Source organism: Micromonospora sp. NPDC049891 (assembly GCF_040660295.1).
Classification (GTDB): domain Bacteria; phylum Actinomycetota; class Actinomycetes; order Mycobacteriales; family Micromonosporaceae; genus Micromonospora.
In genome coordinates this window covers 1-115,343 of sequence record NZ_JBFAML010000020.1, presented here as the reverse complement: position 1 = coordinate 115,343, position 115,343 = coordinate 1, and the positions used below count along the sequence as shown (strand labels likewise).

Below are 115,343 nucleotides of genomic sequence, written 5' to 3'. Positions count from 1 at the left end.
CGGGACGGCAACACGTACATCGACTTCCTCCAGGCCGGCGGGCCGACGATCCTGGGCAGCAACTACGGCCCGGTGAACGAGCGGGTCGCCGAGGTGGTCCGGGACTCCGGCCCGGTGACCGGCCTGTTCCACGAGTACGAACTCAAGCTCGCCGAGACCATCCACCGGTTCATGCCGCACGTGGAGATGTACCGGTCGCTGGGCTCGGGCACCGAGGCGGTGATGGCCGCCGTCCGAGGCGCCCGCGCCTTCACCGGCCGGAAGATGGTGATCAAGATCGGTGGCGCCTATCACGGCTGGTCCGACACAATGGTCTACGGGCTGCGCGTGCCCGGCACCTACCGGATGAACGCCAAGGGCATCCCCTTCGGGGCGACGGCCCGCACCCGGGAAGCCTTCCCGCACGACCTCGGGCAGCTCAAGCGCAAGCTGATCGAGAACCGGCTGCGCGGCGGCACGGCGGCGGTGGTGGTCGAGCCGGTCGGCCCGGAGTCCGGTACCCGGCCGGCACCGCGCGACTTCAACGCGCACGTCCGCGAGTTGTGCGACGAGTTCGGCGCACTGCTGATCTTCGACGAGGTGGTCACCGGTTTCCGCCTCGGGCTGGGCGGCGCCGCCGGCTATTTCGGCGTCACCCCCGACCTGACCGTGCTGGGCAAGGCGGTCTCCGGTGGCTATCCGATGGCCGGCGGCGTCGGTGGCCGGGCCGACGTGATGGCGGTCTTCGGGTCCGGGCTGGACGGCAGGAGCGGCGCGCACATCCAGGTCGGCGGCACCCTGTCGGCCAACCCGCTGTCCTGCGCGGCCGGCTACTTCGCCATCGAGGAGATGGCCCGCACCAACGCCCCGGTGATCGCCGGCCGGGCCGGCGACCGGCTGACCCGGGGACTGCAACGGCTCATCGACTCCTACGGGCTGCCGTACGTCGCGTACAACCAGGGATCGATCGTGCACCTGGAGTGCAGCGGCGTGATGCTGTTGGACATGCGCAACCCGGTGAAGCTGCTCAAGGAGAACAAGGCCCGCAAGCGGCTGATGGAGCAGATGGGCGCGGCCTACACCGCGCATGGCATCGTCACCCTGGCCGGCTCGCGGATGTACACCTCGATGGCCGACACCGACGAGGTCATCGACGACGCGCTCGCCCGGTTCGACCGGGTCTTCGCGCTCGTCGAAGGGGTCTGAGCCGGTGGCCGCCAGCCCGCCGCAGGTCTTCGCCATCGACCTGGGCACCTCGGGACTGAAGGCCGCGCTGGTGGCCGCCGACGGCACGGTCACCGGCTGGGCCGAGCGACAGGTCCCGCTGCGGGTGCTGCCCGGTGGCGGCGCCGAACAGGACCCGCTCGCCTGGTGGACGGCGCTCGGGCAGGTCGCCGCCGACCTGGGCCGGGACCATCCCGAGCAGATGCGGGCGGTGGCGACGGTGTGCGCCTCCACCCAGGGCGAGGGAACCATCGCGGTGGACACCGCCGGTGAGCCGTTGACCCCGTGCATCAGCTGGCTCGACATGCGTGGCGCGCCGCACCTGCGACGACAGTTCGGCGGCTTTCCCGCGTACCAGGGGATGTCGGTGCGCCGGATCGCCCGCTGGCTGCGGCTGACCGGCGGCATGCCCTCCCCGACCGGCAAGGACCCCGCCGCCCACATGCTGTTCGTCCGCGACACCATGCCGCGGGTGTACGCGCGGACCGCGACGTTCCTCAACGTGCTGGACTGGATCAACCTGAGGCTCACCGGACGCACGGTGGCCACCGTCGACTCGATCCTGACCTCGTGGGTGACCGACAACAGGCGTCCCGGGGACATCCGCTACTCCCCCGCCCTGGTCGCCGACTGCGGCGTCGAGGCGGACAAGCTGCCGCCGATCGTCGCCTGCACCGAGGTGATCGGTACGCTGACGCCGGCCGCCGCCGCGCACCTGGGCCTGCCCGCGACGGTGCGGGTGGTCGCCGGGGCGATCGACAACACCGCGGCGGCGATCGGTGCCGGCACCACCGGCGACTACGAGCCGCACCTGTACCTGGGAACGTCGTCCTGGATCGCTGCCCACGTACCCCGCAAGAAGACCGACGTCGCCGCCGGCATCGCCGCGGTGCCCTGCGCGATCGGCGACCGCTACCTGATGACCGCCCTCCAGGCCACCGCCGGCGCCAACCTCACCTGGCTGCGGGACAAGATCGTGGAGTACGACGATCCGCTGCTCAGCGCCGGCCACCTCAGCCGCGACGAGGGGACGATCTTCGACGCCTTCGACACGATCATCCCGACGGTGCCGCCGGGCGCCAACGGGGTGCTGTACACCCCCTGGCTCTACGGCGAACGCGCCCCGGTGGACGACGCGAACCTGCGCGCCGGGTTCTTCAACATCTCCCTCGACACCAACCGCTCGGATCTGCTGCGGGCGGTTTTCGAGGGGGTCGCACTCAACACCCGCTGGCTGCTCGGCGCGGTGAACCGTTTCCTCGGCGCGCCGGTCGCCTCGATGGCCATCACCGGCGGCGGGGCACTGTCGGACTCGTGGTGCCAGATCTTCGCCGACGTGCTCGGCGTCGAGATCCGCCGTGACGCCCAACCGCTCGCGGTGAACGCTCGAGGTGCGGGCTGGATCGGCGCTGTCGGCACCGGGCAGCTCACCTTCGCCGACATCCCGGGCCTGATGCGTACCGACCGGGTCTTCGTGCCGACGCCGGCCCACCGGGCCAGCTACGACGAGATCTTCGACGTCTACCGACAACTGCACCAGCGGCTCGCCCCGGTCTACCGCCGCCTCAACCGGCGCTGACCTGCTGAAACGACCACCAGCAGCGCTGGTTTTGGTGAGACTGGGGCCATGGTCGACGTCAGACGGTACCTGGCTGAGTTCATCGGGACCTTCGTCCTGGTCTTCTTCGGCGTGGGCAGCGCCATCGCGGCTCGGATCGAGGGTGGCGTGGTGGTGGTCTCGCTGGCGTTCGGGTTCGTCCTGCTCGCGTTGGTCTACACGATCGGCCAGCTCTCCGGCAGTCACGTGAACCCGGCGGTGACCCTCGGCGTACTGCTCTCCGGCAAGATCACAGCGCTCGGGGCGGTAGCGTACTGGATCGCTCAGTTCGCCGGTGCCGCCGTGGCCTCCTTCCTGCTCTGGGTGCTGGTGCGCTGGGGAGGGGTGAACGACCAGACCGGTGTGCTGGGCGCCAACGGCTACGGCACCAACATCAACGCCGGTGGGGCGATGCTGCTGGAGACCGTGCTGACCTTCCTGTTCGTCCTGGTCGTGCTCGTGGTGAGCAAGCGCAGCACGGACCTGTCGGGCTTCGCCGGCCTGGCGATCGGCCTCGCCCTCGGCGTGGCGAACCTGGTCGGCGTCGCACTTACCGGCGCGGCGGTGAATCCGGCCCGGGCGTTCGGGCCGGCGATCTTCGAAGGCGGCCTCGCGCTCCGTCAACTCTGGGTGTTCATCGTCTTCCCCCTGCTCGGCGGAGTGCTGGCCGCGCTTGTCGCGCCGCTCGTCGAACATGGCTCCGGCGTCACCAGGATCGGCACCCCCCGGCCGTCCGGGCGCTGAACCGAGCCGTCATTGTCGCTTGGCGACTCGCGGTTTTTGCGTCTTCAGTGTTTGATTAGCTTTTTACCCGTTTCTCATCAATCGGGATCTGGGGCCTAAGCTGCCTGCCTGGAAGTTTCGGTAGCCATTGATTGTGGCTTTTATCCTCTGATCGATGCGACGCTATGACGTCGGCGCCGGCCATCGGCAGGAGGATACGTGCAGGCAATACGTCGAAGGCTACTCGGAGCTCCGTCCGCTGACGGCGAGCAAGCCGATCCGGACCAGGCCGAATCGCCGCTCCAGTCCCGACCGGGACAAGGGCGGCTGGCGGGGAGCGTTCGGATGGCGTCGGGCCTGCTGCGGCATGAATGGACGTTGGCGGCAGTCGCGGGCCTGGCGTTTGCCGTTCTCCTCACCTGGCCGACGCTCAAGCAGCCGTGGACGACCATCCCGGGCGACATCGGCGATCCCCCGTTGCAGGCGTGGCAGGTCGCCTGGGCCGGGCATGCGCTGCTCACCGACCCACTGGACCTCTGGCACTCCAACACGTTCTTCCCGAATCTGTACACGTTCGCCTACACCGACGTTGTCCTCGGCTACGCACCGGCCGGTCTGCTCGGCCACGGCGTGGCGGCGGCCATCTTCCGCTACAACCTGCTCTACGTCCTGGCCCACGCACTCGCCTTCGTCGGGGCGTACGCCCTGGTGCGACAGTTGGGGGGCATCCGGACGGCGGCGGCCGTGGCCGGCGTCGCCTGGGCCTTCGCGCCGTGGCGGCTCGCGCACAGCGGCCATCTGAACATCCTCTCCATCGGCGGCGTCGCGCTCTGCCTGGCGATGCTGGCTCGCGGCCACGGCTGGTCCCTGCGGGACGGTCACCGACCGACGCTGCACCGCCCCGGTTGGATCGTGGCCGGCTGGCTGGTCGCCGCCTGGCAGATGACCCTGGGCCTGGCGATCGGCCTGCCACTTGCCTATTTCCTGGCCGGCACCGTGCTGGTGGTCGTCATCGGGGTCGGTTGGTCCCGGTGGCGGACCGGTAGGTGGGTGGTGGGTCGGCGGGTCGTGCTGGCCAACCTGCTGGGTGGCGTCGTCTTCGGTGGGGTGTGCGTCTGGTTGGGAACCGCCTTCCTGCGGGTGGTGGAGCTGAACCCGGAGGCCCGCCGGGATCTGTCCTGGACCGAGATGTTCTCCCCACCCCTGCGGGGATACTTCGTCGCGCCTGCGGACTCGTGGCTGTGGGGCGAGCACTTCGCGGCCGCCCGTGCCCAGTTGTCCTGGCCACCGGAGATGGCGCTGCTGCCCGGTGTCACGTTGATCGTGCTGGCCGTGGCCGGGCTGAGCTACTCGACGTTCCGGGTCCGGCACCGTGTTCTGCTCGGGCTCGGTGTGCTGGTCACCGGCGCCCTCGGGCTGGGCACCAACCTCGTCGGTCAGGGCGATCCCGGATACCTGACCCTGTCGCGGCTGCTGCCCGGCTGGGATGCGCTACGTACCCCGGGGCGGTTGATGGTGTGGACGAGCCTGCTGCTCGCCATTCTCGCCGCAGGAGCGATAAGCGAGTTCGGACGAAATCGCCCCAGGCTCGGGTGGCGGAAGTCGGTGGGCGCGGTCGCGCTCCTGCTGCCTCTGCTGCTGGTCACGGTCGAGGGCGTCAACCGGACGCCGCACCCCACCGTGCCAGCCGCCCCGCCAGCGGTCCGGGCGGCGACCGAACCTTTCCTGGTCCTGCCCAGCAACGGTGTGGCCGAATCCGACATCATGCTCTGGTCCACCGACGGATTTCCCCGCGTCGCAAACGGTTCCGTCACCTTCCTGCCGGCCAGTCACCAACAGATCCGCGCGGTGACCACGACCTTTCCCGATCCGGGCAGCATCGCATTTCTCCGGCAGGTCGGCATCCGGTCGGTGGTCGTCCTGCCGGATCGGCTGGCCGGCACGCCCTGGGACGGCCTGCCCACCCGACCGGTCGATGGTCTCGGCATCACCCGGGAGGAGATAGCCGGCGCGTTTGTGTACCGCCTCGACTGAGGCCGATCAGCACAGGGGTACGGGCGTCGTCCGCGGACGACGCCCGTCACTCCCGGGTGGCACCCATCGGCTCGCGGACCAGGGCGCCGTCGATGTAGCAGTAACGCCAGTCCTCGCCCTCCTCCAGCGACCGGATCAGCGGGTGGCCGGTCCGCCGGTAGTGCTCCTCCGCGTGGTTGTTCACCGAGTCGCTGCAACAGCCCACCGCGCCGCAGGTCAGACACATCCGCAACTGCACCCAGTCGTCGCCGCTCTCCACACACTGCGGGCACGCCTCGGCGTCGGACTCGGTGATGTGGATCCGGTCGAGGTGGGTGCAGGCGGTGCTGATGGTCTCCTCGCGTACGTATCGCCAACTGGAGTGCAGCAACCGGTCCGGGATGATCCGGGCCAGGTAGCGCGAGTTCGCCGCGAGCAGCGGGCTCGCCACGGCCAGGATCAGCACGTACAGCGCGATGAACGGGCCGAGTCGCCCGTCGAGGCCGGCGGCGATGGCGAGCGTGGCCAGGATCAGCGAGAACTCACCCCGACCCAGCACGGTAAGGCCGACGTTGGCGGCGCCGCGCTGGTTGAGCCCGAACAGCCGGCCGGCGATCAGGCCGGCCAGAACGTTTGTCACGATGGTCATCAGCACGGCCAGTAGCACCGGCAGCGCCACCGCGCCGAAGTCGCCGACGTCGATGCTCAGCCCGAACACCAGGAAGAACACGGCTGCGAAGACGTCGCGCAGCGGCAGCACCAGGCGTTCGACCCGTTCCCGGATGGGGGTACGGGCCACCACCAGGCCGATCATCAGCGCGCCGATCGCGTCGGAGACGCCGATCTCGGCCGACACACCGGCGACCAGCACGACCAACCCGACCATCAGGATGGCCAGCAGTTCGTCCTCGTTGCTGTCGATCACCTTGCCGACCAGGCGGGCACCGAAGCGGGCGACGGCGAAGAGCACCACCAGGTAGGCGAAGCTCAGGCCGATGCGCAGCGCCAGTTCCCCGGCGGACCCGGCACCGGACAGCAGCGGCGAGAGCAGCGCCAGATACAGCGCGAGGAACAGGTCCTCGATCACGATGATGCCGAGAATGACAGGCGTCTCCGCGTTCGCCAGCCGGCGGAACTCGATGAGCAGCTTCGTCACGATCGCCGAGGAGGAGATGCCGAGTGCCCCGGCGATCACGAACGCCTCGTAGCCGCCCCAGCCCAGCGCGAGGCCGAAGACCAGGCCGGCACCGACGTTGAGGCCGATGTACGCGCCGGCAGCGACGAACAGCCGTTTGCCGCTGCCGAGCACCTGGTCGACCGGGAACTCGACGCCCAGGTGGAACAGCAGCAGCACCAGGCCGAGGGAGGCGAGCAGGCTCAGATCCTCGGGATGGGCGATCAGCACCGGACCGGGAGTCCCGGGTCCGAGCAGGATGCCCGCGAGCATGAAGAACGGCACGGTGGGCAGGTTGATCCGGCGACCCGCGCGGGCCAGCAGGCCCGCGATCAGTACGAGGGCCCCGAAGCCCACGAGGTCAGCATGCACGGTGAGGACTCCTGAGGCGGACTGAGCGAAGGCGCAAGGGGCGAGGCGGGACTACTCGGAGAAGTACGTGCCGGCCAGCAGGGCACCCACCTTGCGCGCCTGCTCCTCCGACATCTCGATCACGGCCACCGGGTCATCCTTGCCGGCGGCGAAGACGTACAGGTCACGGTTGCCGTCCCGGCGTACCACCACCGAGATCCGCTGGGTGTTGCTGCCCAGGTCGACGTCGTACCGCTTGCCGATACCCGGCAGTTCCTGCACGTATATCCCTTTGCCCATGGCCCCTCCCGCTGCGCGGTCCACGATCTCTGCGCAATGGTACGAGGCGGCCGGCGCGGCGCGGCTAAATCACCACCTGCTTGCTCTGCGGCAGGGCGTCGATCAGGGACCGGGACACGTCAATGGTGTCGGAGATGACCTCGTGCGGGGTGTTGGCCATCCACTGCATCACCGAGATGTCCTCGAACCGGGGGTGGCGGAACATCTCCAGGAACACCAGTGGCTCGTCGCCGGTGTTCTCGATGTAGTGCCCGTACGCGAACGGCACGTAGCCGACGTCGCCGGCCTGGAAGTCGAAGGTACGGGCGGCGGCCGAGGCGGCGAAGACGCCCATCCGTCCCTGGCCGGAGATGTAGTACTGCCACTCGTCGGTGGTCGGGTGCCAGTGCAGCTCCCGCATTCCGCCCGGTTCGACCTCGACGAGGGCGGCGGCGGTGGTGGTCGAGGCGGCGAAGTTTGTCGAGTCGGTGATGCGTACGGTCCCGCCGCGGAAATGCTGCGGGGTCTGGGCGAGCATCCGGTGCTTGAAGCTGCGCGGCACGTCTCCGGTCGGGCTGACCACGCGGTCGGTCGACAGCGACGGCGGGACGTTCCCGGCGAAGATGTACTTCTCCCGCTGGGCCAGGTCGTCCAGCTGCTCCATCGACCACCCGAAGTTCTTCGCGAGCACGGACTTCGGCACATGCGCGAAGAAGTCGCTGAGCAGGAAGGTGTTGTTCTCCGAGAAGGTGCCGTCGTTGAAGACCAGCAGGAACTGCGCGCCGTCCTGCAACGCCTGGATGTGGTGCGGAATGCCCTGCGGGAAGAACCACAGGTCACCGGCCTGGACGTCCTCGATGAAGTTGCGCCCCTCGTGGTCCACGGCGCTGATCCGGGCGCTACCGCTAAGCATGTACGCCCACTCCGACTCCTGGTGCCAGTGGATCTCCCGGTACGCGCCGGGCTCCAGGCCGAACTGCACCCCGGCCAACTGGGTGGCCACCGGCAGATCGCGCATGGTGACCTCGCGGGTCCAGCCACCCTTCTCCACCCGGGTGTGCGCCTGCGAGAAGGAGAACTTCAGGTTCGGTACGAGCCGGCTGTCCGTGGTGGGCGGCACCAGCAGGTCCGGGTTCTGCCGCTCCAGCTCCACGTTGCGGCCGGCGAACGGGGCAGCCCCCTGGTCACCGCGCCGTGGTTCGGGGTCCCTGTTCGCCACCTGTCAACTCCTCACCTGTTCCAGACGGTCTCCGCACGGCACCACGCGCCGGGAAGCTCGGCGCGCTGCCGAAGCTCGCCGCCGCGCCATCCGCTGCCGGGTCCGCCGCCGTGCCGGGCCCGTCCCGTGATCGCGCCGGCTGGCGGCGGCAGCCCGGAATGCCCGGGACGTTGCGTCGCAAACGGCGAGGGTGCCCCACGATCCGGCCGCCAACCCGCCACGCCGTCGCTGCGGACGGGTGAAGACGGCCGATCAGCAGCCCCGACACCCCGGGGCGAGCGGTTTGTCCGATTCAGCCGAACGCGGGTCGCGCCTGCACATCGCGCGGCGCGACCCGGTGCGGTGCCGTCCCGGCTACGAGGTCAGTCGGAAGGTGGCGTCGTTACGCGCCTGGGTGTCGGTTACCGGATCGAGCCGCAGCTGGTAGTTGTAGTGCCGGACGTACCGGTCGGGATAGTTGTACGACCGGAACGACGACCAGGCGGAGTTGCCGAGGCCGGCGACCTGTCGGAAGGTGGCGTCCGCGGCGAAGACCGAGCTTGCGTCGTTGGCCGCCAGCACGAAGTCGAAGCCGTAGTGCCGCAGGTAGTGGCCGGGGTAGTTGACCGATTCGAACGACACCCCGCTGGCGTCGGCCAGCCCGGGCACCACCCGGAACTGGGCGTCGGAAGCCGGGTTGACGTTCGCGTCGATGCGTACGTCGTAGTTGGCGTGCCGCACGTACCGGTCCTGATGGGTGTACGCCTGAATCCGGTTGACCGGGGTGGTGGCACCCCAGCGCCCCAGCACGGCACTTTCCTCGGCGGCGGTCAGGTTCAGGATCGAGCCGTGCCGTTTGCGGGTGCCGCCCAGGTTGTAGTCCGACCGGGTCCGGAAGTTGTTGACGCTGCCCAGGTTGGTGGAGGTGACCGGCAGGTAGCCGCGCCCGGTGGCGTACTGGTCGAGCCAGAGCGCCCACTCGTTGCGTCCGTTGAACTGCATCCACATCGGCCCCTCGACCACGTTGCCGCCGCCGGTGCCGTTGGAGATGCCGAGGTGCGACAGGTTGCCCAGCATCGTCCACGAGCCGAGGATCGAGTTGCTGGCCTCGATGGTGATGTGCCCGTCGGCCGACGCCCGGTAGTAGCGGTATCCACCGACCGCACCGGGCACCTCGACGATCTGGGTGTCGATGATCCCCTGGCCACCGCCGGGGCGTTCGATGTAGAGCTGGGGCGCGGTGAAGCTGCGGAAGTCGCTGGTGCGCACGTACCAGATGCGGTGCTTGGTCACGCCGTCGCGCAGGGAGTTCGTCGCCCAGTAGACGACGTAGTCACCGGTCGCCTGGTTGTAGATGGCTTCCGGCGCCCAGGCGTTGCCGGCGCCGGGGATGGCACCCGCGACGTTGATCAGCCACGGCGCGGACCAGTTCACCAGGTCGCGGGACTCCCACACCACAAGCGACCTGCTGCCCCGGTTCGCCGCGTCACTCCACGAGGTGCCGCTGGCGATCCGCAGATCGGTGGCGACGATCCAGTACCGGTCCCCGGAGGGCGACCGGACGATTGAGGGATCGCGTACTCCGCGGGTGCCGATCGTGGACAGCAGCACGGGTGAGCCGTTGTTCAGGTCGCGCCAGGTCAACCCGTCCCGGCTGTGGGCGAAGTAGACCTGCTCGCCGGTGGCCGACTCGCCGGTGAAGTGCGCCATCAGATATCCGGTGAACGGGTCGAGCGCGGCGGCCTCGGCACGCGGTGCCTGCGCCGCCGGCAGCAACAGCAGGCACAGCGCGGCGAGCAGGGCGCTCACCCTGGTCAGGACTCTGGACATGCGGCTCTCCGTCCGTCCGGCCCGGCCGACGTTAGCGCTAACATCACCCGCGCCGAGGCGGCCCTGGTTACTGTTTCGGGGGTGTTACGCAGTCTCCGCCTTGGATCGACGACCGTCAAGACGGCTACCGGCTCTGGCACGCGCCGACGGGCAGCCCTTGACCGCGTCCCGTCATCAGTCCGGCGGCTGGTCGGCTGCCTCGGCGCAGATCGTCGCCATCTCGCGCAGGTAGGCGGCCAGCCGTGGCAGACCTGCCTCCGCTCGTCGCTTGTCGACACCGGCCTCGTCCCGGATCGGGGTGGCGGGGACCGGCCCGTCCGTACCGCACCGCATCTGCGTCCCGTACGCCTGCGGCTCACCCTTCGCGACGGCTACCCGATCCTCGAGGTACGCGAGATTGCCGGGCGACGCCTGACCGCCCGCGACAGCCGCGCGCAGCAGTTCGAGCGCCTCCTGTTGAAAGGCGGGATCGAGGTCGGCGTGCTGGGCGATCACCCATGCCGCGTTCTCGCCGTCCTTGCCGACAAGGTCGAAGGTCGGCCAACCGTACTCTCGGATGATCTCCTTCAACCGGGCGATGCGCTGCTCGGCGGTATCGGCCTGAGGACGGCCATTCAGCTCCGCCTGGTCACGTTCGAACATCCCGACCAGTTCGTCGTGCAGCGCCTGGTCGAACGTCACGGCCGGCTGGGCGGTCGTGGACAGCGATTGGCTCGGCGGCACCGGCGACCCGGACGGCTCGGCGGAGCGAGGCGAGGAGGAGCAGCTCGTCAGAGCCGTCAGGACGATCATCGGCAGCGACACTCGTCGTAGGACTCTCATGAGCACCCCCGCCGCCGACGTGTGGGTCCGACGCCGGCACCTTACCCAACGCGACCTCCAGACTGCTGCCCCCGAACCGGCCTGACCCCCGGGCCATCCCCCAGCGTTGATCAAGAAGTTTTCGTCACCGGCACGCTCGCGCCAAGACGAAAACTTCTTGATCAACGGGGCGGGCGAGCCGGCGAGCACAGCGGCGGTTACAGGTGGTCGGGGGCGGAGATGCCGAGCAGGTGCAGGCCGGTACGGAGGGTGTCGCCGGTGAGGTGGCACAGGGCGAGGCGGTTGGCGCGCTGTGGTCCGGTGGCGCGCAGCACCGGGCAGTGCTCGTAGAACGCGGTGAAGGTCTGCGCCAGCCGGTACAGATAGCCGCAGAGGCGGTGCGGCTCGTGACCGGCGACCACCTCGGCGAGGGTGTCGGCGAACGCGTCGAGGTCGAGGATCAGCGCCCGCTCGGCCGGCTCCAGCGCAGCGCTCGGGTCGACGACCACGTCGGCACCGTCGGCACGGTCCAGAATGGAACGAACGCGGGCGTGCGCGTACTGGAGGTACACGCCGGTGTTGCCGGCCAGCGCCAGCATCCGTCGCGGCTCGTAGGTGTAGTCGCGGGCCCGGTTGGTGGCCAGGTCGGCGTACTTCACCGCGCCGATGCCTACCTGCCGTGCCCGCTCGTCCAGGGCCGCCCCGGTCAGCCCGGGATTCTTCGCCGCGACCACCTCCCGGGCCTGATCGACCGCCTCGGTGAGCAGGTCGACAAGGCGGACGGTGTCGCCGGAGCGGGTCTTGAACGGTCGCCCGTCCGAGCCGAGGACGGTACCGAACGCGACGTGCACGGCGGGCACGGTCGCCGGCAGCCATCCGGCCCGCCGCGCGGTGTCGAAGACCATCCGGAAGTGCAGGGCCTGCCGGGCGTCGACCACGTACAGCAGTCGGTCGGCGTGCAACTCGGAGACGCGCTGCCGCAGCGCGGCCAGGTCGGTCGCGGCGTAGCCGAAACCACCGTCCCGCTTGCGTACGATCAGCGGCGTCGGCTCGCCGTCGGGGCCGCGGAGGTCGTCGAAGAAGACGCAGAGCGCGCCATCGCTGATCACGGCGACCTCGCGGCGTTCAAGTTCGTCGGCGACCCCGGGCAGCGCGGAGTTGTAGGCGCTCTCCCCCACCGCGTCCGCATCGGTCAGCCGCACGCCCAGTCGGTCGTAGACGTCGGTGAAGTAGCGGGTCGACTCGGCGACCATGTCCCGCCAAGCGGCCACCGTGCTCGGGTCGCCGGCCTGCAACGCGACCACCCGCAGCCGGGCCCGGTCGGCGAACGCGGAGTCGGTGTCGAACTCCGCCCGGGCCCGCCGGTAGAGCGTGGCCAGCCGCTGCATGGTGGCGGCGTCGCCGGACGCCGACGGATCAGGGTGCTCGACCTGGTACTGGATGAGCATGCCGAACTGGGTTCCCCAGTCGCCGATGTGATTGCGCCGCACGACGGTGCCGCCGAGGTGTTCCAGGATCCGCACCAGCGCGTCGCCGATGATTGTGGAACGGAGGTGCCCGACGTGCATCTCCTTGGCGATGTTCGGCTGGGAGTAGTCGATCACGGTGGTGACACCCACCTCGGGGGTGCCGACGCCGAGCCTTTCATCGCTCAACCGGCCGGCGAGCTGAACCAGCAGCGCATGGTCGGTCAGGTCGATGTTGACGAAGCCCGGTCCGGCCACACCCGCGCTGGCCACCAGACCGTCGTCGGGCAGGCCCGCGACCACCTCCGCCGCGACCTCCCGGGGGTTGCGGCGCAGCGTCCGCGCCGCCGCCAGCACGCCGTCGGCCTGAAAGTCGGCGTGCTCGGAGCGGCGGATCTGCGGCGCGAGGTCCGCCATCCCCAGGCGGGCCACGGCGGCGGTGACGGAGTCGGACAACGACGAGGCCAGCGAGGGCACGGTCACGGGTACTCCCTGGGATGGGATGAACGGGATCGTCACGAGGCGTGCCGGCCGCACGGCAGGTGCGGGCACGACGGAAGGAACGCGCGGGTGAGCCGGACGACTATCGTCGTCGCAGGCGCGAGCGGCGGACGGTGCCGAGCACCCGATCCATCTCCACCGCCTCGAACGCCGGGCCGCGATCCGAGCGCGGCCAGATTCCGGAAGTGTACGCGCCATCCGGTGCGGACGTGGGTCAGGTCCGTGCGTCCGGGCCGGCAGCGCGCTCGTCGCCGTCGAGCGGTGGGGAAAGCCCTGATTCCCTCGCGGCGGACGCTGTCTAGGGTCGATCGTGTGGCCCGTACCTGGTCCGAGCTGGTCTGACCGGCCCGGACGCCGCAGGTCCGGTGCCGGGGTGCCGGCGGGTGGCACCGTCCCGATCCGACGAGGAGTCCCGGTGCGCAAGGTTGTCTCGGCTGTCCTCACCGTGGTCCTCGCCCTGACCGCGACGGGCTGCTCCGGCGGTTCGCCGGGCGACCCTGGAGTCGACGAGGATCCGTACAGCGAATCCGCGCTGCGCTACGGCATGGCGCCGGTGCCCCATCCCGACCTGACGTACCAACCCGACGTGGTCCTCGTCGGCGGTGGCGGCCGCTCGGTCCGGTCGGTCACCGCCGACGGGTTGACCTGGCGGCTCGACGGTGACGCGCCCGGTGCCGACGACCTGGGGCCCGGGAAGGTCATGTTCGTCACCGGCCGTGGCGTCGGCCGGGTGCTCGACCTCCAGCGCGACGGGGGCGACCTGCTCGTCACGATAGGTCCGGTCACCGTCACCGACGTGATCCGCGACGGCACCCTCGAACAGCGCGGCATCGCCATCGAGAACCCGGTCGTCTACCAGGCCGGCGAGCCGATCTGGGCGATGTCCGAGGAGGAGGCCGCAGCCCTGGGCGCCAGCCCGTCCGGCCGCGCCGGCCGCGCCGGGCCGCTGCGGCTCGCCCCGCCGCCGCCCAGGCCGAACCAGCCGCCACCGGTCCGAGGCGGCGGCGAGGTCAAGTCGGTCGTCGCCAACTTCTCCACCGGGGTCAGCCTCAACGGTGGCGCGGAGGTCAGCTTCCACTACCACCGCAACGGTACGAAGTTGTCCGGGCGGGCCGCGCTGACCTTCGCCAAGCCGGAGGCGGACTTCCACCTGAAGATCAACGGCGGGTCGGTGACCCGGGCGGAACTCTCGATCAGCGGCGGCTTCGGCATCCGCTACTCGTTCGAGGCAGGTCTCCGGGACGGGCAGAACATCAAGACGGTGCTCCCCATCCCGGTGGACTTCAGCATTCCGTTGGGCACCGTGCTCGGCGTACCGCTGGCGCTGACCATCAGCCAGACGGTGAAGGTCACCACCGCGTTCGGCGCGAAGGTGGGAACGATCAAGGGCAAGGGGGAGTTCTCCCTCGCCGGCTCGCTCGGCTACGGCTACGCCAACGGCACGTTCGGCCCGCAGGTCAGCAAGAACTTCAAGCGCAAGGAGAGTCTGATCAACTCCTTGCGTGGTGTTCCGGTCGGGGTGATGGGTCTGCTCATCGAGCATCAGGTCCGGTTCGACGTCGGCTTCAGCGCGTTCGTGCTCAAGGCCGGCCTGTTCTTCGAGGTGTCCACCGCCTACGGGACGACAATCGGATCGGCGCTCGGCGCACCGCTGGCGGTCTGCCGCGGTGTGGGGATCGGCGTCCGGGCCTCGTACGGTGTCGGCTACACCATCCTGGCCCCGGTGGTGAACGTGATCAACAAGTTCCTCAGTCTGATCAACGTCAAGCCGATCGATCCGTCCGGCAAGCTGGGGCCGCCACCGTACGTCATCCACAGCGACGAGGAGATCACCCCGCCCGGCACCAAGCTCTGCGGCACCCCGAAGCCGTCCGCCGGCTGACGCGGCACACTCGGTGTCGGCCATTCCGACGCCCGCGATCACCGGCCCGCGTCGTCACCCGACGGTGGCGGTCCCGCCGCATCGGTGCCGAACCCGTCGAGTGCGGCCCGCTCGTCGAGGGTACGCAGTTCCTGGAACACGGTGATGTGCAGATCGGCCGGGGCGTCGAGGCGGGCGTTCACCGAGTGCCACGGCGTGATGGTGGGCGGTGCCACCTGTTCGGCGCCGCCGGCCACCAGCCGGTCGGTGGTCGCCGCGGTGTCGTCCACCTCGAACGCCACCCGGATGCGCGGGGCGACCTGCCGTCCCACCTCGACGTCGTCGATCATGCGCTTCTGCGCCGGGTTGGCGATCTCCAGCGTGGCCCGCCCGGCGTCCAGGATCACCACCTGGGCGTCGTCCGCGCCGGAGAACGCGGCCTGCTCGGGCAGCCCGAGCACGTCGCGATAGAACCGCACCGCCGCGTCGTAGTCGTCAGCCTGCACCACCAGCCGCAGTTGGCGGACCGTCGACGTGGACTTCTCGGATGAACTCACCTCTGCCACTCCCCTGTACCTCTCCGGTGGGCGCCGACGTCGGCACCCACCGGCAATGGTGGTGCGGCGCGGCCACCAACCGCCACCTTCGGGCGGCCGGGTGATCACCACGCCGCCGATCCACCTCACGGTGGTATGCCCGCCCCGTCGCGAAGAGCTGCCTGCGGCGCGCTCAGTCGGGTAGGTCGGCGATCCGGGTCGAGATCTCGCGCAGCATCGAGAGTTCATCGGCACTCACGTGCTCCAGGAAGCGGGATCGCACCGAGACGACGTGGTGCGGGGCCGCCTGTTCGAGGACGGCGAAACCGTCGTCGGTCAGGTGCAGCAGACAACCACGGGCGTCCTGCGGATCCGGCTCCTTGTCGATGAGTCCCCGTGCCTGCATCCGCGCGGCGTGGTGGGACAGGCGGCTGCGCGACCACTCCATCTTGGCGGCCAACTCCCGGAGCGCCCATCGGCGGTCGGGCTTCTCCGACAGCGTGCTCAGCACCTCGTAGTCCGCGGCGGACAGTCCCGAGTCGCGGGCCAGGTCCCGGGCGATCCGGGCGGGCAGGGCGATCAGCAGCCGCCGGAAGGCCCGCCACGCCTGCTCCTCGTCCGCACCCAGCCAGGCGGTGTCCATGTCAGCCACCCTACATGTTGTTGACACGTCACCGAAACTCCGCCTAGGGTCGTTGACATGTCATCGAGCGCTACGAACGACCTCCGGGTCCTCGTCATCACCGCCAGCAGCCGTCCCGGCCGGCTCGGGCCCGCGATCACCGACTGGTTCGTCCGGACCGTCCGGCCGGACGCCGCGTCCGACGCGGTCACTGTCGACGTCGCCGACCTGGCCGACATCGCGCTGCCGTTGCTCGACGAACCCGAGCATCCCGCCAGCGGCAGTTACCAGCACGAGCACACCCGCCGGTGGAGCCGCACCGTCGCTGCCGCCGACGCCTTCGTGGTGGTGACGCCCGAGTACAACTTCGGCATGCCAGCGGTGCTGAAGAACGCCTTCGACTTCCTCTACCACGAGTGGGCATGGAAGCCGGTGGCCTTCGTCAGTTACGGCAACACCTCCGCCGGCACCCGGTCGGCGCAGATGGCGAAGCAGGTCGTCACGACGCTGCGGATGATGCCGATCGGCGCGACTGTCGCCCTGCGCATCGCGGACAGCGTCCACGACGGTCGGGTGGCCGGATCCGCAGCGCTCGACGGCGCCGCCCGCGCGCTGCTGGTCGAGCTGAGCCGGGTGGGCCGCGCGCTGCGTCCCCTGCGCGTCGGGAACGACCCGACAGACGCCGACGGACCGGTCGCCGGTCTCACGCTTCGCGAGGCCCGGGCCGACGACATGGCGGAGTTGCTCGTCCTTCAGCGGTGCTGCTGGGTCCAGGAGGCCATCGCCAACGACACCCTCGACCTGGCGCCGCTCCGGGAGACCCTCGATGACCTGCGGGCGTCGATGACGACGTGGCGGTGGTGGTGCGTACGCCGCGACGGCCGCCTCGTCGCGGCGGTGCGTGCCCGGGCGCACCAGCGAGCCTGGCTGATCGGTCGCCTGATGGTGGCGCCCGACCAGGCGGGCAACGGGATCGGCTCCTGGCTGCTGTCGTACGCCGAAGGACAGGCTCCCGAGGGGACCACGCACTACACCCTGTTCACCGGCCACCGCAGCACCCGCAACATCAGCCTGTACGAGCGCGCCGGCTACACCCGCACCGCGACCGACGACACCCCACCGGACAGCGTGCACCTGTCCAAGCCACTCCCCGGCCAGCTGACCAGCGCTGTCCACCACGGTGCCGGTGTGGTGTGATCTCCAGGCATGAGGGTCAGGGTGGTCGGTGCCGGTGTCGTCGGTCTGACCAGCGCACTGCGCCTGGCCCGGGACGGTCATGACGTCGACGTGGTCGCCGCCCGGGTGGGCGACGACACGACGTCGGCTGTCGCCGCAGCGCTCTGGTATCCCTACCGCGCCTATCCGGCGGCGGACGTGACCCGCTGGTCAGCGGTCACCTACGCGACCCTGCGTAGCCTGGCCGCCGATCCGCGCACCGGCGTCCGGATGCGCCTCGGGCGGGAGCTGTTCCGCCGGCCCACCACCGACCCTTGGTGGCGGGAGGCGGTGCCCGAACTGGCCCGGATCACCGCCGAACGACTGCCGACCGGTTATGCCGACGGTTTCGAGCTGACCGTCCCGGTGGCGGACATGGCGGTGCACCTGCCCTGGCTGCTCGGCGAGTTGACCGCCGCCGGGGTGGCGCTGCGCACCGGGCGGTACGACGAACTCGCCGACGCCTTCGTGGGCGTGGACGCCGTGGTCAACTGCACCGGGCTGGGGTCCAGGGAACTGGTCGGCGACATCCACCTCACCCCGGTGCGGGGACAGGTGGTCGTCGTCGCCCAGTTCGGCTTACGCGAGTGGTTGCTCGACCAGTCCGATCCCGAGCACCTGCGCTATGTCGTACCCAGGGGCGACACGGTGCTGCTCGGCGGCACCGCCGACGACGGCGACGAGGACCTGACCGTGCGGGCGGACACGGCCGGCCGCATCCTCGACCGCTGCGCCGAGCTGGTACCGGCGCTGCGCGACGCACGCGTCCTCGGCCACCGGGTCGGCCTGCGACCAGGTCGCCCGAGCGTACGGCTGGAGGTCGACGTCACCGCTCGTGGTCCGGTGGTGCACTGCTACGGTCACGGCGGTGCCGGCGTGACGCTCTCCTACGGCTGCGCCGAGGACGTGGCCCACCTGGTGTCCGGGTTGCGCTGACCTGACACCCGCGAGACGGTCGCCGCAGCGAGGTCACCGTGTCGGCGCCGCAGGCGGCGACCGGTAGGAACGCCGCGCCGTGCTTGTTCAGGCACACCAGCGGCCGCGTCACCCGGACGGTACGGACGGCGGCAGCGTCACGGTGACGGTCAGCCCGCCGTCGGGGCGTGGTTCGGCCTCGGCGGTGCCGCCGTGTGCCCGGGCCACCGCCCGCACGATCGACAGCCCGAGCCCGAAGCCCCTGGTGCCGGCCACCCGCTCCCGGTTGAGCCGCCGGAACGGCTGGAACATCGTCTCCACGTCGTAACTCGGGATCACCGGACCGCTGTTGACCACGATCAGCGTGGGACGCCCGTCCACCTGTCCGGTACGCACCCGCACCCAGCCGTCCGCCGGCACGTTGTGCCGCAACGCGTTCTCCACCAGGTTGAAGGTGAGCCGCTCCAGCAGCACCGGGTCGCCGACCGTGGGGGCCGGTTCCAACGAACGGCGCACCGGAACACCTGGGTACGCGGGCGCCGCCTGCTCGACCACATGGGCGGCGATCTCGGCGAGGTCGACAGCCGCACGCTCGGCCACCTCGCTCTCCGAGTCGGCGAGGGTGAGCAGACCGTCGATCAGCCGTTCGTGCCGCTCGTTCACCGACAGCAACGCCTCGCCGAGGCGACGCACCTCGGCCGGGGCGTCCGGCCGGCTGACCGCCAGCTCCACAAGCGCCCGGTTCAGCGCCAGCGGCGTACGCAGCTCGTGGGAGGCGTTCGCCACGAACCGTCGTTGCCCGTCGAAGGACCGGTCCAGCCGCTCCAGCATCTGGTCGAACGTGTCGGCCAGCTCCCGTACCTCGTCGCGGGGACCGGTCAACGCGATCCGCTCGTGCAAACCACGCCCGGCGGAGCCGGCGCCGGCGATCCGGCGGGCCGTGCCGGTGATCTGGTGCAGCGGTTGCAGCGCCCGGCCGGCGACCAGCCAACCGATCGCCACGGCCGCCGCCGAGACCACCACCAGCGCGATGCCCCCCTGGGTGAGCAGCGACTCCAGGGCGTTGCGCTTCGCCTCGCTCTGCACGTCCTGGATCAGCATGCGGATCTTGTCGAGATCCTCCATCGACGTCGGGATCCGGGTCACCACCGTGGCGCGGTCCGGCAACTCGGCGCGCATCGGCTGCGGCATCCGCTGGTCCACGAGCACGTACGTGACGCCGAGCAGGACGATGCCGGCGAGCAGGAAGAGACCGCCGTAGACCAGGGTGAGGCGGGCCCGCAGAGTCAGCCGCTTCACCGGATCGCGTACCCCGCGCCCGGCACGGTCTCGATCACCGGCGGGTCGCCGAGCTTGCGCCGCAGCTTCATCACGGTGACCCGGACCACGTTCGTGAACGGGTCGATGTGCTCGTCCCACGCCCGCTCCAGCAGCTCCTCGGCGGAGACCACCGCGCCGTCGGCCCGTAGCAACTCGGCCAGCACGGCGAACTCCTTGCGCGACAGCGGCACGTACCGGCCGTCGCGGTGCACCTCGCGGCGTCCCGGGTCCACCACGATGCCGGCCCGGCGCAACGTCGGTGGTGCGGCGGGCCGGGCCCGCCGGGTCAGCGCGTGCACCCGAGCGGCCAGTTCCACAAGCGCGAACGGCTTCACCAGGTAGTCATCGGCGCCGAGGGCGAGGCCGGCCACCCGGTCACGCACCGCCGCGGCCGCGGTGAGCATCAGCACCCGGGTGTCGCCCCCGGAGTCGACGATCGCCCGGCACACGTCGTCGCCGTGCACCACCGGAAGGTCCCGGTCGAGCACCACCACCGTGTACTCGTTGACTCCGAGCCGTTCCAGCGCGGCGTCACCGTCGTACGCCACGTCGACCGCGAACGCCTCCCGGCGCAGCCACTCCGCGATGGCGTCAGCCAACACGTCCTCATCCTCGACCACCAGCACTCGCACCGGTCCATGGTGCCGCGACCGGAGATAACGCCGCCGTAAACGTGATCGGTTACGCCCGCGATACGCCGCGTCGCATGCACTGGTCCGGTGTCCGGCGACAGTCGCCGGACACCGGAAAGGACACCGACGATGCGACGGAGCACGCTAACGCTTCCCGTGCTGCTGATCCTGGTCCTGGCCGGCTGCGCCGGCCAGGACGATGACCGGGCCGGGGTGGCCACGGCCGGCGGCGCCGGCGCGACCGCCTCCGCCTCGGCCAGCGGCGCTGACGGCAGTGACGCCGAGCGACGGCTGGAGTTCGCCCGATGCATGCGGGACAACGGGGTGGAGATGCCCGACCCGGAAAGCGGCAACGGACCGATGTTCCGGTTCGACGGCGACGTCGACCCGAAGCAGGTCGAGGCCGGCATGGAGAAGTGCCGCCAGTTGCTGCCCAACGGTGGGCAGGCGGCGCAACTCGACGCCGAGCAGCTCGAGCAGATGCGGGTGATGGCCCGGTGCATGCGCGAGAACGGGGTGCCGGACTTCCCGGACCCGGCAGCGGACGGCCGGATCCAGATCCAGCGGGACGCCCTGCGGATCGACCCGGACGATCCGGCGTTCCGCTCCGCCCTGGAGGCGTGCCGTCAGCACGCCCCGCAGTTCGGGGGCGGCCGGTGACCCGCCGTACCCGCCTGCCCGCCGCCGGTGGTGTGGCGCTGGTCCTCGTCGCCGGGGCCGGCGTGGCCGCCGCGGTCGGCTTCGGTGGCGGCTCCGGCGACGACTCCGCCGAGGCCCGCACCGGGACGCCCGGCAGCGCCACCGTCACCCGGCAGACCCTCGCCGACGGCGAGACCGTCGATGGCGAACTGGGCTACGGGCCCAGCCGGACCGCGACCAGCCGGCTGCCCGGCACGCTCACCGCACTGGCCGACACCGGCACGACCGTGGCACGGGGGAAGACCCTCTACGCCGTCGACAACGATCCGGTGGTTCTGCTGTACGGGCGGCTGCCCGCCTACCGGACGCTGCAACCCGGCGTCGAGGGTTCCGACGTCCGGCAGCTGGAACGGAACCTGGAGGCACTCGGCTACTCCGGCTTCACCGTCGACGACGCGTACACCTGGGCCACCGCCGAGGCGGTCCGTGCCTGGCAGGAGGACCTCGGTGTGCCGGAGACCGGTCGCGTCGAGCTGGGCCGCATCGAGTTCGCCGACGGCGCCGTCCGGGTGGAGGGTCACCAGTTGGAGGTGGGCGCGGCCGTCCAGCCGGGGCAGGCGGTGCTCACCTACACCGGCACCCGCCGGCTGATCACCGTCGAACTCGACGTCGACGACAGACGTCTGGCCGAACGTGGCACGGCGGTGCAGGTCACCCTGCCCGACGGCCGACCGGTGGCGGGGAAGGTCGACAGGGTCGAGACGGTGATCCGTAACGGGTCGGCGGACGCCGGTGGTGACACCGGCGCCGAGACGAGAATCGAGGTGACAGTCGCGGTCGATGACCAGAAGGCGCTGGCCGGGTTCGACCGGGCGTCCGCCGAGATCACCTTCACCGCCAGCGAGCGCACGGACGTGCTGACCGTACCGGTGGCCGCGCTGTTGGCGCTCGCCGAGGGCGGCTACGGGCTGGAGGTCCTCGACGAGGGGTCCAGCCGGATCGTCGCGGTGACCACCGGGCTGTTCGCCGACGGCAGGGTCGAGGTCAGCGGCGACGGGATCGCCGAGGGCACCACCGTCGGGATGCCCCGGTGAGCGGCGACGTGGTCGTGCTCGACCAGGTCGGCAAGCGGTACGCCGGCGCGGTGGTCGCGCTCGCCGACGTGTCGCTGCGCATCGGGTACGGCGAGTTGGTGGCGATCGTCGGTCCCTCCGGCTCCGGCAAGTCGACGATGCTCAACGTGATCGGCACGCTGGACCAGCCGACCTCGGGCACGGTGGTGATCGACGGTCACGACGTGGCGCGGCTGTCCGACCGGCGGCTCTCCGCGCTGCGCGCCACCCGGATCGGCTTCGTGTTCCAGCAGTTTCACCTGGCCCCCGGCGTACCGGTGGTGGACAACGTGGCGGACGGACTGCTCTATGCCGGCGTACCTCGTCGGGAGCGGCGGCGGCGTGCGGAGGCCGCACTGGACCGGGTCGGTCTCGGGCACCGGCTCGGGCACCGGCCGCACGAACTCTCCGGCGGCGAACGGCAGCGGGTCGCGGTGGCTCGTGCGGTCGTCGGCGAGCCCGCCGTACTGCTTGCCGACGAGCCGACCGGCAACCTCGACACCGGCTCCGGGGCGGCCGTGCTCGACCTGCTGTACGAGCTGCACCGGGCCGGGACCACGGTTGTCGTGATCACCCACGACCGGGAGATCGCCGCAGCCCTGCCACGGCAGGTGCGGATGCGTGACGGGCGGATCCGCGCGGACTCGCGGCTCGTGTCGAGCGGGGTGAGCTGACATGTCCATGACGTTCGAGAACCGATCGACCGACCGGCTCACTCCAGCCCGGATGCCGACCGCCGATGTGGTCCGGGTGGGTGGGGTCGGGCTCCGGACCCGCCCGCTGCGGGCGTTCCTCTCCGCGCTGGGCATCGCCATCGGCATCGCGGCCATGATCTCCGTGGTCGGCATCTCGTCGTCCTCGCGTGCCGAACTGGACCGCACCCTGGCCGCGCTCGGCACCAACCTGCTCACCGTGTCGCCGGGCCGGACCATCTTCGGCGCCGACGCCAGACTGCCCGACGAGTCGGTGGCGATGATCGGCCGGATCGGTCCGGTGACCCAGGTGGCTGCCACCGGTCAGGTCGCCGACGCGAAGGTCTACCGCACCGACCACATCCCGCAGGCGGAGACCGGTGGCGTTGCCGTGCGGGCGACGCAGCTCGGACTCCTGGACACCGTCGGCGCCGAAGTGGCCAGTGGTACCTGGCTCAACGAGGCCACCGCCCGGTACCCGGCGGTGGTGCTCGGCGCGACCACCGCCGAACGGCTCGGGCTCGGTGTCGCCGGGCCGGACGTGCAGGTGTGGCTCGGTGGTCGCTGGTTCACCGTGGTGGGCATCCTCGCTCCGGCACCGCTGGCACCGGAGCTGGACAACTCCGCCCTGGTCGGCTGGGCCGTCGCCGCGAACCACCTGGGCTTCGACGGTCACCCGACCACCGTCTACACCCGAGCCGAAGCCGACCAGGTCGAGGCGGTCCGAGCGGTGCTCGGGGCGACCGCCAACCCGGAGGCGCCGAACGAGGTCGACGTCTCCCGCCCCTCGGACGCGTTGGCCGCGGCTCAGGCCACCGACGAGACGTTCACCGCGCTGCTGCTCGGACTGGGCGCGGTCGCCCTGCTCGTCGGTGGCGTCGGGGTGGCCAACACCATGGTCATTTCAGTCCTGGAGCGGCGATCGGAGATCGGACTACGCCGCTCGCTCGGTGCTACCCGGGGGCAGATACGCACCCAGTTCCTCGCCGAATCGCTGCTGCTGTCGGCCCTCGGCGGAGCCGGTGGAGTGCTGCTGGGCATCCTGGTGACCGCCGGGTACGCGCTCTCCCAGGGCTGGCCGACGGTGGTGCCGGCGTGGGCGACCACCGGCGGTGTGCTCGCGACGCTGCTCATCGGCGGCCTCGCCGGCCTGTACCCGGCGGTCCGCGCCTCCCGCCTCTCCCCCACCGAGGCCCTGGCGACGACCTGAGCCGGTCGTCCACCGGGCCGCCTCCGCACCACTGTCGACGCCGCAGGTGCCCGGGTCTGCTTCCGGGCACCTGCGGCGTCACCGTCACAGGGTGCTGCTCAGCACCTGCCGCAGACGTTCAGCCATCGCCCGGTAGCCGCGGGCGTTGGGGTGGATCCGTGAAACTAGGCAGGCGGCCACGCCTGTGGCCCGTGGTCGCCGACGTCCTCGGTGAGCCGGCGGGCCATCGCGGTGCGGGAGCGGACCTGAAGCTTGGCGAAGACCCGGTTCAGGTGGGACTCGATGGTCCGTGGGCTGAGATAGAGCCGCGCGGCGATCTCCTTGTTGCTCAGGCCGGTCGTCGCCAAGCCGGCGATCTCCCGCTCCCGGGCGGTGAGGACGGCATCGCCAGGCGAGCGCGCGGGGCGGGTCGGGCCAGCGGCACGGTGGCCGGCGAGCACGGCTGCGGCCCACCCGGCGCCGCAGGCCCGGTAACCGGTCTCGGCACGGTCGAACGCCGCGGCGCCGGGGCCGTGCCGGCCAGCGACGAGGTACGCGGCACCGGCGAGGTGATGGGACAACGCCTCCTCCATCGGCGTACCGGCCGCGACGAAGCTGGCCGCCGCGTCCTCGGCCAGCCGCGTCGCCCGGTCCGGTCCCTCCATCCGGTAGGCGGTGAACGCCCGCGCGAACCGGGACAGTCCGACCTCGTACGGCAGGCCGGCGGCCGTGGCCCGTCGCTCCGCCCGCTCACCGACCTCGGTGGCCGTGGCATGGTCACCCCGCCCGACGGCGGCGACGGCCGCGACCAGATCCCGCGCCACCAGCACCGGTGGGTGCCTCGACGGCGGTGTCGCCGGCTCGGCGAGCAGGTCGGCACAACCACCCCAGTCACCCGCGACCGCCCGGGCCAGGGCCAGCTCCACCCGGTTGATCCGCCACCACGCCCGGGACCGTGGCGGCCCGGCCACCGGGTCAGGCCCGTCGCCGTTCCGGCCGTCACGGTTCAGGCCGTCACGGTTCAGGCCGGGGGCGGCCAGACCGGCGGTGGCGAGGGCCGCGGCCGGGCCGGCGGTCCACAGCACCGGGCGCAGGCGGACCGCCGCCGCCATCGCACCCATCTCCGTACTGCCCACCCGCTCGGCGGCCAGTTGCGCCTCCTCCGCGGCCAGCACCGCACGGGTGAGCCGACCAGCGCGGGTGTGCACCAGAGACTCCATCACGAGCAGGTACGGCGAGGCGCTGCTCGGTCCGAGGCCGTCCAGGATCCGTCTCGCCCGGGTGAGGTGCCGGTCGGCGTCGGTGAAGTTGCCCAACTGGATCTCCACCAGCGCCAGCGGTGAGACGATCTCGACGTAGGGGCGCAGGTCCGCGTCGCTTGTGGCGTCCACGGCGACGACGGCGGCAGCGAGCTGTTCGCGCGCGGACCGGGCGCTGCCGAGGTACAGCGTGGCGAGCGCCCGCAACGTCCGGGCCGCCGCCACGAGCACCGAGCGACGCTCGTCCAACAGTTCCAGTGCCCGCTGCGCATGGTGCACCGCCGAGATCGGCTCCTCCCGGAACGCGTCCACAGCCGCCAGTTCCACGTGCAGCTTCGCCTCCTCGACCGGGTCGAGCCCGCCCCGACCGAGTTGTGCGCCGAGCGTCGCGGCCGCCTCGGCGAAGTCGCCGAGCTGCCGGGCCACCGCCACACTGAACGTCTCGGCCCGGGTCTGTACCGGACCTCCGGCGCGGCGCAGCCGCTGGAGCACCTCGCGGCTGCGGGCCAGTTCACCGCTGCGGCCGAGGGCACGGGCGTACCACATCGCCACCTCGGCACGCCGCTCGTCATGTGGACCGGTGTCCGGCATGATGCGCAGCGCGGTACCGAGCCAGCGGGCCGCCTGAGCGGGTGCTTCGTGCGCGAACGCGACACCCGCCTCGACCAACGTGGCCACCGCGGTCTCGTCGCCGTGGCGGGCGGAGCGTTCCGTGTGGTGGGCCACCAGTTGCCGGGACGCCCGCCGGCCGCGCAGGTAGCCGGCGGTGCGGGTGTGCGCTTCGAACCGCCAGGCCGCGCCGGTCAACGCGTACGCCGAGGCCCGCATCAGCGGGTGCCGGTAGCGCAACCGACCGCCGTCCGCGTCGAGCAGCCCGAGCCGTCCGAGCTGGTCGACCGCTGCGGTGACCACGGGCACCGGCAGGCCGGACACGTGTCCGACGAGGTCGATCGTGGTGTGGTCACCGACCACCGCGGCGATGTGAGCCACCCGCTGCACGGGCAGCTGCTGGGCGGTGATCTCCGCAGCCAGTCCGGCCAGCACGGACCGTCGCGATCCGGCGAGGCAGTCGGCGTCGACCGGATCGCGCCGCCGGGCCAGTGTCGCCAGACCGTCCAGTTCGTCGTCGGCCAGCCGACACAGCGCCTGGATGTACAACGGGTTGCCGAGACTGGCCCGCATGATCAGCTCCCGGCGGCGACGTGGCACGCCGGCCAGCAGCACGTCGAGACTGGCCTCGTCCAGGGGTGGCAGGTCGATGAGGGTGGCCGCCGGGCCGAGCCGCGCGATGGCGTTGACCAGCCTCGCCGGTGGGCAGGCGCTGCGGAACGCCACCGCGAGCAGCATCGGCACCGGCGGGGGTTTGCCGATCAGATGCTCGGTCAGCTCCAGCGACGCCGAGTCGGCCCAGTGCACGTCGTCCAGCAGCAGCGCGGCACCGGGTGCCGGTGCCTGGGCGAGCATCCGTCGCACCACCGCCGGCATGGAGGGCTGCGCCACCTCGCCCGGCCCGCTGCTGCCTGGTTCCACCATGTCGGCGTAGATCCCGAAGGGCACCCCCTGCTCGTACTGGGTGGCCCGGCCGACGCGGACCAGCAGCCCGGCGTCGGCGGCCCGCCGTGCCAGCTCACGGAGAATCCGCGTCTTGCCGAGGCCCGCCTCGCCGCACACCTCAACCGCCACGGATCGTCCGGTGAGCACGGTGGCCACCGCTCGATCCAGCGCCTTCAGCTCGGCTACCCGGCCCACCAGCACCGGATCGTGTTCGAATCCCACCTCTCGGCTGGCCGTCATCTCGCCTCCCCACGGGGAGTGTCACAGCGACAGCCATCGGTGACCATCAACTATCGGCCTGATCGTTTTCGGGGTCGTCGGCCGGGCCGGCCGTCGCCGGTTCACTCGATGTCGACCTCGATCTGCGGCGTGCTGAGCAGCGTGTTGTGTACGGTGCAGTGGCTCGCCACGGCCCGCAACGCGGGCCACCTGTCCGGCGGCAGGTCCGTCGGCGGCCGTACGGTGATCCGGATGGCGGCGACCCGGGCCGGTCGGTCGGTGGCCATCTCGAACGACGCGGTCACCGCCAGCCCGGTGCGGTCGTACCCGTGCCGGCTGAGGTAACGCCCGGCGTAGTACGCGACGCAGGCGGCGAGCGAGGCGGCGAACAGCTCCGTGGGACTGGGTGCGGTGTCGGCACCGCCCGCGTCGACCGGTTGGTCGGCGAGCAGCCGGTGATCGCGGACCCTGATCTCGTACGCTTCCCCGGCGCGGAACCGCACGTCGATCGGGTCCAGGCCGACTCCGGTGTTCCTGGCTGTCATGGCCCCTCCTCGCGGTACGTCTCCCCTCCATCCCAGCCCTGGGCGGGCGCGCTTGGCAGGGCCATTGGACCTGCTGGCGGACCCCGGTCCGATCGGGCCGGCGCGGGCAACCCGGTCCGGCAGGTCGACGGCGGTGCCGTCGTCGACAGTTGCGGATCTGACCGAGTGACCCAGTGCTGCTCTGCCGGTGGGTCAGGTGGTTCCCCACTGGCCACGGTGGATGACCGCGCTGGCGTCCCGGCGACGCGCGGCGACGGCCGGGTTCCGCGGCGGGAGGTCGTCGGCTCGGTAGCCGACACAGATACCGCCGATCGGTGCGTACTCGTCGGGGATGCCGAACTCCGCCTTGAAGGCGGCCGTGTGCGCCGGAACGTCGACCTCCGGTCGGAAGTCCTCACCGGTTGCCGGCATGATGCCGAAGAAGCAGGCGTCCAGGCCTTCGTCGACGGCCGTGAGCAGCATCATCAGCGCCGCCATACCGGTGTCGACGTACCAGCAGGGTGCCGGCCAGCGGGCCTCGGACCGATCGGCCCAGCCCTTGTCGGCCTCGGCGTACCGGGCGAGGTAGGCCGCCTTGTGCGCGAGCGGTACGACCACGAGGGGCGCGTTCTGCATCGTGAAGGGGCGATCCTGCCACCGTGGCCTGACCGCCACCAGATCCAGCCAGTGCCACCAGCCGCCGCTACCGACCACAGCCAGCCAGCCCGGACAAGCCGGTCCCGCTCGGTGCGCTGACTCGACAGACGCGAAGCGACGCTGGTGGTCAAGGTTCGGCCGCCCGTACGATCGGGGAGTGCGTGAGCTGCTGCGATCGTGGTGGCATGAGCCACGCCCGGCCGGTCCGCCGCGCGGATGGCGGGACTGGCTGCTGGTTGCCCTGTTCGCGACGACAGCCCTGCTGGAAGGGCTCGTGCGGTCGGACCTGCCGGCACCGACGCTCGTGCCGGTCCTGATCGGAGTCGGCCTGGCCCCGGTGCTGCTCTGGCGACGGACCAGGCCGCTGCTCATGGCCGCGGTCGCCTTCCCGGTCTGCGCCGCCGGCGAGGCCTTGGTGGGCGGCGACCTCAACCTGCACACGCTGGCCTTCCTGCTGATCCTGGTGTTCTCGCTGTCGCGGTGGGGCTCGGGACGCGAGGCCGTCTTCGGAGCGGCCATCGTCGCCGCGAAGATCGCGCTGTCGACGTCGGCAGGTCACCTCGGTCCGGGCGACGCGCTGGCCGGGGCCGCGGTGGTCTCGGCCGCGCTGGCCCTGGGAGCCGCGCTGCGCTACCGGGCACGAGCCCGGCAACGCGAGTTCGAGCAGGTCAAGCTGCTGGAGCGGGAGCGGCTGGCCCGCGACCTGCACGACACGGTCGCCCATCACGTGTCCGCGATGGCGATCCGGGCCCAGGCCGGGCTGGCCGTGCTCGACACGCAACCCGCCGCTGCCGCCGACGCGCTGCGGATCATCGAGGCCGAGGCGAGTCGGGCGCTTGTCGAGATGCGCGCGATGGTGCGGGTGTTACGCCGCGACGAGCCGGCCGACCGGACGCCGGCTCCCCGCATCGCCGACCTCGAACATCTGGCCAGCGGCGCCGCTCACGGCCCACCGGTCGAGGTGGACCTGGTCGGCGACCTCGACGGGTTACCGGCCCCGGTGGCCACCGCGATCTACCGACTGGCCCAGGAGTCGGTCACCAACGCCCGCCGGCACGCGCGACACGCCACGCGCATCATCGTGCGGGTCGCCTGCGACGACGAGCTGGTGCAGCTACGGGTGAGCGACGACGGGGAGGGGCCGAGCTCACGCGGGTTCGGGCCCACCGGCTTCGGGCTGATCGGGATGCGGGAGCGGGCCCACCTGCTGGGCGGCTCGGTCGACGCCGGGCCGAACCTCGACCGCGGCTGGACGGTCACCGCGACACTGCCGCGCACGGCTGCGGCGTGAGCCGACGCGCCGAGGCGGCGACCAACTGTCATTCGAGGTCGCGAAGCAGGTGCGGCGCGCTGATCACTGACACCGGCCGGTCAGGTCAGCTCGGCCGGGGCCCGGGCTGTCAACTCGTCACACCGGACGGCCGGTTCCGCACTCCTCCACTCGGCCGGTCGCGCGGCCTCAGCCGGGTTCGCGCCGCCGTCACCCCGAACGCCGGCAATCAGGTCGGCCGTGGTGTGGGCCCGGATACCGAGCGGCGCACTGTCGGTGAACCGCGCGACGACCGCTCGGACGTGCTGCTCGGCGGGTTGCGCGAGACCGTCGTACACGGCCGCGAACAGTTCCCGGGCCGGCTGCCTGAGCCAGCCGGGCGGCAGCAGCTCCACCGGCAGCTGCGGGTCGAGGGTGGGGAACCGACGGAAGGTGTCCATCACCTCGGTCCGCGCTCGGACCGCTGCGGCACCGTCGACCTGCCCGGACCTGACCAGGGGCAGCAGCGACGTCCAGCTCTCCAGGAACGCCGCGTAATGCCCGGTGATGGCGTCGATGTCCCAGGCCTCGATGGGGGCACGGTCACTCACCGAACCCAGCGCGCTCTGCCGGCCGCGAAAAACCGTCACGGTGCCGAGGGTCAGCTGTTCGAGCTGTGCCCGCGCCCGCGGCGTCAGTTCGTACGGCGAGATCCACAGACCGTCGTACAGCGGTGCGTACCCGAGCCAGCGGAGCTGGCTGCGCAGGGCCCGGCGCTGCGCGCTCCGATCCTGTGGCAGTGAGAAGGCCACGATCGTCCAGCATCCGTCCCACGGCACCGCGGCCGTGGCGGAGGTGAGGATCCAGTTGCCTCCGGAGGAGAGGTTGGCGGCGGCGGCCCGGCTGAGCCGGTACGAGCTGCGGCGGCCGTGCCGACTGCCTTCGAGCACACCACGCCGGGCCAGCCGGCTGATCGCGGTACGGGCACCGGCGGTGGTCACCCCGGACTCGGTGAGCAGGGCGACGATGGCGGCGGAGGGAAGCGCGGCGCGGGTGCGCAGGGTGTAGTCCGCAAGCAGCGTCATGGCGAAACCCTGGGGCGAGTTCCCCACCTGTCGCCGCGGCAGCCGGAGCGAGTTGCTCCCGTCGTCGGAGTAAATCTCCTCGATGTGGAACGGGCTAGTCACGGGCGCTCCGGACTCGACTCGGGGACGGGGTATCGACTGTAGATGGACGCCGATGAGCCGATCCGCCGGCCAGGCCGGAACGATGGCCACAGTTGATCGAGATACGTCGATTGACACTTCCTGGGCCCGGGAGAACAATATCTGCTACACGACGCCACACGGAGCCGGGCAGGGCAAGCCAGACGTGGTGGACAAGCCGTGATCACTGCGGGGAGTTGGGCGCACCCGCGAGCACAAACGCACAGACCGATCCCAGCCTGCAAACAGGCGTTAGAAGGAGTCGTCCGTGAAACTCAGAAGGAAATTACTGCTCGGCTTGGCCGTGTCGCTGGTCGCGGCCGGTCTGGTGGTCCCCACGTTCAGTCCCGCGTACGCGGCCTCACTGACCGAGGTGACAAGCTTCGGCGACAACCCCGGCCGGATGCGCATGCACATCTACGTGCCGGACAACCGCCCGGCCCGGCCGGCGACGGTGGTGGCCATGCACGGCTGCGGCGGCTCCGGCCCCGGCTTCTACTCCGGCAGCGAGTTCGCCAGCCAGGCCGACCGCTACGGCTTCATCGTGATCTACCCGTCCGCGACTCAGCAGGCCGGTTTCGGCAACTGCTTCGACGTCTGGTCGGACGCCGCCAAGCGTCGCGGTGGTGGCAGCGACCCGGTCTCGATCATGTCGATGATCCGGTACGCGCAGCAGCAGCACAACGCCGACCCCGACCGGGTCTACGCGACAGGCAGTTCCTCCGGCGGCATGATGACAAACCACATGCTGGCCCTCTACCCCGACGTCTTCAAGGCCGGCGCCGCCTTCATGGGCGTGCCGTTCAACTGCTTCGCCAACGCGGCCGACTACCCGCCCGGCAGCAGCCAGTGCACCGGCGGCAACATGAACCGGACCCCGCAGCAGTGGGGTGACGCGGTCCGCCAGGCGTACCCCGGCTACTCCGGCCCACGGCCACGGGTGCAGCTGTGGCACGGCACCAACGACACGCTCGTGCCGTTCTCCCTGTTGCAGGAAGCCGTCGAGCAGTGGACCAACGTGTTCGGGCTCAGCCAGACGCCCACCTCCACCGACACGCCGCAGGCCAACTGGAACCGTCGCAGGTTCGCCGACACCAGCGGCACCGTTCAGGTCGAGGCGTACAGCATCCAGGGCGCCGGGCACAGCCTGCCCTCCGGCGGCATGGCCGCGGCCGCGGTCCAGTTCTTCGGCCTGACCAGTCCCAACCCGACCACGCCACCGCCGAACCCGACCACGCCACCGCCGAACCCGACCACCCCGCCGCCCAACCCCACGACGCCGCCGCCGACCACCCCGCCGCCGGGCTCCGGCGCCTGCCGGGTGACCGTCGCGATCAACGCGTGGAACAACGGCCTCACCGAGAACCTCACCATCACCAACACGGGTACCAGTGCGATCAACGGCTGGTCGCTGGTGTTCACCCTGCCCAGTGGGCAGACCATCACCGGCGGCTGGAACGCCACCTACTCCCCCACCTCGGGACAGGTGACGGCCAGGAACGTCTCGTACAACGCCAGCATCCCCGCCAACGGATCGCTGACGATCGGCTTCCAGGCCAACCACACAGGTAACACCGCCAGGCCAAGCTCGTTCACCCTCAACGGCGCGGCCTGCACGGTCGCCTGACACCGTCGGTGCTCCGGGAAGGCACTTCCGTGCCTCCCCGGAGCACCTGCCGGTGGCGCGCCGGCCCCGGCAGCCGTACCGTCCGGCACCCTCCTGCGGGTCCGGCCCCTCAGAAACCGTCAGGCACGCCTACGACTTGGTCCGGACGCCCTGGGCGAGCAGCCCGTCGACAAGGGCGCGGAGACCGTCGACATAGGTGTCGCGCGGGGCCAGCACCGCCCAGCGGTCACCGAGCGCGGCGAGGTGCGGCAGTTTCTCGGCGTCGATGTTGCCGAAGAACGCACCGTCAGGGGTGGCCGCCTCGCCGCCGCCCCTGCGGGCGGTGTGCGAGCGGACCAGGATCTCCCCGACGGTGTAGTACCAGATGCTGCGGAAGACGTAGACCGCGTGGTCGGGGGTGCAGCCGTAGTCGATGGCGCCGGCCACGACAGCCTCGACCAGCCCCAGGGGCGAATCGCCGAGCCGGGCGATGAATCCGTCGGTGGTGAGGACGTCGGCGGCCCACGGCCACGCCGCCAGCGCGTCGTGGATCGTGGCGGCAGCGGCGATGACGCGTTCCTGCGGCTCCTCGGGCAGCCCGGGGTGGGAGAACTGCTCTCCGTACTCATTGATCAACAAGAACAAGAGGTCTTCTTTGTCCTGTACGTGGTGGTACAGGGTCGTCGCCCCCACGCCGATCTCGGCGGCCAGCTTGCGGATGGTGAGCCTCTCCCACCCGTTTCGATCAATGAGACCACGCGCGGCGGCCAGGATCTGGGCGCGGGATGTCGTCGGCGGTCTGCCTGCTTTGAGTCGCGGCGCATTGACTTGGGGCACCGCCCCATCATGCCCCCTCCGCCAACCGGGTTGCTTCGAGGTGACGCGCTAGACAGCGGGCCCGCGCCGATGTTAATTTCAGAACGCGTTCGAAAAGTCGAGCGGCACCAGTCACTACAACAGAGGACCGGGTTTGCGGTGACCAACAAGGCATTAGTCAACGGACAATCAGCAATCGACAGGGGTGCCCGGCCAGGGCTCACCCTTGCCGCAGTGGCCGTCGTGCAGTTCATGGTTTCGCTGGACCTGTCGGTCGTGAACCTCGGCCTTCCGGAGATCGCCGAGAGCCTCGGCTTCAGCGAGCTGGGCCTGACCTGGGTGATCCACGCCTACGCCCTGGCCTTCGGCGGGCTGCTCCTGCTCGGCGGCAAGATCGCCGACCGGTACGGCCACAAGCGGATCCTGCTCATCGGTCTCGTCGTGTTCGGTATCGCCTCCCTCGCGGGCGGCTTCGCCGACGTGCCCGGTCACCTCGTGGCCGCCCGCGTCGCCCAGGGCGTCGGCGCCGCCATGCTGGCCCCCGCCGCGCTGGCACTGCTCACCGCGACCTTCCCCAGCGGCAAGCCCCGAGTCAAGGCGTTCGGCGTGTGGGCCGCGATGAACGCCGCAGGTGGCGCCCTGGGCGTCCTGATCGGCGGTGTGCTCACCGAGTACGCGGGCTGGCAGTGGGTGATGTGGGTGAGCGCCCCGATGGCCGCGGTGGCCATGCTCCTGACCTGGCGCGGCATCGCCAGGGATCTTCCGGTCACGCCCGACGGTCGCCCGGACGTGCTGGGTGCCCTGCTGGCCACCGGAGGTATGACGCTGCTGGTGCTCGGCATCGTCCGTACGGACCGGTACGCGTGGAGTTCGATGGTCACCCTCAGCACCCTGGCGGCGGCGGTCGCGCTGCTCGCCGCGTTCGTCTACGTCGAGCGGACCACCACCCGCGACCCTCTGGTCCGGGTGGGCCTGCTGGCCAACCGCTCGGTCGCCGGCGCCAACACGTACAACCTCATCTTCGGCGCCACCATGGCCTCCGCCTTCTACTTCGTCTCGCTCTACCTACAGCGGGTGCTCGGCACCAGCCCGGCGGAGACCGGGCTGAAGTTCCTGCCGCTGGCGATCGGCGTGGTCGTCGGCTCCGTCATCGCCATCAAGCTGGGCTACAAGGTCCCCGCCCGGACCCTCATGATTGCGGGCGCGTTGGTGAGCGCGGTCGGATTCGCCGGGTTCGGGCTGATCAGCGCCGACGGCTCGTTCGTCGCCGACGTCCTCGGCCCGTCGGTGATCGCCAGTGTCGGCTTCGGGCTCTGCCTCGGGCCGATGGTCTCCACCGCCACGCACGGCGTCGCGCAACACGAGACCGGCACAGCGTCCAGCCTGTTGAACAGCTCCCGCCAGATCGGTGCCGCACTCGGCCTCGCCGCGCTCAGCACCGCCGCCTTCGAGTACTCCGGCAAGGAGGGCACACCCGACGCGCTCAGCGACGGGTACGCCTTCGCCCTGACGCTCGGCGCCGGGCTCTGGATCGTCGCCGCCGTCATCGCGCTCGTCGTGCTGCCCCGGGTCAGCCCGGCGATGCAGGCCGACCAGGACGATCGCGAGCTGATCGACGTGCCGGAGAAGGCGGTCTGACCGGCGGTCGGTAACCAGCAGCGACCGCACATCGCGATGTCGGTCGACACGCCGCGACGAGGGTCCGCCACCGCCTTCGGCGGATCCTCCGTCAGTCAGACCCGCGGCACTGCGTCGACGGCCGGTACGTCATGAGTGGCTCACTCGGTGACGGCCAGGGTCGGCGCGCGACGAAACACGTGTCGCGCGCCAACCCTGGTCGGACAACACACCGTCGCCGGACTCGCGTGCCCGCACACGGTCGTCCCACCGGCCCCGGAAGTCCGGCCCGGGCCCGGTCCCGCGACCCGGCGGCCGCCCCGCACCGTGGAGCGCGCCGCATCCGAAGGATGGGAAGATGCCCACGAACGGACCCCGCAGGCGAGGCGTCGGTCGACCGCCACGCCTGTCCCTGGAAGCGATCATCGACGCGGCCACCCGGATCCTGCAGGAAGAAGGACTCGAGAGGCTGTCGATGCGACGTCTGGCAAACGAATTGGGCAGTGCCCCGATGGCGCTCTACCACCATGTACGCGACAAGGACGAGTTGCTGGTGCGGGTGCTGGAGTCGCAGGCCCGGAACATCGCCTGGCCCGCCCTTCCCGCCGAGCCCCGGGAACGGCTCATCGCCGCTTCGGTCCTGCTGTACGACCTGCTCGCCGAGCGTCCCTGGATCGTCGAGGTGCTGACCAGCGACAACCTGATCGGTCCCTCGGCTCTGTGGATCGTGGAGGAGATGCTGGATGCGGCGGTCGACTACGGCCACTCCGCCGACGAGGCGCACCACGTCTACCGCACGATCTGGTACTACATCGTGGGAAACCTGATAATCCGGGTGACCAGCACCCGCCGTCGCGCTCAGGCCGGCACCGCACACCAGGACGAGGTGGTGGCCCAACTGACGACCGCCACCCACCCGCGGCTGGCGGCGATCGCCGACCGCTGGGCCGACCTCAACGCCCGGGAGAGCCACCGACAGGCGCTGGCGGCGATCGTCGACGGGCTGCTGCCCGCCCGCTTCTCAGCGGCGCCCCAGCGCGGCGTGGCGGAGACCGTCCCCGCTGCCACCGCGAAGAGACCCGACCGGCAGGACAGCGTCGACCCGAGCCAGGTGGAACTGTTCATCTCGTTGTGCGTCCCGCCTTACGGTTCTCCGGCCGAGTTCAGCGTGAGCTGGTACCCCGCCCTGAGGGCCTGAGAGCGCGACCGGCTGGTGCGGTGGCCAGCAACGTCGGCGGTGTCGCGGTGCGGCCCGGCACACGTCTCCGGCCGCCGCACCGGCCGGTGCGGCGGTGTCCGGGCCGTCGGCTGTCGCGGTCCCGCCGCGACGGCGCGTCGACAGGGCCGCACGTCAGCACGCGCGTCCGAGGGCGATGCCGGCCCGCTCGACCAGCACCTGGGCGTACCCCGGCCACACCGGTGGCCGGGGTACGCCCAGCGCCTCAAGCGCGCTTCACAGGGCCGTGGCCGAGCGGGCGAGCCCCATGAAACGCGGTCTAGAGCCGAAGCTGGGGCGAATGCAGATCCAACCAGGTGTGCAGGTCGAGCACCCGCTCCAGACCACCACGCATCGCCACCGGCATCCGCGCCGGGTCCTGTGCCACCGCCTGCTGAGCCCAGTTCCGGTCGATCACCGCGAACACCTTCGCTTCCCGGTCGGCCACCAGCTCCTTCACCTGCTGTTGCAGGATCCCCGCGTACGCGGGGTTCTGGGTCGACGGGTACGGGCTCTTGACCCGTTCCACCACCGATCGGGGCAGCACGTGGGCGGCGGCCTGCCGCAGCAGGCTCTTCTCCCGGCCGTCGGACACCTTCATCGCCCACGGCGTGTTGTAGACGTACTCGACGAGACGGTGGTCGCAGAACGGCACCCGCACCTCGAGCCCCACCGCCATCGACAGCCGGTCCTTGCGGTCGAGCAGGGACCGCACGAACCGGGTCAGGTGCAGGTGACAGGTGATCCGCATACGTCGTTCCGCGGCGGTCTCCCCATCCAGGTGCTCCACCTCGGCGAGCGCCGACGCGTACTGGTCCGCCGTGTAGGTGCCGACATCGAGCCGCTCGCGCAGGCCCGGTTCGATGTGGTCGGTACGGCCCGGCAGGGTCAGCGGCGGAATCACTGTCATCCACGGGAAGGTGCCGGCGTTCAACGCCGCCTCGTGGTGGAACCACGGGTATCCGGCGAACACCTCGTCCGCCGCTTCTCCGGACAGCGCCACAGTGGAGTGTTGCCGGATCGCCTTGAACAGGAGGTACAGCGACAGGTCGAGGTCGCCGAAGCCGTTCGGGATGTCGCGGGCGGCAACCGCCGCGCGCCGTACCGCGGGGTCGGACAGGTCGGCGGGGTCGAGCACCACGTCCCGGTGCGCCGACCCGACGTGGGCCACGACGTCACGCACGAACGGGGAGTCCGGGGTGTCGCGCATCTCGTCGGGTACGAAGTTGTCCTCCTGGCCGACGAAGTCCACCGAGAAGCTGCGCACCTGCTCGCCGCGCATGCCGAGCCGCTGCGCGGCGATGGAGGTGATCGCGCTGGAGTCCAGGCCGCCGGAGAGCAGGACGCACTGCGGCACATCGGAGATCAGCTGGTGGTCGATCACGTCGGTGAGAAGGTCACGCACCCGGGCCACGGTGTCGTCGAGGCTGTCGGTGTGCTCGACCGCGCGCAGCCGCCAGTACACGCGCTGCCTGATGCCGGCCCGGTCCACGGTGACCAACGCGCCGGGCAGCACCTCGTGCATGCCTTTCCACAGCGCCCAACCGGGTGCCTTCGTCTGGGCGAACAGCTCCCGCAGCCCGTCGGTGTCGACCACCTTGGGCGCCAGCGGGTTCGCCAGGATCGCCTTGGGCTCGGAGCCGAACAGGACACCGTCCGGCGTCGGGTAGTAGAAGAGCGGCTTGATCCCCATGCGGTCACGGACGAGGACCAGCTTCTGGTCGCGCTCGTCCCACACCGCGAAGGCGTACATGCCCTCCAGGTGGTCCACGACGCTCTCGGCCCACTGCAGGTATCCGCGCAGCACGACCTCGGTGTCGCTCTCGGTCCGGAAGGTGTGCCCGAGCGCCTTCAGCCGTTCGCGCAGCTCCCGGAAGTTGTAGACCTCGCCGGAGTACACCAGGGCCACCTCACCGGCCGGCGTACCCACGCTCATCGGCTGCACACCGCCCGGCAGGTCGATGACGGCGAGGCGTCGGTGCCCCAGCGCGGCGTGGGTACGTACGAACACCCCGCGGTCATCCGGCCCCCGGCAGGCCATGGTCTCGGTCATCGCGTCGAGGGCCGGCCCCTGGCGCACCAAATCAGCGTCGAACGACACCCACCCGGCAATACCACACATCTCATCCCCATTTCAGTCGTGTCGTACGCGATGCTCGTCGGTCCGGGTCAAGGGGTGGACGGCCACGGCACCGCCGACGTGGCGGACATCGCGCGGGCGCGCGCCGTGAGGAGCTCGACCACCGCGTCACGGTGCTCGTCCAGGTAGAAGTGGCCGCCGGCGAAGACGCGGGACTCGCACAGGCCGTCGGTGGCGTCGCACCAGCCCGCCGCCTCGGCAGCTGTGACTTCCGGATCCCGGTCGCCGTGAAGGACGGTGACCGGTGCCCGCAGCCGCACGCCGGGCAGCGGCCGATAGGTTTCGCTGAGCCGGTAGTCGGACCGGATGACCGGCAGGAACGCCTGGATCAGCACCGGGTTGTCGAGGATGTCCAGATGGGTGGCCTCGGTACGGCGCAACTCCTCGATCAGCTCGTCGTCGCTGCCGAGGTGCACCTGGCCCGGTCGGGCCAGGTGCGGTGCGGGATGCCCGGACACCACAAGCGCCGCGGGCGGGTCGCCCGCCGCCGTCAGGCGGCGAGCGACCTCGTAGGCGACGAGGGCACCCATGCTGTGTCCGAACAGGACAGTCGGCGTCGGCGAACCCGCAAGCGGCAGGTCCGCCGCCACGGTGTCGACCAACTCCCGGATGTCCACGGGAGCAGGCTCGGCGAACCGGTCCTCGCGCCCCGGGTACTGGACGGCGAGGAACTCGATGTCCCAGGGCGCCGACGTGGTCCACGGCCGGTAGTAGCTCGCACTACCTCCACCGTGCGGAAACAGCACCACGCGAGCACGGGCGTACGGCCGGGGAGCGAGCCTGCGGAAGGCCCCCGGGAACAGCTCATCGGCCGGCATCTCGGCAACTCACTCGCTCGTGCCGGAGGCCATGGACAGGCTCCAGAAGTCGGCGTAGCGACCACCTCGACGCAGCAACTCGTCGTGGCTGCCCTCCTCGACGAACCGCCCGTCGTCGACGAAGACGACCCGGTCGGCGCGTTGGACCGTTCGCATGCGGTGCGCGACCATGACCACCGTCCGGCCCGCCATCAGGCGTTCGATGCCGTCGTGGACGGCCGCCTCGTTCACCGGATCGAGCGCCGAGGTCACCTCGTCGAGCAGCACGATCGGGGCGTCCTTGAGCAGTGCCCGCGCGATCGAGACCCGCTGACGCTCACCGCCGGACAGCGAAGCGCCACCTTCGCCGACGTTCGCGGCCCACCCACCGGGCAGCCGCTCGACGACCTCGTCCAGGCGTGCGGCGGTCGCCGCCGCCCGCACCTCGGCCTCGCTGGCGTCGGGGCGACCGAGCCGTACGTTCTCCTCGATCGTGCCGTCGAACAGGTAGACATCCTGGAAGACGATGGCGATCTGTGCCATCAGCACGCCCGGGTCGATCTGCCGTACGTCGACACCACCCACCCGCACCGTTCCCGCCGCCACGTCGTAGAACCGGGCGATCAGCTGCAGCAGGGTGCTCTTGCCCGCGCCGGACGGGCCGACGACGGCCAGCCGCTGCCCCTGCGGCACCGACAGCGACACGCCGTCGAACACCACGCGATCGCCGTGCCGGAACGTGACCCCGTCGAACTCCAGATCGAACCGCTGCGGCCGGACGGGCTGGGCCGCCTCGGGCAGCGGCTCGGTACGCAGCACCTTGTCGAGCCGGTCCAGCTCGGCGCGGGCGGTGCGCAGCTTGCCCCCGATGTCCGACAGGGACAGCAGCGGGTCCGCGCTTCGGGCGGCGAGCACCAGAATGGCCAGGACCTCGGCGGCTCCGATGTCGCCGCCGAGCGCGAGGTAGGTCCCCAGCACCAGCACCGTGGTGAAGACGGCCTGCACGATGAGCGTCAGACCCACCGCGCCGGGCAGCACCGACATCGTCTGCCGGCGGGAGGCCTGCTCGACGCCCTGGAGCGCGTCGTCGAGCAGGCTGAAACGCTCGCCGCTGCGGCCACCGGCCCGCAGCACCGGCTGGGCCTGGAGGTACTCGATGACCCGGGCGCTGGCCTCGTTGTTGCGAGCGGCGTTGTCGGCGTCGTTGGCGGCCATCAAGCGCGCGGTCCAGCGCTGGGTGACCACCACGAGCGGCGCCGCCACCAGCGCGGCCAGCCCCAGCTGCCAGTTGAACGCGGTTATCACGAGCACGATCGTCAACGGCGTCACGCAGGCGGAGATGAACGGCCCGAGCAGGTGCGCCGACACCCCCATCGCCGCGAGCAGGCCACGGCTGGCCATGACGGAGACCTCACCCACCCGGGCGGCGTTGTACCAGCCGATGGGCAGCCGGGCCAGGTGCTCGCCGAGGCCGTGGTACATGCCCCGCAGCATCGTGGTCCCGACGCGCATGCCGGACAGGTCGCTCGCGTAGCGCAGGACCGCGTAGACCGCGACGCCGACCCCGAACGCGATGAGCCACGGCCAGGCGTCCGACGGTGTGCTACCGAACAGGGCCCGCAGCACCGGCACCAGCAGCGCGTAGAGCAGGCCCTCCAGCACTGCGGTCACCGTCATCAGGGCGACCGTGCGGCGCATCGGCTTGGCGTACTCGTCGCCGAGCACCCGCAACAACATTCTGATCATCGGGACAGGTCTCCTTGCAGTACACCGCCGCGGGCTTCACTGTCGTCGGCGATCGCCGACTGCTGGGTCCGCCAGAACGCGGCGAACTTTCCGTCCTGGGCGAGCAGATCGGTCGGTCTGCCCTGCTCGACGACCGCCCCGTCCTCAAGCATCACGACCAGGTCGGCGTCGGCGATGGTCTCCAGACGGTGGGCGATGACCAGGACGGTCCGGTCGCGCAGCGTCGACAGGGTCTGCCGTACGGCCTGGTCGGTCTGCGGATCGGCGAAGGCGGTCGCCTCGTCCAGCACCAGGACGGGCGTGTCGGCGGCCAGGGCACGCGCGATGGCTATGCGTTGCGCCTCTCCCCCGGACAGCTTGACCTCGTCGCCGATGACCGTCTCGTAGCCGCGCGGCAGCGCGAGGATGCGGTCGTGGATGTGCGCCAGCCGGGCGGCGCGCATCACCTCCTCGGGGGTGGCCTGCGGAACCGCCAGCGCGATGTTGTCCGCGACCGAGGCGCGTAGCAGCCGGACGTCCTGGAGGACGAAGGAGACTCGACGGTAGAGCTCCCTGCTGTCGATGTCGCGCAGGTCGACGCCGCCGAGGCGCACCGAACCGTCGGTCGGGTCGAAGAACCGTGGCAGCAGTTGCACCAGAGTGGACTTTCCGCTGCCGGACGGCCCGACCACCGCGGTGAGCGTGCCTGGTTCCAGCACCAGGTCGATCCCGCGCAGCACCTCGGGGCCGTCGTCGTCGTAGCTGAACCGGACGTCGCGCAGTTCCACCCGGTTGTCCTGCGGTGAGGCCGGACGCGCGGGCTGCGGCAGCGCGCCCACCCCGAGAACCTCGCGGATGCGGCCCACCGCGCGGCCGGCGGCCTGCATGTCGTCGAAGCCGTGACCGAGGGCCGCCACCGGGGCGGTCAGTCCCAGCCCGAGTAGCAGGAAGGGCAGCAGGTCCACCGGGGCCATGTCGCCGGACGTGATCCGTACCGTGCCGCCGATCAGCACCACCAGCAGCACGAACGGCGGCGACAGCGCCAGCTGCATCCCGGCGGCGACCGCGGAGACACCCCGTACCCAACGGGTGAAGATGTCGACGAAGTCGTCGGCGGCGGTGAGGAACTTGCGGTGGGCGCGTTCGGAGCCGCCGAACGCCTTGACCACGGCGATGCCCTGGACGAACTCGACGACGGAGGTGGCGATGCGACCCATCGCGGCGTCGAAGTTCTCCTGCTCGCGGGTGCGCGCCGGAGTCATCAGCAGCGGGACGTGCGCGATGGCCAGCACCACCGGGATCAGGGTGATCAGGGTCAGCCGCCAGTCCACGGTCAGCAGGTAGACCAGCGACACGAGCGGCACGACGAAGGCGGAGACCAGTTCGCCGGGAGCATGGGCGATGAACGGGTGTACGGCGGCGACGTCGTCACCGACCACCTTCGCCAGCTCTCCGCTGCGACGGCGGGAAAGCCAGCCGATGGGCGCCTGCCCGAGGCTGCGGGCCAGCTCCCGACGCAGCGAAAGCTGCACCTTGCCGTCGAGGATGTGACCGAGCCCGGACGACGCGCCGGTGAACACCAGTCGGACGAACAAGCCGATCACGCCCAGGATGACGGCGGTCCATACGCGGTCAGAATCGACCGGACCGGGCGACAGCAGCGCGCGCCCCAGCTCGATCACCGCGAACAGCGGCGCCAGCCCGGCGACGGCACCGATGACCTGAAGGACCACGACGACCGCGAAATTCGGGGCATGGGGGCGTAGCAACGGCCCCGCGCTCACCGGCTGCCGTGCCGTGGGAGCGCCTCCCGATGACGGCGTGGACTGCTCTCCTGCCTCAACGGAGTGGGTCGCACTCATCGCTCTCCCGTCCCTATTTTCAAACATGTTCGAGAATGACTGTACCCCGAACCCATCCGCCGAGCTACCGTGAACCGGCAGGCCGCGAATGAACAGAATGTGGCGCGGCGCAAAGGTCGGTGACCACCAGCGGGTCTCCCGGATCCGGGGCAGCCACCTCGGGATAGCCGAGGGTCTCGGTCAGCTCCTTCCACGCGGTGGCGACAGCCAGGTGACGCTGGCCGCCCCGCAACGGGTCGACGCCGGCGTCGACCCGTTCGCGCAGGTCGTCGAGGGCGGTCAGCACTGCGTCCCCCCACAACTCGCGCACCACGGCCGACCAGGTCGGTGTCTGCGGTGTGCCCACGTAGTCCGCGGTGGGTCCGAGCACGTCCGACCATCGGGTGTCGGTGGCCGCCGCACCTGCCAGGAAGACGCCCGCCGGATCAGCCGGCGTACGCAGCACCGGACTCCACAGCACCGGACCGTGGGTGTTGGCCAGCATCAGGTTGCCCGCGTCGGTGCCGACGGTGATCCGGTGCAGCAGCAGACTCGTACTGTCGTCGCCCGCCTGCATCCGGTTCTCCACCCGCAGCGTCAGCGGTACCCCGGCGACCTGTCCGTCCACGCTGGCCAGCGGCCGGCCGGTCCGGTTGCCGACGGCCGACAACGACCACGGCCGCAGCCCGTCGAAGACCTCGGCGAGAATGTCGAGCAGATCGAAGCAGACCTGCACCGCGCACACCGCGTCGACGAAGACCGGCCTGCGTAGCCGGACCAGCGTGCGGGCTGCCGAGATGAACTGCCGGACCGGCTCCACGTGCGGGTAGAAGGTGTTGACCACGTACTGGGTGCCGGCGCGGCGCGCCGTCCGCAGGCAGTCCGCCAGCTCCGCCGGGTGCACCGGATGTTCCTGCAACACGTGGATGCCACGGCCGAGCAGCGCCTTGGCCAACTCGACGCCCGGCCCGCCACCGACAGCTGTCGACACCACGACGCAGGCGATGTCGATGTCGTGCGGCAGGTGGGCGACCGACGAGTACAGCGGGACGTCGTACTCCTTCGCCAGCGTCACCGAACGGCTGCTGCCCCGGGCCAGGATGCCGGCGAGTTCGAACTGCTCCGGGGCGCGCGCGATGGCCGACAGGTAGACCTGGCCGAACCGCGTGCCGCACACGACGACCCGCATCGGGCGGGACGACACACCGCTCATCGGCCCACCGCCGTCGCAGCCGCGATCACCGTCGCCACGTTCGGCGGTCGGAGACAGCTGAAGTGGTCACCGGGGACGTCGATGACCGTCAGGTCACCGAGACAGACCTCCGGCCAGAAACGGGTGGCCGCGGCGCCGGACCCGGGCAGCAGGTCCCGGAGCGCCGTGGGCCGAAGGAGGGTGATGTCGCCGGCGTAGGGCTCGGGCTCGTGCCGGGACACCGCCCGGAGGATCCGCCCGAAGGCGGCGTGGGCCGCCGCGACCCGCGCGGGCCCACCCCACACCGGGTCCCCGTCGGCGACCGCCTGATGCAGCCGGGTTTGCCGGTCGGCGGCGGTGTGCCCTGGGGCGCGGAACCACCCGGCGACCCCGGTCAACTGGTCGTCACCGGCCAGTCGGCCGAGCGCGTCCGCCGGCACCAACCCCGGCGAGTCAGCCAGCACTGTCGTGATCGCCCGCTCCACGGCCGCCTCGTCGGCGGGCCAGCCGAGGGTCGCCGGGTCGATGCCGGCAGCCCGCGCGAAGGCGTAGTCCAGCACGAATCCGTCGTCCACCCGGTACGGGACCCGGTGTCCGGACACGACAGTCAGTCGTACCGTCACCCCGGCCTCGCTGAGCGCCCTGGCCACTTCCAGGGCGATCGAGGCACCGAGGCAGTAGCCGACCAGCTCGACGTCGTCGAACCCGGCGGCCCGTATCTCGCCCGCGTAGCGCACGGCCAGGTCCTCGACGAGGGTGGCTGCCTCGGTCTCGCCGGGCGCACCGCCGTCGGGCACGGCGAGCCCGAACACCGGCCCGCTGGCACCGAGCCCGGCGGTCAACGCCCGCAGCGCGGTGAGGGTGCCGGTGCCGTCGTGCACGAGCAGCCGCACCGGCCCCTGGGCGACGCCGCCGAGCGGGACCAGCGCTGTCCGCCTGGCCGGCTCGGCCGCCACCGGATCCGGTGCCTGCGCCAGCGCCAGCCGTCCCGCCAGACCCGCGACCGTCGGTTCGTCGAGCAGGGCCCGCAGCAGCACGTCGAAGGGGAACCGGGCGGCCTCGGGCAGTTGTTCGCGCAGTTGCCCGACGAACCGTGCGGCCAGCAACGAGTTGCCGCCCGCGTCGAAGAAACCCAGCTCCCGGCTTGGTGGCCGGCCGCCGAGCACCTCGTGCCACAGGCGGGCGATGTGCTGCTCGACGCCCGGCCGTGGCGGTTCGGTCCGCCCGTCGGGCGCGGTGGCCGGCGTGGGTGCCGACTCCAGCAGCCGCTTGCGATCGACCTTTCCGTTCGCGGTAAGCGGCAACGCCTCGACGACGCGTACCCGCGCGGGCACCATGTACGCGGGCAGCCGGTCGGCCACCCAGGCGACGACCTCGGCGGGATCGACGGTGCCGGGTGGTCGCTGCGGCACCACGAACGCGACAAGTGCGCGTTCGAGCGTGTCGTCGCCGGCCGCCAGGACCACGCAGGTACTGACCGCGGGGTGTTCGCCGAGCGCTGCCTCGATCTCGCCGAGCTCTATCCGGTGGCCACGGATCTTGACCTGCTGGTCGGCCCGGCCGAGGAACTCGATCTCGCCGTTGGGGAGATACCGACCCAGGTCACCGGTGCGATACAGCCGCTCCCCCGTCTCCGGGTGGCGGATGAACCGCTCGGCGGTGCGTACCGGGTCGTTGAGGTAACCGTCGGCCAGCCCGGTGCCCGCGATGAACAGCTCGCCGGCGACCAGATCGGGCCGGTCGCGCAGCGCGGAGTCGAGCACGTGGAAACGTTGGTTCGCCAACGGCAGTCCGTACGGGATGCTGCGCCAGTGGGGCTCAACCGTCCCGATGCGATGGTAGTTCGACCAGATGGCCGCCTCAGTAGCCCCACCGAGGCTGACCAGTTCGGTGCTGGGCAGGTGCCGTGCGGCATGGCCGGGCAGCGACAGCGGGATCCAGTCGCCGGACAGCAGCGCCAGTCGTAGGCCGGACAGGTCGGCGGGTTCCACGTCCAGGTAGTGCATCAGCATCTGCAACTGCGCGGGAACCGAGTTCCACAACGTGACCCGGTGCGCGGCCACCATCGCCGCCCAGTGCGACGGGTCACCACGGCGCGCCGGGTCGGGCAGCACCAGGGCGGCACCGCGGGCGGGCGGGCCGAACAGGTCGTAGACGGACAGGTCGAAGCTCAACGCGGCAAGGCCGAGAACCCGGTCGGCACCGGTGACGCCGAAGCGCTCGTTGATGTCGTGCACCGTGTTGGCCGCCGCCCGGTGGCTGATCATCACGCCCTTGGGCGCCCCGGTCGACCCCGAGGTGTGCATGACGTAGGCGAGTCCGGTCTGCTCCGACGCGGGGTGCTCGGGGATCTCCGCCGCCGGGACCTGTCGCGTGGCTGTCACGTCGACGCCGGCGACCTCGGCGGGAAGCGTACCGGCCGACCCGCCCGCCACGACCGCGAACCGGGCGCCGCTGTCGATGAGGATGCGGTCCCGGCGGACGCCGGGCTGGCCGATGTCCACGGGTACGTACACGCCACCGGCGAGGAGCACGCCGAGCACACCCACGACCTGCTCCCGCGACTTGTCGATCAGGACGCCGACCAGGTCGCCGGGCCGGCATCCCGCGGCGCGCAATCGTTCGGCGACCCCGGCTGCGCGGGACAGCCAGTCCCCGTACGTCATCGACCCGGCGGCGTCGACGACGGCCACCCGGTCCGGATTCTTCCGGGCGTAGGCGACCAACGGTTCGTGCAGCAGGCAGTCCGGCACGGGCGCGTCGGTCGCGTTCGCGGCGCTCCGGCGGGCGCGCTGCGCGTCCGGCAGCGGCTGCGGGTCGACCGCCGCCCACGGCGCGTCCTCGGCGGCCAACTGGTGCAGCAGGTGCACGAACGCGGCGAACATCTCGTCCACGAGGTGGTCGGGAAAGACTCCCTCCCGGACGTCCCAGTTCATGTCCAGCCCGCCGAACTGGTCGCCCACCTGGCAGTCGATCCACACCTGCGGGGTCTGGCTGATCCCGTACACCGGTCTCGGCTTGCGGCCGGCCACCGACGGCTCGCCGCCGCCGACCCCGATGGCACCGGTGAACACCACAGGCAGCACCGCCGCGGCTTCCCGGCCGCGCCGCCGGGCGAGTTCGCGCAGCACCTCCACGCCGCTGAACAGCCGGTGGTCGAGGTCGTCGAACACCCGCTCACCGAGGTCGCGGGCCCGGTCGGCGAAGCTAGTCCGCTCCGAACGCTCCACGGCGAGCACGCTCAGCGAGGTGAAGTCGCCGAGCAGGTGGTCGACGTGCGGGTGCAGCGGCATCCGGTTGAGTACCGGCAGCCCGACGCAGAACCTGTCGCTGCCGCTCCAGCGACCGATCGTCTCCGTGTAGGCGGCCAGCACGGCGTTGGCGGGGGTGACGCCGTGCCCGGCGGCGCGGGCCTTCAACGACCGCCACACCTGGTCGTCGACGGTGGCCGCCAGGCGGCGGAACCGCGCCGGTGCGGTGACCGGATCCTGGTCGTCGCGCAGCGGGAGCGCCGGGGCACCGGGCAGCTGGTCGAGGCGCGCCAGCCAGTACGCCCGGTCCCGGCCGTACCGCTCGGTGTCCCGCAGCCGACGCTCGGCCAGCACGTAGTCGCGGAAGGTGGCCTCCACCGGGGGCAGTGCGCAGTCCGGCTGCCGGTAGCGGCTGTCGAGTTCGGCCAGCACGCGTTGCAGGCTGAGCCAGTCCAACGCCATGAAGTCCACGGAAACGTGCAGCACGCTACGGTCGGCGGCCAGGGTGAGGCGCAGCTCGTACATCGGCCGCTCGCCGGTGGGATGCACCCGGTGGGACAGCTCGTCGCGCACGCTGGCGATCGTCTCCCGCACCGCGTCGGCCGGCGCCCCGCGCAGGTCGGTCACGGCGATGCCGGTGCGCGGTGGCGCGGGCAGTACCCGTTGGGAGCCGTCCTCCTGGATGACCGTCCGCAGGGCGTCGTGGCGGTGCACCAGGCCGTCCCACGCCTGCCGCATCCGCTCCGGGTCGATCTCCGCCGGGTACTCGAACTCCTGGTAGAGGTGACAGGAGACGCCGCCGTAGGCGAAGGCCGGGTTGCGTCCGAACAGGTAGGCCGACTGGATGTCGGTGAGCGGAAAGGCCTCGTCCCGCGCCTCCGGGTGGTCCAGCCACACCGGGTCGAACTCCTGGGCGGCGTTGCCGATGGTGTCGGACATGCTGGCCAGCAGTTCGGCCTTGCTCCGGCGCAGCCGGGCGAGGAGTTCGTCGGTCATGCTGCCACGGGGAGCGCGGAACCGCAGCTGCTGGCCCTCCCGCCAGACCTGGATACCGGCGCTGGCGAACTCGTCGAGCAGGTCGCTGGCGTTCACACCGCACCCTCTTCGAAGTCCTCGGCGGTGTCCCAACCGGCGGGTCGCGGCTCGCCCGTCGCGTCACGCAGCTCGTCGATGAGCACGCTCAGCCCGGCGACCGTCGCCGTGCGCATGACCTCGCGCATGGGCAGGTCGACCCCCCACACCCCGCGTACCTCGGCGACGAAGCGGGTGGCGAGCAGGCTGTCGCCGCCGAGCCGGAAGAAGTTCTCGTCGCGGCCCACCGCGTCCAGGCCGAGCAGCTTGGCCCAGCGCTCGGCGACGAAGACCTCGGTACCGCCCCGCGGCGGCGCGCCCACATCGCGTGGTCGGTCGACCGCCTGTTCGAGGAGCGACTGGATGCGTCGCCTGTCGACCTTGCCGTTGGCGCTGAGCGGCAGTACGGGCAGCACGGCGACGTGGGCCGGCACCATGTGCTCGGGCAACCGGTCCTCGGCCCACCGGCGCAACCGGTCCGCATCGACTCCAGCCGCGGTCGCGGGTCGGTCCGCGGTCAGCAGGATCTCGCCAGTGGTCTCGGTACGCAGCACCCGCACGTCGCCCAGCCCCGCCGCGACCAACGCTCGGGTCCAACGTTCGGGTCCGTGCAGCCAGCCGGCTCGGGCGTCACCGTCGAGCCGGCCCGCCCGCGCCTCAAGCGGCAGCGCACTCACCAACGCCAACGGCGTCGGGTGGGCGCGTTCGAGCAGGTACAGCCGGCCGCCGGGGGCGAGCAGCAGACCCATGGTCGCCGCCGCCGTCTCCGGGTCGGGCATCCGGTGCAGGACGTTGTTCGCCACCACGGCGTCGAAGGTGTGCACGTGCGGTGCGGTGATCGCCTCCGCACCCTGCACCGCTACCCCGACCCGGTGCCCGTGCTCCCGCAGCAGCGTTTCGGCCTTGGCCAACGTCGGCCGTGCGGCTCCGAGCAGCGTGTAGTCGACAGCTGTCCCGGACAGCGCCGCCAGCAGCCGGGCCGCACCGCGACCGCTGTCGGTCTGCCAGTCGGCCACCATCCGTGGTGCGGTGCCGCCATAGGCCCGCAGATCGTGCGCGATGGCGGCGAGGCAGTCGGCGGTGGCGGGCATCAGGTCGTTGAGCGCCTCCGGTGCCAGCACCGGGTCGTCCAGCAACGCGGTGGCGTCGGCGTCACCGGACAGGATGGCGGTGTACAGCGGCGCGGCCCACTCCAGGCTGGCCGAGACCGCTGCCAACCGGGTGCCGAGGGTGCTCTCCCGGACCCGCTTGGCCCACCTCGCGTCCGTGACCTCGGCCCACCTCGGTCCAGGCGCGTACCCGCCGGCTCGACGGGACAGCACGTCGCGGTGCGCCAGGTAGTCGAGCCAGACGTCCACGACCGGCCGTTGCGGGACGCAGACGGTGAACGGCGTGCTGACCGACTCGATCAGCGGCGCGACGACCTCGGCCAGCAGCAGCTCCACCAGCTGATGTTCGAGCAGCAGCGGGTCGTCCTCGATCGCCGTGCCGGTCACCGGCGGCAGGAACCCGTCGCCCGGTCGCCCGGCGGTGCGCTCGGCGACCGGCAGGTCGGAGTCCGGCGTCGACGAGCGCTCGACCACGGCGGCGACCACCTCGCGTCGACCTTCGGTGACGACGACGGCGACGGCCTGAGCGATCGCGGGGTGCGCCTGTAGGCAGGACTCGATCTCGCCCAGTTCGACCCGGAAACCATTGATCTTCACCTGGTGGTCGAGGCGGCCCAGGAACTCCAGGTTGCCGTCGGGCCAGTAACGGCCGAGGTCGCCGGTGCGGTACCAACGCTCGCCGTCCACCACCGGGAAGCGCTCCGCGCTCAACTCGGTGTCGCCCCGGTAGCCCAGTGCCACCCCGACGCCGCCGATCCACAACTCGCCGGGCACCCAGTCGGGGCAGTCCCGGCCGCGGCTGTCCACCACGCGGAACTTCTGGTTCCGCAGCGGCGTGCCGTACGGGATCGACCGCCAGTCGGCCGGCACCTCGACGACCTCGAAGGAGTTCGACCAGATCGCCGCCTCGGTGGCACCGCCGAGCGAGATGAACCGGCACCGTCCGTCGGTGGCAGCGGCCAGCCTGCCCGGCAGGTCGAGCCCGATCCAGTCGCCGGAGAGCAGCGCGAGGCGCATCGTGCCGGGAAGACGGGTGCCGTCCGCGGCGGTGAGCAGCATGTCCAGCAGGGCGGGAACGGTGTTCCAGACGGTCACGTCGTGCCGGCGGCACAGCGTCAGCCACTCGGTGGCGTCGCGCCTGCCCGACTCGGGTACGAGCACCGCGGCGCCGCCCACCGCGAGCAGTCCGAAGATGTCCCACACCGACAGGTCGAAGTCCAGCGCGGACACTGCCAGGACGCGGTCGGCCGGACCGATGTCGAACCGCTCGTTGATGTCCTCGACGGTGTTGACCGCCGCGCGGTGGGTGAGTTCGACGCCCTTGGGCAGACCCGTCGAGCCCGACGTGAAGATCACGTACGCCGCGTCGTCGGGGTCGGCGGCCACCGGTGCGTCCAGCGGTTCGGCCCGTTCGGCGGCGTCGATCGTGAGGATCTCGGCACCCACTCCGGTCGGGTTCAACAGGCCGCTGCCGTCGAGGACCACCTGGGCGCCGCTGAGTTCGAGGATGCGGGCGCGTCGCTCGGCGGGCTGGTCCACGCCGATCGGGACGTACGCCGCACCGGCGGCGAGCACGCCGAGCACGGCCACGATCTGCGGTACGCCCTTGGGGGCCAGTACGGCCACGTACGAACCGCGGCCCACACCACGACCGGCCAGCGCCCCGGCGACGCGCAGGGCGCGCGCGGCGAGTTCGTCGTGATGCAGCGCCTCCTGCTCGCCCCACAGCAGCGCGGGTCGCCCGGCCCGCTCGCCAGCCTGGGTGAAGAACCGCGTGTGCAGGAGGTTGTCGGTCATCGCGCGGGTCGAGGAGTTGACCTCCGCTCGCGTCCGCCGAGTTGCCGCGGGCAGGGCGATCTCGGGCACCGTGCTCGTCCACGCACCGGCCAGCAGGTCGCGGACCAGCGTCTCGTACGCGGACAGCATCGCGTCCAGCATGCCGTCGGGAAAGAGCGCCTCGACGGCGTCCCACACCAGGCGTACGGTGCCGTCGCTGGTGCGGTAGATCTGGTGGTCGAGCCAGATCTGCGGAGTCTGGGAGATCATCCACGTCGGCTCACCGAAGCGGGCGGCGAATTCCTCGGGGATCAGCGGAGCGGACAGGTCCACGGAGAACACGACGGGTGCCGTGCGCGGCGACTCCGGGTCGGCGCGGGTGAACTCACGCAGCACGTCGACGCCGGTGTAGGCGGCGTACCCGATGTCCTCGTGCATCTGCTTCTGCAGGGTGCGCGCGCGGTCGGCGAAGCTGTCGCCGGAAAGGTCGGCCTCCAGCAGCACCAGACCGGAGAAGTCGCCCACCAGGCGGGGCATCTCGGGATGCACGTCCAGGTCGCGGTCGAACAGCGGAAGGCTGAGCAGGAAGTGCTCGTCCCCGCTCCAGCGGCTCAGCACCGTGGCGTAGGCGGTGGCCAGCACCGCCGCGGGCGTCAGTCCCGCCTCGCCCGCCCGGCGCTCCAGCTCCCGCCACTCGGGCACGGTGAGGTCGAAGTGGCGACGGGCGAAGCGCTGCACGGTGACCGCGTCCGGGTCGACCGCGAGGGGCAGTTTCGGGCCGCCGGGCAGCGTCGGCAGCCGCCGCTGCCAGTACGGGCGAGCCCGATCCCGCTCGGCGGCGCGGGCGCCGGCCTGCTCGGCGAGGTACCTGCCGAAGGTGTAACCGACCTCGCCGAGGGCCTCCGGGTCGTCGTAGAGGACGACCAGGTCGGAGAGCATCACCCGGAAGCTGGCCAGGTCCACGGCCAGCAGATCGATGTTGAAGTGCAGCCGGTCCACCCCGCCGGGCAGCCGGGTGAGCAGCACATCGACCACCTCGCCGCGGCCGACCTCCAGGATGCGGTGCGAGAGCCGGTCGCGCAGGTCCAGCGCCGCGGCCGCCGCCTCGTCGGCGGGGCGGTCACGGAAGTCGTGCACGGTCAGCCCGGGCCAGGGGGACTCCGGCAGGATCTGCTGGGTCGCGTCGTCGTCGAACCGGGCCCGCAGCATCGGATGGCGGGCCAGCAACGCCCGCACCGCCCGTTCGAGTCGTTGGGCGTCCACATCTGTCGACTCGAATTCGAGGTAGTTGTGGCAACCCACGCCGCCGAGCGCGTGGTCCCCGGAGCGGCCGAACAGGTACGCCTGTTGCACCGGGGTCAGCGGAAAGGCCCGCTCCGGGTCGTGGCGGTCGGTGTCGGGGGCCGGGCGCCCGGGTGCCGTGGGTGCCGGCGGAGCCACTGTCGCACCGACCAGTCCGACCCACGCCGACAGCCGCGGGTCGGTGGCCAGCTGGGTGAACGTGACCTCGGCGCCGGCCCCGTTGAGCCGGCTGGTCAGTCGCATCAGGTGCAGGGACTGCAGGCCCAGTTCGAACAGGTTGCTGTCGTCGTCGGCTGTGCTCAGTTCCATGCCGAGCAGTTCGGACACCGCAGCGCGCAGGGCGTCCCGATCCGTCCCGGCGCCGCAGTCGGTGTTCTCCGATAACATTCTCAAGCTCCCTTGCGCGCTATCGACTCCGCTGCGGAATGTTCGGTTCGAAATACGTCGACGGGCGGGGCGCGAGATTGATGTCAGGCAAACTGGCGACATCTGCGCCGGTGCCTGGCCCCGACCCTAACAGCAGCCCGCAGCACCGAGCAATCTATCGCCGCCCGATGGGTGGCTGTGAATATCGTGGACACTGGCGTGAAAATTGCACATCGCTGATCGGACTTACCGGTCGAGCCCGATCAGTTCGGTAAGGGAATCACCCAGCATTGTGCCGGGGACGCCGAGATCGAAGGCCAGATCGAAGTGGTTCCGCGCCGGCACGACGAGGTCGCGCACCCGGCCGCCGCCGGCCCGGACAGCGTCGACGAACTCGGTCTGCTGCCTGCCGAACTCGTCGGTCTCGTGCTCGCCGCGCGCGACGACCAGCGGGGGCAGCGCCGCCGGCAGCCGGCGCATCGGGCTGTGGTCACGCGCCGTCTCCGGGTCCAGTCCGAGCGCCTCGTTCACGTACGTCCGGCGGACCGGCTCCAGATCGTAAACGCCGCTGAGCAGGGCCGCACCCGCCACCACCCGGTCGGGACGGACGCCGGCCCGCCGCCAACCGGCCTCGTCGAGCAGCGACATGGCGGCCAGATGCGCGCCCGCGGAACACCCGCTCAGGTAGATCGACCCGGGGCTCGACGGCAGCTGGCCAGCGTTCCGGCAGATCCAGCGGACTCCCTCGGCGACCATCTCGACGATCTCCGGCAGTCGGTACGCGGGCGCCAGGCCGTAACCCAGCGCCGCCACGGAGATTCCGCGCGGCACCAGGTCCAGAGCCATGAAGGCCGATTCGAGCCGGCTCAGCTCCTGCCAGTACCCGCCATGGATGAACACCAGCAACGGACCGCCTGCCCCGGCAGCGGGAAAATAGTCGAACAATTGCTCGGAACGCGGTCCGTAACGTACGCCCGAATGCACGTCGAGCCGTTCCCGCGCGAGCGCGCTACGGTCGGCGTACTCGCGGAGGAAAACGTTGATGTCCGGGACGCACGAACTCGGCGAGTACTGAATGTCCAGGGATCGTTGGTCGTACGTCAGATACACGTCACTTCACTTCCGGTGGCGAAACGATCGCTGCCGATCCCGCGCCGCCTCCCCCGCGGCCGACCGGCCGCGAGGAAGACGGCGGGTACGACGCTCACTGGCCGGCGCGCATGGCGGCGAAGTACTGGTTCTGGGTGGGCAGCTCCTGCACCAGCTTCTCGGCCTTGACGCGGATGCGCTCGAACTCCGCCAGGGCCGCCCGCTCGTCGGCCAACCCGACGGCCGGTGAGTGCCGGACGTCGATCCCGCCCGTGCCCAGCAGGATGCAGTTGTACGAGTAGGGCGGCAGACCGTGGTAGTGCGGGTAGATCGACTCCGAGTCCGGCACCTTGTGCTGCCAGATCTCGATCCGCTCCGCGAGCGCGTCGGGGATCACCCGGGTCTTGGTGTCCTTCCAGTACTGGTTGTCGACCCGCTTCGCACCCCGGTAGTGCAGGCAGAGGAACTCGCGGACGCCGTCCATGACGTGGGTGACGGACCGGTTGTACTGCTCCCGCAGCAGGTCATCGCCGCGCCCGGACGGGAAGTACTTCACCATCTGTTCGATGGCGTGGTGGATGAAGAAGATGCCTGTCGACTCCAGTGGCTCGACGAAGCCACTGGACAGGCCGACCGCGACGCAGTTCTTCACCCACGACCGCCGGCTACGGCCGATGCGCATCCGGATGTGGTTCGCGGGCACGTCGGCCGCCTCGGGGCCGACGAACTCGCGCAGTACCCGCTCGGCCTCCTCCGGCGTGGCGTAGTCGCTGGCGTAGACGTAGCCGGTGCCGATGCGGCTGATCAGCGGGATCGTCCAGATCCACCCGGCGTCCTGCGCGGTCGCGGTCGTGCACGGCCGCAGCGGCTTGGTGTCCATGTCCAGGGGCACCTGGAGGGCGACCGCGCTGTCGTTGGGCAGCGTGTCCTGGTAGGACACGAACGGCTCGCCGAGTGCCTTGTTCAGCAGCAGCGCCCGGAAGCCGGTGCAGTCGACGAACAGGTCACCGGCGAGTTCGCCGTGCTCGGCGGTGCGTACGTGCGAGATGAACCCCTGCTCGTCGAGTGCCACGTCGACGACGTTGTCGACGACGTGCTTGACGCCCCGCTGGGTGGAGTATCCGGTCAGGAACTTCGCCAGCAGGTGCGCCTCGAAGTGGTACGCGTAGGGGATCTGCGCGCCCTGGTACTCCGCGATGGTCGACCGGGCTGCCGTCTCGTCGCGGGCCTGCTCGACGAACCCCTGGTCGACCAGGCTCCCGTCGAGGTACCGGGGTGAACGCTCGGCGTCGCACAGCGACGCCATGACGAAGCAGTCCTTGTCGAACCGCGACGTCGTCGGGTAGCGCAGCCACCAGTCGCTGAGCGGGAAGCCGTCGACCGACGCCATCTGCTCGAACGGGTGGTAGAAGTGGTGGCCCGGCTCGCGCCAGTTCTCGAACCGGACGGCCAGCTTGTACGTGGCGTTGCAGGCGGGCATCCAGTCGGACTCTTCCAGCCGCAGAAACTCGAAGAAGTGCCGGATGTCGCTGAAGGTGGCCTCGCCGACCCCGATCGTGCCCACGGTGGCCGATTCGACGACTGTCACGTCGATCCGGTCACCGAAGGCGGCCGCCAGGTACGACGCCGTCATCCAGCCGGCCGTCCCACCACCGACGATGACGACTCGCTGTGTCCTGCCGGGGTCGCGCGTGTGCTTGGCGGCGGCACCACTGACAGTCATTGCGGATCCTCCTTGTACCCGATAACCCGGGACTCGACGAATGTGTCTGCTTCGGCTCAGTTCTGGTCGACTCCGCCGCTGAGCGCGGGCGCGAAGACCTCGGGGAACAACGTCCGCTCGGTGGACCGCCACAGGTAGGCGGCGCCGGCTGATCCGGCCGTACCGCGGGCCGCGCCGAGAAACTGCTCGGCCAGCTGGGCGTGGCGGGCCCGCCACGACCGCACCGCGTCGTCGAAGGCCGCCAGCGCGGCGCGCACCCGCTCGACCGGCCCCAGGTCACCGCTGACCCGGACGCGGTCGCGGTACCCGACGAAGGCGGACGACAGCGACTGCTCCTCGGACCGGGCGACGAGCCGGGCCCGCTCCCCCGGGGTGAACCCGGGTGTGTTGAGGAATCGAGGGTCCCGGGCCCCGCACAGGAACTCGATCTCCCGATACTGTGCGGACTGGAAGCCGCTCGACGAGCCGAGGGTCGCCCGGATCTCGTCGAACGACTCGGGTGTCAGCGTGCTCAGGACGTCGAAGTGTCCGCTGAGCACCCGCATGGCCGACGGCAGTCGCTCGATGTGGTCGGCGGCCACGTCCGCCCGATCCCGGGTCAGCGCGTCCCGACCGGACTCGAGGTGCCGCAGGATGACCGCGAACCACAGTTCGCAGGCCTGGTGGGCGGCGAAGAAGAGGGTGCGGTCCGGCTCGTCGCGTACGCAGGCGATGTCGAGCAGTTCGTCCAGCCTGAGGATCTCCCCGTACGCACGGTCGGGCCGGGTGTCCGTCGGATTGGTCATCGGTGTGAAGGCCCTCCTCAGCAAGGTGCCGGGACGGTGGCTCAGCGGTGCTGAAGCTCACGCCGCCCCGCGCGCAGGGCACCTTTGTCGATCTTTCCTACCGGCGTACGAGGCAGGTCCGGCACGACGACCAACTCGTCGGGCAGCTTGTACGGCGCCAACCCACGGTCGCGGATGTGCTCCCGGACGGTGCGCAGCGACAGCGGCGTCGCCGCCGCGTCCGCTGCGGCGGTGAGCACCACGAACACGCAGATCCGTTCGTCGATGGCGTCGTCGGGGACACCGACCACCGCGGCGTCCCGGACCAGTGGATGCGTCAACACGTGGCCCTCCACCTCCTCGGCGGAGACCTTCTCGCCGAAGTGGTGGATGATGTCCTTGAGCCTGCCCTCGATGACGATCCGCCCGTCCTCGGTCAGCTTGGCCAGGTCACCGGTCCGGTAGAACCCGTCGACGGTGAACGCCCGACGGTTGTGCTCCGGCGCGGCGAAATAGCCCCGGATCGTGTACGGGCCGCGGGTGAGCAACTCGCCGGTCACCCCGGCCGGAACCTCGCGGTCCTCCGGGTCGACGATCCTGACCTCGTCGTCCGGACAGATGGGCGTGCCCTCGGTGGTGTAGACCACCTCCAGCGGATCGTCGAGGCGGGTGTGGGTGATCAGCCCCTCGCCGATGCCGTAGACGTTCATGATGCGGCACCTCAGGCCCGAGCTGACGCGCTGGGCCGCGGCGGGGCCGAACTTCGAACTGCCCACCTGGAGGGTCATGCCGCTCATGTCCACCGGCATGGTCTGCGCCGCCTCGGTCCACAACAGGGCGAGCGCGGGTACCAGGGCGGTGTGGGTGACGCCCTCCCGACCGATCAACGGGAACACGTGGTCCGGGCTGGGGTTGGCGGCCAGGACGGCCTTTCCGCCGACGAGCAGCGCGCCCAGTACGCCGGGACAGCCGAGCGCGGCGTTGTGCGGTACGGGGTTGGCGGCGAGGTAGACACTGTCCGCGCCGAATCCGGTCACCTCGGCGCACGCGAAGATGTTGTAGGCGTAGTCGTCATGGGTGCGGGGGATCAACTTCGGCACCCCGGTGGTTCCACCGGACAGCAGCAGCAGTGCGATCTCGCCGGCGTCGACCGGCGGCAGTTGCCGCGGCTCGGACCTGGCCAGCTCGGCCAGCGAGGTGAACTCGGCGCTGTCGCCGGCGATCACGACGTGCCGCACGCTGGGCACGTCGGCGCGGATCTCGCGGGCCAGCGCACGGTGGTCGAATCCCTGGAAACGGTCCGGACCGAGGTAGGCCACCGCATCCGAGGCACGGGCCAGGTGAGTGATCTCGTCACGGCGGTGACCGGGCAGAGCCAGCACCGGTATCGCGCCGATGCTGAAGACCGCCAGCAGGACTGACAGGAATTCGTTGACGTTCGGCAGGTGCAGGACCAGGCGGTCGCGACTGCCGATGCCGAGGTCGAGCAGACCGGCGGCGATGCGGTCCGCCTCGTCCGCCAGCTCCGCATAGGTGACGCGGCGCGTGGCGTCCACCGCGGCCACCCGGTCCGGATGGCGGCGAACGCTGTCGTCGAAGAGCTGCCGAAGGGACAAACCTCGCCAGTAACCCGCTCGTCGGTAGCGGTCGGCGACGTCGGGCGGCCAGGGCACGAACCCGTCCAGCATCTGTCTGTCCTCCTTCGGTGCGGCGATAACAGATTCCGGTAGCGGCCCAGAGGCTGCGTCGCACCCGACAGAGCCTTGACAGATTGTCGGGATGAACGGGCGGACTCGGTGACGCTCGATGTCGTGAGCCGAACACGGAGATCCGACCGGAGCTGGGTGCGGACGCTCACCAGCGTCGACGACCCCACCGCGCGGCTGGTCTGCTTCCCGCACTCCGGGGGTACGGCGGCGGTCTACCGCCCCTGGTCCTCGGTGGTGCCCGCCGGCGTGGCACTGCACGCCGTGCAGTACCCGGGCCACGCCGATCGACTGGCCGAGGAACCCGCCGCCAGCATCGCCGAGATGGCAACCGAGGTAGCCGCGGAGCTGCTACGGATGCCGCCCGCCCGGTGCGCGCTGATCGGACACAGCCTCGGCGCGCTCGTCGCCTACGAGACGGCACGGGTGTTGCGGGACAACGGCAGCCCCGTGCACCACCTGTTCGTCTCCGGCGCGGCCGGGCCGTGGCTGGCCGGCGGCGGAGTCAGCCACCGACTCGGTGACGAGGAGTTGTGGTCGGCGGTGGCGACCCTCGGCGGCATCGAGCCGGAGATCGCCGACCAGCCCGAACTGCGCGACCTGCTGCTGCCCGTGCTCCGCTCGGACATCACCTTGCACGAGACCTACCGGCCCGCACCGGACGCCGCGCCGCTGGACTGCCCGGTCCGCGGCTACTACAACACCGAGGACCCGCTTGTCGACGCCGACCAGGTCGCCGCCTGGGCCGCGGTCAACGACGGCGAGTTCAGCATGCGTGCCTGGCCGGGCGGCCACTTCCGGTTGCTCTCCCACCCGGGCGAGCTGGTCGCCGACATCATGGCGACCCTGACGGAGAGCGGTGTGCGGCGGTGACACTCGACGGCAGGTCGGTCGTCGTCACCGGCGCCGCCACCGGTATCGGCCTGGGCATCACCGAGTGCCTGGTGAAGTCGGGTGCCAACGTGACGGTCGTCGGCCGCCGCGAGCAACCCCTGCGGGCACTGGCGGACCGGTACCCCTTCGCCGTGGCGGTGGTGGCGGCGGACGTCTGCGCAGCGGGCACCGCCGACCGGGTCGTCGCGGTCGCCGCGGAGACCTTCGGTGGCCTCGACGCGGTGGTCAACAACGCCGGCCTGGCCCGGTTCGGTCCGATCGACACACTCGATCCGGCGTACCTCGACGAGATGTTCGCGGTGAACGTCCGCGCGCCCGCCGACCTGATCAGGTGCGCGTTGCCGCTGCTGCGGGCCAGCAGGGGCAGCGTGGTGAACGTCTCCTCGGTCGGTGGCGTCCTGTCGATGCCGGGACGTGCCTACTACGGCGCGACCAAGGCGGCCCTCAACAGCCTCACCCGGTCCCTGGCCCGCGAACTCGCCCCGGACGTACGCGTCAACGCCGTTCTTCCCGGACCGGTGGACACACCGATGTGGACCGACGCCGGGCTCGACGACGCCGGCATCGAGCGGCTGCGGACCGACCTGGTCGCGTCGACCCCGATGGGACGTTTCGGCGACAGCGCGGAGATCGGCCAGTGGGTCTGCACGCTGCTCGACCCGGCGCTTTCGGGCTGGGTCACCGGCGCGCTGATTCCCGTCGACGGCGGTCGCACTGCATGAGACCTGTCCAGTCAGGTACCAACCCTTCAGGAAACCGAGGTGGTCAGAGCGTGAGCCCCGAAATCTCGTCCGCTGCCAGCTTCATCCCCTCATCGTGTCTGCACACCATCTTCCGTGCCGCGCAGGAGGCCGAGCGGCGGACCGGCGCGGAGGTGGTGAAGCTGCACGTCGGTGACCCGTACTTCCATCCCGCGGACAACGTCGCCGACGCGTTCGTCGCCGCGGTGCGCCGCGGCGACACCAAGTACACCGGGCCGGACGGTCTGCCCGAGCTGCGTGAGGCCGCGGTGGAGAAGTTGCGTGCCGACAACGGTGTGGACACCGTTGTCGACCGCGTACTCGTCACACCGGGCTCGTGCGAGGGACTTGCCGCCCTGCTGCAGACCCTCACCGAACCCGGAGCCGAGATTCTCCTGCCGGAGCTGCACTGGCCGGTCCATCTCCAGCAGAGCCTGCTCGCCGGGCTCCGGCCGGTGTTCTACCCGCTCGGGCCCGGTTTCCGGCCCGAGGTCGAGCGGATCGCGGCCGTCGCCGGCCCGCGGACCAGGGTGTTGCTGATCAATTCGCCGGCCAATCCCACGGGTGTGGTGCTGAACCCCGACGAGATCAGTGCCCTGCTCGATCTGGCCCGCGCCCGGGGCTGGCACGTGGTCAGCGACGAGGCGTACGAGCACTTCTGCTACGAGCGAGAGCACCTCTCCGTCGCGTCCCTGGAACGCGACGTTCCGGTCGACGAGCGCATCGTGCACAGCGTCTTCAGCTTCTCCAAGAGCTTCGCGATGACCGGCTACCGGCTCGGGTACGTCGCGTTGGCGAACGACCGCGCCGCCGACATCATGCGGGTGGTCCAGGAGGCGAACATCATCGGCACCTCCACCCCGGTGCAGCACGCCGGCGTGGCCGCGCTGGCCAGTCGATCCGACGCCGCCGCCACCAACCGGAAGCTGGTGCAGCGTAACCGGGACGTGGCCCTGCCGCCGCTGGTCAAGGCCGGGCTGCTGAGCGAGCTGCCCGCCGGGGGCTGGTACGCGATGCTCGACGTGGCCAGGACCGGACTGGACGCCGAGACGTTCGCGCTGCGGCTGCTGGAGCGCAAGGGCGTCGCAGTGGTCGCCGGCAACGGGTTCGCCATGCGTCCCCAGCTCGACGAGCGGGGACACATCCGTGCCCACGACTACGCACCCTGGGCGCGGCATCTGGTCCGGGTCGCGTTCTGCGTGGATCCCGGCTGGCTGGAGACCGGTGTGCGCAAGATCCTTGAGTTCGTCGACGAGTGCGGCGACGGAGGTCACCGGTCCGCCGGATGAACCGGCGCCTGCCGTCGGGCCCGTGCCCGACCGGCAGGTCCGGCGGTCCGGAAGGCTCCCTGTGCGTTCGAGCGAGGAGGTGGGCACACCATGCCGGAGCCCGTGACAGGCACCGTGGCGCCGCCACTTGTCGACCCGGTGCAGTTCCGTTCCCTCATGGCCACGCACCCGGCCGGGGTCGCCATCGTGACGACCACGGCGACGGACGGCGCGCCCTGGGGGATGACCTGTTCGTCGGTGTGCAGCGTCGCGCTGCAGCCGCCGACACTGCTGGTCTGTCTACGCGCCGCGAGTCCGACGCTGGCGGCACTGCTCGACGTGTCCGCCTTCGCGGTCAACCTGCTGCGCGACCACGCCGAGCCGGTCGCGCAACTGTTCGCCTCCGGCGCGCCGGACCGGTTCGAGAAGGTCGAGTGGGTCCCGGATCCGGAGTCCGGGATGCCGCACCTGGTCGACGACGCGCACACGGCCGCGGACTGCCGGGTCAGCAAGGTCCTGCCCGTCGGGGACCACGTCGTGGTCTTCGGAACGGTGCTACGGGTACGCACCCACGCGGTCGCCCCGGTCAGCCCGCTGCTGTACGGCATGCGGCGGTACTGGTCGCTGGCCGTCACCCCGGCCGCCGATCCTGGCGGGCCGGACCCGGACGACCGACGGTGAACGAGTTTCCTGGAGTTGAGATGAGCAGTGTCCGCACCGACGCCCCGCACGGCACACCTTCTCTGTCCGGCCCCAAGGCCCGCATCCCGGACTGCCCCCTGGGACGCACGGTGGCGGTCGTGGGAGCCTGGTGGACGTTGGAGATCCTGCATGAGATCTTCAACGGCCACACCCGGTTCGCGGCCATCCGCCACCACCTCGGGACACCCGCCGAACTGCTGCTGGAGCGCCTCGCTGAGCTTCAGGGCAGAGGTCTGGTCGAGCCGGCGGTCGATGCCACCGCCCCCGATGGCCGGGAGTACCGGCTGACGCCCCTCGGTCGGACACTTCGTCCGCTGCTGCTTGTCATCGCGGCGTGGGGCAACCATCAGCTCGCCCCGGAGGACCGCAGTGTCATCCTGGTCGACACCGACACCGGCGTGGAGGTGGACCCGATCGTGGTGGACCGGCGGACGGGTCGGCCGATCGAGACCGAGAACGTGGTGTTCGCCCGTGGCCCGAAGGCGAGCGAGCTGGTCGCGGAACGGTACCCGAAGATCATGCTGACCTCCTGATCGCGTCGTCAGGATGGGTGGCGGTGTCCCGCCGCGTGCGCGCCGTGAAACGGCGTGCTGACGCCGTCGTACCGTAGGCGCAGCATCATGCCCTGATCGGCGTGCGGCAGGTTGTGGCAGTGGTTCATCCAGATGCCCCGGTTGTTCGCCTGGAACACGACCTCCCACACCTCGCCGGGGCGCACGTCGAACGTGTCCATCCAGAGCGGACTGCCCGAGGAGGGCTCACCGTTCCGGGACAGGATCAGCACCGGATGGCCGTGCAGGTGCCACGGATGGGTCTCCAGGCTGCGGTTCACCACGGTGAACCTGACGATGTCGCCGTCGGTGACGATCTGGTCGGGGATCGACGGGTGGCCACGCCCGTTGACCGTCTGCGCGAACGCGGGTCGTCCGTCGACCATGGCCAGCCCACGGTCGAGCACGAGGGTGAAATGCCGATCCGCGGTCGCGGTGCGCAGGGGCACGGGCGTCGATGTCCCGTAGGTGAACAGGTCCAGTTCCGGCCACGCGGCCGTGTCCTGGGTGGCCGCCTCGCCGTCCGGCGCGTCCGGGCGGGGTCGTAGCCACACCGCGGCCACGCCGTCGACCAGCAGCGCCACGGCGGTCTCCGGCATGGCGAACACCAGGTCGCGCCGCCCACCCGCGGCGATTCGCAGCGCGGTCCGGCTCGTCTCACCGGGCTCGTGCAGGTCGCGGCCGTCGACGGCGACCACCCGGAACGGGGTACCCGCCAGCGCGAAGCGACGCGGGTCGGAGTCGGTGTTGACCAGACGCATCCGGACCGTCGCACCCGCCGCCGCCACGTGCTCGACGCCCGCGACCGCCGGGCCGCCGCTGAACGTGTGCACGGGGACGACCAGGTCGAGATCCGCAGGGTCGGGATCCGTGCGGGGGGTCACCACGAGCACCCCGTAGAGGCCGCGCCGCACGCCGACGTGGGACGCGTAGTGGGTGTGATACCAGTAGGTCCCGACCTGGTCGGCGCGGAACCGGTAGAGGAACGCGGCCCCGGGCGCCACCGCCGGCTGGCTGAGGCCCGGCACGCCGTCCTCCCCGCACGGCACGTCGTAGCCGTGCCAGTGCATGGTCACGCCCTCGTCGATGTCCTGGTTGACCAGCCGCACCTCGACCAGGTCACCCTGGGTCGCGGTGAGCTGCGGGCCGGGCGTTGCACCGTCGAAGGTCCAGGCGTCGACGTCCGCTCCGGAGGGCAGACGCACGGGCGCCTTGCGGGCGGTCACCCCGTACGCGCGTCGAACGCCGCCCGGCGCGGGGGTGTCCGGCCCGCGCAGATCGGCCACCGACACGGTGGGCCGACGGCTGGGACCGGGACCGCCGCCGACCGTGTGCTCGGGGCCGGAGGAGAGCACCGACAGACCCGCGCCGGTGCCCGTCGCGCCGACCGCGACCACGCCGCCGGCGACGCCGAGGAAACCACGGCGGGACACGCGCATCCCGGCGTTCGGGGCCGCCTGCCCCGCGACATCCGCGCCCGGCGCCGGGAGCGACCGCGCGGTCAGCAGTACGGCCGCCGCCACCAGACCGACCGTGATCAGCGCCGCCGCCAGGGTCAGCGGATAGCCGACGAGGTAGGTGACCACGAAACCGGCCACCGCGGCGTAGCCGGCGGCGAACAGCGCGACGATCCCGGCCCGTTCACCGCCGGCCCGCCGGGGTGCTCCGGTGGCCCGCGCGAGCAGCGTCGGTCCGGCGAGAACCACGGCGACCACCGCGGTCACCGCGAGCAGCGGCATCCCCAGCAGCACCTTCTCCTGGACGAACCACCAGCCCTGTCCGGCAAGCATCGCCACCGACACGGCCTTGGCCACTGTGAGAACCAGCGCCGCGACGAGCAGCACCAGGGCAGCCCTGGCGCGTCCCAGTGCCGCGGTCACGCCGGCCGCGAGCCACGCGACGGCACCCAGCAGCGCCCAGGCGTGGTCCAGGACGGTCAGCGCCGCTGTGGTCATGACTGGGTCGCGTGGCTGAGCTCGGTGCGCTGCCAGGCGATCTGGCGAGCCTCACGCACGATCCACAGGGTGACCCCGAAGATGATCAGCCCGTTGACGGCGTGCACGCCGAAGATGAGGTGGCCCGTTTCGGAACCCTCACCGAAGGACCTGGCGACTTCCCGGATCAACGACTGGATGAGCACCAGCCCGGCCACCAGGGCGGTCCTGCCGATCACCCGGCCGGGCATGCGGGCGACCGCGGAAATCACCACAAGCACGACGGCGGAAAAGAGGATCAGGTAGCCGAGGAAGCGGTGGGGGGAGAACGCCTCCTCGATCGGCGCGGAGTCGAAGGCCCCGCTGGCGGCGAGATAGAACTGGGCGACCTCGGCGAGCAGCAACAGTGACGCCAGGCCCGCGAAGAGCTTCTTCATGGCACCGATCATCGTGTCCGGGCCGTCCGTCGCGCATTGGCCGAGGCGTGGCACCTGCTACGCGAATCCGCGTATCAGCAACCAGCTCGAATACGTCGCAGGGCGTAGTCGGCCACGCACCAGAGAGTGTGCCGGGTGTCGTAGGATCGCGGCATGGACCTGCGGGTGATGCCGGAACGAATGTCCGCCTGGCTCGCCCGGCGGCCTGGCTGGTTTTCGGACGTCCTGTTGGCGCTGTTCGTCACGGCGATCCAGGTGCAGAGCGTCACCGAGTACGGCGCCGTCCTTCCCGAGCCGGTCGCCCGACCCGCCTCGGACTTCGGCTACGCCGGCTACGGCCTGGTGGTGCTGAGCGGCCTGGTCATCGTCGTGCGACGCCGGTGGCCGATCACCGTGTTCGCGGTGACCGGTGTGGCCAGCCTCGTCTACTTCGGTCTCGGGTTCCCCGACCGGATGGCCTGCCTCGGCCTGTTCGTCGCCCTGTACACCCTCGCCGCCTACGGCGACGGACGCCGGTTCCTGCTGATCGCGGGCGTGGGCACCGCAGTGCTGTCCGTCGGATGGTTGATCGCCGGGGCGGATGTCCAGCCGAGGGAGGCCCTGGCCTGGGTGCTCCTGCGGATCGGGGCGTCGGTCATCAGCATCACGCTAGGTGAGTCGATACGATCCCGCAGGGTCATCGCCGCCGATGCCCAGCGGCGGGCTGAGCTGGCCGAACGTTCCCGCGAGGAGGAGACCCGGGCGCGGGTCGACGCCGAACGGTTACGGATCGCCCGCGAGGTCCACGACACGGTCGCGCACGCCATCGCCATCATCAACGTGCAGGCCAGCGTCACGGCGCACGTGCTCGACAAGCGGCCGGCCCAGGCCCGCGACGCGTTGCGGGCCATCGAGCAGACCAGCTCGCGGGCGTTGCACGAGATGCGCGCCGTACTCGGGGTCCTGCGCGAGGACGACGGGCGTGAACCCCATCCCGGTCTCGCGCAACTGCACGCGCTCGCCGGCAAAGCTCGCGAGGCCGGCCTCGACGTCACCATCGACCAGACACCGGCCGCGGCACCGCTCCCGAGCGCGGTCGACAGCGCGGCCTACCGCATCGTCCAGGAATCCATCACCAACGTGATCCGCCATGTCGGACCGACCCAGGTGACCGTGACCATCGAGGTCGACTCCGATGAGCTGCGCATCCAGGTGACCGACGAGGGCACCCGCGACCCGGTGCTGGTCGCGGTGGGTGCGGGTGGTCCACCATCGAGCGGTCGAGGCATCACCGGCATGCGGGAACGATGCCAACTGCTCGGCGGTGACCTGCGGGCCACCGCGCGTACCGGTGGTGGCTTCGAAGTCGTCGCCCGCCTGCCGCTCGCGCCGGTTGCGGCACGCCCGTGACCGACGTGTCCATCAAGGTGCTGCTCGCCGACGACGAGCGGCTGGTCCGCTCCGGGTTCCGGCTACTGCTCGACCTGGAGGACGACATCACCGTCGTCGGCGAGGCCACAAACGGGGCCGAGGCCGTCGACCTGGCTCGCGCCACCCGACCCGATGTCATCCTCATGGACATCCGCATGCCGCGACTCGACGGCATCCGCGCCGCGGAGCAGATCGTCGAGATGCCCGGGATGGAAAAGGTCCGGATCCTCATTCTCACCACGTACGACACCGACGAGAACGTCTTCGAGGCCCTCCAGGCGGGCGCTAGTGGCTTCCTGCTCAAGGATGCCGGCCCTGCCGAGCTGCTGCACGCCATCCGGGTCATCGCCGCCGGAGACGCCCTGCTCGCCCCACGGGTGACCCGCAGACTCATCAGTCAGTTCACCGCGCGGCGGAAGGCCGCGCAGGCCAGTGAGGACCGACTCGCGGTGCTCACCGACCGCGAGCGGGAGGTGCTCGCGCTCGTCGCGCAAGGGCTGAGCAACGACGAGATCGGCGCGGCCCTTTTCCTCAGCCCGGCCACCGCGCGTACGCATGTGAGCCGCACGATGGGCAAACTCGGCGCACGCGACCGGGCGCAACTGGTGGCGATCGCCTACCAGACCGGGCTGGGCCAGTACACCGAACAGCACTGACCCCGGTCCGCACCGGTCCGGAAAGGAACAGGCAAGAGTCCACACGGGAGCATGGTCCGACTGCCACCATCGGGCCATGAGTGAGCCCGCCCTCGGTCTCCGGTCCCTGGACCTGGTCGACCCAGCCACCTTCGTCGACAACGACGTGCACGCGTTCTGGCGGGAAGCGCGGGCCGAGAGGCCGGTCTACTGGCATGCGGCCACGGACAGCAGTCCCGGATTCTGGGTGGTGTCCCGGTACGCGGACGTCCAGGCGCTCTACCACGACGCGGCGCTCAGTTCCGAACGCGGCAACGTCCTGGACGTCGTGCTGCGCGGGAACGACTCGGCCGGTGGAAGCATGCTCGCGGTCACCGACGGACCACCGCACCGGAAGCTGCGCAACCTGATGTTCAGCGCCTTCACCCCGCGGGCGCTCGGCGAGGTGGTGACGAACGTCAAGGTCCGCTCCACCGAACTCGTGTCGGCGGTCGTCGGCGAGGGCTCGTTCGACTTCGCCGCCGAGGTCGCCGACCAGATCCCGATGAACACGATCTGCGATCTGCTGTCGGTGCCGCTCGGCGACCGCAAGGACCTGCTCCGGTGGAACAAGATGGCCCTGTCGTCGGACCGGGCCGACAGCAGCGACCTCGACGCGCTCAGCGCCCGCAACGAGATCCTGCTCTACTTCGTCGACCTGGCCGAGGACCGGCGGAGCAGGCCGGGTGGCGACGTGATCAGCATGCTCGCCGGCGCCGAGGTGGACGGGGTTCCGCTGACCGTCGAGGAGATCGCTGTCAACTGCTACAGCCTGATCCTCGGCGGTGACGAGACGTCCCGGATCTCGGCGATCTGTGCCGTCCTGGCCCTGATCGAAAACCCCGACCAGTGGGACGCCCTGCGGACCGGCGCGGTCGACGTCGATTCGGCGGTCGAGGAGGTCCTCCGCTGGGCGACCCCGGGGATGCACGTGGCGCGTACCGCACGTGAAGATCTCGAGGTACATGGGCACCGGGTCCGCGCCGGCGACATCGTCACACTCTGGAACATCTCGGCGAACAACGACGAGTCGGTCTTTCACCAGCCGCGCCGGTTCACCCTGTCCAGGTCACCCAACAAGCACCTCTCGTTCGGTCACGGACCGCACTACTGCCTCGGTGCGTTCCTCGGCCGCGCGGAGCTGCGGGCGCTGCTCACCGCTTTGACCACCCAGGTGACCCGGATGGAACTGTGCGGCAAGCCCCGCCCCATCTACTCGAACTTCGTGTCCGGCTACGACACGCTGCCCGTCCGTTTCGAGGCCGGCTGATCCTCGGCGACACCTGGCGGGGCCCGGACAACCCACTCCCCCTGTTCACCCCCGTCGGGCGTCACCGCTACGGCCGGCGAAACCTCAGCACCCGAGACCGCACTTCCGAGAATGTCGAGGTGACCGTGAAAAAAGCCGTCTGTGTCATCGGCGCGGGCCCGTCGGGTCTGATCGCGATGAAAGAACTGCTGGACGAGGGCCACACCGTGACCTGCTTCGATCACAACGCCGACCTCGGCGGCGTGTTCCGGGCGGGTGCCGGCACCGACGAGCCGGGTGCCTACGACTCGACGCTCCTGACCATCTCCAACTACATGATGGCGTTCTCCTGCTTCCCGCCGCCGGAGAAGCAGGAGCGGCGATTCTGGACGGCGATCGAGTACCGGCAGTACCTCCACGACTTCGCCGACGCCTTCGGCCTGCGTCCCCTCATCCGCCCCCGCACCGACGTCCTGAGTGTCGCGCGGAGCGACAGCGGCGACGGCTACGTGGTCGAGACCGCGCCCGCGGACGATCCCGCCGCCCGGGCCAGCCACCAGTTCGACGCCGTGGTCGTGTCCAGCGGCACCCACCGGGTCCCCAACAAGGTCAACCTGCCGGGGCAGGAGGACTTCACAGGCGTGGTCACCCATTCGGCCTTCTACCGCAACGCCGAACCGTTCCGCGGTAAGCGGGTCCTCTGCCTGGGTATCGGCGAGACCGCCGCCGATGTCGTCAACGAGATCGCCCAGGTGGCGGCGAGCTGCACGCTGTCGGTGCGTCGATGGCAGTCCGTCGTCGCCCGGTTTCCGGGTGATCGGCCCCATCCGAACGACGCCTACACCTCCGAGATGCTGAACGCGCTGCCGTTGTCGGCTGCCACCGCCGTCCACCGCGTCGGCACGCTGCTGGGCAAGCGGTTCGGCAAGAACCCCGCGAGCCGGGCGATCGCCGAGTGGAACTCGAACAACAAGAGCTTCTTCAACCACTTCCTGACCAAGAACGAGGCGTTCATCCATCGGATCGTCGACGGCACGCTCACGGTCAACGCCTCCGGCATCGAGCGGCTCGGTGCGGACTACGTCCTGTTCAAGGACGGCAGGCGGGAAAAGATCGACACGATAGTGCTGAACACCGGGTACACCGAGGACTTCACCCTGCTCAAGGACGTGCACGTCACCGATGTGCGCCAGATGTACAAGCACATGATCCACCCGGAACTCGGCACCGGCGTGGTCTTCATCGGCTGGGCACGGCCGGCTGCCGGTGGTGTCCCGGCCTGCTCGGAGATGCAGGCCCGCTACTTCGCGCTGCTGTGCAGTGGCAAACGCACGCTGCCGCCGCCGGACCAGCTGAACGAACTGATCAAGCGGCAGGCGACGTACGAGGACGAGTTCTTCACCGGCAACCCCGAGCTGCGAACGCTTGTCCACTACAACCGGTACATGATCGACTTCGCGAGGGTGATCGGGTGCTCGCCGTGGCGGCCGGAGGTGTTCCGCAATCCACGGCTGGCGTACCACCTGTGGTGCGGTTCGCAGGTGTCGCTCGTCTTCCGCCTGTACGGGCCACACAGCGACCGCGAGACCGCCCAGCGCCGGATCCTGGAGCTACCTGTCGCGTTCAACGCCGCGGAGATCATCCTGGCCACCGCGCTCACCGGTGCCGCCCGTGCGCTGGGCGCGGTGGGCCTGGTGAAACGGGACGGCGTCTACTGACCCGGTAGGCCGCGAACCGCAACGGGGGTTGCGGACGCCACACCGAGAGCCACGGTGGGCGTCGATCGCAGGTTCGGGTGCTGCCCGCGACCGAGAGGGCGGGCAGCACCCGACATCCGACTACCGTGACTGCGCCATCATCTCGGCCAGTTCGGCCAGGCTCTCGGCCTCGAAGACCGAACGCATCGGAACGGTCACGCCCAACTCCTTGCGCATCCGGCTGGCGAGCTTGGCGGCGAGCACCGAGTGGCCGCCCAGCTCGAAGAAGTTGTCCTGCGGCGTCACCTCGGCGATGTCAAGCGTCTCGGCCACCAGGCCGCACAGCAGCTTCTCCAGTGAGGGTGCGGAACCCGAACCGACGCCGGGCTCACCGGCCGCCGGCGACGGGGCGGCTGCGGAACCCGCAGACCCGGTCGTGGTCGGCAGGCCGCGTTCCGGGACGGCGCGCTGCTCGGCCGGAGCGGTCGACGCCCGCTCGGCGAGCGCCTTGCGGTCGATCTTGCCGTTCAACAGGGTGGGCAGCCGGTCGAGCACGACGACGGCCGACGGGACCATGTGTTCGGGCAGTGCGGCCCGCGCGTGCTCGCGTACCTGCGCCGCCACCATCGGCTGCTCTCCCGACGCGGTCACGTAGGCGACGATGTGCTGGGACGAGGCGTCGGCGCCGCCGAGCACGGCCACCGCCAGTTCCACCGCCGGGTGGCTCTCCAGCCGCGTCTCGACCTCGCCGAGTTCGACCCGGAAGCCACGGACCTTCACCTGGTCGTCGACCCGGCCGGTGAAGTAGAGCTCCCCGTCGGCCGCGCGGCGGCCCCGGTCGCCGGACCGGTACATCCGGCTTCCGGGCGGGCCGTAGGGGTTGGCGACGAATCGTGCCGCGGTCAGGCCCGGGCGGTGCAGGTAGCCACGGGCCACGCCGCTGCCGGACAGGTAGAGCTCCCCCTCGCCGCCGTCACGCAGATCCCGCAGGCGCTCGTCGAGCACGTACACCGCGCTACCGTCCCAGGGCGACCCGATGCTCACCGCCTCCTGCACCCCCTCGACCGGTCCGCCGATCGACGTGCCGACGGTCACCTCGGTCGGGCCGTAGCCGTTGAACAGCCGCCGACCCTGGGACCACTCCGTCGCCAGGGCTCTGGTGCAGACGTCTCCGGTGGAGGTGAGTGTGCCGCCGGGCAGCAGCCCCGCGCTGTCGGTGATACTCAACGCCACCGGCGGTAGCGTGGCATGGTCCACCTCGTACTTCAGCATCGTGTCGCGCAGCGACTCACCGGGCATCAGGTCGTCCTGCTCGGCCATCACGAGCGTCGCGCCGTGCATGAGAGCCATCGTGAAGTCCCAGAACCAGGCGTCGAAACTGAACGACGCCCATTGCAGCACCCGATCGCCGGGGCGGATGCCGTACACCCGGGTCTGGGTGGAGACCAGGTCCGCCATCCCGGCGTGGCTGAGCGCGACTCCCTTGGGCACACCCGTGGAGCCGGAGGTGTAGATGACGTACATCAGGTTGTCCGCGGTCAACGGCGCCAGCCGTTCCGCCGCGGTGACGTTGTCGCCGCGTTCGCGTGCGCACTCCGCCACGAACGCGGGGTCGTCGAGCACCAGCTCCGGCACACCCAGGTCCAGCGTCGCGACACTGCCGGTCCGGATCGACAGCACGGCCCGCGCGTCGGTGACCATGTGGGTCAGCCGCTCGGCCGGGTAGTTCGGATCGAGCGGCAGGTACGCGCCGCCGGCCTTCAGCACGGCGAGGACCGCCGTGATCAACGCGTCCGAGCGTGGCACCGCGATCGCGACCAACGAGTCCGGCCCCACGCCGGTCGCGATGAGCCGGCGGGCCAGCCGATTGGCGCGTGCGTTCAATTCCGCGTACCCGACGACGGTTTCACCGAAGACGACCGACGGAGCATCACCGGACGTCAGCACGCTCGCCTCAAAGAACTCCGAAACAGTGTCCACTCCGCCTCCGACGCAGCTTTCCTGCCAATGTGGCACCGACCATAGCCGTGGTTGCACGGCGCACTGCCGTACGCTTTCCCGGGTCTTTCAATCCGCTCGGGTCCGACGGACCGCAAGGTCGGACACCATGCGTCCGCGCCGTCCGGTCCAGGGTGGAGCGGGGTTGGCGACGCTGCGCCCGCTCATCGCGGCCGAGCTCTCTTCGACACCGCCGCGAAGGTCCGCCGGGTGTCCACCTGCGGTGTCGCCCGTGATTCGGGCTCGACGAAGAAGCCGCGCCCCCAGACCGTGCGGATCGCGAGGCCGACGCTCTCCAGGCGTCGGCGCAGCCGCATGACGTGCAGGTCGAGCGCGTTGCTCGACGAGCTGGCCCCGGAGCTTTCCAGGATTTCCCGTAGCTCGGTCCGGTAGACCAGCTGGCCGTATCTGGTCAGCAGTGGCGCCAGCATCTCGCACTGCATCAGCGAGAGCGTGACGGAGGTGTTGTTGAAGTACAGCATCCCGGCCGGGTCCAACACCGGCTTCTCGTTGAGCACCGCCCGGGCCGCCAGCTGGCGGATCCGGACCTGGAGGTCTTCCCGACCGATGGGTGGGCGCACCCAGTCCTCGTAGAGGCTCAGTTGGTCCGGCGGTGCCGCGCCGTGTTCCACGATCAGCAGACAGAGGTGCTGCTGTTCGTGGCACTCCGCGCGGATGTCACTTTCCGCAGGCCAACGAACGAACTTAACCCGATTTTTGACATCGACCATCGCCTGCATCCCCCATAGCCCCCATGTCTCGATGGGAATTAAGAAATGCCACCCTTGAGATACTCCTCATAGGTCTGTCTTCCTTCTGTCCAGGCGCTCGACCGGTACGCCGGTCACCAGCGTGTGGTCGCCTCCGCCGGGCCCGGCGACCGCCGGCAACGGTGCGGCCTGCCCGTCGTGCCGCAGTGACCAGCGCACCAACGGCCCGGTGGCCGCCGTGGTGAGCACGGCGACGAGCACGAGGACGCTGTATCCCAACTGATTGAGAAAGCCGGCCTGGTAGCCGATGCTCAGCACGACCAGTTCGGTGACCCCTCGGCAATTCATCAGCATCCCGAACCGCAGCGCTTCGCCGTTCGGCATTCCGGTCAACCGCGCCACCCCGCCAGCACCGATGATCTTGGTTACCACGGCCGCCACGAGGACCCCGGCGAACACCAGCCAGGTGACCGGTGCGGTACCCAGCAGCCCGACGGAGGTCGTCATACCGACGCCGGCGAAGAACAGCGGCAACAGGATGAGCAGGGTGAAGCCCTCCAACTGCTGGCAGATCCGTTCCACGACCAGGGAGTCACGGGGAACGGCGACGCCGAAGAGGAAAGCGCCGACCACCGGATGCAGCTGGATGGACTGGGTGAGCACCGAGTAACCGATCGCTCCGGCCACCAGCACCACGGTCAACGACTGGCCAGAGCCCAGCCGCCGGACCAGCGCCACCAGCAGCGGGCGTACGCACAGCGCCGTCACCAGAACCAGCGCGGCCCCGAGCAGCAGGACACGCATGCCCCCGCCACCCGCGCTCTGCCCGGCCAGCAGGAAGGCCAACACCAGCCAGAGCAGCCCGTCACCGATGGCCGCTGCCGAGATGGACAGCACACCGACACTTGTGTGCCGCAGCTTCAGGTCATCGAGGATGCGCGCCAGCACCGGCAGCGCGGTGACCGCCATGGCCAGCCCGACAAACATCATCGTGCCCGCCGGTGAGCCCTGCGAGCCGACGAACAGACCGCCCGTGGCGGCCACGATGCCCATGCCCGCCAGCCACGGCAGACCCATGCCAGCGACCACCACCGCCCCGACCACGCCCTTGCGCTCGATCCGGTCGGTACGCAGCTCACAGCCGAGCAGGAAGACGAAGATGACCAGACCCAGTTGTGCGACCTTGTCCAGCCCTTCCATCACCGTCGGCGGAAAGAGGAACCCGGTCGCCGACGGCCACACGGCACCGAGCAGCGACGAGCCGAGCACCAGGCCGCCCACCATCTCCCCGACCACCGAGGGCTGACGGAACCGACGGGCCAGCGCCGCGAAGGCCTGGCAGGTCACCAGGACCACCGCGACCGCGAGCAGGAACCGGGTGAGCGAGTCCCCGTCGTGCGACCCTGCCGTGCCCCACAGCGGCACCGTGCTCACCAGCACGACGAGCCCCAGGGCCACACCGAGCAGGGACCGGGTCCGCGCAGACAGGGTGATCACGCCCGCGAACCGCTCGACGCCGGATCCGGGTTGCTGCCGGCACCACCGGACACCGGCCCGGCGTCCCGCAGGCTCTTCGGCCGCATGTCGGTCCAGGACCTGTCGATGTGGTCGATGACCTCCCGTCGCTGCGCCGGACCGTAGGCCACCTGCCAGCCGTCGGGGACGGCGAGGCCGGACGGCCAGAGTGAGTACTGCTCCTCGTCATTGCGTAGCGCCAGGAATTCCCGGCTGTCGTCGTCGAACGGATTGGACACGCGGACAACCCCTCAGGATCTCGAATGGTTTCCGGACGGTGACGGGTCAGGGTTGTGGCAGGCCTCAGTCCTTGTGGCTGGTGAGGTGGTGGCCGGCACGGTGGGTGGGTGTCCGGCTGTCAGGCCGGTGCGGGTGCCGGGTTCTCGATGAACAGTTGCCGTGCCTTCGCTCGTTGCAGCTTTCCGCTTGTGGTCTTGGGGATGCTGCGTCTCGGGACGAGGTGCACCTGAGCCACGGGCACGCCGGTCCGTGCGCTGACCGCGCTGTGGACCGCCAGACGTAGACCTTCCTGCTGATCGGCCGGCACGTACGACTCGACGATGAGGTGCAGCTCCTCCGAATCGCCGCCCTCGGGTCGGTAGCCGACAGCGACGACAGTGCCGAGGCGGACACCCGGCACCGACTCGGCGGCCTGCTCGAAGTCCGACGGGAAGTAGTTGGCGCCGCGGATGATGATCAGGTCTTTGGAGCGGCCGGTGATGCGGATCTCGCCGTCCCGCAGGTAACCGACGTCGCCGGTCTTCCACCAGTCCGGTTCGGCGACGGCCGCGGCGGTCTCGTCCGGCAGGCCGAAGTAGCCGATCGTGCGGGCCGGGCTGCGGAACTGGATGTCGCCGATCTGGTTGTCGCCCAGCGGGTTGCCGTCACCGTCGACGATGCGGACCTCGGTACCCACAACTGGCGCGCCGCAGGCGACGACCTGCACTCCGCTCGCCTCGCCCGGGTCGACGTCGATCACCTGCCCGTTCGTGACAGCGGCCGTGCGGTCGATGGTGTCGACGCGGATAGGTCCGTTGTGCGGCGACATGGTGATGGTCAGGGTGGCCTCGGCCATCCCGTAGCAGGGCATGAACACGTCGCGCCGCAGGCCCCACTGCTGGAACCGGTCGACGAAACGCTCGATGGTGCCGGGATGGATGGGCTCCGCTCCGCAGAACGCCATCCGCCAGGACGACAGGTCGACGCCCTCGAGGTCGCTGTCGCGGACCCGGTCGGCGGTGTAGCCGTAGGCGAAGTTGGGCGCCGCCGCGAGCGTGCCCCCCATCGCGCTGATGTTGCGTAGCCACTCCACCGGCGAGCGCAGGAACTGCGTCGGCGGCATGAGCACACTGCTGCTCCCGGTGTAGACCGGAACCATGATCCCCGAGATGAGGCCCATGTCGTGGTACAGCGGAAGCCAGCTCACCGAGGTGTCCTCGGCCGACCATCCCGTCGCCGCGACACTCTGCGTCAGGTTCGCGGCCAGATTCGCATGCGAGATCATGACCCCCTTGGGCCTGCCGGTCGAACCTGACGTGCACTGGATGAACGCCAGGTCGTCCTCGGCCGGCAGCCGGAACTGCCCCAACGACGCCTCGGCGGACGCCGCACGCTCCAGCAGCACGTCCCCGTCGATGAACACCGTGTCCGCCACGGCCTCCGACGCCTCAACCACCGCGGCCCGGGCCACGACCGCCGCCGGTCGCAGGTAGGCCACCAGTTCCTTGACCTGACCGTCGAAGCCGGCCGCACGCCCGAAGCTCGTCGGCACCGCGATCGCCGTCGGGGCGGCACCCAGCAACTGACATCCGAAGAACGCCGACACGAACGTCCAGCTCGTCGGCAGACAGAACAGCACCCGATCGCCACGGCGCACGCCGTACTCGGCGAGAACCGCCGCGCAACGCAGTGCGTCGTCGAGCACCGCGTCGTACCGGCGAGGCTCCGCCCGTCCCGGCTCGGGCACCACCGTCATCCGCGAGCCGTCCGACCCGCGCTCCGCCTGCGCCACCAGGGCATGGATCACCGTCGGAAATTCCGGAACAACCACGCTCATCAACCCCGCTCCTCACAACCTAGGACGGCCCCACTCTGAACCCACGGCAAGCCCGGGAGGTCGGTGCTCATGACGCACCGGTCCCGTTTCCGACCCGCACGGTCAACCCGTCAACCACGTCCAGGACCCCGCGATCCCCTGCGCTCCCCCTGCTCACGCGACGCGCCGTCCCGGCAGCGCGCCCCGCACCCCGCCGGGCATCGCGGTGCCTCACCGCCGCACCGCCAGGGCGAACGAGAAACCGGCCTCGGAACGCGACCACACCGGCACCGACATGCCACCGAACGAGGCGACCAGCCCGGAATCGGAGCGGGCCAGCTCGATCCGCCAGAACAGCAGGCCGGTTCCGACAGCCGTCGCGTCCAGCGCCTTGAATGCCGCTTCCTTCGCCGAGAACAGCTCGACCGGGCTGTGCCGGCCGGCGGGCGCGAGCAGGGTGCGCCGCTCCCGCTCGTACAGCACGAAATCGATGATGCGCTGGGTGAGGGCCGCGTCCTCGATGTCGACGCCGACCCCGGCGGCGCCGGGGACCACCACCGCGACCGCCAGCCGGTCGGTGTGGGCGATGGATCCGGGGTACCCGCGCGGAAAGTCCGGCCTGCCGCCGGCGACGCGAGGCACCGTCCGGACCCCTGATCCCGCGGCGGCCAGCGCGGCCGCCGCAGCCTGGCGACCGGCGGCGAACTGCTCGCGCGGCCCGTACGGCGGCGGCACCGGACGCCATTCGAGATAGGTGCCAGGTGTGGCGGTGGCGAGGGTTGCGGGTACGGCGGTCACTGAGTCACCTCACACGCGCAGCGCCACGACGTGGTCGGCCAGCGAGCTGATCGAACGCAGCACCTCCGGTTGGATGTCGTCGTCCCACTCGAAACCGAACGCGTCCTCCATCGCGACCAGCAGGCTGACCAGCGCGGCCGAGGACAGCCCCTGCTGCCGTAGCGACACGGTGTCCGACACCGTCCGGACGAAGCTCTCCGGGCCATGCATCTCGACCAGCAGCTCACGGATGCGCTGCCGGGCCTCCATCACCTGGTCAGGCATTGGTCTCCACCTCGTCGACGAACGTCGCCACCAACGCCTCGAAACCCGCCGCCTCATCCAGGAACGGCAGCTGACCCGCTATCAATAAATTGTCGAGCGTCAAGAAGACCTCACCAGCAGACACCACATCCCCCTTATTCATCCCTGCGCGCTGAACGCGCATTCGGGTGACTGCATCACGTCCCGTCGGCACCGGGGCCGAAATGGGTACCACCACGTCAACCGGCGGAGCGGCCGGCGGACACCGTCTTCATGACGCCACCGGCCAATCCAGAACCGCGACGATTTCGCGGCACCGCACGGACTCCCGCCCTTATCCCAAAGTGGCGGAACACTACCGTACGCTATCACTCGATCGACATTCTGCAATACATTAATTTTGCACACCTGGTTGTGCGCTTCACACGCGCACACATGGAGAGCTCGTCCGGAATTTCCGGAGCGTTGTGGACCGCCGGGGAGGAAGCCTTTTTCCCGACGGTCCACAGATAGACATCACTCGGCTAACCGGTGGCCGGCGGGCCGCCACCGCAATGCGTTTGCCTAACGCGCGTCGCGCCACATGAAACTGGTGTTGATGCCGAGAATCGCCTCCTGGGAGACCACCCGGAAGCCAAACCTCTCATAGAGCACGACGTTACGGTCGATATCCGCCTGGAGGAAGGCGGGAACCTGCTGCTGATCAACGTCCGCGAGAAAGGCCGTGAGCAGTGCCGACCCGATCCCGTATCCCTGCTGCTCGGGGTGGACCGCGATCGGTCCGATGTGCCAGTGGGGTTTGCGAGGCTCATGCCTGGCTCGCCCACCCACCACCTTGAGGGCACGCGGCAGCCCCAGGCCCATCGTCCGGACCTGCGACGGAATCGACTTGATCTTTTCGCCGACCGTCATCTGACAGTGTGGCCACTGCGCGGCCTTGAGCACACCGGCGAGTTCGCCCTCCCGCTCGGCGACAAGCACGTGGCTGGCGCTGTTGCCGAGCTTGAGGGTGAGGGCAGCGTGCTCCATGATCCGGGCGGCCTTGTCCTGGTTGCCGCCGGCGATGGCGAGGTTGCTCGGATTCAGGGCGAAGGCAAGTCCGACTATCCGGCTCGCCTCGGCCATTTCGGCCGGTCTGATTCGCCGTACGCTCACATCGCTCATATGCCAATCTCCGGGTCGGTCGTCGTGCGGGTCGGTGCTAACTCGCTGCCCACGGCATCGTCGAAACGTCAGCCGCGGTGATGCTGGTGGGGTGGAAGCCGTGTCGGCCCGCCATTTCGAGGGCGGACACCACACCGGAGACGGACAGGCCGCCGTAGGACGGGCTCGCCGTGGCCGGTTCGAGCCCCAGCAGGATGGTCTCGGCCAGGCACGAGTAGACGATGCCCGGCGGCAGAGTGATGCCTGGGAAGTGTGGCGTCTGCCCACCGGGAAGCCGGACGCGGCCACCGGAGACGAGGGTGACGTTCGGCAGCTCCGCCACTGCCGGATGCGCGTCGCCCGGCACCGCGAGGTCGCAGACCAGGACGTCCCGGTCGGCCGCCAGGTGGGTGGGCAGGATGACCGGGTCCGCCGCGTTCGTGGCGCTGACCACGATCGGGCAGTCGCGCAACGCGTCGAGGTCCTCGGCGACCGAGACGTCGACCAGGTGGGCCACCCGTTTCGCGACCGAGTCGAGCCGGCGCCCGGAGCCGGGCCTGCCAACGAGGACGAGCGACTCGCAGTGCGGGGCGACCAGATCGGCCATCACCGCGCCGATGTTGCCGATGCCGCCGACCAGGCCGACCCGGCGCGCACCGGAACCGCTGCTGCTCAGATGGCGTCGAAGCAGGTCGTAGGCGCAGGCCGCGGTGAGCGAGTTGCCGGAGGTGACGCGTACCTCGTGCTCGATCACGTCCCGCCCGGCGCCGGTGACGATCGAGGTGTAGCCACCCAGACCGACGACGTCGCCACCGAGGGCGACGCCCAGCTCCACCGCGTCCAGCACCGTCCGGGACAACCAGGGCCGCTGCCCCGCGCGCAGCGCCTCGACCGCCTGGGCTGCGGTGAACGGCACCGCCACCACACTCACGTCGGTCACGCGTCCGGTGTCCGAGGCCACTCGGTGCCGGACAACCTCGAACGGATTCAGCTCGCCACGCATCCGGTCCAGGGCCGCGGTACACCGGCTGTCCGACCACTCAGCCAACTCCGGAGCCAGGGACCGCACCGTGGACGCGTTGTCGAGGTTGGCGAGGAACACCACGTGCGGGACGTCCCGGTCGTGGCCTGCCCGCCGATGGCGGGCAGGCGGCGGCACATGCTGACGCGGACGCCAGGCTCCCGTCGGTGGCACAGCCAGATGCGACAGCAACGCCGCGTAGTCACCCTTGGCGAGCAGGCCGGCCACGTCGTCGAACGCCGCGACGGCCCGTTCGATGTCCTCGGGTTCGAGCAGCGCCGACGGCTGCACGCGCACGGTCGTGGGCGCGGACAGGGTGGGCATGACCCGGACCCGGTGCGCGTGCAGCAACCGGCCCGCGATCAGGAAACCGAGCGACTCAGCGTCGAACACGGCGCGCAGCAGCGCCGACTCCGGCTGCGGCAGGCGGAACTCCACGCCGATGAGCAGTCCTCGGCCCCGCACCGCCACGACCGCTTCCGGCCACCGCGCCGCCACCTTGGCGAGTTGGTCACGCAGCTCGGTACCGATCGCGGCGATCCGGTCGCGGTGGCTCTCGTAGAGCTCCAGGGCGGCCACCGCGATCAGTGCGGAGAAGTCGTCCTCGGCGAAGGTGGACGTGTGGTGACGGCCGAAGTCAGCGACGTACCGGTCGGCCGCGACCATCATCGCCGAGATCTTGGCCAGGCCACCGCCGAGCGACTTCGACAACAGGTAGTAGTCGGCGACCACACCCGACGGCTCCGACGCCAGGAACGTACCGGTGCGGCCCATGCCACACTGGATCTCGTCGAACACCAGCGCCGCGTCGTGCCTGTCCGCCAGTCTGCGCAGGGCGGCCAGGGTCTCGCCCGGCACCTCGCGCACCCCGGCCTCACCCTGGATGGGCTCGGCGAAGCAGGCCGCGACCGGGGACAGGTTGCGGGCTGTCGAATGCGGCGTCCCGTCCGCGTCCACAGCGATCATGCAGACCTCGACGAGCCGGTCGTCGAGCGCTGCCAGCACCGCCTCGGGCGCCCAGTCGGACAACCGCACCTGTCTCGGTCCCGGCACGTGCAGATCCTCGGGCACGTTGGAGCCGTGAGTCAGGGTGCCGGCGGCGGTCGTCTTGCCGTGGAAGGCGTCGCGCAGTGAGACCAGGACCGGCTCGGCCCGCAGCACCTCGGTGACCTTCTCGGCCGCCTCGGTGACCACCTCGCCGCAGGGACGCCCCGCAGCGGGCCCGCTCCCGCACGGGGTGTCGGCCAGGCCGTCGCGGCGCAGCCGACGCAGAGACCGCTCAAGCTCCTCGTGCAGCGCGCCGAGCCGCCTGCGCCGCTCGACCACGGCGTGCTTCACCGCGGCCTCCACCGCCTCCGCACCCGTGGAACCCAGCGTCACGACGTAGTCCACACCGGTGGTCGCCCTCACCAACGCCGACAGCTTCGCGGCCAGCACGGCCGCCCCTGGGCGGATGCTGGCCTGTGCGTTGAAGGGACGCTGCTCGTCGAGGCACCGTCGGGCCACCGCAACCAGTGTCGGATGGTTGTGTCCGAACAGGGACGAGCCCGCACCGCCGACCAGGTCGAGCACCTGGTCGGCGGTGCCGGTGCCCTCCGCCGGCTCCGGCGTGAGGTGGTCGCCATACCCGCTGCGGTAGGCCACGTCCAGGTTGAGTGCCTGGAAGAGGCGGCCCAGTTCGGGCCGGGCGTAGCGACCGAAGTCGAGGTCACTGCTCACGGCTCGCCGATCCCGCTCCCGACCCGTACGGTCATCGAGGCGGTCACCTGGTCCACGACGTCGCGCAGCGTCCGCATCGACGCCGCCTGACCGTCGGACATCTGCACCTCGAAGAGAGACTCCATCTCCACGATCAGATCGATCGACCGCACCGAGTCCAGGCCGTAGTCCGCCAACGGCGTGTCCGGATCCAGCTCCGGCACCTGCAACCGGCGACGGAACAACTCGTCAACCACATCCAGAACTTCGCGATCCATCGTGCTCCCCCTCCTCACGCAACGCGCCGTCCCACCCGGCGCCTTGGCAGCCGCCTCGCCGGCCGAGCGCAACTCGACCGGACCTCCCTGACCGTCACCTGGTCAGGCACTGGTTTCGACCTCGTCGATGAACTTCGCCACCAACGCCTGGAAACCCGCCGCGTCGTCCAGGAACGGCAGATGACCCGCCCCGGGCATGATCTCGTAGCGGCCGTTGGGAAACTTCTCCGCCAACTCCCTGGCCCCGGACGGGCTCAACAACACGTCGTCGTCCCCAATGACCACGAACGTCGGCGCCTGGATCCGAGCCAACAACTCCGCGCTCGTCTCCCCGGTCAACGCCAACTTCAACCCGTTGACCAGATCCTCCTTCGTCGACAGAGCCAGAAAGCTCTCCCGCAGCCCGAGGAAACCCGGCGTACCCAACTCCTCGATCATCTCCGCGCCGAACACCTCCGGGTACAGGTGCGCGTACAGCGCCGCCATCCCGTGCTGCTCGAGGGTCAACAACCACGCCCGCTGCACCAGACGATGGCGACGCATTCCCCGGGGGCCGAGTGCCGGACCCGCCAGCACGATTCCCTTGACCCGGTCCGGGTGCTTCAACGCCACATCCCGCGCCAACACCGTGGAAATCGACGTCGACAACAGGTACGCCTTGTCGATCCCGAGCGAATCCAGCAACCCGACGACGTCCTCGACGTGCTCGTCCCACGTCGGATACTTCTCCGGGTGCGACGACCGGCCATGACCGCACAGGTCGTAACTCACCACCCGGTGGCCCACCGACAACTCGTCAGTGAACACCCGCCACGTCGGCGTCGTCATGAAGAAGTTGTTGAGCGTCAAGACCACCGGACCCGCACCGGTGGACTCGTAATACAGCTCGACACCCTCCCGCCCACGAGCCGAAACAGCGTCCTCCCGGTACGCCACCTCAAGACGCTCGAGAACCTCACCAGCAGACATCACATCCCCCTCATCCCATATCGACGTATTGAGCAGCAGCAGGAAGGACGGCGGCGAACCCGGCGACGACATCGGCAGCCGACGTCTCGTCGGAGACGGAGTCGCAGGAAAGACCGCAGTACATCGCCATTTCCTCGATCCGGCCGGTGGTGGCCACGGTGGGTACCGCCGCGCTGAAACGGGGCACCAGATAGGACCGGTCCTCGACCGACGTCCGACCGATGAACTTCTTGGGTTGCCCCGGGTTCTCGGTCACCGGTGTGGCCAGCACCCGGTGGCGTCGACCAGGCCAACCGATCTCGTAGACGCCGGTGATCACCGTGTCGGCACCCTCAGCCGCGCACACCGCCGCCTTGAACTGGGGATGGGCCCAGGACTCGCGGGCCACCACGAACGCCGTCCCCAGCAGCACGCCATCGGCTCCGGCGGCCACCGCCCGCTCTGCGTCGGCGGGGGATCCGATGCCCCCGGCCGCCACGACGCAGGCACTGGGCAGTCGGTCTCGCAGCCGGGCGACCAGCTCGTCGCGGCGCAACACACCGAGCAGGTGCCCACCCGCCTCGATGCCCTGCGCCACCACGACGGCGCCCCGCTCCGCCGCCAGCACTCCGTCCTCGACGGTGCCGACCTGGACCACGAGAACCCGACCGGACGCGGCGACCCGCTCGAACACCGCCGCCTCGGGCATGCCGAACAGCGACACGTGGACGTGCGGCGGCGTCTCGGCGAGCACCTGCTCCACCTGCCGGGCGAGGTCATCGGGACCGACCACCTCCGGGATGAAGTTCACCCCGACCGGGCGCGAGGTTCCCGCGGCCAACCGGCCCAGCACCGCCGACAGCGCCTCGCCCATGAGCTTGTAGCCGCCCACACAGCCGGCGGCACCGGCGTTGGAGACCGCGCACGCCAGCTCCGTGCCCGCCACGCCACCCATGCCCGACTGGAGCAGGGCCACCTCGGTGCCGAGCACCGTCGCCACGCTCGATCGCATCAGCCCAGGCTCTCCACGGCGGACAGCGCGGCCTCGACGCTGCCGAAGCGGGCTGTCAGCGTGTGCACCCACCGCTCGACGCCGAACGCCAGACAACTGGTGTGGGCGGTGTCGTCGCCGGCCCGGATGTCGCACCGCTCACCGAAGAAGTTCCGGTGGTAGTTCACCGAGCCGATGGCCAGGCCGTCGACGACGAACTCCTCCTTCACCGGGAAGAGCCGCTGCATCTTCGCCTTGCCGCTGTTCTTGTCGAAGAACGGGTCCGTGGCGACTTCGAGCTTGACCTCGAGGCCGAGTTCGGCCAACAGCGCCAGCACGGCATCCTTGGCCCGGCCCAGGTGCTGCTTGGCCCCCTCCTCCTGGCCGATGAAGACGATCTCACGCATGGAGAAGCCGAGCAGCCGCTGCAGGCCGTCGTAATGGTCCTCGTTGCGGAAGCAGGTGCCCAAGGTGGTCCGCAGGACTCCGCCGGCGGGCAGCACCGAACCGGCCAGGTCGAGGTAGATGGCGTAGCACGCGGCCGAGGGCAGGGCGAACTCGGCGGACCGCATCACGTCGGCGGGCACCTGCTCCAACGGCCGGGACGCAGTTGCCAGCAGCGTGCCCACCCGCTCCGGGTCGAGTCGAGCTGCCGCCAACCCGAGATGCGGGAAGTTGTCGTAGTAGTCGAAGGTGTCGAGGTCACGGGTGCGCAGCAGGAACGGGAACCGGAACTCCGCGGCGCCCCAGCCATCCCCCAGGCGCCGGAACACCGCGTCGACCGCCCGCAGCAACCGCAACTGGCCACCGTCGAGAACCCTCAAGCCATTGTCGGTAACGGTAGTCATGACGCCGCCTTCTGCTTCAGGAACCGCGCCCCGATCGCGTTGAGGGTGCGGAAGTCGTCGAGGTCGAGTTCCTCGGGGTCGATCGACTCGCCGGTCAGCTCCTCGAGCAGGAAGATGAACTCCACGAAAGCCAGCGAGTTGATCGCCCGGCTGTCGATCAGGTCGAGGTCGTCGTCCAGCTGTCCGAGTTTGGGATTGCGGTCCAGGATGAACTCCCGCACCGCCTGCATCGGTTCGGTCCTCACTTGACCAGTTCCCTGCCCACGCCCGCCTTCGTCAGGAAGCTGCGTGTCCGCTTGAGGACCCGCTCGTGCGCGGCGTGCCGCGCCGGGTGCTCCAGCGCACGGCGCCGCAGCGCCAACGCGTCTGGAATGCCGGCGTCGCGGTAGGCCGCCGGGTTGTAGAGGGTGGCGATGCTGTACCGCAGGTAGTTCTCCAGGTACTCGGCGACCAGCGGCACCTCGGCCGGGTCGCGCTTGGCCACCTGGCCGAGCAGGTTCGTGAAGATCATCCGTCCGAACGCGACGTGCCTGCTCTCGTCCTGGTGGTGCACCCGGTTGATCTCGCGGGCGATGTGCGGCAACGTCTCGTCGGTGGCCATGTAGGCGTTGTAGTGGTCGACGATCTCCTCGAAGATGAGGATGCGGGCGAACACCACCAGCTCGCGGGCCACCGGCGAGAGGTGCTCCACCGAGTCGGCCTGCAGCGTCGGCTGGGCCGGGTACAGCTTGCCGCCGTAGCGCAGGCAGAACTGCGCGAAGAACCACATGTGCTCGTTTTCCTCACCGATGAAGTGGTGCAGGAACTCCGAGACGTTCGCGTAGGTCCGCTCGTGGATGCGCATCACGACTTCGCTCATCAGCTCGCGGATGCCGTGGATGTTGAGGCTGAAGAAGTTGATCGCCTCGTACTTGGTGAGCGCGATTTGCTGCTCGCGGGTGAGCTCGTCCCACATCGGCGTACCCGCGAGGGTGGTCAGGCTCTCGCTCATCCAGGGCATGTCCGGCTCGATGGCGTCGGGCCAGTCGAACAACGTGTACGGGTTGTAGTAGCCGGACTCGGCCATGTGCTCGAGCCGGTCCAGCTGCAGCTCGATCGGTTCGATCTCTCGTACCGCCATTGTCAGTCGTCCTCCCCGATAGGTGGTTCAAGAGGTCAGGTTCACCGCGCCGACCGGATGTCGGCACGCAACAGCGCTGGCTGCGGTGAACCACATTCGTGGCGTCCGAAGGACGCGTTGCCGGAAGCGGTGGACGGGATGACCTTGTTGTAGAGCGATCCGAGGCACAGCTCCTGGAACTGCTCGGTGTTCGCCGCCAGGCGCGCCGCGAGCTGTGCCTTGGCGATGTCGACCGACTTGGTCACCCCGTCGTCGTCAGTCACCTCGACACAGGCGTGCGGCAGGTCGAGCGCGCCACCGAGCACCCCGGTGAACCAACCCCGCTTCGCCTCGGCGCGGTACCCCGCAGCGCGGAAGCGCTCGGCCAGCAGGAGGCTGGCCGCGATGCAGCTCGTCACACCGAGCTCGTGCACGAGCGCGTAGTCGGCCTGCATCGGCACCGGGATCATCTGCCAGCGGTAGCCCGCGTTCAGGTAGTCGCGGGTCAACTGCCGCAAGGTCGGGGAGACCAGTGGGGTACGCGCGCCGGTGTTGGTGACTGTCGCGACGTACTCCGCCGCCCCCTCGCTCGGCGCCAGCGGCGTGATCTCCTCAAGGCGGCCACCGAACCGGACCACGTCCGGCCCCTCCAGCCGCCACGGTGCTGCCCCCGCGCACTCGTGGCATTCCAGGCGTACCCGGAAGCTCCAGGTCTTCGGCCGCAGCAGGTCGTCGACCGGCCGTCCCGCGAACCGGAACAGCATCCGGAACGCCAGTTCCGGCTGCGTGTTCCGCCGGTGCGAGTACATGCCGAGGTTGTAGAGGTCGTTCGGGTCGAAATACCGTACGCCGTCCCGGTCGTCGACCGGCAGGCCGGCGTCGACCAGTCGGTCGACATCGGCCGCGTCGCAGTGCAGCATCTCCCGCGCCACGGACTCCGGCTGAGTCCTGCGGGAAAACTGGTCGGGAACGAATTCGATCGCTTCGGCGACCTTTTCCCACGGTGGGCACGCAGTCGCTTGTGGCTGTGGCACGGTCTCTCCCCCAGGCAGATTCAACCGGGTCTGCGACCCGTGTCAACACCGGTCACGACCGCACAGGAATACGAAACGCCCGACAACGGGCCATCAGTATGGTTCGCTACATTCCGCCGAGCCCTGCCTGACCCCGCGGAACACCAACGCACGCTACCACCTGTCGGACGTCCCGCAATCCGTTAATTTCGCATATCCCGCTGTGCGCTTCCCATGCATCGCACGATTAAGACGATTCATCCGCAACGCCGGAAACTGCCTCCACGGCCTGATGGAAACCCTCACACAGAGGGGCGAGAAGATACCTCACGAGCAGAGTTTGAGCAGCTCAGGACGGCGTCCGCAGGTGTCGGACATCCGATCAACAACCGGTCCGACATACGTAATGTGGCAGAGGTCACAAGCTGCGACAGACATATGGCTGCGAAATGAAAGGCGGACCACCGGCCGAGGTACGCGCCGTCAACTTCATCGAAACCAGCGCATCGCCACGAGGCGAGGTCCCCACCCTCGGCATATTCGATTTTGCAGGTTGCACGGTCGACCGACACCGGACGGCGTTTCACCACCACGTCGGATAGTCGACTTTCTGCGGAACTGTGGACACCTTCACGTCGACGCTCCATCCGCGTTACCGACGTGCATTCCTCATGGTCGTATTCCGACCGAGCGCCGGTATCGTATGGTGCGGCACGACGGACGACCAGCGTGTGGCCGGCGCGGATCGGCGGGTCACAGTCGGCCAACCAGCCATTGAAGGGGCCAACATGGCGTTGGATCGGATCCTCCGGAGGCTCATCGCCTGGCAGCATGCCGACGGTGCGCCGACTCCGCTTCGGGCGATGACTGTCGAGCAGGCCCGCGAGCGCTACCGGGCGAGCGCCATCCGCCCCCCACGCCGGGACGACGACCCGAGCCAGACGGTGGCCGTGGTCGACGAGAAGATCGACAGCTCGGACAGTACGCCGATCAGGTCCAGGGTGTACACGCCACAGGCCGACACCGGCCGGGTGGTCACCTACCTGCACGGCGGCGGATGGGTGACTGGCGACCTCGACACACACGACCTGGCTTGTCGGGTGCTCGCGGCGTCGCTGGGCGCGGTCGTCGTCTCCGCCGACTACCGGAGGGCGCCGGAGTTTCCCTACCCCACCCCCCTGCACGATGCCGTCTCGGCCGCACGGTGGACGAGCCGGATGTTCCCCGACCGCCACCATGTTCTCGCCGGCGACAGCGCAGGTGCCCAGCTCGCACTCGGGGTCGCACTCGACGCCCGCACCAACGGCGAGCCGCGGATCGCCGCGCTGCTGCTGATGTATCCGCCCGTCGATCCGAGCCTGCGGATCGCCGCGGCCGGCGCGCACGCCGAGGGGTACCTGCTCTCCGTTGACGACCTGACCTGGTGCTACGAGCAGTACCTCCCCGAGCCACGGCACCGGCGCGAGCCCGCCGTCGACCTGCTGCACGCGGACCTGACGGGTCTACCACCGACGGTGGTCGCCACGGCCGAGTTCGACCCGCTGCAGCGCGAAGGTGAGCTACTTGTGGAACAGCTGCGCACCGGTCGCGTGCCCGCCCGCCACGTGCCGGGACCGGGGCTGGTGCACGGCTCCTTCCTGATCCAGGACATCGTGCCCGCAGCGGCAGCCCATGCGCAGCAGGTCATCCGGGAGTTCGACGCCCTCTTCACGTCCACCCGACCCGGCGGGCAGAGCGTCTCCTGCCGGCCGGATCCGGCCCGGCTCGATCACGACGCCGCGACGACGAGCGACTCGCAATCGGTGTGGACCGCGTCCAGCTCGCCGTCGAGGAACAGCTGACGCATCGCCGCCCGCTTGACCTTCCCGCTCGTGGCGCGCCGGACGCCCCCACGGCGCAGCAGCACCGTCGCGCCGGGGCGGACCCCGAACTCGCGGGTGAGAGTACGCGTGATCCCGTCGGCCAGGTGGTGGAGGCGATGCTCAGCCGGTCGCCCGTTGACCTCGGAGACGACCACCAGGGCGTTCCCTGACCCGGATCCGTCGAGCGGAACCGTGAAAACCGCGCTGATGATCCCCAGACCGGGGAGCTGCGCCCGCAGCGTCCGTTCGATCTCCTGCGGATAGAGGCAGCGTCCGTCCACGGCGAGCAGCTCGGCCCTCCGCCCGGTCACATACAACTCGCCCTCGTGCACGGTGCCGAGATCTCCAGTGCGAACGTAGCCGTCGGCGGTGAACACGGGATCGGTCGCGGTCTCGTCGCGCCAGTAGCCCCGGGAGACGCTGGGACCGCGTACCCAGATCTCGCCAACGGTCCCGGCGGGCAGCGCCTCGCCGGTGGTCGGGTCGGCGATCAGCACCTCGACGTCGCGCGGCGCGCCGCAGCTGACCACGCCGGCACCCGAATCGGACGGGGTGAACAGGTGCTGCTCCAACCCATGCTCGTCCACCCGGGTCACGACCGCCTTACGGAACGGCTCCGCGGCAACGAACAGGGTCGCCTCGGACAGGCCGTAGCAGGGACACACGACGTCGTCGCGTAGCCCGGCCGGGGCGAACCGCGTCACGAACGCGTCAAGCGTCTCGGCGTGCACCCGCTCCGCCCCGTCGACCCCGATCCGCCACCGCGACAGGTCCAGACCGGTCAGTTGGCTGTCGGTCACCCGGGCGCGGCACATCTCGTAGGCGAAGTCCGGGGCGGCGGACGCGTAGACGTCGTACTTGTCGATCATGCGTAGCCAGTGGTGCGGACGCCTGATGAAGGCGATGGGGTGCATCAGCACGCAGCCGCCCCCCACCAGCAGGGCGGGCAGCAGGTGACCGAACAGGCCCATGGCATGGTGCAGTGGAACCCAGCCACCGAGCCGGGTCTCGGTGGTCAGGCCGTACACGCGGCGCTGGCTCTCCACGTTGTGCAGGAGATTGCCGTGGCTGACCATCACTCCCCTGGGCTCGCCGGTCGTGCCCGAGGTGTACTGGATGATCGCCAGCGTGTCGTGGTCCAGTTCGCTGGGAGACCACGAGTCCGCTTCCGGCGAGATGTCGCTGTCGGTGGCCACCAGGGGCAGGTCGGTCCGCCCGACCGACCGCATCCACGCCAGGACCGTGGAGCGGTTGGCCGTGTCGGTCAGCACCGCCGACACCACCGCGTTCTCGGCGACACGCGTTGTCCGCGACCGCTCGTGTGGATACCGGCCCGGCAGCGGCGCCGGCACTGCGACCATCCCGGCGTAGAGACAGCCCACCAGCGCCGCCGCGAAGTCGAATCCGGTGGGGTACAGCAGCAGCACCCGGTCACCCACCGGGTAGCGGGCCTGAAGCCACGCTCCGATCCGTCTTGCCTCGGCGTCGAGTTGGGCGAACGACCAGCGCCGGTCGCCGTCGTCACCCTCAAGGTCGTCGACGACGATCAGCGCGGTGCGGTCCGGCGCCGAACGGACGTGCTCACGAATCGCTGCGGCGGCACTCGCGGTGAGCGAGAGATCCATCATTGCCCCGGTTTCCCCTCTATGCCGTGTGCACGACTCACCAGCACCACGAATGAGCCCTCGGGGTGCTCCACGAACTCAGCTAGCGACGAACGGCGGGCTTCGGCTGCCACCACATATGCCGTCAGCGAGTGAAGAATCGCTGCGATGCGCAGGCTAACACCGGCGCGATGAGTCATCCACCGAACCGTCGACACTAATGAGAATCACATACCCATGGCATTAAAAATGCATCAGGTTGCACCACGCTATCCGGCCGCGCCCCGCCAGGATAAAGCCACGGATTACCGTACGGAAAGGTTCTGTAAAGGAATTTGATGAGGCGCGTGGACCGGTCCGGTCAGCAAACCGTGGAACGGTCAGATCCAGTGCGACTCCCGGGCGATCCGCAACGCGTCGATCCGGTTGCGCGCCTTCAGCTTCGTGACCACGGAGGACAGGTAGTTGCGCACGGTGCCGTCGGAGAGGCGCAGCCGAGCCGCGATCTCGCCGACCGTGTCCCCCTGGTAGACGTACGTCAGCACGGAGAGCTCGCGTGGCGTGAGTGGACAGTCCCCGTTGCCCAGGGCGGCCACCGTCAGCTCCGCGTCGAAGACCCGTTCGCCGAGGTGGACACGGCGGATGGCGTCGAAGAACTGGCGCGGCGGCACGTCGCGTTGCACCAGACCTGCGATCTCGCCGGCGAACGCCCGCCGCACCACCGGCCGGGTGAACGAGGTCGCGAGCAGCATGCTCCGACAACCTGGGATGCTCGCCACCTTCTCGGCGAACGCGACCGCGTCGCTCTCCTCTCGCTGGAAGCTGATGATCACAACATCAGGTCGGTGCCGCTCGGCGAACTCCAACGCGTCCAAATAGCTACTCGTCGATCCAGCAACGCAGAACTCCTCCTCCTGCGCCAAAAGTGCAGTGAGCGCAAAACGGGACAGATGCAGAACGTCGGACACCAGCACGTCGATTGCCACTTATTCCCTCCAGACGGTTCCCCGACCGCGCCGTTGGGGGCCCAGCGCGCACCCTCGACGTCATAATGTCACACGCGTACGAAAATCTGAAGGTCGATATCTGACAGCACCGGAAGCGCGCATTCCTACCACTGTGGACATTCGCTGGATCAAGATTGCGACAAGCATGACAGTGTCAAATCCGCGATAGCCGGCCGACCACCTGAGACGGGACCAGGAAGGTCGGCAAGATCGCGTCAGATCCGGCCTGATGCGGTGGAGGTATAGACGCGCTACGCTGCCTTGTCGAGGGCCCGAGCCAAGTGGGCCCACGCGTAACAATTGCCGACCGCGCATGTGTCAGGGTGCGGACCAGCGATCACCGGGCATCGAGCCCGCCACCGACGACCCACAGCGCGGCCGACCGGCGACCGCCAGCGGTCACGAACGTGCGCCCCTGGCCGGATCGTCGCCGGGGCCGGCGAGCAGTCGGTCCGGTACCCGCATCCGCCACGCGTCGGTGACCAGCTCGGCGAGCCGATCGACGGCGACCGCCGCCAGACGCACCATGACCAGCGGAAGCCCGTCGTACGCGGGGGTGGTGAAGAACAGCGCCGGCTCGCCGAGGAGCAGCGCCTGCTTCTCAGCCTCGTCGCCGACGTACAACACGGCGATGTCGGTGCGGATGACGCGTGGCTTGCCCGGCCGGCGCTCGGGATAGGACCAGACAAAGCCCTTGTCCCCGACCCGGAAGTCGAAGCCCGCACTGTCGATCTCGACGGTGTGCGGTAGCGCCAGGGCCAGCCGGCGGACGTCCGCGGCGTCAGCCATCGCCCCTCCCCGAGATCACCGAATGCGGCATGCCGAGAGGTTAGCCGCCGGCTCCGACATCGCCAGCACCGCGAGTCGGCTCGCACACCTGCGGAGAAGGCCTTCCCGCCTCCGCTGACCCGCGGGTCCGCGGCCACCGAGGCGCCGCATCAGGCAGCCGATCACGGTGGACCCGGGTCGCGGCACGCTGGACCGCTCGGCCCGCTCGGGGCACGCGACCACCAGCCGAAGGTGCGGTGCCCTCCGCCGCCTACACGCCTCGCCCAGCTTGACGGTGAATAGACCGGCGGTGATCGGGCACATGTCCGGCACCGGAGGCGTCGCGGACGGGGCCGACGTGAGCGACGGCGGCGTGGGCGGCCGCTGCGGAGAGGTGGTGGTGACGTTGACCGTCGAGGAGTTCCGGCGACGCATGCGGCAACGGGCCCGCTGGTCGGCCGTGCTCGGCATGCTGCTCGGGGCGGCGGGCGCGGTGCTGCTCGTGCCGGGCCAGACACGATTCCTGGTGACGGCGCTGTCGGCGGCAGCCGGGGCGGCGCTGGGATATCTGCTGGCGCGCGGACTGTCGCGGGGGTGACCCGGCAAGGCGGGTGGGGCCTGGACACAGTTGTCGTATCCGAGGCCCCACGTCAACGACACGGGGCCTAGCGTGACAGGGCCTTCTCCAGCTCCGCCTTCGACATTGAGGAGCGGCCCTTGACGCCGCGCTTCTTCGCCTCGTTGTAAAGCTGTTCCTTGGTGCGTCCGGCGGCACCACTGTGCGAACGCTTGCCGCCCCGGTGGCCGGACGAGACGTCGTTGACCGAGGATCGGCTCGCGGTCCGCGCCTCGCCGGAACGGGCCCGCTCCTTGTTGACCGTACGGGCCGCGATCTCCTCGGCCCGACCGGTGGAGACGCCGCGCTTCTTGGCGCTGGCCTTGATGTGCTCGTACTGCCGTTCTCTCTTCGGGCTGGATCCCGCAGGCATGAGGGCCTCCCTTCACCGACAGTGTTCAGTGGTCAGGTGCCCTGCCCACGGGGGACCGAAACGCCCGGTGGGGGTGCCGTCCACCGCACCCCGGAGGCGGCGGGGCGAAGCTGTGTCCGCCCCGCCGCCCGGGTCGCGGTGACTCAGGAGGTGAACTTGTCCAGTGCCAGCTCGATGGCACCGCTGTCCGGCTGGGCGTACGCCTTCATGGTCTCCTTGTTGTAGGAGATGAAGCTCGGGCAGCGTACGGCCGGGGCGTTGACCCGCCCGCCCTCACCGATCTTCTCGGCGGTCTTGGCCGCGTAGAAGGTGAGCGTGTAACGCGAGGAGACGTAGTCGACGGTGACCTGCTTGTCGTCGCGGTCCTTGTACTGGCACTTGCGGGGGGTGCCCTCGCTGCCCTGCTCGAAGGTGAGGCAGCCGACGACGGAGACCGACGCCCACTCGGCGGTCTTGGCGTAGTACGGCTTGTCGAAACCGACCGACTTGCTCAGCCAGGACTCCGGGCGGTCCGGGGAGTTGCCGAAGGTGTAGACCTTTGTGCCCTTCGCGCCGGTGTAGGGCGCGGCGTTGAGGATCGGGCTGCCTTCGCACACGGCGGACATGTCGCTGGAGTTGCGGGCGGTCACCGCGTTGTTGTTGTCGGGCTGCTCCTCGGCGGGCGGCGGAGCGATCGACGGTTCGACGCTCGGTGCGCCGGGCGCGGTGCTCTGCTGTCCCGCGACCGGCTCCGCGTCGTCGTCGCCGCCGAGCACGAAGAAACCGATCACGCCACCACAGGCGACGAGCACCGCCATCACGGCGGCACCGATGCCCAGACCGAGCCAGAGGCCCTTGTTCGAGGACTTCGTCGGCTGCGTCCCGTACGGCGGGGGTGGGGGCGGCACCGGTGCGCCGTACGGAGAGGGGTAGCCGGTCGGGGTGACCGGGGACCCGGGCGGAAGCGGCTGACCGACCGGGGAGCCCGGCGGACCGACCGGGGAGCCCGGTGGTGTGCCCCACGGGGCGGCGTTCGGATCCGGCTGCTGCCCACCGTACGGAGGGTGGCTGTCACTCATCTGATGCCCTTGTCAAAGTCGAGAGGTTCGCTGGCAGATGATCAGAGTCAGGGTAGTGAGCAGCGCAAGTCGGGACGTCATCGACTCCCCGGCCGCTGCCCCGGCGAGCCGGCGACGAACCCCGCGCCGCAGATCGCGGTGTGCCGGCGACGCGCGGCGGGTACCTACCGGACACCGGAGAGGAGGGCGAGATGACGACCGACCCGAGGTACACCCCGATCGCGCTGAACGCGACCGGCAAGCTGGTCGACAACGAGGGCGACACCGGCACCGGAGAACTGGTCGGCGCGGACGACGCGGCGGCCGACGCGGTGCGAGCCGGTGCCGACATCGATCTGACCTCGGCACGACGGGACAGCGATCCGACTCCCGTCGGTGCTGCCGATGCCGAGGCCGACCGGCGGCGAGCCGCTGGCGAGGACTGAGACAGACCTGCCGACTGTGGCCCCGGGACGTCGTCCCGGGGCCACAGTCGGTCTGTTGGTTCGACGTATCGAAATATTGCGTTTTCGTTTCGAAGCATCGTAGGCTGCCGTGGGAGCGCTCCCGGTCTCCTCGTCCGTTGTCGCCGGAGTGCCGTACCCCACCACCACGACCAGATTGCGATGGTCCACCATGAAGCATCCTCCACGCCTGCGGCGCCTGCTGGTCGCGACAGGTGCCGTCGGCGCGTTGACCCTCGGTGCGTTGACGGCCCTGCCCGCCAGCAACGCGATGGCCGCGACCGGCTGCTCCGTGACCTACACGACGAACAGCTGGTCCGGCGGGTTCACCGCAAGCGTCACCGTCACCAACCTCGGCGACCCGGTCAACGGCTGGACACTCGGCTTCAGCTTCCCCGACAGCGGACAGCGGCTCACCCAGGGCTGGTCGGCCACCTGGAGCCAGAGCGGCAGCTCCGTCACCGCGCAGAGCATGGCCTGGAACGGTTCGCTCGGCACCGGAGCCAGCACCAACATCGGCTTCAACGGCAGCTTCACCGGCGCCAACCCGTCGCCGAGTTCGTTCAGCCTCAACGGCACGGCATGCACCGGCTCGACCACGCCCACCACTCCGCCGCCGCCCACCACTCCCCCACCGCCCACCACGCCGCCGCCGACCACTCCTCCGCCCACCACTCCTCCGCCCGGCGGGCAGACGCCGGTGGCCATCAACGGTCAGCTGCGGGTCTGCGGGGTCAACCTCTGCAACCAGTACGGCCGACCGATCCAGTTGCGCGGCATGAGCAGCCATGGCATCCAGTGGTTCGGCAACTGCTACAACAGCGCCTCGCTCGACGCCCTGGCCACCGACTGGCGCTCCGACCTGTTCCGCATCGCCATGTACGTGCAGGAGCAGGGCTACGAGACCAACCCGACCGGGTTCACCAACCAGGTCAACAACCTGGTCGAGGAAGCCACCCGCCGCGGGATGTACGCGATGATCGACTTCCACACGCTCACGCCGGGTGACCCGATGTACAACCTGGAGCGGGCCAAGACCTTCTTCGCCGCCGTCTCGGCCCGGCACGCCGCGAAGAACAACGTGATCTACGAGATCACCAACGAGCCCAACGGGGTCGCCTGGTCCACCATCAAGAACTACGCCGAGCAGGTCATCCCGGTGATCCGCGCCAACGATCCGGATGCGGTGATCATCGTGGGTACGCGCGCCTGGTCGTCGCTGGGCGTCTCCGAAGGAGCCAACCACACCGAGATCGTCAACAATCCGGTGAACGCCAGCAACATCATGTACGCGTTCCACTTCTACGCCGCGTCGCACAAGGACAACTACCGGGCCGAGGTGGAGCGGGCCGCCGCCAGGCTGCCGCTGTTCGTCACCGAGTTCGGCACTGTCGACTACACCGGTGACGGGGGTGTCGACCTGGCCAGCAGCACCCAGTGGCTCGACCTGCTCGACCGACTGAAGATCGGTTACGCCAACTGGACCTTCTCCGACAAGGCCGAGGGCAGCGCCGCGCTACGGCCGGGCACCTGCAACGGCAGCAACTACACAGGCACCTCGATGCTGACCGCCTCCGGTGCCTTCATGCGCGAACGCATCCGTACCCCGGACAACTTCCCCACCAGCTGATCCGAACGCACCACCACCACGCGGCCCCGGCGGTTACACCGCCGGGGCCGCACTGGTGCCGGGACCGCTCAGGTCACTGTCGGCTGTCGGGGACCGGGCCGATGAGCGAGTCGGCCGGCCCGGCGGAGCCCGCCCGGTACTCCTGCAACGGCACCGTGCCGGCCTTCCAGGCAGCCAGCACCGGTTCCACGATCCGCCAGCACTCCTCAGCGACGTCGGCGCGTACCGACAGGGTCGGATCACCCTCGAAGGCACCACGCAGCACTTCGCCGTACGCGGGCAGGTCGCCGGGACCGAAATCCGCCGTCAGGTTCGCCTGTTCCAGTTCGAAGGGATTCCCGGGACCGTTGATGTTGAGGTCCAGGCCGAGCCGGTCCGGGCCGAAGCCGATTCGGATCCGGTCCGGCCGCTCGTAGCCGGTCAGGCCGTCGGGTACCCGGGTCGGCTGCTTGAAAGTGATGATCGCCTCCTTGCGTACGGCGTCCACCGCCTTTCCGGAGCGGAGCCGGAACGGCACCCCCGCCCAGCGCCAGTTGTCCACCGTGACCGCCAGTTCCGCGAGGGTCTCGGTGCCCCGCGCGGGGTCGACACCCGGCTCGTCGGCGTAGTTCGGCAACCGTCGCCCGCCGACCTCCCCCGCGGTGTAGCGGGCCCGCCGGCTGGCCTCCGTCGGATCGTCCCGCCACAGCCGGGTGGCGCGCAGTACCTGCGACTTGCGCCCCCGCAGTTCCTCGGCCCGCAGGCTCGGTGGCGGATCCATGGCGAGCAGGGCCAGCACCTGGAGCAGGTGGGACTGCACCATGTCCACCAACGCGCCGGCACCGTCGTAGTAGCCGGCCCGGCCTTCCAGGCCGAGGGTCTCGTCGAAGACGATGTCCACGCAGGCCACGTGCGAGGAGTTGAGCACCGGCTCGAAGATCCGGTTGGCGAAACGCAGGCCGAGCAGGTTGAGCACCGTCGACTTGCCGAGGAAGTGGTCGATCCGGTGGACCTGGTTCTCCGGTACGAGGGTGGCCAGCAGTTCGTTGAGCGAGCGGGCCGAGATCCGATCGACTCCGAAGGGCTTTTCCAGCATCAGCCGGGTGCCGGGAGGCACCCCGATGCGGGCCAGTGCGGCAGCCGAACGGGCGGTCACCAACGGCGGCAGCGCGAAGAAGATCACCAACGGTCCGCTGCAGCAGCTCAACAGCGACCGTAGGTCCTCCTCGCGCGTCACGTCGGCGGGCACGTAGCGTGTCTCGCGGATGACTTCGGACTCCACCGATCCCACCGCGCCGACGGCCCCGAAGGAGTCGGCCACCCGGCGCCGCCAGCGCTCGTCGTCCCAGCCGTCCATGCCGCTGCCGATCAGCCGCAACCCGGGTAGGGCCCCGGTGGCCACCAGCCGGCCCAGACCGGGCAGCAACAACCGCCCGGTCAGGTCACCGCTGGCGCCGAGCACCAGCAGTGTCTGCCGTACGCCGGTGGCGGCGGGTTCTGCGGGGACAGCTGCGGGGGCGCTCGATGCCGGCGTCGTCATGCCACCACCATGCCCTGTCCCGGCGATCGGCAGGCACCGGACCCCGGGGACTCGCCGGCTGTTCGCGCACCGTACCTGGGCCCGTGCGGATCGTCACCCACGAGACCGAGAGGTCTCACCGGGGCGGTCGGCCAACCTGCGGCCGGGGTGTCCAGGCCGCCTCCGCCGAGCGGAGCACCGCTGGACCTCGCCGCGGTGCCGTCTGGGCTCCCGGACACCGCACCGGTCGTGGTGTCGGGCTGGCGAGCCGATCTTCGTGTGGCAGTCTGGTCTCACCGTCGGCCGCAACGAGGCCGGCGGCGTGCCCGACCCCTGCGAGGAGACGATCGATCCGATGGCTGCGGACGTCACCAGCACCGACGAGTGGCAGGCCCTGCGCAAGCACGCCGACGAGATCCGCGGGACGCACCTGCGGGAGCTGTTCGCCACCGACCACGATCGTGGCCGACGGTTGACCGTCGAGGTGGCCGACCTCTACGTCGACTACAGCAAGAACCTGGTCACCGACGAGACGTTGCGCCTGCTGACCGCCCTGGCCGAGCGGGTCGGACTCGCCGATCGGATCGCCGCGATGTTCGCCGGTGCCCACATCAACGGCACCGAGGACCGCGCGGTGCTGCACACCGCGCTGCGGCTGCCGGCCGACGCCCCGCTCACCGTGGACGGGCAGGATGTGGTGGCCGACGTACACGCCGTGCGGGAACGAATGGCCGAGTTCGCCGAGAAGGTGCGCTCCGGCCAGTGGCGCGGGCACACCGGCGAGCGGATCCGCACCGTGGTCAACATCGGCATCGGCGGCTCCGACCTCGGGCCGGTGATGGCGTACGAGGCGTTGAAGGCGTACCGCGACGGCGGTCTGAGCTGCCGCTTCGTGTCGAACATCGACCCCACCGACATCCACGACACCACCGCCGACCTGGATCCGGCCACCACCTTGTTCGTGGTGGTGTCGAAGACCTTCTCCACCCAGGAGACCCTGGCCAATGCCGAGCAGGCTCGACGCTGGCTGCTGGCCGGGCTCGACGCCGACGCCGACGCGGTGGCCCGCCATTTCGTGGCGGTCAGCACCAACGCCCAGCGGGTGGCGGACTTCGGCATCGACCCGGCAAACATGTTCGGCTTCTGGGACTGGGTGGGTGGCCGGTATTCCCTGCCCTCCGCGGTGGGCCTGTCGGTGATGCTGTCCATCGGGCCGGCGCGCTTCGACGAGATGCTGGCCGGCTACCACGCCGTGGACGAGCACTTCCGCACCGCACCGCTGGCGGACAACGCTCCGGTGCTGCTCGGCCTGCTCAACGTCTGGTACACCAACTTCCTGGGCGCGCAGACCCACGCGGTGCTGCCGTACTCGCAGTACCTGCACCGGTTTCCCGCCTATCTGCAACAGCTCACCATGGAGAGCAACGGCAAGTCGGTACGCACCGACGGGCGTCAGGTGTCGTACGACACCGGGGAGATCTTCTGGGGTGAGCCCGGCACCAACGGCCAGCACGCCTTCTACCAGCTGTTGCACCAGGGCACCCGGCTGGTGCCGGCGGACTTCATCGGGTTCAGCGAGCCCAACCATGACATCGGCGACATGCACGACCTGTTCATGTCGAACTTCTTCGCCCAGACGGCGGCGCTGGCCTTCGGTCGGACCGCCGAGCAGGTCGCGGCCGAGGGAACCGCGGCCGATCTCGTGCCGCACCGGGTGATGGCCGGCAACCACCCGACCACGTCGATCGTGGCCGACCGGCTCACCCCGGCCACGCTAGGTCAACTGGTCGCCCTCTACGAGCACATCGTGCTCACCGAGGGGGCGATCTGGGACATCAACCCGTTCGACCAGTGGGGCGTCGAGCTGGGCAAGGTGATGGCCAACCAGCTCGCTCCGCTGCTCACCGCCGACCGCGCCGACCTCACCGACCTGGACTCCTCCACCGCCGCCCTCATCGCCCGCTACCGCGCCCAACGCCAACGAAACTGAAGCGGGACTGATCAAGAGGTTCTGGTCGCGGCGCGCCGGCCCGCGTGACCAGAACCTCTTGATCAACGCGCGGGTTGGGGGCGCGACCGGGTCTGGTCTCGGGGTTCGAGAACTGTTTGGACGCCGCTGGCGCGCGTCGGGCACAGTCGGAGCGTGACGAACTCCATCACCGTACGCCACCGCTCCATGGACGAGATCATGGCAGGGCTGCACCTCGTGCGGAACTCCCCCCGGGGCGTCGGCACCCTGGCGTTGGCCGTACGCCGGCCGGCCGTCGACGTCCGGGAGGTGCTGTCCCGGGCCGAGCTGGATCCGGATGCCGGGCTGCTCGGCGACACCTGGAGTCAACGACCCAGCTCGCGAACCGCCGACCGGTCACCGCACCCGGACATGCAGCTGAACGTCATCAACTCCCGATTCGTCGAGCTGATCGCCGGTCCCGACCGGGACGCCTGGGCGCTCGCCGGTGATCAGCTCTACGTCGATCTCGACCTGAGCGTCGACGCCCTGCCAGCCGGAACCCGCCTGGCGATCGGCGACCGGGCTGTCATCGAGGTGACCGACCAGCCACACACCGGGTGCGCCAAGTTCGCCGCGCGGTTCGGGCGTGACGCCCACAAGATCGTCTGGACCGACGAAGGCAAGCACCTCCGGCTGCGCGGCCTCAACGCCCGGGTGGTCGTCGGCGCGACTATCGAAACCGGCGACACCATCCGGCAGCTCCCCGCCGCCCCCGGCCCCGACACCTCCCCCTGATCGCTGCCGCGCCCGCAGTGGCGCGGGTCACCGTCCACAGTCGCCACCGTGACCTCGGTCGTTCGGTTGGCTTTCGGTCCGTTCTGGCCCAATGGGTCACGTGCGGGTACCCGGGCTCCCCCGTTGTCCGGGTACCCGCGTCCGAAAGAGGCGACCGAGGAGCAGCGCATGGGCGGCACCATCCAGGATCTTCCCGCAGCGGCACCAGAGCTGACAGCGACGCGTGCGGACGACACCCGGCTGCTGGAGCGGACCCTGTTCGAGGTGAAACGGGTGATCGTCGGCCAGGATCGGCTGGTGGAGCGGCTGCTGACCGCGCTGCTCGCCCGGGGACACTGCCTGTTGGAAGGGGTGCCGGGCGTGGCCAAGACGCTCGCCGCGGAGACCCTGGCCACGGCGGTGGGTGGCAGCTTCTCCCGGATCCAGTTCACCCCTGACCTGGTGCCGTCGGACATCCTCGGCACCCGGATCTACCGGGCCTCGACCGAGAAGTTCGACGTCGAGCTGGGGCCGATCATGGCCAACCTGGTTCTCGCCGACGAGATCAACCGCGCGCCGGCCAAGGTGCAGTCGGCGCTGCTGGAGGTGATGGCCGAGGGACACGTTTCGCTCGGCGGGCGGACCTATCCGGTGCCCACTCCGTTCCTGGTGCTGGCCACCCAGAACCCGATCGAGTCCGAAGGCGTCTACCAACTGCCCGAGGCCCAACGGGACCGCTTCCTGATGAAGGTCGTGGTCGACTATCCGACCGACGACGAGGAACTGGGCATTCTCTACCGGATGGGCACCGGCACCCCGGCCGCGCGGCCGGTGCTGGACCCGACCCGGCTGATGGCGTTGCAGGGCCGGGCGCGGGAGGTCTTCGTCCACCACGCCCTGGCCGAGTACGTCGTACGGCTGGTGCTGGCCACCCGTGACCCGCGCCGGTTCGGGCTGTCGGACGTGGCTGCGCAGTTGACGTACGGGGCCAGCCCTCGCGCCACCCTCGGGCTGGTCGCCGCGGCCCGGGCCCTGGCGCTGCTGCGCGGCCGGGACTACGTGCTTCCCACCGACGTACGGGAGATCGCCGCGGACGTGCTCGCTCACCGGCTGGTGCTCTCCTTCGACGCGGTCGCCGACGACGTCGACGCCGGCGACCTGGTGCGGCAGGTCGTCGAGGCGGTGCCGCCACCACAGATCGCCCCCGCTCAGGAGGATCAGGGGCCGGGCCTGGGGGCGGCGGCATGAACGAGAACGCGACACGTCTCGGGCAGCTGGCATCGCAGCGTCGGCTGCGCCGGCTGGAACTGACAATCACCCGCCGGCTCGATGGGCTGCTGCACGGGCAGCACCTGGGCCTGCTGCCGGGACCGGGCAGCGAACCGGCGGGCAGCCGGGAGTACCGCCCCGGCGAGGACGAGGTACGGCGGATGGACTGGTCGGTGACCGCACGGACGACCGTGCCACACGTGCGTACCGTGGAGGCCGACCGGGAGCTGACCACCTGGACGCTTGTGGACGCGACACCCAGCATGGACTTCGGCACCGCCGAGCTGGAGAAGCGGGAGCTGGCGGTGGCGGCGGTCGCCGCCGTCGGTTTCCTGACCGCCGGCTCCGGTAACCGGCTCGGCGCGCACGTGCTCGGCGAGGCCGGGGTGCGCCGGTTCCCCGCCCGTGCCGGCCGGTACCACCTGCTCAGCGTGCTGCGCACCCTGCTGGAGGTGCCGCGCGGCCGGCCGGCCAGCGACCCCGTGCCACTTGCCGAGGCCATCGACGGGCTGCGCCGGTCGGCTGGCCGTCGAGGGCTGACCGTGATCGTCTCCGACTTCCTGGACGGCCTGCCCGACGAGGGGGTGGCCGGCGCCGGGGGCGGTCCCCCGGACTGGGAGCGGCCGCTGCGGCGGCTTGCCGCGCGGCACCAGGTACTCGCGGTCGAGGTCCGCGACCCGCGCGAGCTGGAGCTGCCCGACGTCGGTCTGATCACCCTGGTCGACCCGGAGAGTGGGCGGCGGCGCGAGGTCGCCACCGGCAGCCGCCGGTTGCGCGACCGCTACGCGGCGGCGGCCGCCGCCCAACGGCTGGCCGTGGCCCGGGCGCTGCGCCGGGCCGGTGCGGCGCACCTACCGCTGAGCACCGACCGGGACTGGATCGCCGACATCGTCCGGCACGTCCACGCCCAGCGTCGACTTGCCCGGGCGACCCGACCGACGAACGGAGGAGCGGCGTGAGCTGGGAGTCTCCCGAACGGCTGTGGCTGTTGGCCGGGGTGGCCGTCCTGGTGGTGGCGTACCTGCTGCGGCAGCGACGGCACAGCCGGTACGCCGTCCGGTTCACCAACCTGCGTCTGTTGGACAAGGTGGCACCGGCCCGCCCGGCGTGGCGCCGGCACGTACCGGCCGGGCTGTTCATCGCGATGCTGGCGCTGCTGGTGGTCGGCTTCGCCCGCCCGACCGACGAGGTACGGGTGCCCCGGGAACGGGCCACCGTCATCGTGGCCGTCGACGTGTCCCGGTCCATGCTCGCCGACGACGTACCGCCGGACCGGCTGATCGCGGCCCGCGAAGCAGCCCGCGAGTTCGTGGCCGACCTGCCGGAGGAGTTCAACGTCGGGCTGGTGGCCTTCGCCGGGAGCGCGTCGGTGATTGTCGCTCCGGGCGGTGACCGGGAGTCGGTCACCGCCGGCATCGACCGGCTCGACGAGGGCGTCACCGGTCGGCAGGGTACGGCGATCGGCGAGGCCATCCACGCCTCCCTGGAGTCGATCCGCACCCTGGACGCCCGGGCCGCCGAGGATCCACCACCGGCCCGGGTGGTGGTGCTCTCCGACGGGGCGAACACCTCGGGACGTGACCCGACGCTTGCCGCCGCCGACGCGGTGGAGGCGGGGGTGCCTGTCGACACGATTTCCTTCGGCACGCTCGACGGCCGCATCGGTGGCGGCCAGTTGGTCCCGGTCGACGGGGAGACCCTGCGGGCCGTGGCCGAGCAGGCCGGTGGCGGCTACTACGAGGCGGGCAGCGGCGACGAGTTGCGGGCCGCGTACTCCGACATCGGCTCGTCGGTAGGTCACCGGCTGGAGCGGCAGGACGTGTCGGCCCGGTTCATCGGCGCCGGCCTGGTGCTCGCCCTGCTGGCCGCCGCCGCCTCGCTGTTCTGGTTCTCCCGACTGCCCTGACGGCCGTTCCCACGGTCTTCTCCCTGAGGAGGGACATCGTATGCCGAGCACGATTCCGGGGCTGGGTGAGCCGCGCGGGCCACGCTTCGTCTCACCTGCCCTGGCACCCGACGAGCAGCCGACCGGGTCGACTGCGGCCCCGGCACCGCCGGTCGCGTCGACCGGGCCTGACCGCCCGCGGTACGGGTCGGACGGCCCGGCGGACCGGGGCGCGGAACCGCCGCGCTGGCCCCGGCTGCTGCTGGCCGGCCTGACCGTGGTGGCGGTGTCGGCCGGTGCCGGTGGCGTCGCCGGTCACGTCGCCGGCGGTGACGCGCCGCCAGCCACCCCGGATGCCGCAGCGGCCGGCCCGCCCGGCAGTGCCGGCGGTGACCTGGTCGCCGCCGCCGACCGGGTGCTGGCCGGAGTGGTGTCGGTGCGGGTGTCCACCGGCGGCCGGGGTGCCTCCGGATCCGGTTTCCTGATCGACGATCGGGGGCACGTGGTCACCAACAACCATGTGGTGGCCGGCGGCGGCACCGTCCAGGTGGTCGGCCGGGACGGTCGTCGGCTCACCGCACGGTTGGTGGGCCGCGACCCGGATACCGACATCGCTGTACTGCGGGTCGATCCGGGCAACGGTCTGCGCCCGCTGCCACTGGCGTCGGCCGGCCAGACACAGGTCGGTGAGCCGGTGCTCGCCGTCGGTTCGCCGCTCGGGCTCTCCGGCACGGTGACCGCCGGGATCGTCAGCGCCCTGGACCGGCCGGTCCGTCTCGGCGGTGGAGCCCGGCAGCCGGCGGTGCAGACCGACGCTTCGATCAACCCGGGTAACTCCGGCGGGCCGCTGGTCAACGGTCGGGGCGAGGTGGTGGGCGTGAACACCGCCATCGCCACGCTGGAAGGCAGCGGCAACATCGGGATCGGCTTCGCCATTCCGGTCGAGCGGGCCGCTCAGGTGGCACAGGGGCTGATCGCGAGGGGATAACTGGAAGATGCGGCTGCTCGTGGTGGAAGACGAAGAGGATCTGGCCGGCGCGTTGCGGGTCGGGCTGGTCCGTGCCGGCTACGCCGTCGATCTCGCCGCCGACGCGGCGCAGGCGTACGACCTGCTGCTGGTCAACGCGTACGACCTGATGCTGCTCGACGTGAACCTGCCCGACGTCGACGGGTTCGCGCTGTGCCGGGCGATCCGCTCCGGCGCGGTCGAGGTGGCCGGCGGGCGGGACCTCCGGGTGCTGATGCTCACCGCCCGGGGCGCGCTGGGTGACCGGGTCCGTGGCCTGGACGAGGGCGCCGACGACTACCTGGTCAAGCCGTTCGCGCTCGTGGAGTTGCTGGCGCGGGTGCGGGCGTTGCTGCGTCGGGACACCGGAGGCACCGGGGTGGTACTCAGCGTGGGCGCGTTGTCCCTGGACGTGGCCCGGCAGGAGGCCCGGCGGGGCAGCCGGCAGTTGCACCTGACCCGGAAGGAGTTCGGCGTGCTGGAGTACCTGATGACCCGCCCGGGGCGGGTGGTGCCGGCCGAGGAACTGCTGGAGCACGTCTGGGACGCCAACGCCGACCCGTTCACCGAGACCGTCCGGGTCACCGTGGGTACGCTGCGGCGCAAACTCACAGGTGACGGCGACGATCCGGCGATCGAGACGGTCGTCGGACGTGGCTACCGGCTGCGGGAGGTGCGGGCATGAGCGTTTTCCGGTCGATCCGGTTCCGGCTGACGGTGCTCTACTCGACGCTGTTGTTCGCGCTGGCCGGTGCCGGCCTGCTGGTGGCGTACGTGGCGGTGGACCGGGCTGTCGATCCCAAGCCGATCACCAAACGGTACGAGGCGCAGCTGGTCAAGCTCAAGAGCGACGGGCGGACAGTGCCGACCGGCACCACGCTGGAGGTGGCCGAGGTGCAGCAGATCGAGGACGAGGTGAACCTGCGGCTGTTGCAGACGGTGCGGGACTACTCGTTGATCGCGCTCGGCGGGCTCTTCGTGGCCAGCCTCGGCATCGGCTGGGTGCTCTCCGGCCGGGCGCTGCGTCCGGTGGGCGCGATCGCCCGCACCGCCCGGGAGATCCAGGCCACCGACCTGTCCCGCCGGATCCGGCTGACCGGTTCCCGCGACGAGTTGCGCGACCTCGGCGACACCATCGACTCCATGCTCGATCGACTCGATCATGCCTTCCACGCCCAGCGGCAGCTCATCGATGACGCCTCGCACGAGCTGCGCAGCCCGTTGGCGATCATCCGGGCCAACCTCGACGCCTCACTCACCGCGCCGGAGGCCGGTGAGCAGGAGCGGGTCGCCGCCGTGGCGACGATCGACCGGGCCACCACCCGAATGTCCCGGCTGGTCGAGGATCTGCTGGCCACGGCCCGTCGGGACGCCGACTCGATGTCCGACACGGATGTGGACCTCAGTGCCGTGGCCCGTGAGGCGGGCGAGGACTTCGCCCCCCTGGCCACCGGCCGTGGTCTGCGCCTGCGGTACGCGCTCGACCCGGGTCTCACCCTCATCGGCGACCCTGACACGCTGCGCCGGGCCGCCGGCAACCTGCTGTCCAACGCGGTACGCCTCTCCCCGCTCGGTGGAGCGGTGAAGGTGGCGACCGGCCGGGTGGGCGACTGGTTGTGGTTGGCCGTCGCCGACGAGGGGCCGGGCATCGCCGAGGCCGACCAGGCGCGGGTCTTCGACAGGTTCTGGCGCGGCGAGACCGCGCGGGGCGGCTCCGGTGACCGGAGGACCGGGCTGGGGTTGGCGATCGTCCGCCAGATCGTCGAGTCGCATGGTGGGCAGGTGGCGGTCTTCTCCCGACCGGGTACGGGCAGCACCTTCGTGTTGTGGCTGCCGGCCGCCGACCGGACCGGGGACACCCGGCCACCGGCCGGCGCCCCACTGTGACCGGGACGGTGCCACCCGCCGGACTGTCACGCAACTGTCATCCAACCGTGCGGTCGACTCCAAGGTCGTTGCGCAAGGTGGTGGCGATCGGGACGGCGCGTCGGGTCGCCGGCGTCGACGACGAAGGAGACCGCTGTGGTGATGCCGTGGCCCTGGCCGATGCCCGACGATCATTCTTTCCGTGCCCTGTGGGACGAGCCGCAGCACCATGACGAGGATGTCCGGCTCGCCGCTCTGGTCGCCCAGCGGCTGAGCGCCGACTGGTCGACCCGTCGGCAGCAGATCACGGTGATGGTGCAGAACCGGGTCGTGATCCTCACCGGCCTGGTCGCCAGCGCCGAGACCCGCCGTGCGGCCGGCGAGTTGGCCTGGGACGTCGAGGGCGTGACCGACGTCTGCAACGCGCTCCGGCTGGCCGGTCACCGGCGGGGTCGCCGCTGAACTTCGGCCCGTCCACGGCGCCCGGCACCGGCTCCGTGGACGGGCCGGACACGCCAGCGACCGGTCGGCCTCCGACGGGTGATCGTGCCAACCGATCGTGACGTACCGGGTCTGTCGACACTGTCGAGCTGACTGCACGGACGGCTCACGGGCCTGTCCTGGCGACGATTGGCGCCGGGCGGCATCGCCGCGGTGCTCGACCCGGCCGCTCGGCGCGACGTTCACCGCGACCGCCGCCCACGCCGGGACGGTGGCCTACGGACTACACGGACACCTGCGGGCCCGTGTCCGGGGCGCGGCCCTCAAGGCGGGCGAGCGCGTCGGCGCGGGTGTCCGCGACCGGGAACACCTCGTCCAGCCGGGTGACCCGGAGCACCTGACGGATCAGCGGTGAGGTCGACGCCACGCAGAGCAGCGCGCCCCGTTCAGCGGCACCACGGTGCGCGCGGACGAGCAGCCCGAGGGCTGTGGAGTCGAGAAGGTCAGTCCGGCCGAGGTCGACCAGGACGTGCCCGCCCATGTCGGCCGCGTGCCGCAACGCGATGCCCAGGGTGTCGCCGGTGTCGACGTCGACGTCACCGGCGACGGTCACCACGGTCACGGCGCCGAGGTGCTCGATGCCGAGAATGCCACCGGGAACGCCGGCAGCGGCGGGACCGAGTTGGGTGCAGTGCGCGCAGCGGTGCGGGCCGTCGGCCAACGGCGAGCCGCTCCAGCCGTGTTCGGACACCAGCGGCCACACCACCTCCGCGTCGGAGGGCACCCGCGGCGCGGCGACCGTGTCACCGCAGTTGTCACAGGTCAGGGTGACCAGATGGTCATCCAGGACGACGGCCATGGCGTGCTCCTTCCCAGGTCGGAGGGGTTGGGGTCCCACCCTGCCGGGGTCAGGTGGCGGGCACCGCGCGGACACGTGACGGTTGGGTGACGAATCGGCTTCCCACTGCAGTGCGGTGGCCAGAAACTTCACCTGGCCGTGCCGGGTCGCCGCGACACCGCCAACGTTCGTGGACACCGCACCAGTGGGTCGGATGGGCGACGACACCCTCACGTTCGGCGTCCGCTTTGAGACGATAGACGTAGAGAGATCAGTTGATCCCTGTGTGCGACGGGAGGTCGAAGGATGCGAAACGCACTACCCGCCGACGAACCGGTCGGCACGTTGGAAGTGGTGCACAGGTTCCGGGGTCCGATGCCCACCGGGGTGACCGTCTCGCACCGTGGTCGGATCTTCGTCAATTTTCCGCGGTGGGGTGACCAGGTGCCCGCGACCGTGGTGGAGCTGCGGCGCGGGCGCGAAGTTCCCTTCCCCGACCTACGGTGGAACACGCCGTCCGGCGATGACGACCCTTCGGCGTTCGTGTCGGTGCAGAGTGTGGTGGTCGACCCGGCCGACCGGCTCTGGGTGCTCGACACGGGCAGCCCGATGTTCCGACCGACCTCGCCCGGCGGGCCGAAACTGGTCCGCGTCGATCTGAGGACCGACACCGTCGCCCAGGTGATCACCTTTCCGCCGGAGGTGGTGCTGCCCACGTCGTACCTCAACGACGTGCGCTTCGACCTGCGCCGCGGGGAGGCCGGGCTGGCCTACCTCACCGACTCCGCCGATGGTGCGCCGAACGCCATAATCGTGGTCGACCTGGCCAGCGGGACGTCGTGGCGGCGCCTCAACGACCACCCGTCCACCAAGGCCGCGCCGCTTGCGGACTTCCGTCCGGTGGTCGAGGGACGCCCGTTCCTGGTCCGTCCCCCGGACGGGCCTCCACAGCCGGTGGGCGTCGGCGCCGACGGCATCGCGATCTCCGCCGACGGGGAACGGCTCTACTACTGCGCTCTCGCCACCCGCCGCTGGTACAGCGTCGCCACGGACGCGCTGGCCGACCGGGCCCTGAGCGACGCGGAGGTCGCCGCGACCGTGGTCGACGAGGGCGACAAGGGCGGCGGCGCGGACGGCCTGGAGTCCGACGACGCCGGCCGGCTCTACCTCACCAACTACGAGCACAACGCGGTGCTGCGGCGTCGTCCCGACGGTGAGTACGAGACTGTGGTGCACGACGCTCGTCTGCTCTGGCCGGACACTCTGAGCGTGGCCACCAACCGGCACCTCTACATCACCGCCAACCAGGTGCACCGGCAGCCGCCGTTCAACCGGGGCCGGGATCTGCGACGCAGACCGTACGCCCTGTTCCGGACCCGCATCGACGCCGGCCCCGTGCTGCTGCGGCCGTGACCACCGACGCGCCCCGATCGGGTGGAAGTGTCGCCCGATCGGGACGGCGCGCCGCACGCCGCACGTAGCGTCGGAGCGGAATGCCCACGAGGTGAGGAGCGGGTCGTGACCGAGCCGGAGGAAGAGCGCGAGAAGAGCGCGAAGACCGACCCGGTGCTGTTCTCCCCGGACGGCGACCCCCACCACAATCCGGCGCAGACGCCGCTACCCGACGAACATCCACCGGTGACGTACTCCCACGACGGCGAGACCGACGTGATCGACGGCGAGCAGTAGAAGCTGGGCGCGGTGTCGAAGTCCTCGATCGAGCCGAGGCGGGGTACAGGCGATCACCGGCCGCAGGCCGGCCAGGGACTTCGACACTGGGCCTAACGCGGCGCAGCGGTCAACTCGTCGTCGTACGTGGCCAGGACGCGTCCGTCGGCGGAGTAGGCGATCAGCCGGCCGTGGACCATGGTGGCCGATCGGAACGAGAACGTCCGCACACCGGGGTAGGCGGCCAGCAGCGGGATGGTGCGGGGTGGGCCACCCGGAGCGGAGTGATAGTCCAGCCGCGCCACCTGCTCGGACACCACGCCGTTGACGCGCACCTTGGTCTTCTCGCTGCGGGTGCCGAAGGTGACCGGGGCACCGGTGCCGTAGCGGGAGCACTCCACCGGCCCCCGACACACGAAGAAGTACCTCGCGTTGACCACGTCCGGGAGACGGTACGCCTTGAAGGTGGGGTCGGCTCCCGCGGGCAACGGCTGCACGGCGAAGAACGCCAGCACCCCGAGGGAGGCGACGCCCACCCGCAGCCACCCGCGCCCGGGGTTCCGGGTGCGGCGGGCGCGGGCCGCAGTGAGGGCCACCGCGCCGAACCCCGCCACGCAGAGCGCGACGGTGCCGATGGCACGGGCGTTCTCGAAGAGGAACTGCACGCCGGGTCGCATCGACACCGGCGCCAGCACCGCGCCCACGGACAGCACCATGCTGCCCAGCAGCAGGCCCCCGGCGATCCGCCGGGTCACGCCGACGGCACCCACCAGCAGCATCGCGGCCAGGACGGTCCATACCTGGTGGTGGGTCCAGGAGACCGGGGACGCGGCCACGGTGGCGCAGCCGACCAGCACCGCGGCGTGACCCGGACGCCCCGACCGGGCCAGCGCCCGTGCCCGCAGCAACGCCAGCGCGCAGATGACGACCACCAGGGTGGCCCAGACCAGCGGAAGGGCTCCCGCCTCCAGGCCGAGACGAAGCAGCATCCCGTGCACCGACTGGTTGCCCAGCGACGCCAGATTACCGATCCGGGAGGTCTGCGTGACGGTGCCCGCCCAGTAGGTGAGGCTCTCGCCGGGCAGCACCGCCAGGGCGAGCGCGCCGCAGGTGACGAAGGCGGCCAGTGCGCGGGCCGCGTCGCGGTACCGGCGGCAGACCAGGAAGTAGAGCACGAACAGCAGCGGAGTCAGTTTGATCGCTGCCGCCACGCCGACCAGCACGCCGCGCATCCGCGACGGCGGTGCCATCCCGTCGAGCAGGGCCATCAGCACGATGAAGATGCTCACCTGACCGAAACGCAGGTTGCTCTGCACCGGCGCGGTGACCATGAGCACCGCCGCGACCGCCGCGATGCTGAGGTGCGCGGTCCGCGGCACGCCGACCCCGGCCATACCCCACCCCGACACGGCGGGACGGCCCGGTGCGGCGGGACGGCCAGTGGCGAGCGCGCGACCGACGGGTACGGCGATGGCGATCACTGCGGCACAGGTCGCCGCCAGCCAGATCGCCTCGACCACACCGAGCGGAACGGTGGTGATCGGCCAGAGGACGAGCGCCGCGAACGGCGGGTACGTGAACGGTCCCCCGTTCGGTGCCACGTATCCGTACAGCGGGCGCCCGGCCCGCAGATCGGTGAGCGCTCCGTGATAGATGTGCAGGTCGGACAGGCGGTCAGGGCGGCGCAGCACCAGCACGACGGAGATCAGTGCCGCCACCGCGAAGCCCGCCCAGAGCAGCGCCACCCGACGATCCCGCATGGACAGAGGATAGGAGTACCCGGGACGCGCCGCGCGCACCTCGGCCCCGTGCCGCCGGGGATGCTCGGCCCGCCGGGCGATCCGCCGCCACTGGGCGCGGCCCTGCGCCGCTCAGCGCGGCACCGCCACCGCTCAGCGCGGCTGCGCCACCACTCCCTGTCGCACCTCCGCCACCCACCAAGACAATCATCGATGTTCTGTGAGCCGGACGAGGTAGGGCACCGGGCAGCCCTCGATCGGAACACCACCATGTCCCCTTCCGTCCGGAGGACCCGTTCCATGAGAAAAGCGATCCGACGGTGGTGCGCCGCCCTGGCAACCATCGCCCTGACGGCGCTGGCCGCCCTGTCGCTCCCGACAGCGGCGTCGGCGGCCACCCTCACCGAGGTGACGAACTTCGGCGCCAACCCGAGCAACCTGCGCATGTACCTGTACGTACCGGACCGGGTCGCGCCGCGGCCGGGCCTGCTGGTCGTGGTCCACTACTGCACCGGCAGCGGGCCCGCGATGTACTCGGGCACCCAGTTCGCACGCCTGGCCGACCAGTACGGCTACATCGTGATCTACCCGTCGGTGACCCGTAGCAGCCAGTGCTTCGACGTCTACTCGCAGCAGGCGTTGCGTCGCGGTGGCGGCAGTGACCCGGTCGGCATCATGTCGATGGTGGACCACGTCCGCAGCCGCTACTCCGTGGACCCGGCTCGCATCGCCGCGACGGGCACCTCGTCCGGAGCGATGATGACAAACGTCCTGCTCGGGCTATACCCCGACGTGTTCCGCGCGGGCGCAGCCTTCGCCGGAGTGCCCTTCGGTTGCTTCGCCACCACCGGCGGCTCGGAATGGAACAGCGAGTGCGCCAACGGACAGATCAGCCGCACCCCGCAACAGTGGGGAGATCTGGTTCGCAACGCCTATCCCGGCTACACCGGGCCACGTCCGCGGATGCAGATCTGGCACGGCACCAACGACGAGATTCTGCGCTACCCGAACTTCGGCGAGCAGGTCAAGCAGTGGACCAACCTGCACGGGCTGAGCCAGACCCCGACCTTCACCGACAGCCCGCAGCCCGGCTACACCCGGACCCGCTACGGCGGTTCCGGCGGTGACGCACCTGTCGAGGCGATCAGCATGCAGGGCGTGTCGCACAACCTGCCGGTCGACGCCGCACAGGCGATCCGCTTCTTCGGGCTTGACGCCGGACCCCCCACCCCGACGCCCACCAGCCCCACCCCGACGCCCACGCCCACGCCCACACCCACATCCACGCCCACGCCCACGCCGACGATCACCCCGACCCCCACGCCCACCACGCCGCCGACGGTGCCGCCGGGGACGGGCTGCCGGATCGGGTACGCGGTAAACGCCTGGAACACCGGACTGACCGCGTCGGTGACCATCACCAACACCGGCGTCACCGCGGTCAACGGTTGGAACCTGGCGTTCAGCCTGCCCGCCGGGCAGAGCATCACCAACGGGTGGAACGCGACGTACTCGCCGACCTCCGGGGCGGTGACCGCCCGCAACGTCTCCTACAACGCCGCCATCGCCCCCAACGGCTCGACCACCATCGGCTTCCAGGCCAACCACAACGGCAACACCGCCCGCCCACAGTCGTTCACTCTCAACGGCACCCCCTGCACGGTCAGCTGACCGTCGCTCGCCCGGCCCGGTGTCCGTACGGCTGTCGGCCGTACGGACACCGGCGTCGGCAGGGCCGACCCGCCCGGCGCCCATTGGCTTGACGGAGATAGGAAGATATATTCCTGTCGATGTCAGGAAAGCGCTTGCTCTGCGTCGTTCACCACTCCGGCACGCGCTCCACCACCACACCCGTACCCGGAGGAACCCGCATGCTGCTCAGCACCCGACGACGATCCCCTCGCCGCTGGCTGGTCGCCGCCACCACACTGGCGCTGCTCGGCGCCGGCGTGGTGGTGGCCGCACCGAGCGCCCAGGCCGCGACTGTCGACCCCAACGCCACGTACGTGTTCGTCAACCGGCACAGCGGCAAGGCGATGGACGTGTGGAACTGGTCCACCGCCGACAACGCACCGATCAACCAGTACGCCCGCAACGACGCCGCCGTACAGCAGTGGCGGTTCGTCGACGTCGGCAGCGGCTACTACCAGATCCGTTCCGTGCACAGCGGCAAGGTCCTCGAACTGCCAAACGCCACCGACGGTGTCCAACTCGTGCAGAACGCCGCAGCCAGCGGCAACACCCGCCAGCACTTCCGGCTCGCCGACTCCGCCGGCGGGTACGTCCGGTTCATCAACCGGCACTCCAACAAGGCCCTCGACGTGTGGGGCTGGTCCACCGCCGACGGCGGCATGATCTCCCAGTACCAGGACGTCGACGGCGCCAACCAGCAGTGGCAGTTGGCCACCCTGGGCACCGGTGGTGGCAACGGTTGCGGCAGCGGCTCCTTCCAGGCCGAGGCGGTCCTCAACGGCGGCACCTGGACCGCCCGCAACGGCGGCAGCACCGTCTACACCGGCAGCAGCATGCAGGCCGCGGTGCAGGCGGCGGTGAACAGCCTCAGCGCCGGCCGGACCAGCAAGCAGCGGGTGGTGGTACGCGGCTCCGGCTCGATCAGCGCCGGCTCCCGCATCTCGCTGCCCAGCTACACGACAATCGACGTGTGCGGCACGATAAACGTGACCGGTTCCGGCTCCGGTGACCAGGCGCCGATCTACTCGCGCGGCACCACCCAGGTGGAGGTGCAGAACCTCACCGTCACCGGCACGCCGCTCTACGGCATCTTCATGCGCAACGTGACGAACGTGATCCTCGGCCAGATCGACATGCGGCTCTCCGGCGGGCTGGGGGTACGCATCGACAACCGGGGCGACACCAGTCAGTGGACGCGCAACGTGCGCATCGACAATGTCTACGTCTCCGGCACCAGCACCCACGGCGTGGAGACGTACGGCGTGGACGGCCTGACCGTCGGCACCGTGACCGCCCGTAACGTCGGCGGCTCCGGCCTGCTGCTCAACGAGACCATCAACGCCACGGTGACCACCGTCGACGCGGAGAACGCCGGCACCGGCACCGGCTACGCGGCGTTCCGCACCGCCAACCGCGCCGGACGGATCGGCTCCAGCTACCCGATCAACATCCGGGTGGGCACCGTGCGTGCGCGCGGCGGCGGCCGGGGCATCTTCTGCGTCTCCGAGTCCGGCGGCGTGGCGGTCAACCGGGTCGACATCGCCAACACCGGCAACAACGCGATCCTGCTCGAAAACTGCTACGGCGTGGACATCGCGGCCGGCGGCGGCACCATCAGCGGCGGCGGAGAGGTTCGGCTGGCGGCCCGGACGGAGTTCCCCGGCAACCGGGACATCACCCTGCGCAACTTCACCCTGGTCAACAGCCGGATTCTGGAAAGCCCCTGCACGACGAACCTGACCATCAGCAACGTCACTCTCAACAACTCGAGCATCAGCCGCTGCTAGGCCGCGTTTCATAAGACCGTGCCCGGCTGCGCCGGGCGAGCCTTGTGAAACGCGGCCTGGGTCCCCGGGGCCGCCCGCATCACCCTGGCGGCCCCGTCCCGCGGCGGTCGTCGACCCCGACCGGAGCCGGTTGACAGATCATGAGGGCGATCCCCAGACTGGCTCGCGTCGATCCCGTCGGCCACCCACGAGGAGCCTGGATGAAGATCGCCGATGCCCGGGTCATCGTCACCTGCCCCGGTCGGAACTTCGTCACGCTGAAGATCGTGACGGAGGACGGGGTGACCGGGGTCGGCGACGCCACCCTCACCGGACGGGAACTCGCGGTCGCGAGTTATCTGACCGAGCATGTCGTACCGCTGCTGATCGGTCGGGAGGCCGACCGGATCGAGGACACCTGGCAGTACCTCTACCGGGGCGCGTACTGGCGACGCGGGCCGGTGACCATGAGCGCCATCGCGGCGGTGGACACCGCGCTGTGGGACATCAAGGGCAAGGTGGCCGGGCTGCCCGTGTACCAGCTGCTGGGTGGCCGCAGCCGCGACGGCGTCACCGTCTACGGTCACGCCCAGGCGCCCACCGTGGACGGCCTGCTCGCCGAGGTGGCGCACCACCTCGATCTCGGGTACCGCGCGATCCGGGTGCAGTGCGGCGTGCCCGGTCTGGCCGACACCTACGGCGTGGGGCGGGACGGACTGCCCTACGAACCGGCGGGCACGGCGATCCCGGCCGAGACCCTGTGGAGCAGCGAGCGGTATCTCACCCACATTCCGTCGGTCTTCGCCCAGGTCCGCAGCGAGTTCGGGCCGGAGGTGAAGCTGCTGCACGACGTGCACCACCGGCTCACCCCGATCGAGGCCGCCCGGCTGGGCAAGTCCCTGGAGCCGTACGCGCTGACCTGGCTGGAGGACCCGGTGCCGGCGGAGTTGCAGGAGGGCTTCCGGCTGATCCGCCAGCACACCACCACACCGATCGCCGTCGGCGAGGTCTTCAACACCGTGTGGGACTGCCAGCAGCTCATCACCGAGCAGCTCATCGACTACGTACGGGCCACCGTCGTGCACGCGGGCGGCATCACCCACCTACGCCGCATCTTCGACCTCGCTCACCTGTACCACGTACGCAGCGGATCGCACGGCAGCACCAACCTGTCCCCGGTGTGCCTGGCCGCGGCCCTGCACCTCGACATCAGCATCCCCAACTTCGGTCTCCAGGAGTACCTGCCGTACGCCGAGGCGACCGACGCTGTCTTCCCGCACTCGTACCGTTTCGCCGACGGATTGCTGCACCCGTCGGAGGAGCCGGGGCTCGGCGTCGACATCGACGAGGAGCTGGCGGCGCGGCATCCGTACCGGCCCGCGGCGCTGCCGGTGAACAGGCTTGAGGACGGCACCCTGCACCACTGGTGAGGACGCCGAGGCCCGGCGCAGGTATCCCCGCGCCGGGCCCGGTTAGGACTTGTGGATCAGCTGCCGGTGCAGGTGGGCGTACCGGATGGCCCGGTGCCGTTGCCCTGGAAGCCGAACTCGGTGGTGGCGCCCGCGTTCACGGAACCGTTGTAGCTGACGTTGCGGAACGTCACATTGCCAGAGTTGCCGCTGGCCGTGGCGTTCCACGTGTTGGTCACCGAGCTACCACCCGGAATGGGGATGGTCACCGACCAGCCGTTCAAGCTGGCGGAGCCTGCGGTGACCCGGATCGTGGCGACGAAGCCGCCGTTCCACTGGTTCAGCGACACCGATGCCGTACAGCCGGATCCGCCGGGCGGCGGGGTGGTCGGCGGCGGGGTGGAGGGCGGAGGCGTGGAGGGCGGAGGCGTGGTCGGCGGAGGCGTGGTGGGCGGAGGCGTGGTACCGCCCGAGTTCAGCGCGTCCAGGGTGGCCGTGTACGCCTGCTTCTTGTTGCCGTTGTTGTCGAACAGCAGTGGGGTGCCGTAGGAGCGCCACGAGTCGCTGTCCCGGATGCCCCACACGGTGATGCCGTTGCAGCGCGGGACCGCGAGGCAGTCGTTGACCACGTTGCGGTAGGTGT

At 70.4% G+C, this 115,343-nt stretch carries 96 protein-coding genes (1 of these 96 running past the window's edge); 42 read left to right on the top strand and 54 right to left on the bottom strand.

The window, feature by feature from the left end:
- The 4 genes from AB0I71_RS23280 to AB0I71_RS23265 all read left to right on the top strand — a co-directional run.
- Window positions 1-1,185 carry the end of an aminotransferase class III-fold pyridoxal phosphate-dependent enzyme gene (locus AB0I71_RS23280; RefSeq protein ID WP_357587898.1) on the top strand. Its footprint begins 1,206 nt before the window's first position, so 1,185 of the gene's 2,391 nt are visible here — the last part of the coding sequence; the start codon falls outside the window, past its left edge; it ends in the stop codon at window positions 1,183-1,185.
- 4 nt (window positions 1,186-1,189) lie between these two features.
- Window positions 1,190-2,782, top strand: a complete 1,593-nt coding sequence (locus AB0I71_RS23275) for an FGGY-family carbohydrate kinase (protein ID WP_357587896.1) — start codon at window positions 1,190-1,192, stop codon at window positions 2,780-2,782.
- Between the two features lie 48 nt (window positions 2,783-2,830).
- Complete coding sequence (locus AB0I71_RS23270) at window positions 2,831-3,544, top strand: aquaporin (protein ID WP_357587894.1); 714 nt, start codon at window positions 2,831-2,833, stop codon at window positions 3,542-3,544.
- A 324-nt stretch (window positions 3,545-3,868) separates the two neighbouring features.
- Window positions 3,869-5,557: a hypothetical protein gene (locus AB0I71_RS23265; RefSeq protein WP_357587892.1), complete on the top strand. Its 1,689-nt coding sequence runs from the start codon at window positions 3,869-3,871 to the stop codon at window positions 5,555-5,557.
- A 46-nt stretch (window positions 5,558-5,603) separates the two neighbouring features.
- Here the strand turns inward: AB0I71_RS23265 and AB0I71_RS23260 are convergent, their stop codons facing one another.
- The 6 genes from AB0I71_RS23260 to argS all read right to left on the bottom strand — a co-directional run bounded on the left by AB0I71_RS23260 (window position 5,604) and on the right by argS (window position 13,118).
- Complete coding sequence (locus tag AB0I71_RS23260; protein WP_357587890.1) at window positions 5,604-7,082, bottom strand: cation:proton antiporter; 1,479 nt, start codon at window positions 7,080-7,082, stop codon at window positions 5,604-5,606.
- 51 nt (window positions 7,083-7,133) lie between these two features.
- Complete coding sequence (locus AB0I71_RS23255; protein WP_210823144.1) at window positions 7,134-7,361, bottom strand: potassium transporter TrkA; 228 nt, start codon at window positions 7,359-7,361, stop codon at window positions 7,134-7,136.
- A 64-nt stretch (window positions 7,362-7,425) separates the two neighbouring features.
- Window positions 7,426-8,559, bottom strand: a complete 1,134-nt coding sequence (locus AB0I71_RS23250; protein WP_357587887.1) for a cupin domain-containing protein — start codon at window positions 8,557-8,559, stop codon at window positions 7,426-7,428.
- Between the two features lie 354 nt (window positions 8,560-8,913).
- Entirely contained in the window at window positions 8,914-10,368 is a 1,455-nt protein-coding gene (locus AB0I71_RS23245; protein WP_357587885.1) for a glycoside hydrolase family 43 protein, read from the bottom strand.
- Window positions 10,369-10,542: 174 nt separating this feature from the next.
- The gene (locus AB0I71_RS23240) at window positions 10,543-11,160 is read right to left on the bottom strand and encodes a DUF6624 domain-containing protein (RefSeq protein WP_357587883.1); all 618 of its coding nucleotides are present in this window, start codon (window positions 11,158-11,160) and stop codon (window positions 10,543-10,545) included.
- Window positions 11,161-11,387: 227 nt separating this feature from the next.
- Complete coding sequence (argS, locus tag AB0I71_RS23235) at window positions 11,388-13,118, bottom strand: arginine--tRNA ligase (RefSeq protein ID WP_357587881.1); 1,731 nt, start codon at window positions 13,116-13,118, stop codon at window positions 11,388-11,390.
- Window positions 13,119-13,551: 433 nt separating this feature from the next.
- Between argS and AB0I71_RS23230 the strand changes: the two genes are divergently transcribed.
- Window positions 13,552-15,018 carry a hypothetical protein gene (locus AB0I71_RS23230; RefSeq protein ID WP_357587879.1) on the top strand — a complete coding sequence of 489 codons (1,467 nt, stop codon included), beginning with the start codon at window positions 13,552-13,554 and terminating at the stop codon, window positions 15,016-15,018.
- Between the two features lie 38 nt (window positions 15,019-15,056).
- On the opposite strand, the gene AB0I71_RS23225 is transcribed toward AB0I71_RS23230, so the two are convergent.
- Together AB0I71_RS23225 and AB0I71_RS23220 are read right to left on the bottom strand one after the other, a co-directional pair.
- Window positions 15,057-15,554 (bottom strand): VOC family protein, encoded by a 498-nt coding sequence (locus AB0I71_RS23225; RefSeq protein ID WP_357587877.1) that lies wholly within the window; start codon window positions 15,552-15,554, stop codon window positions 15,057-15,059.
- A gap of 172 nt (window positions 15,555-15,726) precedes the next feature.
- On the bottom strand, window positions 15,727-16,176 hold the full coding sequence (locus tag AB0I71_RS23220) for a MarR family transcriptional regulator (protein ID WP_357587875.1): 450 nt from the start codon (window positions 16,174-16,176) through the stop codon (window positions 15,727-15,729).
- Window positions 16,177-16,233: 57 nt separating this feature from the next.
- Between AB0I71_RS23220 and AB0I71_RS23215 the strand changes: the two genes are divergently transcribed.
- Entirely contained in the window at window positions 16,234-17,352 is a 1,119-nt protein-coding gene (locus tag AB0I71_RS23215) for a bifunctional NAD(P)H-dependent oxidoreductase/GNAT family N-acetyltransferase (protein ID WP_357587873.1), read from the top strand.
- A 9-nt stretch (window positions 17,353-17,361) separates the two neighbouring features.
- The gene (locus AB0I71_RS23210) at window positions 17,362-18,306 is read left to right on the top strand and encodes an FAD-dependent oxidoreductase (protein ID WP_357587871.1); all 945 of its coding nucleotides are present in this window, start codon (window positions 17,362-17,364) and stop codon (window positions 18,304-18,306) included.
- 108 nt (window positions 18,307-18,414) lie between these two features.
- Here the strand turns inward: AB0I71_RS23210 and AB0I71_RS23205 are convergent, their stop codons facing one another.
- Window positions 18,415-19,584, bottom strand: a complete 1,170-nt coding sequence (locus tag AB0I71_RS23205; protein ID WP_357587869.1) for a HAMP domain-containing sensor histidine kinase — start codon at window positions 19,582-19,584, stop codon at window positions 18,415-18,417.
- Entirely contained in the window at window positions 19,581-20,237 is a 657-nt protein-coding gene (locus AB0I71_RS23200) for a response regulator transcription factor (protein WP_357587867.1), read from the bottom strand. Before AB0I71_RS23200 ends, AB0I71_RS23205 begins: the two co-directional genes overlap by 4 nt.
- A gap of 129 nt (window positions 20,238-20,366) precedes the next feature.
- Here AB0I71_RS23200 and AB0I71_RS23195 point away from each other — a divergent pair, with 129 nt between their 5' ends.
- The 4 genes from AB0I71_RS23195 to AB0I71_RS23180 are packed head-to-tail and all read left to right on the top strand — an operon-like array spanning window position 20,367 to window position 23,890.
- The gene (locus AB0I71_RS23195) at window positions 20,367-20,897 is read left to right on the top strand and encodes a hypothetical protein (protein WP_357587865.1); all 531 of its coding nucleotides are present in this window, start codon (window positions 20,367-20,369) and stop codon (window positions 20,895-20,897) included.
- Entirely contained in the window at window positions 20,894-21,970 is a 1,077-nt protein-coding gene (locus tag AB0I71_RS23190; protein WP_357587863.1) for a peptidoglycan-binding protein, read from the top strand. The genes AB0I71_RS23195 and AB0I71_RS23190 overlap by 4 nt, the downstream gene beginning before the upstream one ends.
- A gap of 8 nt (window positions 21,971-21,978) precedes the next feature.
- Window positions 21,979-22,662: an ABC transporter ATP-binding protein gene (locus AB0I71_RS23185; protein WP_357587906.1), complete on the top strand. Its 684-nt coding sequence runs from the start codon at window positions 21,979-21,981 to the stop codon at window positions 22,660-22,662.
- Between the two features lies 1 nt (window position 22,663).
- A complete protein-coding gene (locus tag AB0I71_RS23180; protein WP_357587861.1) occupies window positions 22,664-23,890 on the top strand; it encodes an ABC transporter permease in 1,227 nt (408 codons plus the stop codon).
- A 164-nt stretch (window positions 23,891-24,054) separates the two neighbouring features.
- On the opposite strand, the gene AB0I71_RS23175 is transcribed toward AB0I71_RS23180, so the two are convergent.
- The 3 genes from AB0I71_RS23175 to AB0I71_RS23165 all read right to left on the bottom strand — a co-directional run bounded on the left by AB0I71_RS23175 (window position 24,055) and on the right by AB0I71_RS23165 (window position 28,061).
- On the bottom strand, window positions 24,055-26,922 hold the full coding sequence (locus tag AB0I71_RS23175; protein ID WP_357587859.1) for an AAA family ATPase: 2,868 nt from the start codon (window positions 26,920-26,922) through the stop codon (window positions 24,055-24,057).
- Window positions 26,923-27,023: 101 nt separating this feature from the next.
- Entirely contained in the window at window positions 27,024-27,446 is a 423-nt protein-coding gene (locus tag AB0I71_RS23170) for an OsmC family protein (protein ID WP_357587857.1), read from the bottom strand.
- A 192-nt stretch (window positions 27,447-27,638) separates the two neighbouring features.
- Window positions 27,639-28,061: a nitroreductase family protein gene (locus AB0I71_RS23165; RefSeq protein WP_357587855.1), complete on the bottom strand. Its 423-nt coding sequence runs from the start codon at window positions 28,059-28,061 to the stop codon at window positions 27,639-27,641.
- Between the two features lie 178 nt (window positions 28,062-28,239).
- On the opposite strand from AB0I71_RS23165, the gene AB0I71_RS23160 reads away from it, so the two are divergent.
- Complete coding sequence (locus tag AB0I71_RS23160; RefSeq protein ID WP_357587853.1) at window positions 28,240-29,373, top strand: sensor histidine kinase; 1,134 nt, start codon at window positions 28,240-28,242, stop codon at window positions 29,371-29,373.
- Window positions 29,374-29,453: 80 nt separating this feature from the next.
- Here AB0I71_RS23160 and AB0I71_RS23155 read toward each other — a convergent pair whose 3' ends face one another.
- Window positions 29,454-30,518 carry a PaaX family transcriptional regulator C-terminal domain-containing protein gene (locus AB0I71_RS23155; protein ID WP_357587851.1) on the bottom strand — a complete coding sequence of 355 codons (1,065 nt, stop codon included), beginning with the start codon at window positions 30,516-30,518 and terminating at the stop codon, window positions 29,454-29,456.
- Between the two features lie 286 nt (window positions 30,519-30,804).
- Here AB0I71_RS23155 and AB0I71_RS23150 point away from each other — a divergent pair, with 286 nt between their 5' ends.
- Window positions 30,805-32,163: a PHB depolymerase family esterase gene (locus AB0I71_RS23150; RefSeq protein ID WP_357587849.1), complete on the top strand. Its 1,359-nt coding sequence runs from the start codon at window positions 30,805-30,807 to the stop codon at window positions 32,161-32,163.
- A gap of 129 nt (window positions 32,164-32,292) precedes the next feature.
- Here the strand turns inward: AB0I71_RS23150 and AB0I71_RS23145 are convergent, their stop codons facing one another.
- A complete protein-coding gene (locus AB0I71_RS23145; protein WP_357587846.1) occupies window positions 32,293-32,979 on the bottom strand; it encodes a TetR/AcrR family transcriptional regulator in 687 nt (228 codons plus the stop codon).
- A 213-nt stretch (window positions 32,980-33,192) separates the two neighbouring features.
- Here AB0I71_RS23145 and AB0I71_RS23140 point away from each other — a divergent pair, with 213 nt between their 5' ends.
- Window positions 33,193-34,596, top strand: a complete 1,404-nt coding sequence (locus AB0I71_RS23140) for an MFS transporter (protein WP_357587844.1) — start codon at window positions 33,193-33,195, stop codon at window positions 34,594-34,596.
- 337 nt (window positions 34,597-34,933) lie between these two features.
- Entirely contained in the window at window positions 34,934-35,773 is an 840-nt protein-coding gene (locus AB0I71_RS23135; protein WP_357587841.1) for a helix-turn-helix domain-containing protein, read from the top strand.
- A 298-nt stretch (window positions 35,774-36,071) separates the two neighbouring features.
- On the opposite strand, the gene asnB is transcribed toward AB0I71_RS23135, so the two are convergent.
- The 11 genes from asnB to AB0I71_RS23080 all read right to left on the bottom strand — a co-directional run bounded on the left by asnB (window position 36,072) and on the right by AB0I71_RS23080 (window position 57,625).
- Complete coding sequence (gene asnB, locus AB0I71_RS23130; RefSeq protein ID WP_357587839.1) at window positions 36,072-37,913, bottom strand: asparagine synthase (glutamine-hydrolyzing); 1,842 nt, start codon at window positions 37,911-37,913, stop codon at window positions 36,072-36,074.
- 47 nt (window positions 37,914-37,960) lie between these two features.
- A complete protein-coding gene (locus AB0I71_RS23125) occupies window positions 37,961-38,749 on the bottom strand; it encodes an alpha/beta fold hydrolase (RefSeq protein WP_357587836.1) in 789 nt (262 codons plus the stop codon).
- A 9-nt stretch (window positions 38,750-38,758) separates the two neighbouring features.
- The gene (locus AB0I71_RS23120; protein WP_357587834.1) at window positions 38,759-40,474 is read right to left on the bottom strand and encodes an ABC transporter ATP-binding protein; all 1,716 of its coding nucleotides are present in this window, start codon (window positions 40,472-40,474) and stop codon (window positions 38,759-38,761) included.
- Window positions 40,471-42,186, bottom strand: a complete 1,716-nt coding sequence (locus AB0I71_RS23115; RefSeq protein WP_357587832.1) for an ABC transporter ATP-binding protein — start codon at window positions 42,184-42,186, stop codon at window positions 40,471-40,473. Before AB0I71_RS23115 ends, AB0I71_RS23120 begins: the two co-directional genes overlap by 4 nt.
- Before the next feature lie 193 nt (window positions 42,187-42,379).
- Entirely contained in the window at window positions 42,380-43,507 is a 1,128-nt protein-coding gene (locus tag AB0I71_RS23110; RefSeq protein WP_357587830.1) for a Gfo/Idh/MocA family oxidoreductase, read from the bottom strand.
- Window positions 43,504-47,829, bottom strand: a complete 4,326-nt coding sequence (locus tag AB0I71_RS23105; RefSeq protein WP_357587828.1) for an amino acid adenylation domain-containing protein — start codon at window positions 47,827-47,829, stop codon at window positions 43,504-43,506. The genes AB0I71_RS23110 and AB0I71_RS23105 overlap by 4 nt, the downstream gene beginning before the upstream one ends.
- On the bottom strand, window positions 47,826-52,382 hold the full coding sequence (locus tag AB0I71_RS23100; RefSeq protein WP_357587826.1) for an amino acid adenylation domain-containing protein: 4,557 nt from the start codon (window positions 52,380-52,382) through the stop codon (window positions 47,826-47,828). The genes AB0I71_RS23105 and AB0I71_RS23100 overlap by 4 nt, the downstream gene beginning before the upstream one ends.
- A 225-nt stretch (window positions 52,383-52,607) precedes the next feature.
- Window positions 52,608-53,471 (bottom strand): alpha/beta hydrolase, encoded by an 864-nt coding sequence (locus AB0I71_RS23095; protein ID WP_357587824.1) that lies wholly within the window; start codon window positions 53,469-53,471, stop codon window positions 52,608-52,610.
- Between the two features lie 94 nt (window positions 53,472-53,565).
- Window positions 53,566-55,173, bottom strand: coding sequence for a tryptophan halogenase family protein (locus AB0I71_RS23090; protein WP_357587822.1), 1,608 nt, complete (start codon window positions 55,171-55,173; stop codon window positions 53,566-53,568).
- 56 nt (window positions 55,174-55,229) lie between these two features.
- On the bottom strand, window positions 55,230-55,958 hold the full coding sequence (locus tag AB0I71_RS23085; RefSeq protein ID WP_357587820.1) for a tryptophan 2,3-dioxygenase family protein: 729 nt from the start codon (window positions 55,956-55,958) through the stop codon (window positions 55,230-55,232).
- 41 nt (window positions 55,959-55,999) lie between these two features.
- The gene (locus tag AB0I71_RS23080; protein ID WP_357587818.1) at window positions 56,000-57,625 is read right to left on the bottom strand and encodes an AMP-binding protein; all 1,626 of its coding nucleotides are present in this window, start codon (window positions 57,623-57,625) and stop codon (window positions 56,000-56,002) included.
- Window positions 57,626-57,748: 123 nt separating this feature from the next.
- On the opposite strand from AB0I71_RS23080, the gene AB0I71_RS23075 reads away from it, so the two are divergent.
- The 5 genes from AB0I71_RS23075 to AB0I71_RS23055 all read left to right on the top strand — a co-directional run bounded on the left by AB0I71_RS23075 (window position 57,749) and on the right by AB0I71_RS23055 (window position 61,780).
- Entirely contained in the window at window positions 57,749-58,516 is a 768-nt protein-coding gene (locus AB0I71_RS23075; RefSeq protein WP_357587816.1) for an alpha/beta fold hydrolase, read from the top strand.
- The gene (locus AB0I71_RS23070) at window positions 58,513-59,259 is read left to right on the top strand and encodes an SDR family oxidoreductase (protein WP_357587814.1); all 747 of its coding nucleotides are present in this window, start codon (window positions 58,513-58,515) and stop codon (window positions 59,257-59,259) included. Before AB0I71_RS23075 ends, AB0I71_RS23070 begins: the two co-directional genes overlap by 4 nt.
- A 50-nt stretch (window positions 59,260-59,309) precedes the next feature.
- Window positions 59,310-60,566: a pyridoxal phosphate-dependent aminotransferase gene (locus tag AB0I71_RS23065; protein WP_357587812.1), complete on the top strand. Its 1,257-nt coding sequence runs from the start codon at window positions 59,310-59,312 to the stop codon at window positions 60,564-60,566.
- Window positions 60,567-60,656: 90 nt separating this feature from the next.
- Window positions 60,657-61,226, top strand: coding sequence for a flavin reductase family protein (locus tag AB0I71_RS23060; protein WP_357587810.1), 570 nt, complete (start codon window positions 60,657-60,659; stop codon window positions 61,224-61,226).
- Window positions 61,227-61,246: 20 nt separating this feature from the next.
- Window positions 61,247-61,780 (top strand): helix-turn-helix domain-containing protein, encoded by a 534-nt coding sequence (locus tag AB0I71_RS23055; protein WP_357587808.1) that lies wholly within the window; start codon window positions 61,247-61,249, stop codon window positions 61,778-61,780.
- 8 nt (window positions 61,781-61,788) lie between these two features.
- Here the strand turns inward: AB0I71_RS23055 and AB0I71_RS23050 are convergent, their stop codons facing one another.
- Window positions 61,789-63,753 carry a multicopper oxidase family protein gene (locus AB0I71_RS23050; RefSeq protein ID WP_357587806.1) on the bottom strand — a complete coding sequence of 655 codons (1,965 nt, stop codon included), beginning with the start codon at window positions 63,751-63,753 and terminating at the stop codon, window positions 61,789-61,791.
- On the bottom strand, window positions 63,750-64,169 hold the full coding sequence (locus tag AB0I71_RS23045; protein WP_357587804.1) for a DUF6220 domain-containing protein: 420 nt from the start codon (window positions 64,167-64,169) through the stop codon (window positions 63,750-63,752). Before AB0I71_RS23045 ends, AB0I71_RS23050 begins: the two co-directional genes overlap by 4 nt.
- Before the next feature lie 153 nt (window positions 64,170-64,322).
- Here AB0I71_RS23045 and AB0I71_RS23040 point away from each other — a divergent pair, with 153 nt between their 5' ends.
- From AB0I71_RS23040 to AB0I71_RS23025, 4 genes are all read left to right on the top strand, one after another.
- The gene (locus tag AB0I71_RS23040) at window positions 64,323-65,558 is read left to right on the top strand and encodes a sensor histidine kinase (protein ID WP_357587802.1); all 1,236 of its coding nucleotides are present in this window, start codon (window positions 64,323-64,325) and stop codon (window positions 65,556-65,558) included.
- A gap of 5 nt (window positions 65,559-65,563) precedes the next feature.
- Window positions 65,564-66,235 carry a response regulator transcription factor gene (locus AB0I71_RS23035; RefSeq protein WP_357587904.1) on the top strand — a complete coding sequence of 224 codons (672 nt, stop codon included), beginning with the start codon at window positions 65,564-65,566 and terminating at the stop codon, window positions 66,233-66,235.
- A gap of 76 nt (window positions 66,236-66,311) precedes the next feature.
- Window positions 66,312-67,523, top strand: a complete 1,212-nt coding sequence (locus tag AB0I71_RS23030) for a cytochrome P450 (protein WP_357587799.1) — start codon at window positions 66,312-66,314, stop codon at window positions 67,521-67,523.
- A gap of 119 nt (window positions 67,524-67,642) precedes the next feature.
- Window positions 67,643-69,220: an NAD(P)-binding domain-containing protein gene (locus AB0I71_RS23025; RefSeq protein ID WP_357587797.1), complete on the top strand. Its 1,578-nt coding sequence runs from the start codon at window positions 67,643-67,645 to the stop codon at window positions 69,218-69,220.
- Window positions 69,221-69,340: 120 nt separating this feature from the next.
- On the opposite strand, the gene AB0I71_RS23020 is transcribed toward AB0I71_RS23025, so the two are convergent.
- From AB0I71_RS23020 to AB0I71_RS22940, 17 genes are all read right to left on the bottom strand, one after another.
- Window positions 69,341-71,179, bottom strand: a complete 1,839-nt coding sequence (locus AB0I71_RS23020) for a non-ribosomal peptide synthetase (protein ID WP_357587795.1) — start codon at window positions 71,177-71,179, stop codon at window positions 69,341-69,343.
- Window positions 71,180-71,361: 182 nt separating this feature from the next.
- Window positions 71,362-71,928, bottom strand: coding sequence for a helix-turn-helix domain-containing protein (locus tag AB0I71_RS23015; protein ID WP_357587793.1), 567 nt, complete (start codon window positions 71,926-71,928; stop codon window positions 71,362-71,364).
- Window positions 71,929-71,994: 66 nt separating this feature from the next.
- Window positions 71,995-73,404 (bottom strand): cation:proton antiporter, encoded by a 1,410-nt coding sequence (locus AB0I71_RS23010; RefSeq protein ID WP_357587791.1) that lies wholly within the window; start codon window positions 73,402-73,404, stop codon window positions 71,995-71,997.
- The gene (locus AB0I71_RS23005) at window positions 73,401-73,661 is read right to left on the bottom strand and encodes an MbtH family protein (RefSeq protein ID WP_357587789.1); all 261 of its coding nucleotides are present in this window, start codon (window positions 73,659-73,661) and stop codon (window positions 73,401-73,403) included. Before AB0I71_RS23005 ends, AB0I71_RS23010 begins: the two co-directional genes overlap by 4 nt.
- A gap of 119 nt (window positions 73,662-73,780) precedes the next feature.
- Complete coding sequence (locus AB0I71_RS23000) at window positions 73,781-75,478, bottom strand: fatty acyl-AMP ligase (protein WP_357587787.1); 1,698 nt, start codon at window positions 75,476-75,478, stop codon at window positions 73,781-73,783.
- 210 nt (window positions 75,479-75,688) lie between these two features.
- Window positions 75,689-76,255, bottom strand: a complete 567-nt coding sequence (locus AB0I71_RS22995; protein ID WP_357587785.1) for a 4'-phosphopantetheinyl transferase superfamily protein — start codon at window positions 76,253-76,255, stop codon at window positions 75,689-75,691.
- A 9-nt stretch (window positions 76,256-76,264) separates the two neighbouring features.
- The gene (locus AB0I71_RS22990) at window positions 76,265-76,519 is read right to left on the bottom strand and encodes a phosphopantetheine-binding protein (RefSeq protein WP_357587783.1); all 255 of its coding nucleotides are present in this window, start codon (window positions 76,517-76,519) and stop codon (window positions 76,265-76,267) included.
- The gene (locus tag AB0I71_RS22985; protein WP_357587781.1) at window positions 76,512-76,682 is read right to left on the bottom strand and encodes a hypothetical protein; all 171 of its coding nucleotides are present in this window, start codon (window positions 76,680-76,682) and stop codon (window positions 76,512-76,514) included. Before AB0I71_RS22985 ends, AB0I71_RS22990 begins: the two co-directional genes overlap by 8 nt.
- Before the next feature lie 380 nt (window positions 76,683-77,062).
- Entirely contained in the window at window positions 77,063-77,662 is a 600-nt protein-coding gene (locus AB0I71_RS22980) for a GNAT family N-acetyltransferase (protein ID WP_357587779.1), read from the bottom strand.
- A gap of 37 nt (window positions 77,663-77,699) precedes the next feature.
- Window positions 77,700-80,381: an aminotransferase class III-fold pyridoxal phosphate-dependent enzyme gene (locus tag AB0I71_RS22975; protein ID WP_357587777.1), complete on the bottom strand. Its 2,682-nt coding sequence runs from the start codon at window positions 80,379-80,381 to the stop codon at window positions 77,700-77,702.
- The gene (locus AB0I71_RS22970; protein WP_357587775.1) at window positions 80,378-80,638 is read right to left on the bottom strand and encodes an acyl carrier protein; all 261 of its coding nucleotides are present in this window, start codon (window positions 80,636-80,638) and stop codon (window positions 80,378-80,380) included. Before AB0I71_RS22970 ends, AB0I71_RS22975 begins: the two co-directional genes overlap by 4 nt.
- Before the next feature lie 102 nt (window positions 80,639-80,740).
- Window positions 80,741-81,607, bottom strand: coding sequence for an alpha/beta hydrolase (locus tag AB0I71_RS22965; RefSeq protein WP_357587773.1), 867 nt, complete (start codon window positions 81,605-81,607; stop codon window positions 80,741-80,743).
- A 10-nt stretch (window positions 81,608-81,617) separates the two neighbouring features.
- A complete protein-coding gene (locus AB0I71_RS22960; protein ID WP_357587771.1) occupies window positions 81,618-82,598 on the bottom strand; it encodes a nitronate monooxygenase in 981 nt (326 codons plus the stop codon).
- Window positions 82,598-83,401: a hypothetical protein gene (locus AB0I71_RS22955; RefSeq protein ID WP_357587769.1), complete on the bottom strand. Its 804-nt coding sequence runs from the start codon at window positions 83,399-83,401 to the stop codon at window positions 82,598-82,600. The genes AB0I71_RS22960 and AB0I71_RS22955 overlap by 1 nt, the downstream gene beginning before the upstream one ends.
- Before the next feature lie 20 nt (window positions 83,402-83,421).
- Window positions 83,422-83,670 carry a hypothetical protein gene (locus AB0I71_RS22950; protein ID WP_357587767.1) on the bottom strand — a complete coding sequence of 83 codons (249 nt, stop codon included), beginning with the start codon at window positions 83,668-83,670 and terminating at the stop codon, window positions 83,422-83,424.
- Entirely contained in the window at window positions 83,667-84,545 is an 879-nt protein-coding gene (locus AB0I71_RS22945; protein WP_357587765.1) for a diiron oxygenase, read from the bottom strand. Before AB0I71_RS22945 ends, AB0I71_RS22950 begins: the two co-directional genes overlap by 4 nt.
- A gap of 41 nt (window positions 84,546-84,586) precedes the next feature.
- Window positions 84,587-85,456: a hypothetical protein gene (locus AB0I71_RS22940; protein ID WP_357587763.1), complete on the bottom strand. Its 870-nt coding sequence runs from the start codon at window positions 85,454-85,456 to the stop codon at window positions 84,587-84,589.
- Window positions 85,457-86,325: 869 nt separating this feature from the next.
- Between AB0I71_RS22940 and AB0I71_RS22935 the strand changes: the two genes are divergently transcribed.
- Entirely contained in the window at window positions 86,326-87,378 is a 1,053-nt protein-coding gene (locus AB0I71_RS22935; protein ID WP_357587761.1) for an alpha/beta hydrolase, read from the top strand.
- Here the strand turns inward: AB0I71_RS22935 and AB0I71_RS22930 are convergent.
- The 3 genes from AB0I71_RS22930 to AB0I71_RS22920 form a co-directional block, all read right to left on the bottom strand.
- Window positions 87,306-89,027, bottom strand: a complete 1,722-nt coding sequence (locus AB0I71_RS22930) for a fatty acyl-AMP ligase (protein WP_357587759.1) — start codon at window positions 89,025-89,027, stop codon at window positions 87,306-87,308. The two genes, AB0I71_RS22935 and AB0I71_RS22930, sit on opposite strands and share 73 nt — an antisense overlap.
- Window positions 89,028-89,383: 356 nt before the next feature.
- Window positions 89,384-89,989: a response regulator transcription factor gene (locus AB0I71_RS22925; protein ID WP_357587757.1), complete on the bottom strand. Its 606-nt coding sequence runs from the start codon at window positions 89,987-89,989 to the stop codon at window positions 89,384-89,386.
- Between the two features lie 420 nt (window positions 89,990-90,409).
- The gene (locus AB0I71_RS22920) at window positions 90,410-90,799 is read right to left on the bottom strand and encodes an MmcQ/YjbR family DNA-binding protein (RefSeq protein ID WP_357587755.1); all 390 of its coding nucleotides are present in this window, start codon (window positions 90,797-90,799) and stop codon (window positions 90,410-90,412) included.
- A gap of 301 nt (window positions 90,800-91,100) precedes the next feature.
- Between AB0I71_RS22920 and AB0I71_RS22915 the strand changes: the two genes are divergently transcribed.
- Complete coding sequence (locus AB0I71_RS22915; protein WP_357587753.1) at window positions 91,101-91,376, top strand: hypothetical protein; 276 nt, start codon at window positions 91,101-91,103, stop codon at window positions 91,374-91,376.
- A 67-nt stretch (window positions 91,377-91,443) separates the two neighbouring features.
- Here AB0I71_RS22915 and AB0I71_RS22910 read toward each other — a convergent pair whose 3' ends face one another.
- Both AB0I71_RS22910 and AB0I71_RS22905 read right to left on the bottom strand, forming a co-directional pair.
- Window positions 91,444-91,767 carry a plasmid stabilization protein gene (locus AB0I71_RS22910; RefSeq protein WP_357587751.1) on the bottom strand — a complete coding sequence of 108 codons (324 nt, stop codon included), beginning with the start codon at window positions 91,765-91,767 and terminating at the stop codon, window positions 91,444-91,446.
- 143 nt (window positions 91,768-91,910) lie between these two features.
- Complete coding sequence (locus AB0I71_RS22905) at window positions 91,911-92,825, bottom strand: hypothetical protein (RefSeq protein WP_357587749.1); 915 nt, start codon at window positions 92,823-92,825, stop codon at window positions 91,911-91,913.
- Between the two features lie 191 nt (window positions 92,826-93,016).
- Here AB0I71_RS22905 and AB0I71_RS22900 point away from each other — a divergent pair, with 191 nt between their 5' ends.
- Both AB0I71_RS22900 and AB0I71_RS22895 read left to right on the top strand, forming a co-directional pair.
- Window positions 93,017-93,250, top strand: coding sequence for a hypothetical protein (locus AB0I71_RS22900; protein WP_357587747.1), 234 nt, complete (start codon window positions 93,017-93,019; stop codon window positions 93,248-93,250).
- A gap of 190 nt (window positions 93,251-93,440) precedes the next feature.
- Window positions 93,441-94,898, top strand: a complete 1,458-nt coding sequence (locus tag AB0I71_RS22895) for a cellulase family glycosylhydrolase (RefSeq protein ID WP_357587745.1) — start codon at window positions 93,441-93,443, stop codon at window positions 94,896-94,898.
- A 73-nt stretch (window positions 94,899-94,971) separates the two neighbouring features.
- Here AB0I71_RS22895 and AB0I71_RS22890 read toward each other — a convergent pair whose 3' ends face one another.
- The gene (locus AB0I71_RS22890; protein WP_357587743.1) at window positions 94,972-96,417 is read right to left on the bottom strand and encodes a glucose-6-phosphate dehydrogenase; all 1,446 of its coding nucleotides are present in this window, start codon (window positions 96,415-96,417) and stop codon (window positions 94,972-94,974) included.
- Between the two features lie 334 nt (window positions 96,418-96,751).
- On the opposite strand from AB0I71_RS22890, the gene pgi reads away from it, so the two are divergent.
- From pgi to AB0I71_RS22845, 9 genes are all read left to right on the top strand, one after another.
- Window positions 96,752-98,386: a glucose-6-phosphate isomerase gene (pgi, locus tag AB0I71_RS22885; RefSeq protein WP_357587902.1), complete on the top strand. Its 1,635-nt coding sequence runs from the start codon at window positions 96,752-96,754 to the stop codon at window positions 98,384-98,386.
- 153 nt (window positions 98,387-98,539) lie between these two features.
- The gene (locus tag AB0I71_RS22880; RefSeq protein ID WP_357587741.1) at window positions 98,540-99,142 is read left to right on the top strand and encodes an MOSC domain-containing protein; all 603 of its coding nucleotides are present in this window, start codon (window positions 98,540-98,542) and stop codon (window positions 99,140-99,142) included.
- Between the two features lie 168 nt (window positions 99,143-99,310).
- Entirely contained in the window at window positions 99,311-100,369 is a 1,059-nt protein-coding gene (locus AB0I71_RS22875) for a MoxR family ATPase (RefSeq protein WP_357587739.1), read from the top strand.
- On the top strand, window positions 100,366-101,349 hold the full coding sequence (locus tag AB0I71_RS22870) for a DUF58 domain-containing protein (RefSeq protein ID WP_357587737.1): 984 nt from the start codon (window positions 100,366-100,368) through the stop codon (window positions 101,347-101,349). The genes AB0I71_RS22875 and AB0I71_RS22870 overlap by 4 nt, the downstream gene beginning before the upstream one ends.
- A complete protein-coding gene (locus AB0I71_RS22865) occupies window positions 101,346-102,296 on the top strand; it encodes a VWA domain-containing protein (protein ID WP_357587735.1) in 951 nt (316 codons plus the stop codon). Before AB0I71_RS22870 ends, AB0I71_RS22865 begins: the two co-directional genes overlap by 4 nt.
- 40 nt (window positions 102,297-102,336) lie before the next feature.
- Window positions 102,337-103,263: a trypsin-like peptidase domain-containing protein gene (locus AB0I71_RS22860; protein ID WP_357587733.1), complete on the top strand. Its 927-nt coding sequence runs from the start codon at window positions 102,337-102,339 to the stop codon at window positions 103,261-103,263.
- A 7-nt stretch (window positions 103,264-103,270) separates the two neighbouring features.
- Window positions 103,271-103,966, top strand: a complete 696-nt coding sequence (locus tag AB0I71_RS22855; RefSeq protein WP_357587731.1) for a response regulator transcription factor — start codon at window positions 103,271-103,273, stop codon at window positions 103,964-103,966.
- Window positions 103,963-105,168: a HAMP domain-containing sensor histidine kinase gene (locus AB0I71_RS22850; protein WP_357587729.1), complete on the top strand. Its 1,206-nt coding sequence runs from the start codon at window positions 103,963-103,965 to the stop codon at window positions 105,166-105,168. The genes AB0I71_RS22855 and AB0I71_RS22850 overlap by 4 nt, the downstream gene beginning before the upstream one ends.
- Window positions 105,169-105,309: 141 nt before the next feature.
- Entirely contained in the window at window positions 105,310-105,609 is a 300-nt protein-coding gene (locus AB0I71_RS22845; protein ID WP_099851331.1) for a BON domain-containing protein, read from the top strand.
- Window positions 105,610-105,871: 262 nt separating this feature from the next.
- Here the strand turns inward: AB0I71_RS22845 and AB0I71_RS22840 are convergent, their stop codons facing one another.
- Window positions 105,872-106,447 (bottom strand): STAS domain-containing protein, encoded by a 576-nt coding sequence (locus AB0I71_RS22840; RefSeq protein ID WP_357587727.1) that lies wholly within the window; start codon window positions 106,445-106,447, stop codon window positions 105,872-105,874.
- Between the two features lie 285 nt (window positions 106,448-106,732).
- Between AB0I71_RS22840 and AB0I71_RS22835 the strand changes: the two genes are divergently transcribed.
- Entirely contained in the window at window positions 106,733-107,839 is a 1,107-nt protein-coding gene (locus AB0I71_RS22835; protein ID WP_357587725.1) for an L-dopachrome tautomerase-related protein, read from the top strand.
- A gap of 105 nt (window positions 107,840-107,944) precedes the next feature.
- Window positions 107,945-108,115 carry a hypothetical protein gene (locus AB0I71_RS22830; RefSeq protein ID WP_199172109.1) on the top strand — a complete coding sequence of 57 codons (171 nt, stop codon included), beginning with the start codon at window positions 107,945-107,947 and terminating at the stop codon, window positions 108,113-108,115.
- A gap of 92 nt (window positions 108,116-108,207) precedes the next feature.
- On the opposite strand, the gene AB0I71_RS22825 is transcribed toward AB0I71_RS22830, so the two are convergent.
- Window positions 108,208-109,854 (bottom strand): glycosyltransferase 87 family protein, encoded by a 1,647-nt coding sequence (locus AB0I71_RS22825; protein WP_357587722.1) that lies wholly within the window; start codon window positions 109,852-109,854, stop codon window positions 108,208-108,210.
- Between the two features lie 279 nt (window positions 109,855-110,133).
- On the opposite strand from AB0I71_RS22825, the gene AB0I71_RS22820 reads away from it, so the two are divergent.
- The 3 genes from AB0I71_RS22820 (at window position 110,134) to manD (ending at window position 114,721) form a co-directional block, all read left to right on the top strand.
- Window positions 110,134-111,504 (top strand): PHB depolymerase family esterase, encoded by a 1,371-nt coding sequence (locus AB0I71_RS22820; RefSeq protein WP_357587720.1) that lies wholly within the window; start codon window positions 110,134-110,136, stop codon window positions 111,502-111,504.
- Between the two features lie 200 nt (window positions 111,505-111,704).
- Window positions 111,705-113,312, top strand: coding sequence for an RICIN domain-containing protein (locus tag AB0I71_RS22815; RefSeq protein ID WP_357587718.1), 1,608 nt, complete (start codon window positions 111,705-111,707; stop codon window positions 113,310-113,312).
- Between the two features lie 200 nt (window positions 113,313-113,512).
- Window positions 113,513-114,721 (top strand): D-mannonate dehydratase ManD, encoded by a 1,209-nt coding sequence (gene manD / locus AB0I71_RS22810; protein WP_357587716.1) that lies wholly within the window; start codon window positions 113,513-113,515, stop codon window positions 114,719-114,721.
- Window positions 114,722-114,777: 56 nt separating this feature from the next.
- Here the strand turns inward: manD and AB0I71_RS22805 are convergent.
- A partial coding sequence (locus AB0I71_RS22805; protein ID WP_357587714.1) for a cellulose binding domain-containing protein occupies window positions 114,778-115,343 on the bottom strand: 566 nt, incomplete at its 5' end.

What these genes read in the sequence shown, in the direction of transcription:
- AB0I71_RS23015 (WP_357587793.1), bottom strand. Translation starts at nt 71,928, where the DNA reads ATGGTCGATGTCAAAAATCGGGTTAAGTTCGTTCGTTGGCCTGCGGAA.
- AB0I71_RS22910 (WP_357587751.1), bottom strand. Translation starts at nt 91,767, where the DNA reads ATGCCTGCGGGATCCAGCCCGAAGAGAGAACGGCAGTACGAGCACATC.
- AB0I71_RS23045 (WP_357587804.1), bottom strand. Translation starts at nt 64,169, where the DNA reads ATGAAGAAGCTCTTCGCGGGCCTGGCGTCACTGTTGCTGCTCGCCGAG.
- AB0I71_RS23240 (WP_357587883.1), bottom strand. Translation starts at nt 11,160, where the DNA reads ATGATCGTCCTGACGGCTCTGACGAGCTGCTCCTCCTCGCCTCGCTCC.
- AB0I71_RS23170 (WP_357587857.1), bottom strand. Translation starts at nt 27,446, where the DNA reads ATGACAGCCAGGAACACCGGAGTCGGCCTGGACCCGATCGACGTGCGG.
- AB0I71_RS23180 (WP_357587861.1), top strand. Translation starts at nt 22,664, where the DNA reads ATGTCCATGACGTTCGAGAACCGATCGACCGACCGGCTCACTCCAGCC.
- AB0I71_RS22870 (WP_357587737.1), top strand. Translation starts at nt 100,366, where the DNA reads ATGAACGAGAACGCGACACGTCTCGGGCAGCTGGCATCGCAGCGTCGG.
- AB0I71_RS23000 (WP_357587787.1), bottom strand. Translation starts at nt 75,478, where the DNA reads ATGAGCGTGGTTGTTCCGGAATTTCCGACGGTGATCCATGCCCTGGTG.
- AB0I71_RS22990 (WP_357587783.1), bottom strand. Translation starts at nt 76,519, where the DNA reads ATGCCTGACCAGGTGATGGAGGCCCGGCAGCGCATCCGTGAGCTGCTG.
- AB0I71_RS23220 (WP_357587875.1), bottom strand. Translation starts at nt 16,176, where the DNA reads ATGGACACCGCCTGGCTGGGTGCGGACGAGGAGCAGGCGTGGCGGGCC.
- AB0I71_RS23100 (WP_357587826.1), bottom strand. Translation starts at nt 52,382, where the DNA reads ATGTTATCGGAGAACACCGACTGCGGCGCCGGGACGGATCGGGACGCC.
- AB0I71_RS22890 (WP_357587743.1), bottom strand. Translation starts at nt 96,417, where the DNA reads ATGACGACGCCGGCATCGAGCGCCCCCGCAGCTGTCCCCGCAGAACCC.
- AB0I71_RS23175 (WP_357587859.1), bottom strand. Translation starts at nt 26,922, where the DNA reads ATGACGGCCAGCCGAGAGGTGGGATTCGAACACGATCCGGTGCTGGTG.
- AB0I71_RS22840 (WP_357587727.1), bottom strand. Translation starts at nt 106,447, where the DNA reads ATGGCCGTCGTCCTGGATGACCATCTGGTCACCCTGACCTGTGACAAC.
- AB0I71_RS23255 (WP_210823144.1), bottom strand. Translation starts at nt 7,361, where the DNA reads ATGGGCAAAGGGATATACGTGCAGGAACTGCCGGGTATCGGCAAGCGG.
- AB0I71_RS23195 (WP_357587865.1), top strand. Translation starts at nt 20,367, where the DNA reads ATGCGACGGAGCACGCTAACGCTTCCCGTGCTGCTGATCCTGGTCCTG.
- AB0I71_RS23090 (WP_357587822.1), bottom strand. Translation starts at nt 55,173, where the DNA reads ATGACTGTCAGTGGTGCCGCCGCCAAGCACACGCGCGACCCCGGCAGG.
- AB0I71_RS23080 (WP_357587818.1), bottom strand. Translation starts at nt 57,625, where the DNA reads ATGCTGGACGGGTTCGTGCCCTGGCCGCCCGACGTCGCCGACCGCTAC.
- AB0I71_RS22920 (WP_357587755.1), bottom strand. Translation starts at nt 90,799, where the DNA reads ATGGCTGACGCCGCGGACGTCCGCCGGCTGGCCCTGGCGCTACCGCAC.
- AB0I71_RS22915 (WP_357587753.1), top strand. Translation starts at nt 91,101, where the DNA reads ATGTCCGGCACCGGAGGCGTCGCGGACGGGGCCGACGTGAGCGACGGC.
- AB0I71_RS22895 (WP_357587745.1), top strand. Translation starts at nt 93,441, where the DNA reads ATGAAGCATCCTCCACGCCTGCGGCGCCTGCTGGTCGCGACAGGTGCC.
- AB0I71_RS22820 (WP_357587720.1), top strand. Translation starts at nt 110,134, where the DNA reads ATGAGAAAAGCGATCCGACGGTGGTGCGCCGCCCTGGCAACCATCGCC.
- pgi (WP_357587902.1), top strand. Translation starts at nt 96,752, where the DNA reads ATGGCTGCGGACGTCACCAGCACCGACGAGTGGCAGGCCCTGCGCAAG.
- AB0I71_RS22845 (WP_099851331.1), top strand. Translation starts at nt 105,310, where the DNA reads ATGCCGTGGCCCTGGCCGATGCCCGACGATCATTCTTTCCGTGCCCTG.
- AB0I71_RS22970 (WP_357587775.1), bottom strand. Translation starts at nt 80,638, where the DNA reads ATGGATCGCGAAGTTCTGGATGTGGTTGACGAGTTGTTCCGTCGCCGG.
- AB0I71_RS23165 (WP_357587855.1), bottom strand. Translation starts at nt 28,061, where the DNA reads ATGCAGAACGCGCCCCTCGTGGTCGTACCGCTCGCGCACAAGGCGGCC.
- AB0I71_RS23270 (WP_357587894.1), top strand. Translation starts at nt 2,831, where the DNA reads ATGGTCGACGTCAGACGGTACCTGGCTGAGTTCATCGGGACCTTCGTC.
- AB0I71_RS23110 (WP_357587830.1), bottom strand. Translation starts at nt 43,507, where the DNA reads ATGAGCGGTGTGTCGTCCCGCCCGATGCGGGTCGTCGTGTGCGGCACG.
- manD (WP_357587716.1), top strand. Translation starts at nt 113,513, where the DNA reads ATGAAGATCGCCGATGCCCGGGTCATCGTCACCTGCCCCGGTCGGAAC.
- AB0I71_RS22980 (WP_357587779.1), bottom strand. Translation starts at nt 77,662, where the DNA reads ATGAGCGATGTGAGCGTACGGCGAATCAGACCGGCCGAAATGGCCGAG.
- AB0I71_RS23055 (WP_357587808.1), top strand. Translation starts at nt 61,247, where the DNA reads ATGAGCAGTGTCCGCACCGACGCCCCGCACGGCACACCTTCTCTGTCC.
- AB0I71_RS23060 (WP_357587810.1), top strand. Translation starts at nt 60,657, where the DNA reads ATGCCGGAGCCCGTGACAGGCACCGTGGCGCCGCCACTTGTCGACCCG.
- AB0I71_RS22935 (WP_357587761.1), top strand. Translation starts at nt 86,326, where the DNA reads ATGGCGTTGGATCGGATCCTCCGGAGGCTCATCGCCTGGCAGCATGCC.
- AB0I71_RS23135 (WP_357587841.1), top strand. Translation starts at nt 34,934, where the DNA reads ATGCCCACGAACGGACCCCGCAGGCGAGGCGTCGGTCGACCGCCACGC.
- AB0I71_RS23215 (WP_357587873.1), top strand. Translation starts at nt 16,234, where the DNA reads ATGTCATCGAGCGCTACGAACGACCTCCGGGTCCTCGTCATCACCGCC.
- AB0I71_RS22965 (WP_357587773.1), bottom strand. Translation starts at nt 81,607, where the DNA reads ATGTCTGCTGGTGAGGTTCTCGAGCGTCTTGAGGTGGCGTACCGGGAG.
- AB0I71_RS22860 (WP_357587733.1), top strand. Translation starts at nt 102,337, where the DNA reads ATGCCGAGCACGATTCCGGGGCTGGGTGAGCCGCGCGGGCCACGCTTC.
- AB0I71_RS22850 (WP_357587729.1), top strand. Translation starts at nt 103,963, where the DNA reads ATGAGCGTTTTCCGGTCGATCCGGTTCCGGCTGACGGTGCTCTACTCG.
- AB0I71_RS22815 (WP_357587718.1), top strand. Translation starts at nt 111,705, where the DNA reads ATGCTGCTCAGCACCCGACGACGATCCCCTCGCCGCTGGCTGGTCGCC.
- AB0I71_RS22825 (WP_357587722.1), bottom strand. Translation starts at nt 109,854, where the DNA reads ATGCGGGATCGTCGGGTGGCGCTGCTCTGGGCGGGCTTCGCGGTGGCG.
- AB0I71_RS22960 (WP_357587771.1), bottom strand. Translation starts at nt 82,598, where the DNA reads ATGCGATCGAGCGTGGCGACGGTGCTCGGCACCGAGGTGGCCCTGCTC.
- AB0I71_RS22985 (WP_357587781.1), bottom strand. Translation starts at nt 76,682, where the DNA reads ATGCGCGTTCAGCGCGCAGGGATGAATAAGGGGGATGTGGTGTCTGCT.
- AB0I71_RS23085 (WP_357587820.1), bottom strand. Translation starts at nt 55,958, where the DNA reads ATGACCAATCCGACGGACACCCGGCCCGACCGTGCGTACGGGGAGATC.
- asnB (WP_357587839.1), bottom strand. Translation starts at nt 37,913, where the DNA reads ATGTGTGGTATTGCCGGGTGGGTGTCGTTCGACGCTGATTTGGTGCGC.
- AB0I71_RS22945 (WP_357587765.1), bottom strand. Translation starts at nt 84,545, where the DNA reads ATGGCGGTACGAGAGATCGAACCGATCGAGCTGCAGCTGGACCGGCTC.
- AB0I71_RS23030 (WP_357587799.1), top strand. Translation starts at nt 66,312, where the DNA reads ATGAGTGAGCCCGCCCTCGGTCTCCGGTCCCTGGACCTGGTCGACCCA.
- AB0I71_RS23050 (WP_357587806.1), bottom strand. Translation starts at nt 63,753, where the DNA reads ATGACCACAGCGGCGCTGACCGTCCTGGACCACGCCTGGGCGCTGCTG.
- AB0I71_RS23210 (WP_357587871.1), top strand. Translation starts at nt 17,362, where the DNA reads ATGAGGGTCAGGGTGGTCGGTGCCGGTGTCGTCGGTCTGACCAGCGCA.
- AB0I71_RS23040 (WP_357587802.1), top strand. Translation starts at nt 64,323, where the DNA reads ATGGACCTGCGGGTGATGCCGGAACGAATGTCCGCCTGGCTCGCCCGG.
- AB0I71_RS23245 (WP_357587885.1), bottom strand. Translation starts at nt 10,368, where the DNA reads ATGTCCAGAGTCCTGACCAGGGTGAGCGCCCTGCTCGCCGCGCTGTGC.
- AB0I71_RS22835 (WP_357587725.1), top strand. Translation starts at nt 106,733, where the DNA reads ATGCGAAACGCACTACCCGCCGACGAACCGGTCGGCACGTTGGAAGTG.
- AB0I71_RS22930 (WP_357587759.1), bottom strand. Translation starts at nt 89,027, where the DNA reads ATGATGGATCTCTCGCTCACCGCGAGTGCCGCCGCAGCGATTCGTGAG.
- AB0I71_RS22875 (WP_357587739.1), top strand. Translation starts at nt 99,311, where the DNA reads ATGGGCGGCACCATCCAGGATCTTCCCGCAGCGGCACCAGAGCTGACA.
- AB0I71_RS22855 (WP_357587731.1), top strand. Translation starts at nt 103,271, where the DNA reads ATGCGGCTGCTCGTGGTGGAAGACGAAGAGGATCTGGCCGGCGCGTTG.
- AB0I71_RS23265 (WP_357587892.1), top strand. Translation starts at nt 3,869, where the DNA reads ATGGCGTCGGGCCTGCTGCGGCATGAATGGACGTTGGCGGCAGTCGCG.
- AB0I71_RS23125 (WP_357587836.1), bottom strand. Translation starts at nt 38,749, where the DNA reads ATGCCGGCCGATGAGCTGTTCCCGGGGGCCTTCCGCAGGCTCGCTCCC.
- AB0I71_RS23120 (WP_357587834.1), bottom strand. Translation starts at nt 40,474, where the DNA reads ATGATCAGAATGTTGTTGCGGGTGCTCGGCGACGAGTACGCCAAGCCG.
- AB0I71_RS22905 (WP_357587749.1), bottom strand. Translation starts at nt 92,825, where the DNA reads ATGAGTGACAGCCACCCTCCGTACGGTGGGCAGCAGCCGGATCCGAAC.
- AB0I71_RS22900 (WP_357587747.1), top strand. Translation starts at nt 93,017, where the DNA reads ATGACGACCGACCCGAGGTACACCCCGATCGCGCTGAACGCGACCGGC.